Source organism: Streptomyces sp. NPDC102514, from assembly GCF_055584525.1.
The window spans coordinates 58,442-173,784 of record NZ_JBVJLW010000014.1 but is presented as its reverse complement, the minus strand read 5'-3'; the positions used below and the strand labels follow the sequence as shown (position 1 = coordinate 173,784).

Sequence of the window (115,343 nt, the reverse complement as noted above, 5' to 3'; positions counted from 1 at the left end):
AACGTCCCGCCGTGTACGAGCAGATGCTGCCGGTCCGTCATCGCAGGTCCCCTCCCAAGGCACCCTCGCCGGACTTCTCCGTCGCGGCGAACTCTTCGTCCGTGCCGAACTCTTCGGCCCCGCCGAGCCTTTCGGTCCTGCCGTGCGCCGCCTCGGGCACCGTTCCGTGCAGCAGGTCCAGCGTCAGCGCCGCGGTCCAGCTGAAACCGAGCGCCCCGCAGGCCTCACCGGTGTACGGGTCCACGTACTCGGCGAACCCGGACGTGTCCGCCGTCTCCAGCAGCGCGCCCCGCAGCTCGGCCGCGTGCGCGAGCTCGCCGTGCAGCCGAAGCCCCCGCTCCACCAGCCAGTTGGTGTTGAACCAGGCGGGCCCCCGCCAGTACCGGTGCGGGTCGAAGGCGTGCCCGGTCAGGTCGTAGCTCGGTACGAGCCGCGTCGTGTCGCCGAGCCCGAAGTGCGGGCCGCGCAGGGTCCGTACGAGCGCCGCGGCCGTCTCGCGCGGCAGCGTCGGCAGGATCAGCGGGACGAGACCGGAGACCCCGCGCTCGGGGATCCGCTCGTCCGTGCGCACGTCCCGGCAGAAGAACAGACCCTCCGCCGGGTCCCACAGCCGGTCCACCAGCGCCGCCGTCAGCCGCTCCGCGCGCGCGTGCCGGGCGGTGCCCGTCGCGCCCAGCTCCCGGGCGATCCGCGCCAGCGCGTGCTCGGAGGCGATCAGCAGCGCGTTGAACGCCGGGTCCTCCACGGCGAATTCACCGACGCCGCCGCCGGGCCGCCCGCCGTCCGCGTACTCGCCGTCCCGGTAGTCCGCCGCCAGCCGTACGTACCGGCCGTAGTCCAGGTCGGTCGGCCGGTCCTCGGCGGCGCCGTGGTCCAGATCGGCGCGGCGGAAGGAGCGGGCCGGCGCCGGGGTGACGCGGGACAGCGGCGCGTCCCAGCTCGGTGCGTTGTCCATGCCCTGCTCCCAGGGGTGGACCACCGAGGCGAGACCCCCGCCGCCCAAGTCCCTGCGGTGCAGCAGATAGCGGTGCCAGGCCGCGAGGCGCGGGTACATCCGGGCCAGGAAGGACCGCGACCGGGACAGCCCCGGGTCGGCGGCGTGCACCAGCCACACGGCGAGCGCGTGCACCGGTGGCTGCACGATGCCCGAGGTCTGTACGGTGCCCGGGGCGCCCGCGGCGCGCCCCGCGGTCGAGGAGCGCCAGAAGTCGGGGCTCGGGAAGTACGCGTCGAGGGGGACGGAGGGGTTGAACACGATGTGCGGGATCCGGCCGTCACCCCACTGCGCGTCGAGCAGCGTCTCCAGCTCGGTCTGGGCCCGCAGCGGCGACAGATGCCGCAGCCCGATCGCGATGAACGCGGAGTCCCAGGACCACTGGTGCGGATACAGGCTGCGCGAGGGCACCGTGGACGTGCCCCGCCAGTTGCCGTTCAGTACGTGGGCCGCCCTGGCGTGCACGGACTCCGCCGGGCGGACCGGATCGTATACGGCGGTCCGGGCCCGGCCGGTGTCGCCCTGGCCGGTGAAGGGCGGTGGGGCCGAGGTGCGCACGGGATCGAAGTGCACGGTGCGGCGGGCGGTGAGCTGGGTTGTGCGGTCCACTCAGGTCTCCCCGAAGACATGGCGCCGACCAGTTCGGCAGTAGCTACCGTAGGGTTACGTCTATTTAACACGCAAAACTCAATATGTAATGCAGAGTTGGTGAGCGCAAGGGGTGCGTATGACCGGAACCACAGGGAGGAGCGACATGGCCGCCAGGACCGGGAGGGCCGGGAGCCAGGCCAGCTCCGGCGATCTGCTGGAGCTGGTGCGCAGCGGGCGCGCCACCACGCGCGGAGCGTTGCAACAGGTCACCGGGTTGTCCCGGGCCACCGTCGGTCAGCGCCTCGACCGGCTCTTCCGGGCAGGCTGGCTGCGCGAGGGCGCCGCGGGCCCGGTGGACTCGCCGCTCGGCGGACGCCCCTCGGTCCGCCTGGAATTCGACGACTCCCACGCCGTCGTCCTCGCCGCCGACCTCGACACCCGGCACGCGCGCGCCGCTGTACTGTCCCTCACCGGTGAACTGCTGGCCGAGCATGCCGGGCCGCTGCTCGTCGAGGACGGCCCGGACGTGGTCCTCGGCGAGCTGGGCCGCTGGTTCGCCGAACTGCTGGAGAAGGCCGGGCACCGGGCGGCCGAGGTGTGCGGGATCGGGCTCGCCGTACCGGGGCCCGTGGACACCGATACGGGCCGGGTCGTCCAGCCGCCGATCATGCCCGGCTGGGACGGCTACGACATAAGAGGACGCCTCACCCGCGCCTTCACCGAGCACACGGGCGCCGGACCGGTCCCGGTCCTGGTCGACAACGACGCCAACCTCATGGCGTACGGGGAGCAGCGCACCGCCCACCCCGACTGCTCGGCCTTCGTCCTGGTGAAGGTCTCCACCGGTATCGGCGCGGGGGTGGTCGTCGGCGGCACGATCTTCCGGGGCATCGACGGCGGAGCCGGGGACATCGGGCACATCCGGGTGCCGGAGGGTGCCGACGCGCTGTGCAGATGCGGGTCGTACGGCTGTCTCGCCGCCGTCGCCAGCGGGGGCGCCGTGGCCCGCAGGCTGGCGGAGTCGGGGGTTCCGGCGGCGTCGGGCTCGGACGTGCGCGATCTGCTCACCTCGGGGCACCCCGGCGCGGCGGCGTTCGCGCGGGAGGCGGGGCGGCACGTCGGTGACGTCCTCGCCACGGTGGTGACCCTGCTCAATCCCGGGGTCCTGATGATCGCCGGCGATCTGGCCGGAACCGCCTTCCTCACCGGGGTGCGCGAACTGCTCTACCAGCGGGCCCTGCCCCGCTCCACCGCTCATCTGGACGTGGTCACGTCCCGGCTCGGCGAACGGGCGGCCCTGGTCGGAGCCGGTGCGCTGGTCGTGGAGCACCTGTTCGCGCCCGAGCGGATCGAGGAGCGCCTGCTCGCCATGGGCGTGTGAGGCGCCGGGCCCGCGGAGGGGCCGACGGGCCGTGCGGGGCGCCCGTGCGAGGCGATGTGACGGTGGTGTTTCCGGGCGGGGAACGCGTCCGCATGGTGAAATCCGAGCGCCGGGAACGGCGTGATTCTCGCCACGCATGATCGATGTTTCGCTCAGATGAGCGGATCTTGAGTGGCTGCACTTCTCCAAAGGGTGGCACTCAGTGCCACCCTTTGATCATTGACGACGTGAACTCAGACGTGCCGTAAGCCGCTCAGGTGAGCGCAATGCCGGGTCTGTCAGCGCCGTCGCCTTCAAGAGGTGAACGCTGTAGGCCCCAACGGCTTACCATCCCTTGACTTTCGATCTGGTGGCGGACGAGTGGTTACAGCCGCATGACGCGCAAGTGGACGTACCCAGACGCCTTCGATCTGGGTATGTTCCCCGTCGTCAGGGCAGCCACCGCGTCGTCGAGGAGTCGAGACCCGTGTCGGAAAACAAAGATCCCCACGTAGCCGAGAACGGCGACAGCGGCGTCGGCAGCAGCGTCGAGGGCGTCGGCGGGAGCGTGAAGTTCGTTTATGACTTCACCGAAGGCAACAAGGAACTCAAGGATCTTCTCGGCGGCAAGGGTGCCAACCTCGCCGAGATGACCAACCTGGGTCTTCCCGTGCCTCCCGGCTTCACCATCACCACCGAGGCGTGCAAGACCTACCTCGACAGCGGCGACGAGCCCGCGGCACTGCGTGACGAGGTGAGTGCACACCTCGACGCCCTCGAAGCGACCATGGGCAAGAAGCTCGGACAGGCCGACGACCCCCTCCTCGTCTCGGTCCGCTCCGGCGCCAAGTTCTCCATGCCCGGCATGATGGACACCGTCCTGAACATCGGCCTCTCCGACAAATCCGTCCAGGGCCTGGCCAAGCAGGCCGGGGACGACCGCTTCGCGTGGGACTCGTACCGCAGGCTCATCCAGATGTTCGGCAAGACCGTCCTCGGCGTCGAGGGCGAGCTGTTCGAGGACGCGCTGGAGGCGGCCAAGCAGACCAAGAAGGTCGCGGTCGACACCGATCTCGAGGCGGCCGACCTGAAGAAACTCGTCACCAAGTTCAAGAAGATCGTCAAGACCGAGGCCGGCCGGGACTTCCCGCAGGACCCGCGCGAGCAGATGGACCTCGCCATCCACGCGGTCTTCGACTCCTGGAACACCGAGCGGGCCAAGCTCTACCGCCGCCAGGAGCGCATCCCGCACGACCTCGGCACCGCCGTGAACGTCTGTTCCATGGTCTTCGGCAACCTCGGCCCCGACTCGGGCACGGGCGTCGCCTTCACCCGCGACCCGGCCTCCGGCCACCAGGGCGTGTACGGCGACTACCTGCAGAACGCGCAGGGCGAGGACGTCGTCGCGGGCATCCGCAACACCGTCGCGCTCGCCGACCTCGAACAGATCGACAAGACGTCGTACGACCAGCTCATGCAGATCATGAAGACCCTGGAGAACCACTACCGGGATCTGTGCGACATCGAGTTCACCATCGAACGCGGGCAGCTGTGGATGCTCCAGACCCGCGTCGGCAAGCGGACGGCCGGTGCCGCCTTCCGTATCGCCACCCAACTCGTCGACCAGGGCCTCATCGACGAGGCCGAGGCGCTGCAGCGCGTCAACGGCGCCCAGCTCGCCCAGCTGATGTTCCCGCGCTTCGACGAGGGGACGAAGATCGAGCAGATCGGCCGGGGCATCGCCGCCTCGCCGGGCGCCGCGGTCGGCAAGGCCGTCTTCGACTCGTACACGGCCGTGAAGTGGTCGCGTTCGGGCGAGAAGGTCATCCTGGTGCGCCGCGAGACCAACCCCGACGACCTCGACGGCATGATCGCGGCCGAGGGCATCCTCACCTCGCGCGGCGGCAAGACCTCCCACGCGGCCGTCGTGGCGCGCGGCATGGGCAAGACCTGTGTGTGCGGCGCGGAGGAGCTGGAGGTCGACACCAAGCGGCGCCGGATGACCGTCCCCGGCGGGCACGTGGTGGAGGAGGGCGACGTCATCTCCATCGACGGCTCGTCCGGCAAGGTCTACCTGGGCGAGGTCCCGGTGGTCCCCTCCCCGGTCGTGGAGTACTTCGAGGGCCGGATGCACGCGGGCGCCGACGACGCCGACGAACTGGTCGAGGCCGTCCACCGGATCATGGCCTTCGCCGACCGCAAGCGCCGGCTGCGCGTACGCGCCAACGCCGACAACGCCGAGGACGCGCTGCGCGCCCGCCGCTTCGGCGCCCAGGGCATCGGCCTGTGCCGTACCGAGCACATGTTCCTCGGCGACCGGCGCGAGCTGGTGGAACGCCTGATCCTCGCCGACACCGACACCGAGCGCGAGGAGTCCCTGAAGGAGCTTCTGCCGCTCCAGAAGCAGGACTTCGTGCAGCTCTTCGAGGCGATGGACGGCCTGCCGGTCACCGTCCGTCTCCTGGACCCGCCGCTGCACGAGTTCCTGCCCGACATCACCGAACTGTCGGTACGGGTGGCGCTCGCGGAGGCCCGCCAGGACCCCCACGAGAACGAACTGCGCCTCCTCCAGGCCGTCCACCGGCTGCACGAGCAGAACCCGATGCTCGGCCTGCGCGGCGTACGCCTCGGCCTGGTCATCCCCGGCCTGTTCACCATGCAGGTACGGGCCATCGCCGAGGCCGCCGCCGAGCGCAAGAACGCCAAGGGCGACCCGCGCGCCGAGATCATGATCCCGCTCGTCGGCACGGTCCAGGAGCTGGAGATCGTCCGCGAGGAGGCCGAGCAGGTCATCGCCGAGGTGCAGGAGCACACCGGCGTGGACCTGAAACTCTCCCTCGGCACGATGATCGAACTGCCGCGCGCCGCGCTCACGGCCGGTCAGATCGCGGAGGCGGCGGAGTTCTTCTCCTTCGGCACGAACGACCTCACGCAGACCGTCTGGGGCTTCAGCCGCGACGACGTCGAGGCCAGCTTCTTCACGGCCTACCTGGAGAAGGGCATCTTCGGGGTCTCCCCGTTCGAGACGATCGACCGCGACGGCGTCGGCAAGCTCGTACGCGACGCGGTGAAGGCCGGCCGTGAGACGCGCCCCGACCTCAAGCTCGGCGTCTGCGGAGAACACGGCGGCGACCCGGAGTCGGTCCACTTCTTCCACGAGGTGGGACTCGACTACGTCTCCTGCTCCCCGTTCCGCATCCCGGTGGCCCGCCTGGAAGCAGGCCGCGCGGCATCCTCCTCGCAGGGCAGCGACCACCGGTAACCCACCAGGGCCCACCCCGGGCCCGCGCAACTCCGGGACCTCGCCCCGCCATCCACCCTCACCGACGGGGCCGGGGTCCCGGCGCACGAAAAACGAAGAGGCGGCGCCCTGTGCGGGGGTGTCGCCTCTTCCTGTGCGGCGTAGGCACCGACGCGTGCGGCGTATGCACCGACGCGGCCCGGCGTCCGGATGGCATGAACGGCAGGGGGCGGAGCCGCGCGGACCGCCTCGTGTAGCGTGAACTCCGCGTCGACAGCGTGGAGTTCGGCGGGCCTGGAGTGATCGGTTCGAGCAGGTCCGAGCGGAACCGCCGGGCTTCTGGACGCGGCCGAGTGGCCCCCTGTCGACCGTCGGACTCCGAGGAGTGCCTCATCCGGACCCTCAAGAGTGTCCCATCGGTCCTTGCTGCCGCCCCCGGAGGGCTGGTTGGCTGTGCGATCAATATCCGCCCGCTGTCCGAAAGGGAGGGCTCATGCCCGCATATCAACGGGACCCGGCGTCACCTGAACGAAGCGCCGTGCAGCGCGCCGCGCAGCGCGTCGCCACGGTTCCGCCCATCCTGGCCCTTCAGCGTGCGGCGGGGAACGCCGCGGTGTCGCGCCTCGTCGAGGTGCAGCGCAGGCGTGACGAGGAGCAGCACACGCACGGCTCGGGCTGCGGCCACGACCAGCCCGTGCAGCGCTCGTCGGTGCTCGGCGTCATACAGTCGGCCGGACGGCCCGTCGACCCGGCCATCCTTGCCAAGGCCGAGCAGGGCATGGGCACTTACCTCGGTGACGTGCGGGTGCACGACGGCCCGGCCGCGCAGCGTTCGACAGCCGAGCTCGGGGCTCGCGCGTACACGACGGGCCGGCACATCGTCGTCGGCGCAGGCGGCGGGGACGAGCACACGATGCTGCACGAACTGCGCCACGCCTGGCAGCAGCAGCGGGGATCCGTGGCGGGCACGGACAACGGCGGCGGCATCTCCCTCTCCGACAAGAGCGACAAGGACGAGAAGGACGCCGAGTCCTGGGCCACCAGCATGAAGAACGCCCCCGTGCCGCAGAGCGCCCCGGCCGCCGGGGGCACACAGGAAGCCGCCGCCGCGCCCGCCGCGACGCCCGCGGTGCAGCGCGCGCCGAACATCGTCACCGTCACTCGTGAGCCCGACGACTACGAGGAGAACGGCGTCAGTTACGTCACGAGGGATTCCATGTCCAACCGGCCGTCCCGCCGTGTTCCGGATCAGAACACGTTGATGGGCCGGTCGGCGAACGACGCGATGCGCGCCTCGGGGCGCCCCCAGGCCAGCGGCTACAGCTGGCTGCACCGCGATGCGGCCTGGTCGCACGGAGACCCGGTGCACGGCACGCCGCAGCGACGCGACAACATGCTCGCCGGCACGCAGCACACCAACATGGAACACCTCCGGTACGAGTCCGGCGCGTCCGGACGCGGCGTCGACATGCTCGGGGCTCCGATCACCCAGATGGGGACGCGCGGACGGACCGGCCCGAACATGTACAACCAGGCGGAGTACAGCGTCCGGTCGCCCTACGACCCCATGAACGACAGGTACTCCAGGCGACTGGATCCGCACGACACACGCCGTGTCGGAGAGCGGGAAAGGGCCGGAGACCTGCCGCCGCGCGACACCATCCACGACGACATGGAGCGGCACTACGCGCACTGGACCATGCGCGGGCTCTCCCCGTCCGCAGTGCCGAGCGAGTACGAGGAGTACGAGGAGGAGCAGCGCCGTGGCAGGGACAGCCGCTCGGCGTCTCCGAACATCGTCACCGTGTCGCCGGGGCGCCAGAGCTACCGTGACCGCCGGCACTGAGTGTCTCCCGGGGCGCCGGCCCCTGCCTCGGCCCGGTGACCGGCGTTCCTCGCCCTGACCGACCGGGATCAGCCGGAGTTGCCACGCCTGCGCGCCGCGACGAGCACGCCGCCGCCCGCGAGGAGGACGAGCGCCCCGCCGCCCGCCAGATACGGGGTGACGCCGCTGCCGCCGGTCTCGGCCAGGTCGGTGACCGGCTGCTTCGGCTGCTCCGAGGAAGCGGAGGAGGACTCCTCGGCGCCGCCGGCCCCGCTGTCGTCCACCGGGACGAAGTCCGCCGGCGGCTTGTCGCAGCCGATGCCGTCCTTGTCGCGGTCCAGGTGCTCGCCGTAGTGGTCGTCGCCCTTGACGATGTCGGAGTACCCGTTCTCGTACGCCTCGGTGCAGTTCTTGAACGGGTGCAGGCCGTCGTGGGCCTCGGCGGTGGTGACGGACAGGGCGGCCAGGGCCAGTGCGGCGACGGCCGCGGAGGCGGACTTGCGGAACAGGTTCACGGTGAGCCCCCAGATATCTGCCGATATCCGTATGCATGATCACGAGGGTGATCAGTCGGATTTGAGATGACGAAAGTACGAGAGGGGCTCTCGGTGCTGCGGCGGAATGACGGACCCGTGATGTGAACGTTACGTGACCGGGTGGTGGCTCTCCGCTCACGGGCCCGTCGTCCGCGGAACGGGTGCCGGGTTACGCGCGGAAGGGGCCCGTCACCTCGTACGTGATGCCGTCGGACGAACTGCCGCTGGTGCCGCGCTGGCTGGAGAAGTAGAGGCGGCTGCCGTCCGGGGAGAAGGCGGGGCCGGTGATCTCCGATCCTGACTGCCCGTCGACGCGCAGGAACGGGGCGATCACGTCGTCGGGCGTGATCACACAGATCTCCATGTTGCCACCGTCCTCCGCGACGAACAGGTCGCCGGAGGCGGTGCCGGTGATGTTGTCGACACCGGTCAGCGGGGCCGTGCCCGAGGTGACGAGCGAGTCGTCGTACGCCAACTCGTAGGTGCCCGCGAGGAGGTTGAGCTGCCAGACGCGGTTGTCGCCCTTGCTGGTGAACCACACCGTGTCGTCGGCGTAGTGGCAGCCCTCGCCGCCGTTGAACTTCTTCGACCCCGAGACCTGCGTACGGGTCGCGGTGGGGGAGCCGTCGGGGTCGGGCACGTTCGCCCAGGTGAAGGAGCCGGAGGTGGCCGTTCCGGCGACCAGGACCTGGAGAGTGCCGGCGGAGAGGCTGCCCCAGGTCGTCGGCACGAAGCGGTAGAGACAGCCGTTCGTCTCGTCCTCGGTCAGGTACACCACCTTGCGCACCGGGTCGGCCGCCGCGGCCTCGTGCTTGAAACGGCCCATGGCGTCCCGGCGCACCGCCGCGTTCACACCCCACGGGTCGGTCTCGTACACGTACCCGAGCGACACCTCCTCGCAGGACAGCCAGGTGTTCCACGGCGTCCTGCCGCCCGCGCAGTTCTGCCGGGTGCCGGACAGGATGCGGTACGCGCCCGTGATCGCGCCCGCCGCCGAGAACTTCACCGCGCTCGTGCCGCCGGACGGGTTGATCTCCGAGTTCGAGACGTAGATCCAGCCGGTGCCGTCCGCGTAGCAGGCTCCGCCGTCGGGGGCGCTGTGCCAGGTGTACGAGGTGCCGGTGACGGTCTGGCCCGACCTGGCGATCACCCGGCTGGTGAAGCCGCCCGGCAGTCTGACGCCGTTCGCGTCCGCCGAGCCGAGTGCCCCGTACGGGCCCGTGCCGGGCTGGGCGGGGGCGGCGTACGCGGCGCCGCGCCACGGGGTTCCGCCGAGGACCGCCGACGATCCACCGAGTACGGCCGCGCGCAGGAGAGTACGACGTTCCACTGTCGCTCCAAGGGGTGCCGAGGCTGGCCCGTCCGCCGGTCGGGGACGGGGTCGCGCAACGCCGGCAGCCTAGGAGTGCGGGGTGGACGGGCTGTGGCCGCGTGGTGACGTGTGCGCGTCACGCTTGAGCGTCCCACCACGACGGCGACCACGCTCCCCACGGGGAGGGCCTGCCCGGGCCTGCGCCCCGACTCCGTCTGCGGCCGGGCGGGGGCTTGTCGCGCAGTTCCCCGCGCCCTTCAAAGACACCGGCGTCGCGGATGCGTCTGCGGGCCCGGTGGGGGTTGCTCGCGCAGTTCCCCGCGCCCCTTACGGGCCCGGCCCCGACGGACGTGCGTCGCGGATCCGTCTGCGGCCCCGGTGGGGGTCACCCGCGCAGTTCCCCGCGCCCCCAAAAGCGGGGCTGCGCCCCTGCTTTAGCCCCTAGGGGGCGCGGGGAACGGCGCGAGCAACCCCCACCGGGCCCGCAGCCAAGGACGGCGGGCCGCCGGTGTTTTTCAGGGGCGCGGGGAACGGCGCGAGCAACCCCCACCGGGCCCGCAGTCAAAGACGGCGGGCCGCCGGTGTCTTTCAGGGGCGCGGGGAACTGCGCGGACGGCCCCCGCCGGGCCGCAGGTGACGAAGAGCGCTCAATGCGCCCGCACCTCGTACGTCGGTACCCGTACCGATTCGTCGTCCAGGCATACGCCCGACGCCAAGTCGAACCGCTGCTTCAGGAGCGGCGAGGCCACGAACGGCCTCCCCCGGTGGGAACCGGTCAGCCCTCGGGAGAGAACCGCCGCCCCCGAGAACGGATCACGGTTGCCGATCGCGTACATCCGCCCCGTACGGTCGAGGAAGAGCGCCACCTGCCGCCCGTCCGGCAGCAGCGCGGCCACCCCCCGCCCGGGAATCAGCACGGACAGGTCGCACACGGCGAACCAGTCGTCGTCGGGTCCGGCCAGCCGGAGCTGGACCGTGAGCGTCGTGGTCTCGGGTGCGAGCGTCATCGCTGGGCGCTTCCTTCCAGGGGACGGGTGCCGATGGTCAGCAGCGGCAGGTCGGGCTTGATCTGGTCGCGCTCCGGGACGAAGCCGACGACCGGGTCGGGCGTGTCCGGCGCGTTCACGAACGACACGAAGCGGGACAGCTTCTCCGGGTCGTTGATGGTCTCGGCCCACTCGTCGCGGTAGGCGGCGACATGCGCCGTCATCAGCGATTCCAGCTCCTCGCAGATGCCGAGCGAGTCGTCCACGACGACGTCACGGACGTGGTCGAGGCCGCCGGGGATCCGCTCCAGCCATGTCGAGGTGCGCTCCAGCCGGTCGGCCGTACGGATGTAGAACATCAGGAACCGGTCGATGAGGCGGACGAGTTCGGCGTCGGAGAGGTCCTGGGCGAGCAGGTCCGCGTGGCGCGGGGTGGCGCCGCCGTTGCCGCCGACGTACAGGTTCCAGCCGGCCGCGGTCGCGATGATGCCGAAGTCCTTCGACTGGGCCTCGGCGCACTCTCGGGCGCACCCGGACACCGCCGACTTGAGCTTGTGCGGCGACCGCAGTCCCCGGTAGCGCAGTTCCAGGTCGATGGCCATGCGCACCGAGTCCTGGACGCCGTAACGGCACCAGGTCTGCCCGACGCACGATTTGACCGTCCGCAGCGACTTCCCGTACGCGTGCCCGGACTCGAAGCCGGCGTCCACCAACCGAGCCCAGATCAAAGGCAGTTGCTCGACGCGCGCACCGAACATGTCGATCCGCTGACCGCCTGTGATCTTCGTGTAGAGGCCGAAGTCCCGGGCCACCTCACCGATCACGATGAGCTTCTCGGGCGTGATCTCGCCGCCCGGGATGCGCGGCACGATCGAGTACGAGCCGTTCTTCTGCAGGTTCGCGAGGAAGTGGTCGTTGGTGTCCTGGAGGGCGGCCTGCTCACCGCCGAGGACGTACCCCTCGGCACCGATCGTGGGCGCGAGCGACGCGACGATCGAGCCGACGGTGGGCTTGCAGACCTCGCACCCGTCACCGCCCCGCGCGTCCTCGCGGCCGTACCGGTCGAGGAGTTGCTGGTACGAGGAGATGCGCAGGGCGAGGACGATCTCGTACAGCTCCTCGCGGGTCTGGGAGAAGCAGCCGCACAGGCCCTTGTCGACCTCGACGCCGCTCGCCTCCAGTTCGGAGGTGACGAGCTGGCCGAGCACCTTGACGCAACTGCCGCACCCGGTACCGGCCTTGGTGCACTTCTTGACCTCGGGGACCGTCGTGCACGCGTGGTCGGTGACCGCGCCGCGGATCGCGCCCTTGGTGACGTTGTGGCAGGAGCAGATGATCGCCTCGTCCGGCAGCGAGGACGGGCCGAGCTGGACGGGAGCGCCCGCGCCGGCGGGGAGGACCAGCTGCTCGGGTGCGATCGGCGGCACCGAACCGGTGAACGCCCGCAGTGTGCCGTACGCGTCCGCGTCACCGACCAGGATGCCGCCGAGCAGTTCCCCGCCGGGCCCGATGACCAGTTTCTTGTACGTGCCCGAGCGGGAGTCCGCGTAGACGACGTCGAGGCAGTCGGCGGCGGCGCCGTGCGCGTCACCGAAGGAGGCGACGTCGACGCCGAGGAGCTTCAGCTTGGTGGAGAGGTCGGCGCCGGTGAAGGAGGCGGCCCCGACGGCGGGGTCGGTGACAGGGGTCGCCGCGGCGGCGATCGTGGTGGCCGCCGTCTCCGCCATCTCGTAGCCGGGCGCCACCAGGCCGTAGACCCGGCCGTCCGAGGCCAGCGCGCACTCGCCGATCGCGAAGACCGCCGGGTCGGAGACCGTACGGCACTGGTCGTCGACGCTGATGCCGCCGCGCTCGCCCACGGTGAGTCCGCAGTCGCGGGCGAGCTGGTCACGGGGGCGTACCCCGGCGGAGAACACCACCAGGTCGGTGGCGACCGTCGAGCCGTCGGAGAGCTTCATGCCGGTCACGGCGCCGTCGTCGCCGGTGACGACCTCCTGCGTACCCGTGCCGGTGTGGACCGTCAGGCCCATGTTCTCGATGGTGCGGAGCAGGGCCGCGCCGCCGCCCTCGTCGACCTGGACGGGCATCAGCCGGGGCGCGAACTCCACGATGTGCGTGGTCAGTCCGAGCCCCTTCAGCGCACCGGCGGCCTCAAGTCCGAGCAGCCCGCCGCCGACCACCGCGCCGGTCGTCGCCCGCGCCTTCGCGTACTCCTCGATGGCGAGCAGGTCCTCGATCGTGCGGTAGACGAAGCAGCCCTCGGCGTCCTTGCCCGGCACGGGCGGCACGAAGGGGAACGAGCCGGTGGCGAGGACCAGCGTGTCGTAGCCGACGACGAGACCGGAGCGGGCGGTGACCTTCCGGGCGGCCCGGTCGACGGTCTCGGCGGGGTCCCCGAGGTGCAGCTCGATCCCGTGCTCCGCGATGAACTCCAGGTCCGTCACGGACAGGTCCTCGGGCGTGCGGCCCGAGAAGTACGAGGTGAGCTGTACGCGGTCGTACGCGGGACGCGGCTCCTCGCACAGCACGACCACCCGGTGCGTGGCGGTCAGGCCGCGCTCGGCCAGCGCTTCGAGGAAGCGCTGGCCGACCATGCCGTGGCCGACGAGCACGATCGTGGGGCGGGGGCCAGTTCCCACAGCGGCGGTCGTGGACATCAGGAGCCTCCATCGTTGGTGAGCAGGTGGAGCAGCGGGGCGCCGTCCGCGGGGAGCGGTTCGGCTCCCTCCCAGGCGCGGGCGAGCGCGCCGACGGTGCCCAGCTCGCCGACGAGCACCCCGCCGACCAGGCGGTCGTCGCGGACGACGACCTTGCGGTAGGTGCCGCGGGTGGCGTCGGTGAGCTGGACGACGTCGTCCCCGGGGAGCGGGGTGTGCTCCCCGAAGGCGGCGAGGTCGAGAGGGCCGGCGGCGGGGGAGCTGCCGGTGGTGAGGGTCGGCCGGGCGAGGGTCAGCCGGGTGAGGGCGCGGGTGCCGCTGTAACCGGCGGCGCCCCCTGTGGACCCGGTCCCGGCCGGTGGCACGCTCAGTGATGCGGCCAGCAACTCGGCCAGGACATCGGCCTGTTCGAGCGCGGGCGCGGCCAGTCCGTACACCTGGCCGTCGTGCTGCGCGCAGTCGCCGATCGCCCGGATGTGCGGGTCGGAGGTGCGCAGCTCGTCGTCGACGATGACGCCCTTGTGGACGGCGAGCCCGGCGTCCTGGGCGAGGCCCGCGCGCGGACGTACTCCGCAGGCCAGCACCACCAGGTCGGCGCCGAGGGTGTAGCCGTCGGCCATCTCGACCGAGCGGACCGCGCCCTCGACGCAGCGCACACCGCGCACCCGGCTCTCGGTGTGCACCTCGACGCCGAGGTCCTTGAGGTGCCGGAGCACCAACGCGGAGGCCGACGGATCGAGTTGACGTTCCATCAGGCGCTCGCCCTGCTGCGCCAGGACGACCTGCGCGCCGCGTTCGGCGAGCGCGCGGGCGGCCGATACACCGAGCAGGCCGCCGCCGATGACGACGGCCCGGGTGCCTCGCCGTACGGCGTCGGACAGGCCCAGGCAGTCGTCCATCGTGCGGAACGCGTGCACGCCTGCGGGCAGTTCGTGCCGGTCGGGGCCGAACAGGCCTCGCAGCGGCGGCAGTACGGGGTTCGAGCCGGTGGCCAGGACCAGCGTGTCGTATGCGATCACCGTGTCGTCGGCGAGGTGCACCTGCCGCCGGGCGCGGTCGATGTGCACCACCCGGCCGCGGGTCAGCCGCTCGGGCGCCGGGAGTGCGATGACCTCGGGGGCGTACCGCCCGGCGAGGACCTCCGCGAGCAGCACCCTGTTGTACGGGCTGTGCTCCTCCTCGCCGACGAGCACGGCGGACACGCCGAGCTCTCCGAGCCTGCGGGCGAGACGTACGCCCGCGAGGCCGGCGCCGATCACCACCACACGCGTATTCGAGGTCATGTACCGCAGCGTGCGGTGCCGGTGTTACCCGGCCGCATCACGACTGTTTCCCGCGGGGAACGCTGCCCTCAGCGGGGCCCGGACGCGGATGTGAGGGTTCTCGGGGGGAGGTCGGGGGCGGTCAGGGGGCGGTTAACCGAACCTCCGACCTCCGTGCGAGCACCATCGATCGGGGCCCCGGAACACGGAAACCTTCGGTACACGCGTACACGTCCGTACGCGTCCGTACACGCACAACGGAGGAGCGCACATGGACACCGTCCGGGAACCGCACGCCGGGAAAGCGCCCGCCCGGGGCCGCGTCGCCGTACGGGCCCGGCAGCTCGTGCGCGAGCCGTTCACCGCGCGGACCTGGCGGCGGGTCGCGTACGCGCTGCCGGCCGTGCCGGTCGGCCTTGCCGCCGTGCCGGTGGCGCTGCTCGGCGGCCGGGCGGCGGCGGGCCGCCGGCAGCGCGACCTCGTCGGCCGCTTCCTCGGCGTGCGCCTGCCGGGCTCCTCACCCGGCGTGCTCCACGCGCTGCTCGCCCTGCCACTGAACCTCGCGGTGGCGGCCGTCACCCTGTACGGCTGGTCGATCGTCCCCATGAACATCGGCCGGCCCCTGCGCGGCAGCGACCCGGACACCTCCTGGGGCGGACCGACCTTCGCCGGGGCATGGGCGTTCCACGCGGTCCTGGGCGGTATCGGCTTCCTGCTGCTGATGCCGTGGCTCGGCCGTGCCCTGGCCGCGCTCCAGCTGCGGCCGGCGACGGTACTCCTCGCGCGGCCGTAGGTTGACGAGATGCCTGACCCCAGGTCCACGCGCCGCCCGGTCACCGCCCTCGCGGTCACGGCCGCCCGGCGCCCGCTCGCCGCCTTCACCCCGCGGGCCCTCGCCACCCTCCTCTACGCGCTGATCGCGCTCCCGCTCGCCCTCGTCGGCTGTCTGCTGACGCTCGCGGGGCTGCTCGTCGGCGGGGTCCTGTCCGTGACCACGCTGGGGCTGTGGGTCCTCGCGCTGACCGTGCGGGGCGCGCTCGCGCTCGGGGCGCTCCAACGGGCCCTCGCACGCCGCCTGCTGCACCTGGACATCGAGAAGCCGCCGACACCCGGCGCCCCCGGCGTCCTGGGCCGCCGCCGCGCCCTGCTCCTCGGCCGGGCCGGCTGGCGCGCCGTCGGCTGCGCGCTCGGCGTGCCCGTCACGGCGGTCCTCGCGTACGCGGCGGCCCTCGGCGCGTACGGCTACGGGACGCAGTCGGTCCTCCACCCCCTCCTCAAGCGCTGGAACCACCACACCGTGCGCGACGGGGACTCCGTACGGCACGTGTCCCTCGAAGTCTTCGGCGTCCAGCTCGACTCCTGGCCGCGCTGGCTGATCCCGGTGGCCGCGGGACTCCTGCTCCTGTCGGCCGCGCCCTGGCTGATGCGCCACGCCCTCACCCCGCACCGCCTGCTGCTCGCTGCCACACTCGGCCCGAGCGCCGCGGACCGCCGCATCCGCACCCTGGAGGAGACGCGCGCCCAGGCCGTGGACGACGCGGCGGCCACCCTGCGCCGGATCGAGCGCGACCTGCACGACGGGACACAGGCCCGGCTCGTCGGGCTCGCGATGCATCTGACGATGATCCGGGAGCTGATCGGCGCGGACGCGGACCGCGACCGGCTCCTCACCGTCGTCGACACCGCCCAGGGCAACGCCAAGCAGGCCATCGCCGACCTGCGCCATCTCGTCAAAGGCATCCATCCGCCCGTACTGGACCAGGGCCTGGACACGGCCCTCGCCACCCTCGCGGCGGACGTGGCCCTGCCCGTCGAGGTCGTCACCGACATCGCCGACCGGCCCGCGCCCGCCGTCGAGTCGATCGCCTACTTCTGCGCCGCCGAACTCCTCGCCAACGCGGCCAAGCACAGCGGGGCACCGGGCGCGGCGGTGCGGGTGACCGCCCGCGCCGGGCTGCTCGCGCTCACCGTCCGGGACGAGGGCCGCGGGGGCGCGGCGATCGGCGCGGGCTCGGGGCTCACCGGCCTGCTGACCCGGGTACGGACCGTCGACGGCACGCTCACCTGCGACAGCCCACCGGGAGGGCCTACGGTGGTCACGGTCGAGCTGCCGTACTGAGGCCGAGGCACCCACCGGAAACAAGACAGCCGTACTGAGGCCGAGGCACCCACCGGAAACAAGACAGCCGTACTGAGGCCGAGGCACCCACCGGAAACAAGAGGGGCACACGGGGCACATGGGGGAGACGGGGCACATGCGCGTGGTCATCGCCGAGGACTCCGCACTCCTGCGCGAAGGCCTGGCCCAGCTCCTGCAGCTGCGGGGCGTGGAGGTCGCCGCGGCCGTCGGGGACGCCGACGCGCTGCTGACCGCCGTGGCCGAGCACCGCCCGGACGCCGCCGTCGTCGACATCCGGCTCCCGCCGACCCAGACGGACGAGGGGATCCGGGCGGCCGTACGGCTGCGCGCCGACCACCCCGGCACCGGCGTGCTGATCTTCTCCCAGTACGTCGAGACGAAGTACGCGGCCCAGCTGCTCGGCACCCACCCGGGCGGCGTCGGCTACCTGCTCAAGGAGCGGGTCGTCGACATCGGCGAGTTCGTGGACGCGCTGGAGCGGATCGCCGCCGGCGGGACCGCCCTCGACCCCGAGGTCGTCGCCCAGCTCTTCGGCGCGAGCCGCCGCGCCACCGCCCTGGACGCCCTCACGCCCCGCGAGCGCGAGGTGCTGGCGCTGATGGCCGAGGGGCGGACGAACCATGCGATCGCGGCGTCCTTCACCGTCTCGGAACGGGCCGTGGAGAAGCACATCGCCAACATCTTCGCCAAGCTCGGCCTGCCGCCCTCCGAGACGGAGAACCGGCGGGTGCTGGCGGTCCTGCGCTACCTGAAGACGACGGGCTGACCTGCGGGGCGATCCGCCTCCACCACCGGCGGGAACCTCAGAAGACTCTCAAGGATCACAGGATTCGTGGACGGCACATCCATCTCGTCCGTAGTGTCGTGATCATGCCCGACATATCCCTGGCCATGGTCGTCGTCCTGTGCCTCGCCGCCCTCGCGGCCGGCTGGATCGACGCGGTCGTGGGCGGCGGCGGCCTGCTCCTCCTCCCCGCGCTGCTCCTCGGCCTGCCGAACTCGGGCTCGGCGGCCCAGTACGCGCTCGGCACCAACAAGGCCGTGGCGATCGTCGGGACGACGGGCGCGGCGGTCACGTACGCGCGCAAGGCGCCCGTGGACGTCCGCACGGCGATACGGATCGGACTCGCGGCGCTCGCCGGGTCCACGGCCGGGGCCTTCGTCGCCACCGGGATGAGCACCGAGATCCTGAAACCGGTCGTCATGGTCGTCCTGCTCGGCGTCGGCACCTTCGTGATCCTGAAGCCCGCGTTCGGTACGGCCCCCTCGGCCGAGCCCGTCTCACCGCGCCGCGTCCTCGCCGCGATCGGACTCGCGGGCCTGGGCATCGGCTTCTACGACGGACTGGTCGGCCCCGGCACGGGCACGTTCCTCGTCCTCGCCCTGACCGCGCTGCTGCACCTCGACCTGGTGTCCGCCTCCGCCACCGCGAAGATCATCAACTGCTGCACGAACGCGGGTGCGCTGGCCACGTTCGCCTGGAAGGGCACGGTGTTCTGGCAGCTGGCCGCGCTGATGGCCGTGTTCAACCTCGTCGGCGCCATGGCCGGGGCGCGCACCGCGCTCAAGAAGGGCAGCGGCTTCGTACGGGGCGTGCTGCTGACGGTGGTGTTCGCGCTGGTGGCGAAGCTGGCGTACGACTTCTGGCTCTGAGCCCCGCCGGCCCCCGACGCCTCTGACGTGCCTGACGTGCCTGACGTGTCTGACGCTCAGGAGCGGCGGCTGCCCGTGAGGTGGGCGAAGACGACCACGTTGCCCTGGTAGCCGGTGCCCGCCGAGTAGCCGCCCCCGCAGGTGATCACGCGCAGCTCCGGGCGCCCCGCGGCCCCGTACACCTTCTCGTCCGGGAAGTCGCGGGCGTCGTACACCTCGACCGCGTCGACGGAGAAGAGGGCGACGCTGCCGTCCCGGCGGCCGACCTCGATCGTGCTGCCCTTGCCGAGCGCGCCGAGCCGGTAGAAGACGGCGGGGCCCTCCGCGTTGTCGACATGTCCTGCGACGATCGCGGTGCCCTTCTCGCCGGGCGCGGTACCGGCCTCGTACCAGCCGGCGAGGTTCTTCCGGGCCGCGGGCGGCACGTCGAGGCTGCCCTGCGGGGAGAGGCCGAGGCCCATGAGGGGGGCGTCCACCCGGATCGAGGGGATACGGACGCGGTCGGGCGGTGAGTGCGGCAGCGCGTCGGCCGCGGGCCGGTCCACATGGCTGCCCGCGCGGGCCTGCGCGGCCGACGGCTGGGGCGGCGCGTGCGTCTGGGCGCCGCGGTGCAGCAGCCAGGCCCCGCAGAGCAGCGCGAGGAGCGTGGCGACGGTTATCGAGATGTTGGAGATGTTCGAGACGCTGCCGAACGGACGCACTCGCACCCGGGCCCCTCTCCTCCTGTGACGTTCGATTCCTGTGACGTTCGATGGGTCCCGCGTCCTCCTCCGGGCCGCGAGGGGCGTCGGGCCCGGAGGAGGAAGGGGACAGCGGTACCGGTGGACAGCGGAGGTGTCCGTCAGATCCCGTCGCCTCTCGCCCGGCGATGCAGGAGCCAGGTACCGCCCGCGGCGGCGACGGCCAGGGCGGCCACTCCCGCCGCGGTCTGCACGGGGTCGGGGCCGAGTGCGCCGCCGACCCCCGTCTTCACACTTCCCCGCGGGTGGACCTGCGTCTGCGGCCTGCTCTCCTCGGTGGAGGTGAGCGTGACCACCAGGTCGCCGGTCATCCGCGTACCGCCGGAACAGCGCACGACGATCTCGTACGTGCCGGGCTGCGCGGAGGGCGGCACCTCGAACCGGCCGACCGCGTCCCCTTCGTGCGCGCTGGGGATCAGCGTCAAACGGCCCGCGCCGACGGCCCCGGCGTCACCCGACACGGCGTCGCCGGCCTCGCAGGACGCGGTGTTCACGGTGACCTCGGCGCCGGGCGCGACGGTGGCCGGATAGAGCTCGATGGACCCCGCGCCGGCCTCGTCCCCAGCCGCCCCGTACGCGGGTGCCGCGCAGAGGGCCGCCGAGGCGACGGCGAGCGCGGTACCGGTCAGCAGGCGGGCTGTGCGCATCGTGCGTGCTCCTGTCGAGGCGGCGCGGCCCGCGACACCCCCATGTGTCGCTGCGTCGGTCACGCCCTGCCCTACCGAGGTAAGTGGCAGTCGACGGCGTACGCCTCCTGATGGCACGTCAGAAGTGAGGTGAACGGGTGTCAGGCGGGGGATGCGCGATGCCGCCCCGTCTGCGTTTCACCAGGTCACCGGGGTGCGAGAGGCGGCGCGCGAAAAAGAACCCGAAGAGGACGGGCGGCACGTGTGAACGGGTGACCGGTTCTCGCCGCTGCCGCCTTGACCTCAAGTTTGGTCGAGGTGTGAGGCTCGGCGCATGAACCCCACAGCGGACGTATCCGCATCCCTTGCCGCCCCCGCCCCCGCCTCCTCGCCCCTCAAGGTCGCCGTCATCATCGGCAGCAACCGGGAGGGCCGCTTCGGCCCCGTCGTCGCCGACTGGCTCCTGGACCGGCTCCGCGAACGCGACGACCTCACGGCCGAGGTGGTGGACACGGCCGACGCCGGACTGCCGACGGCCCTCTCCTACTCCCCGACGCCCGAGGTGACCGCCGAGCTGGCGAAGATCACGCCCAAGCTGGCCGCCGCCGACGCCTTCGTCGTCCTGACCCCCGAGTACAACCACTCCTTCCCCGCCTCGCTCAAGGCCCTCATCGACTGGCACTACGAGGAGTGGCGGGCCAAGCCCGTCGGCTTCGTCTCGTACGGCGGGGTCTCCGGCGGCCTGCGGGCCGTCGAACAGCTCCGCCAGGTCTTCGCCGAGCTGCACGCCGTCACCGTCCGCGACACGGTGTCCTTCCACAACGCGGGCGCGTCCTTCGACGACGAGGGCCACCACCGGGACCCCGCGGCCCCGAACGCGGCCGCGAAGGTGATGCTGGACCAGCTGGGGTGGTGGGGGTCGGCACTGCGGGAGGCGAAGGGGGTTCGTCCGTACGGCAGTTGACGCTGCCGGGCTCACTGCTGCTGAGGCAGCCGGGCTTCCTGCTCGGCGTCGGCGAGGGCCTCCGTCACCGCCCGGTGGCCGACGGCCGCCAGTACGGGATTGGTGACCCGGTAGTGGTGCTCGGCCGTCAGGCCGAAGTACAGGGCCCAGCCGCGCCCGCGGGCCCAGGTGTCGTCGTCGACGTCGGCGGTCTCGCGGAACAGGGGTCGGCTCTCGCCGTCGAACACGGCCCAGGCGGCGAGTACGTCGGCCGCCGGATCGCCGGTGCCGAGCCCGCCGAAGTCGATGACCGCGCTGAGGCGACCGTCCTGGGCCAGCAGATTGCCGGGCAGGAGGTCGCCGTGCAGCCAGACGGGTTCGCCGGTCCACCGGGGGACCCGCAGGGCGTCCTCCCAGACGGCGGTCGCCGCGCTCGCGTCCAGCGTGCCGTCCGCGCCGAGATCATGGATGGCGGCCCGGACGTGACGGTCGTCGGCGAGCGGACCCCCACGCCAGGAAGGCGACCCGCCGACGGCATCGACCTCCCGCAGCGCGGCCACGAACCGGCCCAACTGGCGGGCAGCGTCGGCAAGTTCGGCACCTTCCCTCAGTGGCTGGTCGTAGACGTTGCTGCCGTCCAGCCAGCGGAAGACGCCCCACGGGAGCGCGTACCCCTGTCCGGGGGCACCTGCGGCGAGCGGTACGGGGACGGCGAGCGGCAGCCGCGGCGCGAGCCTCGGCAGCCACCGCTGCTCCTTCTCGACCTGCCCCGCCCCACCGGGCAACCGCGGCAGCCGTACGACCATGTCCTCGCCGAGCCGGTACATGGCGTTGTCGGTCCCGGCGGACACGACCTGCTTCACGGACAGCCCGGCCCACTCGGGAAACTGCCCGGCGACGAGCCGCCCGACGAGCGCCGCGTCGATGTCGAGCTCGTCGGGGTGCATCTTGGGTGCGGGCGGCATGGGGCTCCGTAATCTCCGTGTCCTACGAGTGACGTGAACCGTGACACGTGGCGCCCATGAGCGGCCAGCCCTTAAATCCGGACCGACAGGCGGACGGGCGGACGGACCCACACGGCGTACGCAGGATCGATACCTCGTTCACGTGCGGGTGACACCGCGTATCGGGGCGGCCCGGCCGGGGGATGCGGCCAGACGGATTCACGGACTCCCGGGCTCATCTGCCCCGAGGAGCCGTCAACGTTCCGGAGGAAAAGGAATGCGTCTTCGCCACACCGCTGCCGCCGCAGTCGGAGCGCTCGCTCTCGTCGTCACCCAAGCGGCGTCCGCGAGCGCCGCCACAGGAGACTTCTCCTACCGATACGCCGGGCTCGACGGTCGGCCGCAGTCGGTCACCCTGCACGACCCGGAGAGCCCCGCCTGCATCGTGCTGCCCGAGGTCGCGGACCCGGACGCGTCCGAGCCGGCCTTCGCCCCGCACAACGACACCGACACCTGGGTGATGGTGTTCACCGAGCCCGACTGCAGCGGCGACTCCTGGACCCTGCGCCCCCACGGCCGACCGGCCACGGACCGCCTCAAGCTGCGGTCGGTCTACCTGTCCGACCGTCACTGACCGTCCCCTCCACCCCACCCCCGACGCGCGAGTGGCCGCCCCGGCCGTGAACCGGGGCAGCCATGCAGATCTCTTGTCGGCTCAGCCCACCGACACCGCCGACCAGGCCGCGCCCACCGCCGCGTACTCCGTGCTGCCGGCGCCGTACAGGTCCTTCGCGGCGTTCAGGGTGGCCGTGCGGGCGCCCGCGTACTTCGTCGACGACGTCATGTAGACCGTCAGCGCCCGGTACCAGATCGCGCCCAGTTTGGCCCTGCCGATGCCCGTCACCTTCGCGCCGTCGCAGGTCGTGCCGTTGTGGGCGACACCTCCGACGGTCTTCGGGCCGCTGCCCTCGGCGAGGAGGTACGCGAAGTGGTTGGCGACGCCCGAGGAGTAGTGGACGTCGAGGTCGCCGACCGAAGAGGTCCAGCAGTCCGCGGAGTTGCCGTCCTTGGAGGGCTGGTCCATGTACCGGAGCGCCGAGCGGCCGAAGCCGGACTTCACGACCTTCTCGCCGATCCGCCAGTCCCCGGGGTCGGAGGGGTTGGCGGCGTAGAACTCCACCAGCGTGCCGAAGACGTCGGAGGTCGCCTCGTTCAGGCCGCCGGGCTCGCCCGAATACGTCAGCGCCGCCGTCTTCGAGGTCACGCCGTGCGACATCTCGTGGCCGCTCACGTCCAGGGACACCAGCGGCCCGAAGGTCGTCCCGTCACCGTCGCCGTACGTCATGCAGAAGCAACCGTCTTCCCAGAACGCGTTGTTGTAGGCGCTCCCGTAGTGCACACGGTTGTACGAGCCCTTGCCGTCGCCCGCTATCCCGCTGCGGCCGTGGGTCTTCTTGTAGTAGTCCCAGGTGGTGTCGGTCCCGTACTGCGCGTCGACCGCCGCCGAGGCCCGGTTTGAATTGGCCCCCGTCCCCCAGTGGTTGTCGGCGTCGGTGAGGACGGGCGCCGCCGCACGCTTGTAGCAGAGGATGAGGATGCAGGAGTCAGTTTTGTTCTGCGTGTCGCCCGTGTACGTGTTTCCCCTGGTGGGGTCGGTCAGTTGATAGGTCGAGCCGGACTTCGTCGTCTGCAGCGGGACCGTTCCCGCGTAGAGGGAGCGCCCGTCGCCGGCCGCCGTCTCGATGCTGTCCCAGGCGTCGATCTGCTGTCCGGTGACCGCGTCGGTGAGGACGACCCGGGCCACCGGATTCCCGAGCGAGTCCTTGCCGGTGGCCTCGCTGCGCCAGGCCAGCCGAGGCTTGCCGTGCAGGGCGTCGACCACCAACTGCGGTTCGGCGACCAGCCCGCGGAGCGTCTCGCCGACGTTCGCGAGACGCAGGGCCGCGGTGGCGAGACCGGCCGCCTCGGGCGCCGACACCGACGGCTCGACGCTCGTGAGGGAGAGTGGACGCGTGGTGGCCCGTTCGGAGCTGCGGTAGTCACCGGCCGACGTCAGATGGACCACGAAGTCGCCGCCCAGCACCGGCAGCTGACGGTACGTACGGTCGTACCGCACATGCTGTGTGCCGTCCGCGTCGACGATCACGTCACGGGCCTTCGTGCCCTGGTCGGAGGTGAGGCCCAGCCGTGCGGCCTGATCGGCGATCACCACTGCCGCGTTGCCGAGCACGGTGTCGCGGCTCGGCCCGTCGGCCGCGCCCGCGCCGGGGGACAGGGCGCCCGCGAGCAAGGTGGTGGCCGCCGCGGATATACCGACGGTGGCGAGGCGCGAGCCCCGGATGTGCCGTGTCCGACTCATCGAACGCATCGAACTCCTCAGGAAGGCACGCGAAACGCGTGGTGGGGGAGTGGAGGGTGGGGGGATGCGAATGCGAATGCCCGTTCAGTTCTAGGTGGCCGGGTGGTGTCATGTCCATAGCTGATCGCTGGGGGACGTGTGGGGATGTGTGTGGGGTGAGAATCGTTTCTGCAAAGGTCCGGGCAGGGTGAGCCGACTGCCGTTCTTCGTCTACGGGACGCTGCTCCGAGGTGAGGCGAACCACGACGCCTTCCTTCGCGGACGCACACTCTCGGAGACCCCGGCGATCCTCACGGGCGCGCTGCTGTACGAGGGCCCCGGATACCCGTACGCGGTCGAGGTGCCCGGGGCGGACGGAGTGCCCGGCGGAGTGGTGCGCGGCGAACTGGTCACGGCCGACCCCGCCGCCTACCCACAACTCCTCGCCGCACTGGACGAATTGGAGGAGTACGTCCCGGGCGACCCGGCACATCTCTACGAGCGCGTGGCAAGAGACGTAACAAGAGCGACGGACGCCGCACGCGTACGGGCATGGGTGTACGTGGCGGCCCCGAAGGTGGCGGCGGAACTGAGGGCGAGCGGCAACCTCATCAGAGGCGGCAACTGGCGCCCCGCTTAAGGGGCGCGGGGAACGGCGCAGTCTTTTGCTTTCAGGGGCGCGGGGAACGGCGCAATCTTGTCGCTTTCAAGGGGCGCGGGGCTGTGTCCATTTGCGGCTCCGCCGCGGGGTGCGACCAGCCTCCACGGACCCGCAGCGTCCCCCGGACGTCACCCCACCCGCTCCACCCGAACCGCACACCCCTTGAACTCCGGCATCCGCGACACCGGATCGAGCGCCGGATTCGTCAACGTGTTGGCCCGCCCTTCCCCCGGCCAGTGAAACGGCATGAATACCGTGTCGGCCCGGATCGTGGTCGTGATCCGGGCCGGCGCCACCGCCCGCCCCCGCCGCGACACCACGGCCAGTGGTTCCCCCTCCGCGACCCCGAGCCGCTCGGCCAGCCGGGGATGCAACTCCACGAAGGGGCCGGGCGCGGCGGCGTTCAGCTCGTCGACGCGGCGCGTCTGCGCACCCGACTGGTACTGGGAGACCACCCGGCCGGTGGTCAGCAGCACCGGGTACTCCTCGTCCGGCTCCTCCGCCGGCGGCCGATGGCTCACGGCGACGAACCGCGCACGCCCGTCCGGGGTGGCGAACCGGTCGAGGAACAGCCGGGGCGTACCGGGGTGCGCCCCGCCCGCACCGGTGCCGACAGCGGGCCCTGTCGAGTCACCGGCCTCTTCCGCGGGGCACGGCCAGAACACGCCGTTCTCCTCCGCCAATCGCCGATACGTGATCCCCGAGTAGTCGGCTGCCCCACCCGCACTGGCCCGCCGCAGTTCCTCGAAGACCTCCTCCGGGTCCGTGGGGAAGCCCTTCTCCACGCCCAGGCGGGCGGCCAGTTCCTGCAGCACGTACAGATCGCTGCGGATGCCGTCCGGCGGTGTGATGGCCTGCCGGCGCAGCAGGACGCGGCCCTCCAGGCTGGTCGTCGTGCCCGTCTCCTCGGCCCACTGGGTGACGGGGAGGACGACGTCCGCCAGCTCGGCCGTCTCGGACAGCACCACGTCGGCGACGGCCAGGAAGTCCAGCGACCGCAGCCGTTCCTCGATGTGGGCGGCCCGGGGCGCGGACACCACCGGGTTCGAGGCCATCACCAGCAGCGAGCGGATGTCCGTGCCCATGGCGTCGAGCAGCTCGTACGCGCTGCGGCCCGGCCCCGGCAGCGAGTCGGGGTCGACGCCCCAGACCTCGGCCACGTGCCGCCTTGCCGCCGGGTCGTCGAGCTTGCGGTAGCCGGGCAACTGGTCGGCCTTCTGCCCGTGTTCACGCCCGCCCTGCCCGTTGCCCTGCCCGGTGAGACAGCCGTACCCGGAGTACGCCCGCCCCGCCCGCCCCGTCGCCAGGCACAGGTTGATCCACGCGCCGACCGTGTCGGTGCCCTTGGACTGCTGCTCGGGCCCGCGCGCGGTGAGCACCATCGCGGACTGCGGCTCGCAGAACATCCGCACGGTCTCCCGGAGTTGGGGAACGGACACCCCCGTGATCCGTTCCACGTATTCCGGCCAGTGCGCCATCGCCGCGGCCCGCGCCTCCTCCCACCCGCTCGTACGCTCCTGGATGTACGCCTCGTCCGTACGCCCCTCCGCCACCACCAGGTGCAACAGCCCAAGCGCCAGGGCGAGATCGGTGCCGGGACGCGGCGCCAGATGCAGATCCGCCTGCTCGGCCGTACGCGTGCGGCGCGGATCGATCACGATCAACGTGCCGCCGTTCTCCTTCAGCTCCGTGAGGTAGCGCAGCGCGGGCGGCATGGTCTCGGCGAGATTCGAGCCGACGAGGATCACACACCCCGTCCCCGGGATGTCCTCCAGCGGGAAGGGCAGCCCCCGGTCGAGACCGAAGGCCTTGATGCCGCCGGCCGCCGCGGACGACATGCAGAACCGTCCGTTGTAGTCGATCTGCGAGGTGCCGAGCGCGACGCGGGCGAACTTGCCGAGCGCGTACGCCTTCTCGTTGGTCAGCCCGCCCCCGCCGAAGATCCCGCACGCGTCCGGGCCATGCTCCGTACGCGTGCGGGACAGCCCCTCGGCGATCCGGTCGAGCGCCTCGTCCCAGCCGGCCGGCCGCAGCTCGCCGTCCTCGCGGACCAGCGGGGTGGTCAACCGCACCCGGGACGAGAGCAGCGCGGGCGCGGTGCGGCCCTTGCCGCAGAGGGCGCCCCGGTTCACCGGGAAGTCGGTGCGTTCCGTCACCTCCACCACGCTGCCGCCCTCGCCGCCCGGCACGGGCGTCAGGTTCATACCGCACTGCAGCGCGCAGTACGGGCAGTGGGTGGGCGTCACGGAGGTCTGCATACCGTTCAGCGTGCGTCGGACGTGTTACGCGGCACGACGCACCCCGTTACGCGGCAGGCACGGGGACCTCCCCGCCCGCACCGGCCGGCCGTGAGGGCGCCCGCACGAGGAGGGGCGACGGGGTGGGAGCACCCGCCAGTGCTCCCACCCCGCCGCCCGGCCGAAGACCGCGATCACTCAGCCACGTGTGCGCGGCCACACACACGCGGCCCGCTCACGCGGCCCCGCTCAGCACTCGTACGCGTAGTAGGGCTCGTCGCCCGCCTCCAGGCCGATGCGTCCGACCCCGCCGGGTCCGATCTGGATACAGCTGGGGTCCCACCCGTCGACTTCGACCGTGGCGGAGATCGTGTGGCCGCACACGTTGTGGATGTCGGCCCATCCCCAGCCCGAGGCGCCGAGCTTGGCGCAGCCGGGCTCCCGCAGCGCCCCGTCGCTGTCCGCCGAGGCGGTCACCACGGCACCCGGCACCGACAGCAGTGCGGCCGCCATGGCGGCAACGAAGGCAGTACGAAGTCCAGTCATCATGTGTCCTTCCCATCAAGCCCAGTTGAAGGTCCGGGCTGCTGAAAAAGACACTATCCGTAGTCAGTTGACTACAGAATGCTTCGGAACCGCTTTCACGCGGCAGGGTGAGCGACCGCCGCCAAACCCCGTCGGCGGCGTGACATCCATCTCCTGACTACTGCTCGGCAGACTGTTTGGCGGACGCCAACGCCCGTTCCACACCCGGCTCTTGAGGCCCCAGGAACGTGGGATCGGGCTCGAAGACCGCGTCCAGGAGCGCCTTCCCGGCCGCCACCACCTCGCGGGTCCCGCCGTAGTACCAGGTCGTGTCGTGCACGTCGTCCACCCCGACCCCGTACGACGCGACGCCCGCCTCCTCGCACAGCGCGACCGCGCGCCGGATGTGGAAGCCCTGGCTGATCAGTACGGCCTCGTCCACGCCGAAGATCTTCTTGGCCCGCACACAGGAGTCCCAGGTGTCGAAGCCGGCGTAGTCGCTGACGATCCGCCCGTCGGGCACGCCCCGCTTCGTGAGATAGGCGCGCATGGCGTCCGGCTCGTCGTAGTCCTCACGGCTGTTGTCGCCGGTGACCAGCACCACCTGGATACGGCCGGACCGGTACAGCTGCGCCGCCGCGTCCAGCCGGTGCGCGAGATACGGGGACGGCTCGCCCTGCCACAGCCCGGCCCCGAAGACGACCGCGACCTCGGTGCGCGGCACGTCCGCCGCCGTCCGCAGTCGGTCGCCCGTGACCGTGAACATCCACGCCGACGGGAGCAGCGCGAGCACGCACCCGGCCATCACGGCCTGCACGGCACGGCGCTGCCCAATACGGGTGCGCGGCAGCCGCGGGCGCAGGAACTCCGGCAGCCGCGGCAGTCGCGGACGTCTCGGACGACGCATGGGACGGTCCCTCCCCGGGTGGCCTCGGGCGGCCTCGCCACGGGAGACGCCTGGCGGGGCCATCCGGTTCACTCCGAGTGACTCCACTCATGGCGCGACCTGTGGCGCGACTCGTGGCACGGCTCACGGCACGGCATCTCACACGGCCCCGCACCCCACCGTGAAGCCCCGGAAAAGCTCCGTGACCACGGCGCAACGGGCAGGCAACCTCCTACCGGCACCCTTGACGCATGACGGCGCACCTCATGAACCGGAACAGCAGCAGTCGGCGCGGCACCCGGCGTCCTGCCCCGCCCGCGCTCGTCCTGGTGGGCCACGGCAGCCGCGATCCACGCGCCCTGAGCACCGTACGTACCCTCATGGAGCGGATCCGTGAGCTGCGCCCCGGTCTGCCCGTGCACCTCGGGCACATCGAGCTGAACGAACCCCTGCTGCCCGACACGCTCGCCGCCCTCGGCACCGGTGACGCGGTCCTCGTACCGCTGCTGCTGAGCCGCGGCCACCACGTCAAGCGGGACATCCCCGAGGCGGCGGCCGCGTCGTCGGCGCACGTCCGGATCGCCGGACCGCTGGGCCCGCACCCGCTGCTCGTGGAGACGCTGTACGAGCGTCTGGTCGAGGCCGGCTGGCGCACGCCGGACGCGGTGGAGCGCCGGACGAGCGCGGTCGTGCTCGCCGCGGCGGGTTCGCGCGACCCCGACGCGGCCGTCGACACCCGCCACACCGCAAGGCTGCTCGCGAACCGCCTGGGCGTCCCGGTCGTCCCCGCGTACGCCTCCGCCGCCACCCCCACGGTCACGGACGCCGTACGCGCCCTCACCGCCCGGGGCCGCCCCCGCATCGCGGTGGCCTCCTACTTCACGGCCCCCGGCCGCTTCGCCACGGAGTGCACGACAGCGGCCCCGGGCCTGGCATCGGCCCCCCTGGGCGCCCACCCGACGATGGCCCGTCTGGCCCTGCACCGCTACGACGAGGCACTGACCCACACCCTGGCGGCAACCGCCTAGGGGCGCGGGGAACGGCGCAGTCTTTCGCTTTTCAGGGGGCGCAGCCCCCAAGGGGCGCGGGGAACTGCGCGACCAGCCACAACGAACCCGCACCCGCCCACGGCCAACACCCCCAGCCGCGCAGGCGCAAAACGCGCAGGCGCAAAAACCGCGCAGGCGCAATCACACACCCCAATTGTCAGCCCCTCCCCTTACTGTCAAGGCATGGAAGGCACGAGCACCGAAACCCCCCGCTCCCCACGGCCACAGGCACAGGCACACGAGCCAAAGACCAACCCCCCGGCCTACGACCCCACGTCAGTGGCCCGCTGGGCCACGGAGCCGGACAAACGCCCGGGGCGCACCGCCTTCCAGCGAGACCGCGCCCGCGTCCTGCACAGCTCCGCCCTCCGCCGCCTCGCGGGCAAGACCCAGGTGGTCACCCCAGGTACCCGCAGTCAGGTCTGGGACGCCAGCCCCCGCACCCGCCTGACCCACTCCCTGGAGTGCGCCCAGATCGGCCGCGAGCTGGGCGCCGCCCTCGGCTGCGACCCCGACCTCGTCGAGGCGGCCTGCCTCTCCCACGACCTGGGCCACCCGCCGTTCGGGCACAACGGAGAACAGGCGCTGAACGAGTTCGCCGAGGACTGCGGCGGCTTCGAGGGCAACGCCCAGTCGCTCAGACTCCTCACCCGGATCGAGCCCAAGCGCTTCGTGCGCGGCGCGGCCGTCCCGTCGGCGGCCCTCGCGGACGGTGACGGCCTGTTCAGCGTCGGCCTCAACCTCACCCGCGCCACCCTCGACGCCGCCACGAAGTACCCCTGGCCGCGCGGCTCCCACCCCACCGACCCGGACTCCGTGAAGTTCGGGGTCTACGAGGACGACCGCCCCGTCTTCGACTGGATCCGCGAGGGCGCCCCCGGCACCCGCACCACCTTCGAGGCCCAGGTCATGGACTGGGCCGACGACGTGGCGTATTCGGTGCACGACGTGGAGGACGGCCTGCACGCGGGTCACATCGACCCCGAGTGCCTGCACGCGGAGCCCGAGCGGCAGGAGATCTTCCGGGTCGCGATCGGGCGGTACGTGGAGGCGGACACCGACCCCGCCGAGCTGGCCGCGGCCCTCGACCGGATCCTCGGCCAGGAGTGGTGGCCGCACGGCTACGACGGCTCGGCCGTCGCGCAGGCCCGGCTGAAGGACGCCACCAGCCAGCTCATCGGCCGGTTCTGCCTCGCCGCGGAGAGCGCCACGCGCGCGAGGTACGGGACGGGCAGACTCACGCGATACGCAGCCGAACTGGTCGTCCCGCGCGCCGCGCGCCTGGAGTGCGCGGTGCTCAAGGCCGTCGCCGACCGGTACGTGATGCAGCGCGCCGAGCAGGAGCTGCTCCGCGCCGACCAGCGGATCGTCGTCGCCGAGCTGGCCGAGGCACTGACCGAGCGGGCGCCCGAGGGCCTCGACCCGCAGTTTCGAGCCTTGTTCGACGAGGCGTCCGACGACCGGGCCCGCAAGCGGGTGATCGTCGACCAGATCGCCTCGCTCACGGACGCCGCCGCGCGATCACTGCATGCGAGGCTCAGGGTGCAGGTGTGACGTCCGGAGGGGGCGTACGTGACCCTGCGTGGCCTGAAGGGGCCGCTCCCTCTTCCCCCATCACGCTGCGTGCGGGACGCTCGCAGGTGGCGACACCGTAACGAGGAGGCATCAAGTGGTCGACGCAGATCAGACATTCGTCATCGTCGGAGGAGGCCTGGCCGGCGCCAAGGCGGCCGAGACGCTCCGGGCGGAGGGCTTCAACGGCCGGGTGATACTGATCTGTGACGAACGGGACCACCCGTACGAACGGCCGCCGCTGTCCAAGGGATATCTGCTCGGCAAGGAGGAGCGCGACAGCGTCTTCGTCCACGAGCCCGCCTGGTACGCGCAGAACGACGTCGAGCTGCACCTCGGCCAGACCGTCGACGCGATCGACCGGACCGCGAAGACCGTCCGCTTCGGCGACGACGGCACCCTCGTCCACTACGACAAGCTGCTGCTCGTGACCGGCGCCGAACCGCGCCGTCTCGACATCCCGGGCACGGACCTCGTCGGAGTCCACCACCTGCGGCGCCTCGCCCACTCCGAGCGCCTCAAGCAGGTCCTGGCCGCCCTCGGCCGCGACAACGGCCACCTGGTCATCGCGGGCGCCGGCTGGATCGGCCTGGAGATCGCCGCGGCGGCCCGTGAGTACGGGGCCGAGGTCACCGTCGTCGAGCCCGAGCAGACCGCGCTGCACGGCGTGCTCGGCCCCGAGCTGGGCGAGATCTTCGCCGAACTGCACCGCGAGCACGGTGTCCGCTTCCACTTCGGCGCCCGCCTCACCGAGATCACCGGCCACGACGGCCTGGTCCTGGCCGCCCGCACCGACGACGGCGAGGAACACCCCGCGCACGACGTCCTGGCCGCGATCGGCGCGGCCCCGCGCACCGGCCTCGCCGAGGCGGCGGGCCTGGAGCTGGCCGACCGGGCGCACGGCGGCGGCATCGCGGTCGACGAGCGGCTGCGCACCTCCGACCCCGACATCTACGCGGCCGGTGACGTGGCCGCCTTCCCGCACCCGCTGTTCGGCACGCGGCTGCGCGTCGAGCACTGGGCGAACGCGCTGAACGGCGGCCCGGCGGCGGCCCGAGCGATGCTGGACCGCGGAACGACGTACGACAGGGTGCCCTATTTCTTCTCCGACCAGTACGACGTAGGGCTTGAGTACTCGGGCTGGGCGCCCCCGGGGACGTACGACCAAGTGGTGATCCGGGGAGACGCGAGCAAGCGCGAATTCATCGCCTTCTGGGTGAAGGAGGGGCGCGTGCTCGCCGGGATGAACGTCAATGTGTGGGACGTCACAGAACCCATCCAGCAGCTGATCCGCACGGGGGCACAGGTGGACACCGAGGCGCTCGCCGACCCGCACGTTCCGCTGGACAGCCTGGTCCCATGACCGGCGCAGAGGCTCGGGGGGACTCCACTGTCACACCGTCCCCGTAGACTCGGCGCGTGGCCGGCAGGATCAACGACGAGGACGTGAAGGCGGTTCGGGACGGGGTCCCGATCGACGCCGTGGTGTCCGAGTACCTCCAACTGCGCAACGCGGGCGGCGGAAACCTCAAGGGACTGTGCCCGTTCCACGACGAGAAGTCGCCCTCCTTCCAGGTCAGCCCGAGCAAGGGGCTCTTCCACTGCTTCGGCTGCCAGGAGGGCGGCGACACCATCACGTTCGTGATGAAGGTCGACCACCTCACCTTCTCGGAGGCGGTCGAGCGCCTCGCGGGCCAGGCGGGCATCACCCTTCGTTACGAAGAGGGCGGGTACAACCCCTCCCACCAGCGCGGCGAGCGGATCCGCCTGGTCGAGGCCCACCAGGCCGCCGCCAAGTTCTACATCGAGCAGCTCGACGGCAGCTCCGAGGCCGACACCGGCCGCACGTTCCTCGCCGAGCGCGGCTTCGACCAGTCGGCCGCCACGCACTTCGGCGTCGGCTACAGCCCCCAGGGCTGGGACCACCTCGTCCGCTACCTGCGCGGCAAGGGCTTCACCGACAAGGAACTGCTGCTCTCCGGCCTCGCCCAGGAAGGCCGCCGCGGCCCCATCGACCGCTTCCGCGGCCGGCTGATGTGGCCGATCCGCGACATCGGCGGCGAGGTCGTCGGCTTCGGCGCCCGCAAGCTCTACGAGTCGGACAACGGCCCGAAGTACCTGAACACGCCCGACACGCCGATCTACCGCAAGTCCCAGGTCCTGTACGGCATCGACCTCGCCAAGAAGGACATCGCCAAGAGCAGCCGGGCCGTAGTCGTCGAGGGCTACACCGACGTCATGGCCTGCCACCTCGCCGGCATCACCACCGCCATCGCGACCTGCGGCACGGCCTTCGGTAACGACCACATCAAGATCCTGCGCCGGCTCCTGATGGACAACGGCTCGGCACGGGTGATCTTCACCTTCGACGGGGACTCGGCCGGCCAGAAGGCCGCCCTGCGCGCCTTCGAGGACGACCAGAAGTTCGCCGCCGAGACGTACATCGCGATCGCCCCGGACGGCATGGACCCCTGCGACCTGCGCCTCGCCAAGGGCGACGCGGCCGTCGCCGACCTCGTCGAACCGCGCACCCCGCTCTTCGAGTTCGCCCTGCGCCAGATCACCGCCCGCTACGACCTGGAGACCCCCGCGGGCCGCGCCGCCGCGCTCGACGAGTCCGCGCCCGTCGTGGCCCGCATCAAGAACAGCGGCGCCCAGCACGAGGTCGCCGTCCAGCTCGCCGGCATGCTCGGCATCCTCGACACCCAGTTCGTCGTCAAGCGGGTCGCCCAGATGGCCCGCTGGGCCCGCGACCGCGGCGGCAAGGGCCCCGCGCCGACGGGCAACGGCCGCGCCCCGCAGCAGTACGAGAACAGTGCCCCCAAGCCCCCTTCGGGCCCGGCCCTGACCCTGCGCAACCCGGTGTTCGCCACCGAGCGCGAACTGCTGAAGCTGGCCCTGCAACGCCCCGACCTGGTCTCCCCGGCCTTCGACGCCTACGGGGTGGACGAGTTCACCGCCCCGCCGTACGCGGCCGTCCGCGAGACGATCATGGAGGCGGGCGGCGCGGAGTACGGCGTACAGGACCCTCAGGAATACCTCGTACAGGTCCGCGAGGCCGCCCGGGACGACGTGGTTCGCGCCATGGTCACGGAGCTGGCCGTCGAGGCCATCATGCGCAAGACCGTCGACGAGGCCTACGCCGGCGAGCAGTTGGTGACCGTCCGCCGGCGCGCCGTCGAGCGCCGGGTCCGCGACGTCCAGGGCGCCCTCGCGCGCGCCAGCGCGCAGGGCGACCCGGCCCAGCTGACGGCCGTGCAGAACGAGCTGTGGGTCCTCCAGCAGTACGACCAGGCCCTGCGCGAGAAGGGCCCCGCCGCGCTCTGAGCGGGCCGGCGCGGCGAACCCCTGGTCGGGACCCCTGGTCGGGAACCGGACACCTCGGGGAACGTCCCAGATCAGGGTGCACAGGAGCACACATACTTTCCGTGAGGGTAACCGGGCAGTCACGGACAGGACTCAAAAAGTCACCGCACGCCCCTCGTGGCGAGGATGTGTCGTACTCCACACTGGGTTCCGGTGCCTGAGTCCTCGGAGCGCGGCCGACCCGAACGCGACGGGTCCGAAGTCCCCGCGGTTCCGCTCAACGTGTTCGGGACGGACAGCGGCAAGGCCGTCGTCCCCGTCCCGCTGCCGCACGCCTCAGCAGCGACATTCCTGGAGGTCGCCCCCGTGCAGACCCAGACCCTGACCGACAACAGCACGCACCCCGCGCACCCCGCGCACCCCGCGCACAAGGACACGGACGCCGATGTCCTCGCGGCCGTACCACCGCAGAACCGTGCCGCCCAGCACCCCGAGAGCGCACCGGAACCGGAGAGCACGCCGGAGCCGCCCGCCGCTGTCCTCGTGGAGAGCGAGACCGAGACGCCGGAGCCGGTGGAAGTGCCGCGCGGACGCGCGGACACCGGCGGGCCGTCCTCCGACCTGTTCCGCCAGTACCTGCGGGAGATCGGCCGGATCCCGCTCCTCACCGCGGTCGAGGAGGTCGAACTCGCCCGCCGGGTCGAAGCGGGCCTCTTCGCCGAGGAGAAGCTCCGGCTGGCCTCCGACCTCGACAGCCAACTCGCCCTGGACCTCGACAAACTCGTGGTCATGGGCCGCATGGCCAAACGCCGGCTCATCGAGGCGAACCTGCGTCTCGTCGTCTCCGTCGCCAAGCGGTACGTGGGGCGCGGGCTGACCATGCTCGACCTGGTCCAGGAAGGCAACCTGGGGCTGATCAGGGCGGTCGAGAAGTTCGACTACGCCCGCGGGTACAAGTTCTCGACGTACGCGACCTGGTGGATCCGCCAGGCCATGTCCCGGGCCCTCGCCGACCAGGCCCGCACGATCCGGGTCCCCGTGCACGTGGTCGAACTCATCAACCGGGTCGTGCGGGTGCAGCGGCGCATGCTGCAGGAACGGGGGTACGAGCCGACGCCGGAGGAGGTCGCGGCGCATCTCGACCTGCCCAGTGAGCGGGTCAGCGAGGTGTTGCGGCTCGCGCAGGAGCCGGTGTCGCTCCACGCGCCGGTGGGGGAGGAGGACGATGTCGCCCTCGGGGACCTGATCGAGGACGGGGACGCGACGAGTCCTGTCGAGTCGGCGGCGTTCCTGCTCCTCCGGGAGCATCTGGAGGCGGTGCTGTCCACGCTGGGCGAGCGTGAACGCAAGGTCGTCCAACTCCGGTACGGGCTGGCCGACGGCCGTCCCCGCACGCTGGAGGAGATCGGGCGGATCTTCGGCGTCACGCGCGAGCGGATCCGCCAGATCGAGTCCAAGACCCTCAACAAACTCCGGGACCACGCGTTCGCGGACCAGCTGAGGGGCTACTTGGACTAGGGCTTTTCCTCGCCCCCGCCGCCCCTTCCCCTTCCCGACCGCGCATGGGGGCTGCGCCCCCTCGCCCCCGTTGTCCTCAAACGCCGGACGGGCTAGGGATCAGCCTCTCCGGCGTTTGAGGAGCGGGGGTTCGGGGGCTGGCCCCCGAGTCAGTGACGGGAACGGGTAGGGGCGGCGGGGGCGGAAGAAAGGTCAGTCCACCTCCACCGCCGCCTGCGCGAACTGCGCCTTGTACAGGCGGGCGTACGCCCCACCCCCCGCCAACAGGTCCGCGTGAGCGCCCTGTTCCACGATCGCCCCGTCCTCCATGACGAGAATCGTGTCGGCATCGCGAATCGTCGACAGACGGTGAGCGATCACGAACGACGTACGACCGTGCGCGAGCTTCGCCATCGCCTTCTGGATGAGCACCTCGGTCCGCGTGTCCACGGAACTCGTCGCCTCGTCGAGAACGAGGATCACGGGATCGGACAGGAACGCCCGCGCGATCGTGATGAGCTGCTTCTCACCGGCGCTGACCCCGGACCCCTCGTCGTCGATGACGGTGTCGTACCCGTCGGGCAGCGTCCGCACGAACCGGTCCGCGTGGGCCGCCCGTGCCGCCTCCTCGACCTCCCCGCGGGTGACCTCGCGCGAGGCCCCGTACGCGATGTTGTCCGCGATCGTGCCGCCGAACAGCCAGGTGTCCTGCAGCACCATCCCGATACCGGCCCGCAGTTCGTCGCGGGACATGGTGGCGATGTCGACGCCGTCGAGGGTGATCCGGCCGCCGGTGGTCTCGTAGAAGCGCATCAGCAGGTTCACGAGCGTGGTCTTGCCGGCGCCCGTGGGGCCCACGATGGCGACCGTGTGGCCCGGTTCCACCGACAGGGACAGGTCCTCGATGAGCGGCTTCTCCGGGTCGTACCGGAAGGAGACCCCCTCAAGGGCCACCCGGCCGCGCAGCTCCTTGGGACGCGCCCCCGTCACCGGGTCGGCCTCCTGCTCCTCGGCGTCCAGCAGTTCGAAGATCCGTTCCGCCGAGGCGACCCCGGACTGCACGAGGTTCGCCATGGAGGCGACCTGCGTGAGCGGCATGGAGAACTGCCGGGAGTACTGGATGAAGGCCTGCACGTCACCGATGGAGAGCGAGCCGGACGCGACGCGCAGACCGCCCACCACCGCCACCAGCACATAGTTCAGGTTCGACACGAACATCATCAGCGGCTGCATGACCCCGCTGTTGAACTGCGCCCGGAAACCGGCCTCGTACAGCTTGTCGTTCTCCTCGGCGAACTGCGCCGCCGACTCGTCCTGCCGTCCGAAGACCTTCACCAGGGTGTGCCCGGTGTACATCTCCTCGATGTGCGCGTTGAGTTTGCCGGTGGTGCGCCACTGCTGCACGAAGTGCGGCTGCGAGCGCTTGCCCACCCGGGTCGCCACGACGAACGACAGCGGCACGGTGACCAGTGCGACGAGCGCGAGCAGCCACGACACGTAGAACATCATGATCAGCACGCCGACGATGGTCAGCAGCGAGTTCACGAGCTGGCCCATCGACTGCTGGAGGGTCTGCCCGATGTTGTCGATGTCGTTCGTGGCGCGGCTGAGGACCTCACCGCGCTGACGCTTGTCGAAGTAGGAGAGCGGCAGCCGCGACAGCTTGGTCTGCACGTCCTCGCGCATCTTGTACATCGTCAGGTTGACGGCCCGGTTCACCAGCCGCGTCGCCATCGCCATCAGCAGGCCGGCCAGCAGGAACGCCACCAGCGCGATCCCCAGGACCTCGCCGACCGCGTCGAAGTCGATGCCCTGGCCGGGGGTGAAGTCCGTGCCCGAGAGCATGTCGGCCATCCCGCCGTCGCCGCGCTCCCGCATCGCCGCGAGCACCTCGGCCTTCGACTGCCCGGCGGGCAGCTCCCGTCCGACGACCCCGGCGAAGACCAGGTCGGTGGCCCGCCCCAGGATCTTCGGCCCGAGGACCGACAGGCCCACACTGCAGACCACGGCGGCGAGCATCACGTACAGCGTGGCGCGCTGCGGCTTGAACTGCGCCAGCAGCCGTTTGCCGGAACCCTTGAAATCCATCGAGTGATGGTCGGGTCCCGACCCGGCCATCATGCGCCCCATGGGCCCGGCCATCAGGCTGCCTCCGCTTCCGTCAGCTGCGAGAGCACGATCTCCCGATAGGTCTCGTTGCCGGCCATCAGCTCGTGATGGCGGCCGGTCCCGACCACCCGGCCCTCGTCGAGGACCACGATCCGGTCGGCGTCGCGGATGGTCGACACCCGCTGGGCGACGATCACGACGGTCGCCTCGGCGGTCTCCCGCGCGAGCGCCGCACGCAGCGCCGCGTCCGTCGCGTAGTCGAGCGCGGAGAACGAGTCGTCGAAGAGATAGATCTCGGGACGCTGTACGAGGGTCCGGGCGATGGCGAGCCGCTGCCGCTGACCGCCGGACACGTTCGTGCCGCCCTGCGCGATCGTGGCGTCGAGCCCGTTCTCGAGGCCCTCCACGAACCCCTTGGCCTGCGCCACCTCCAGCGCGTGCCACAGCTCCTCGTCGGTCGCGTCGGGATTCCCGTACCGCAGGTTGGTGGCCACCGTCCCCGCGAACAGATACGGCTTCTGCGGTACGAGGCTCACCGTGCGCGCCAGCAGCCGCGGCTCGACCGTGCGGACGTCGACGCCGTCCACCAGCACCTCGCCGTCGGTTGCGTCGAACAGCCGGGGGACCAGACCCAGGAGGGTCGACTTGCCGCTGCCGGTCGAACCGATCACCGCGGTCGTCTCGCCGGGCAGCGCCACCAGGTCGACGGCCCTCAGGACCGGCTCCTCGGCGCCCGGGTAGCGGAACCCGGCCCCGCGCAGCTCCAGATGGCCGTGCCGCCGCAGCTCCAGGACGGGAGCCTTCGGCGGGACCACGCTGCTGGAGGTCTCCAGGACCTCCTGGATGCGCTCGGCGCACACCTCCGCGCGCGGCACCATCATGAACATGAAGGTGGCCATCATCACGGACATCACGATCTGCATCAGATAGGCGAGGAACGCGGTCAGCGCGCCGATCTGCATCCCGCCGCTGTCGATCCGGTGGGCGCCGAACCACACCACCGCGATCGACGAGACGTTCACCACCGTCATGACGATCGGGAACATCAGCGCCAGCATCCGCCCGGTCCCCAGCGACACCTCGGTGAGGTCGGTGTTCGCCTTCCGGAAACGCTCCTCCTCGTACCCGTCGCGCACGAAGGCACGGATGACGCGGTTGCCGGTGATCTGCTCGCGCAGCACCCGGTTCACCGTGTCCAGACGCACCTGCATCGTGCGGAACAGCGGCCGCAGCCGGCGCACGATCAGACTGACCGCGATCCCGAGCACCGGCACGACGGCGAGCAGCACGCCGGACAGCGGGACGTCCAGGCCGAGCGCCAGCACGATGCCGCCCACGCACATGATCGGCGCCGACACCAGCAGCGTGAACGTCATCAGGGCCAGCATCTGCACCTGCTGGACGTCGTTCGTCGTACGGGTGATCAGGGATGGCGCCCCGAAGTGGCCCAGCTCACGCGCGGAGAACGACTGCACCCGGTCGAAGACGGCGGCCCGCAGATCCCGGCCGACCGCGGAGGCCGTACGGGCGCCGTAGTAGACGGCGCCGATGTTGCAGACGACCTGCGCCAGCGAGATGCCGATCATCAGGGCGCCGAAGGACAGGATGTAACCCGTGTCGCCCTTCACGACACCGTTGTCGATGATGTCGGCGTTCAGGGTCGGCAGGAAGAGCGTGGCGCAGGTCTGCAGGAACTGCAGGAGGACGAGCAGGCCGATGGGTTTCTTGTACGGCGTGAGATAGGTACGCAGAAGTCTTATGAGCACGCTGGGTCTCTCGGGGTCGGCGGCGGGGCGATTGGTTGCCCTTGGCCCCCATCGTCGGACACTCCCCCCGTGTTACCTCAACTGATTAACCCAAGAGAGGGCCAAGAGCGGAGCCGGTGTCGGTCCGAAGTCGTAGGCCGCCCGAGACACCTCGCGGCACCGGGTCCCCGGTGGCCGCTTCAGGACCGGAAGGCGCCCGGGTGCGTCTGGTTGCGCACCGACACGTACTGCTGCCGCACCGCCTGCCCCACCGCCAGCTCCTCGCCCGGCTCCAGGACCTGCGCCGCGGCGCCCTGCCAGACGGGCGGCAGACCCGGCTGGATCGTGCCCTGCTGGACACCGAGCGCCCAGGCGGCCTGCCGGGCCGCGCCGATCGCCGCGTAGTCCGCGGGCTGCGGCACCACGATCTGCGTACCGAGCAGCGCGGGCGCGCACGCCTGCACCGCGCTCAGCTCCGCGGCCTGGCCCAGCAGGAAGATCCGCCGTACCTCCACGCCCCGCTTGCGCAGCACGTCGAGCGCGTCGGCGAGCCCGCACAGCATGCCCTCGAAGGCGGCCCGCGCCAGATGCTCCGGCTTCATCGACTCGCGCCGCAGCCCGGCCAGCGTCCCCGCCGTGTGCGGCAGATTGGGCGTCCGCTCACCCTCCAGATACGGCAGCATGACCAGCCCGTGGGAGCCCGGCGTCGACTTCATCGCCAGATCGGACAGCGCCTCGAGATCCGGTACGCCCAGCAGCTCGGCGGCCCCGCGCAGGGCCCGTACGGCATTGAGCGTGGTGACGACCGGGAGGTGCATGCCGGTCGCGTCCGCGAGCGAGGTGATCATCCCGGAGGAGTCGACCAGCGCCTCGTGGTGGACGGCCATCACGGAACCGGAGGCGCCGAGCGAGACCACCGCGTCCCCGAGGCCGATGCCGAGCCCGAAGGCCGCCGCCATCGTCTCGCCCGTGCCCGCCGAGATCAGCAGCCCCTCGGGCGTCGTCCCCGCGGCCTCCCACGGCCCGAGCACATCGGGCAGCAGGGCCTGGTGGCCGAGCGCCAGTTCCACCAGATCGGGCCGGTACGCGCCGGTCGCCGCCGACCAGTAACCGGTGCTGGAGGCGCCACCCCGGTCGGTGGTCCGGCGGGCGGGCCTGCCGAGCAGCTGCCACACCAGCCAGTCGTGCGTCTGGAACAGCATCGCGGTGCGCGCCGCCGCCTCGGGTTCGGTCCTCGCCAGCCACCGGAGCTTCGTCACGGGCTGGGCGGCCTGCGGTACGGAGCCCACGGCCTGCGCCCAGGCCTCCCGCCCGCCGAGCGCGTCGACGAGATCGGCGGCGGCGACCTGGGCGCGCTTGTCCCCGCCGACCATCGCGGGACGGACGGTGTTGCCCTGGCCGTCCACCGGGACGAGCCCGTTCTGCTGTGCGGACACACCGATGGCCTGGACGCCCTCCAGGAGCCCGCCGCCCGCGGCCTCGCCCAGGGAGAGCAGCCAGGCCTGCGGGTCGACGTCCGAGGGACGGGAGCCTTCCGCGGCGCCGTCCAGCGGATGCGGGGCATACCCCTGCCGGAGTACGGCTCCGCTGTCCGCGTCGCAGACGACGATGCGTGTGAAATCGGGCGAACTGTCCAGCCCGGCGACTATCCCCATGGCGGAAATTCTGCCGTATCGCTGCGCCGGCTCGGGCCGTGGGCGGCGTCGGGGCGCCCGATCTTCTCCGTCTGCGGCGCCGTCGTGGCTGGTCGCGCAGTTCCTCGCGCCCCTGAGGTCGGTGGGGGCGGACCTGGTCCGTACACGTACCGCTAGGTGTTGCTCGTGCCCCAGTCGTCCTCTGTGCGGGTGCCGTTCGCGTTGCGGTCGCGCAGGGAGCGGACCCGCTCGGAGACCGAGTCGGGGACCCGGTCACCGACCTTCTCGCTCACCACGTGGAACGCCTTCCCGGCGAACTGCCGGCCCTGCAGGGCCGCCGATTCGGCGGTGTTGCGCACCGCGGGGTTCTGCGAGACCTGCCGGGCGGTCTTCCTCAGTTGCTCGTAGCGCTCGCGCCCGGCGCGTGTGCCGAGCACGTATCCCAGAGCCAGTCCGACGACGAACGTGAGCCGGTAGCGCATGGGGCCACCCTTCCTCTTGATCGGTCCTTTACGGCGGCGTCGGTCGCAGGCGGGTTACCGATTGGCGAAGCACCCCCCTGCTTGCGCTAATGTATGTGTCGCAGCGAGCGCACGCCCTCTGGCGAATACCCAGGGAGCTACGTTCGATGCGAACGAGGCAATCCCCTGTAGCTCAATTGGCAGAGCAGCCGGCTGTTAACCGGCAGGTTACTGGTTCGAGTCCAGTCGGGGGAGCTTCGATCTTCCGTAGCTCAATTGGCAGAGCAGCCGGCTGTTAACCGGCAGGTTACTGGTTCGAGTCCAGTCGGGAGAGCAGTGCGAACGAGGACCCCATGAAGCCCATCGGGGTCCTTTTTCATGGCCGCGGGAACCGCTGCGCCCCAGGTGAGGTCCTAGAGGGCAGGCGAAGTCGACCATCCGAAGCAGGAGATCGTATGAGCGGCTATGCTGCGGCAGACGGCGCGCACACATGTGCGCGACGCGCCGTAATGGGGCGGTAGCTCAGCCGGTTAGAGCAGCGGACTCATAATCCGCCGGCCGTGGGTTCGAGTCCCACCCGCCCCACCAACGCTACGCGTGGAGAAACGATCTGACCAGCAACGTCGCTGGAGGATCAGGCGAGTTGAGGTGTCCTTGGGACCCTCCTCGCGGCTTAGGAGAGACAGGGCCACGCACCATCGGCCCGTCCGCGGAACGGCCCACGCCACCTCATCGCGCGGGCCCCGCGGAGCCGCCCGTCCGGCCTTGATCAAAAGGCCTTCCCGATGCCCGTCGCGGCTCCTTCCGGGTGAAGCCGGCGGGGTGGGCGCGGACGCGGGTGACGGCCCCGGAGAGCTGCCGCGTGGCCGGGCGCTCGTGGGCGGTCGGGCTGCCTCGTGCTCGCTCTCGGCGCGTGTCCGGCCCGGGCCCACCGTGCGCAGCCGGAGCTAGAGCCGGAGCTAGAGCCGGAGTCGGCGCAGCCGCAGCCGTGTATCGGCTGGGGTGTGCCGGACCGGCGGCTCTGGTGGCCCTCGTGCGCCGTGTTCGCGTCCGACCGGTGACCGGGGACGGCTTTCTGATCCGTGAGCGTCAGAGAGGGGCCTGCCACGTTGTCGTGGTTCCCTGCCGGGCGGGGGTGTCCGGGGTGCCGTCGTCCGAGACCGTCAGGCGTACCGCCGGGCGGCCGTCCGGGAGGCTCACCGTCGCGTCGACCGCGACCGCGACACGGGTCGTGCCGGCGCGGTGCGACGCCGTGGCGAGGGCGGCTCGCAGGGCCGTGAGGAGGTGCCCCGCCACCGTGTCCGGGACGCGGGTGTCGACCGGTCCCGTGAACTGGACCGACGGCTGGACGCCGAGAACCGCCGCGGCGCCCGCCGTCTCGCGGAGCACCTTGCCCCTGAAGCTGGTCGGGGCGTCCGCGGGCGGCTGCTGCAGGGCGAAGATCGCCGTACGGACCTCCTGGACGGTGGACCTGAGTTCGTCGAGGGCCCGGCCGATCGTCGCGTGGACCTCCGCCTCCCGCTCCTCCGCGGCGGCGCGGCGCTGCGTGGACTCCAGCATCATGCCGGTGGCGAAGAGCCGCTGCACGACCAGGTCGTGCAGGTCACGGGCGATCCGGTCGCGGTCCTCGAAGACCGCCAGCCGCTCCCGGCGCTGCCGCGCGTCCGCCAGCACCAGCGCCAGCGCGGCCTGCGAGGCGAACTGCGTGGCCAGCAGCTTCTCCGCCGGGCTGTACGGGGGATCACCGCGTCGGCGCGGCAGGGCGAGGGTGCCGATGAGCCGGCCTCCGGCCTGGAGCGGCAGCATCATGCTGGGCCCGAACCGGACCCGTACGGGGGTCGTCATGCGCGCGTCGGTCGCCGAGTCGTCCAGGAACACCGGCTCGCCCCCGAGGAGTTGTTCCAGGACCGCGCTGCCCGGCGCGATGGTCGTGCCGATCAGGCCGTCCCGGCCGGCCGGCGCCGACGCCGTGACGATCTCCATGCCGCCCTCGTCCGTGGGCTGGAGGATCACCCCGGCCGCCGCGTCGGCGAGGACGCGGGCGCGCTCGGCGACCGTCATCAGCGCGTCGGCCGCCGCCTCTCCGGTGAGCAGCGCCGTCGTCACCGCCGCCGCGCCGTCGATCCAGCGCTCCCGCTGACGGGCCGTCTCGTACAGGCGGGCGTTGCCGATCGCGATGCCCGCCTGCGCGGCCAGCAGCCGTGCCATCTGCTCGTCCTCGGCGGTGAAGGGTCCGCCGCGCTTCTCGGTGAGGTAGAGGGTGCCGTACACCTCGTCCTGTACGAGCAGGGGTACGCCGAGGAAGCTGCGCATCTCCGGGTGGCCGGGCGGGAAGCCGCACGCGCGCGGGTCGGTGGTCAGGTCGGTGAGCCTGAGCGGCACGGCCTCGTGGAGGAGCGCGCCGAGCAGGCCCCGGCGTCCGCTGGGCGGATGTCCGATGCGGGCCTGCTCGGCTTCCGGCAGTCCGGTCGTGCAGAACTCCGCCAGGCCGTTGTCGCCGGGCGCGAGCACGCCCAGCGCCGCGTACCGGGCGCCGGTCAGCGCCGCCGCGTTCTCCACGATGCGCTGGAGCGTGGCGCGCAGTTCGAGATCGCTGCCGACACCGAGGACGGCTTCGAGGAGGCGGGGCAGGGGGAGGAGGGGGAGCCCCTGGGAGGGGGGCTCCGCGGGGTCCGTGGGCGTGGGTTCCGTCATGGGTGCCGCGGTGGTGGGGGCTCGGGGGGGGCGTGCCGACGGGGTGCGTGCGGGCGTTCAGCCGGCCGTCGGGTCGAGGACCAGGGGCTCGATCCGGCCCTCCAGCATCGCGCCCAGGCCGAGGACCGCGCACACGTCGGGCCGTTCGGCGATGTGCACCGGCATGCCCGTCGCCTGCCGCAGCATCTGGTCGAGGCCCGGCAGCAGCGCGCTGCCCCCGACCATCATGATCCCGCGGTCCACGAGGTCGGCCACCAGGTCGGGCGGGCAGACGCGCAGCACCTTGCCGATGCCGTCGAGCACGGCGGTCAGCGGGGTCTGGATGGCGTCGCGCACGGCGGCCGTGTCGACCTGTACGGAACGGGCGAGGCCGGTGGCCACGTCCCGGCCGTGGATCTCGGTGGACGTGGGCCCCTGCGAGGTGAGCCCGTTCCCGGAGAGGGCGAGCTGCAGGGGGCGTACGGACTGCGAGGGGAGCATCAACTCGTGGTGGTGGCGCAGGTGCTGCACGATCGCGTGGTCGATGGCCTCGCCGCCCACGGGGATGCGTTCGGCGGTGACGATCGAGCCGAGGGACAGCACGGCGACCTGGGTGGCGGCGGCCCCGCACACCATGATCATGGTGGCCTCGGGGCGTTCCACGGGCAGCCCGCAGCCGACTCCGGCGGCGATGAGCGTGTCGACCAGCTCGACGCGGCGCGCGCCCAGACCGACGAGCGTCTCGACCGTGGCCCGCTGGGCCAGCGGGTCGGAGTCGTGCGGGGTGCAGGCGGCGGCCCGCAGCCGGGGCTTGCGGCGCAGGGTGCGGCGGACCTTGTCGCCGAGGAGCTGGCGCAGCATGCGCTGGGCCATCTCGATGTCGACGACCGTGCCGCCCGAGACGGGGCGTACGACACGGATGTAGTGGGGGGTACGGCCCGTCATCCTCTCGGCGAACTCGCCGACCGCGATCAGGGCGCCGGTCCTCGTGTTCACCGCGGCGACGCTGGGCTGGTCGACGATCAGCCCGGCGCCCTTCACGAAGACGCGCGTTCTGGCCGCTCCGAGGTCGACGGCGAAATGGCAGCGGCGCAACTGCTCCAGGCTGGCGGTCATGGCGGGTCCTCCCGAGAGCACAGACCGTGGGACTCCACCGGGCGGCGGTCCTCCTACGCATCGTGCGGGAACTGACGGGGTGTCGCCTTTCGGGGTGGGCCGGGCGGGGTGCGGCTGGACGGGTGGTCTTCGCGGACGCCGGAGGGGGTTCAGGTGTGGGGGAGGGACCGGAGGAGGGGGGCCCACGAGGCCGTGGTCGCCCCGCAGCCCGCGCGGACCAGGCGCTGCCTGTGCCCCTCGGAGCGGGTGTAGCCGAGGAAGCGCAGGCCCGCCGCCTGCGCCGCGGTCAGTTCGGCGACCGACGAACCGACCAGTACGGCGTCCTTCGCCGGTACGCCGAGGTGGTCCAGGGCGCGCAGGAGGCAGTCGGGGTCCGGCATCAGCAGGGTGAGGTCGTCCGCGCGGCCGTGCACTCCACCGGTCACCAGGCCGGTCAGCCGGCCGTGGGAGTGCAGGTACTTCCAGACGGCACCGGGCGCGTTGTCCGCGACGACCGCGGTACGTCGGCCGAGCGAGCTGAGCGTGGTGATCAGGGCGTCCGAGAACGGGGTGGACGCCGCGGTCGACACGGCCCGCTCCTCGATCCGGTTGAGCCGCCGGCGCAGGTCCGCGCCCAGCGGATGGTCCGCGAAGGCGCGCAGCAGGTCGAGGGGGTTGGAGCGCCCCTCCAGCGGCTGCGCGGGCCCGCCGTGCGAGGAGAGCGGTTCGCCCCGCAGCGCGGCCCCGGGGTCCCGCAGCTCGGCGAGGAGCGCGGCGAGCTCCCTGGTGACCTGCTTCTCGGCGTCACTCGTATAGAGCCGGACGAGGGGCCCGTCGAACCCGAGGAGCACGCAGGGGCTCTCCATCAGGGCCGCGGCGGCGTCCTCCGGCCGCGCGGCGGCGGCCCGCCGGGCGGTCGCGGAGGACGCGGAGGGTGTGGGCTCCGGTCGGTCGGCGGATCCGGACGGCTGTGCGGTCTCGGACGGTCGTGCGGTCTCGGCCGGTGAGGTGGACCCGGGTGGAGACGCGGTCCCGTGCGGAGGAGCGGCTTCCGGGCGGGGGGCCGTGGGCGGTTGCGGTTCGCCCTCCGGGATGAGGCGGATCGAGCACGCCACCGAGAGGCCCGGCACCGGCCACTTGCGCAGCCCGCTGTGCAGGGCGTGCTGGGCCGCGCCCGCCCGGCGGAGCGGGTGGCGGCGCGTGATGCGGCGCGCCTCCCTGAGCAGGTGGTCCAGAAGGCGTTCGGACACGTTGGCGGTCTCGCCGTGCACGAAGGCCACCGGGTCCTCGACGTGCCAGGACAACTCGACCGACGCGGCGAACGCGCCGCCGCCGGAACCGGGCAGGGACAACTCGTGGGCGGCCTGCTGCGTGGTGAGGTCGACCTCGTAGTACGTGAGGCGGGGCCCCGAGGTGGGCGTGCCGGCGAACCCGTCGGGGTCGAAGAGGGCCGGTGCGCCGTCGGGGGGCTGGAACACCACGGCGGTGCGGCCGGGCTCGGGGAGGGGGATCGACATCCGGCGGCGGGTGCTGAACGGGCCGCGCACCAGGTCGCGCTGTCCGGGCGGCGGGTCCGGAGCGCGGTCCGGGATGTCCAGGCGGCAGGACCAGGCGAGGGGCGGACCGTCGCCCGCCCCCGGACGCAGGGGCCGGAAGTGGACCGGGCCCACCGGCACGTCACCGCTCGTCAGTTCCTCGTAGAGGACGGGGGAGACGACCACGGCGATGTCCGACGGCTCCGACTGCTCCGGGGAAGAGGGCAGAGGGGTGGTACGGGGAGGGCGCGCGGTGTGCCAGAACGTCAGCCGGATCCTGGGCGGGTCCGGCACCTCCAGGAGTATGTCCGGCAGATCGCGCAGGGTCGCGTTCAGCACGTCCAGGACGGATGCCCCGGGGGCGACGAGGACGAGGTAGCCGTTGTCGACGGCCTGCATGTCGTACTGGTCGGAGGTCAGACCGCTCAGCGAGAGCAGCCAGGCCATGGTGTGGGAGAGCGTGCTGTGGGCGCCCCGGTGGCCGCCGGAGTCCGTGAACTCCATGGTGACGGTCGGCCGGCTGTCGTCGGGGGCGGCGCGCAGTTCGCGGTACAGCTCAAGGAGGGTGAGGTTCGGCTCGCCGAACTGCCGGTCCTGGAGCTCCTCGTACGCCTCGTACGAGTCGATGGCCTCGGCGATGCGGCCCTGGCCCTTGAGGGCGAGCATGTGCAGACGCCGGAAGTCCTCGCGCTCGGGGTGGTCGCGCAGCAGCTCGCCGAGGTCGGTGGCAGCGCGCTCGAACCGGCCCAGTTCCAGGTCGAGTTCGGCGCGCGTGACACAGAGGGTGAGGCGCAGGGCGCGCAGCCGGACGCGGGTCGCGTGCGCGGCGGGGCCGGGGACGCCGTCGAGGGGATCGCCGTACCAGAGGCCGAGCGCGCGCCGGACGGCCTCGCGGGCCGCCGTCAGGTCCCCGCTCTCCCGGTGCGACTCGGCTTCGGCGACGAGTGTCTTGCACTGTTCCACGTCGACGGTGCCGAGCCCCGCGTGCAGGGCGTGGCCGTCGGCGGTGGTGGCGAGGAGCCCGGGGCCCAGGGTTCCGCGCAGGGCGGCGGCGTACGTGGCCAGGAGGCGTTCGGGGTGCTGCGGGGGACGGTTCCCCCACAGTCCCTCGGCCAGTTCGCCGTCGGCGACCGGTCTGCCGTTGCGCAGGAGCAGCCGGCAGAGCAGGGCCTGTTCCTCGGGGGAGTGGGTGGTCAGGGAGAGGTCGCCGCGGCCGACGCGTACGGGACCGAGCAGCCGGTACCGGGGGCGGTCCGCCGCGACCGCCTCGACCACCGCACCGAAGGTGGGGGTCAGGAAGAGGTCCTTGCCGCGGTGCTGGGTCTCCGTGTCCGGCGAGAGCAGTCGGGCGAAGGCGTCGGCGAACCGCCGCCGGTGCTCGGCCGGGATGCCGGGCAGGTCCTCCGACGTCCTGCCGCCGGCCAGCTCGCGCAGCAGGAGCCCGAAGTCGTGCAGGTCCCGCGACTCGTCGAGACCCCGGGGCCGCTCCGACCGCCCCAGCGGGAAGCCGCCGATCCTGACCGTGCCGTCCGGCGCGAACAGCAGCTGATTGGGGGTGAGTTCGCCGTGCGCCAGGCCGCGTGCGTGCACCGCTTCTAGGCCCTGCGCGACCTGCCGGGCCAGGGATGCCAGCAGCGCGAAGGGCAGCCGGAAGCCGCCATGGGTGGTGAGTTCGGCCAGCGTGACCCCGTCCACGAACTCCGTGACGAGATACGCGGTGCCCTCCTCGACGCCGTGGTCGTACACGGCGAGCACATTCGGATGCTCCACGCCCGCGAGGGCCCGCGCGGACTCCAGGAACCGCTGCCGCCGCTCCGGCGCGACGACGTACCGGTGCACCGCGACCGTCCGGTCGAGCCGGGTGTCATGGGCCTCCATGACGCGCTTGCCAAGACCGAGGCGGCGTACGAGCCGGTACCTGTCGAGCACCAGCCCCGCGGCGCTCTTCGAGGGCGGGCCGCCCATCCGTCGTACGGACTCCTCCCGTACCGCCGCGAACGGTTCGCCCGCGGCCGGCCCGCCCCCGGGGCCCCCGCCGCCCGGGGCGAGCACGCGGAACTCGCCCGCCGACAGTCCGGCCCGCTCGTCGATCAACGCGCCTATCCGGGCCAGGAGTTCGGAGGTACGGCCGTACGCCGAGCGCGGCAGGGTGCGTCGCAGCAGCTCCCGTACGCCCGGCCGGAACACGTACGAACCGGCCGTCCCCGGGACCGCGACGAGCGCGCCGCTGAGGATCACCTCGGCCAGGTGCTGCGGGCGCGGGTTCTTCTCGACCGCCGCCTGGACCAGCCGCATGACCGGCAACTCCACCGGCCCCACCGCGAGATGACCGGCCAGCCGGAAGGCCTCCGGCGAGGCGAGGGAGCGGAAGCGCAGCAGCAGTTCCTCCGGGGAGAGTCGCTCGACATCGCTGCGGCCCCTCTCGTCGACCGGCGCGGGCGGCGGCCCGGAGCCCAACAGGGCGACGGCGCCCGGCAGTCGGCCGCCGCCCGCCACGAGGGACGACCAGTTCCCCAGCCAGGGCGCCGACGCTTCGAGCACGGGCAGCGGCAGCAGACCGCGCGGCAGACCCTCAAGCGCGTACGGGTCCAGCGCGTACGAGTCCACGTCGTACGCCGAGTTGGGCGCCGCCGGTCCGGGTGCGGTGATCCGCGCGGTCGTGGCCGGCAGCGCCGTCGTGCGCCACAGGCGCTCCGGCAACGGCTGGACCAGGGCGACCGGCATCCGGGCCGACCAGCGGCGCAGGGTGCCGTACCAGCGGGTCCCCGCCGGGCCGTCCCGCCACTGCGGGCCCATGCAGTCGCTGAGCAGGAGGGTGACCGTACGACCGTCGGCGAACGACTCCTGCGAGCCGGGGCGGCGTACCGTGCCGTCGGCCTCCAGCCGGTGCAGTTCCACCGTGCGGAAGATGCCCGACTGGACCAGTGCCGCGTGCAGTTCGCGGACGAGCGGGCGCCAGACGGGCATCGTCGGACCGGTGTCGTGCACGAGGTGCAGCGTCAGCCATCGCTCGGCCATGGGCCGCAGCACGGGCAGCCACCACTGGGGTGCGGCGCCGAGCCGGGCGATGCGGTGGGCGGTCGCCGCCTCGTCCAGCTCCCTGCCGACCGGCGCGGGGACGCTCCGCTTGAGGGGGCGGAGGGCTCGTTGCAGTCTGAGGGGGTGGGGGAGCATCGGGGGTGCGGGGGCCAGGAGGGACGTGTACGGGCCGTTCGGAGGCGGGGCCTCCTCCGGACGTCCGTGCCGGCGCGGGCCCTGCGGGGCGGCTGCGGGGGTGCGCCTGCCTGGCAGCCGAAGGGGGACCAGGGCATCCGGTGGGCGTGGGGTCGTGTGGGGTGGGAGGTCGGGTGCGGGGTCGTCGTGGCTGGGCGCGCCGTTCCCCGCGCCCCTTGGGTGGGTGGGGGTGGAGGGAGTGGGGCGGCTCGGGTCGTCCGGGGTGGGTGCGGGCGTGGGTGGGGTGGTGGGCTCCGGGGATGGCATGTGGGCTGCCAGCCACAGGAGTTCGGCCAGTTCCACCGAGGTCGGGTGCGGGGCGCCCGATGCCCGGGCCAGTACGTCGGCGAGGAACGCGGCGCCCGCGCTCCCGCCTTCGTCCGCGTCCGCGCCCCGGTCAGAACGCATCCGGTTCCTCTCCCGAACGGCTCAGATACGGCATCAGCTGCTCCGCCAGTTCGTCGCGGGACGACGCGTCGAGGCCCGCCACGCCCGTGAGGTAGATCGCGTTGAGCAGCTGGTCCGTGGCGAGTTCGCCCTCGGTCCCGCGGGACAGGAAGCGTTCGATCAGGTCGCGGGCGTTCTCGTCGGGTTCGCCCAGGTGGGCGCGGACGATGTGCTCCAGGTGCGCGGCGCGCGGCTGGTGGAGTTCGAGGCGGACACAGCGGCGGAGGAAGGCGGGCGGGAACTCGCGCTCGCCGTTGCTGGTGAGGACCACGAAGGGGAAGGCCCGGCAGCGGACCCGGCCGCGTGAGACCCCGACCCGCTCGTCCGTGCCGTCGATCATGACCTCGGCCGTGGGGGTGTGCCGTGCCGAGCGGACCAGCTCGGGGATCTCGTACTGGCCCTCCTCCAGAATGTTGAGGAGGTCGTTCGGCAGGTCCAGGTCGCTCTTGTCGATCTCGTCGATCAGCAGGGCCCGCGGCCGGCCGTACGGGAGGAGTGCCGTGCCGAGCGGGCCGAGCCGCAGATGGTCCTGCAGCTCGCTGTCCTTCGGCAGGACGGAGTCCGGTGGGGCCTCACCGCCGGGGCGGGCGTCGCGTGCGGCCGCGTACAGGCGGGACAGCGGGTCGTACTGGTAGAGCCCGTCGTGCAGCGTGGTGCGGCTGGTGACGTTCCAGCGCAGGACGGGGCCGAGCCGCAGCTCCCTCGCCACGGCGTACGCCAGGCTCGACTTGCCGCTGCCCGGCGGGCCCGTCACCAGCAGGGGCCTGCGCAGGTAGAGGGCCGCGTTGACGAGCTGTACGGCGCGGTCCGTGGCGCGGTAGGTGCGGGCGCGGTGCCGGCGGTCCGGGGACGTGGCCGAGGCGTCGTCGTCCTCGGCGGGCGTCGCCAGCTCCGGTCCGCCGTCGAAGTCGCGCCAGGGCGGCGGCGCGGGCAGCTCGGCGATGCCGTCGTGGGGCTCGCTCGCACCCGTGTAGACGGGCCACAGGGACATGATCTCTCCGAACGTGTTCCGGTGTGCGGTTGCGGCTTCGGTGGGCCAGGACGGACACGCCCTAGCCCACCGGGTTGTGCAGGTAGCCGGTGGGGTCAGGCAGGCATTCGGGGTCCTCCCAGAGCAGGGCCAGGTCGTACGCCCAATGCGGCTCCGGGGCGTCGGAGGCGTACGCCGTCTCCCGCAACTCATGGATGTGACGCGGCAGTTCGCGGGGCGGCAGGTTCGCCAGATGTGCGGCGAGACGGTCCAGGAACTCCGAACCCCGGCAGTCGACGGACTCCCCGCACCGGTGCTCGCCCCGGCAGCCGGTACGCGGCCACAGCATCACCGGAACCGCCGCGTTCAGGCTCGCCTGGAACAGCCGCCGGACCCGGTCCGCGCGCGGCGGCGTGGCGAAACCCACCATGTCCGCGTCGCGGCGCAGCCCGATGGTCAGCTTCACCTGGTCCTGGCCGACCGACCAGCAGTCGATACGGTGCAGCCGGGCCGTCGGCCGCTCGTCCAGGTACTGCCACTTCTGCCGGAGCTTGTGCTGCAGGCCGCCGCTGCGCCGACGCTCCAGGTCCATCACGACCAGCGGTGCGAAGGAGCCGAGCGGGCTGTCGTCGTCCGCGCTGCGCTGCCAGTGCGCGACGTCCGTGTTGAGCCAGCGGCGCGGCAGCACGAAGGCGATCAGTTCGCGTGCGCCCACTTGCAGTTCGCGGTACGCCTCGTCGATCCGCTCCAGCGTGTACGGGCGTACGCGGTCGACGGGGAGGCGGCGCGAGCCCACCACCCTTCGGTGTCTTCCGTTGTACGCGGACACCTCCACGAGGAAGGCTCCGTCGCCTGAGCCGCTGGGGGCGATCTCCACGAGGATCGGGGACCAGGAATGTGCGGGCCCTGCGGGACCTGCGGGACCTGCGGGGGCGGGCGGGGCGGGGTGGTGGGGCTGGGGGGCTGCCGGCCAGGCGCGCAGGGCTGTGCGGGTGGGGGTGTCGTCGATGAAGTCGGCGAGGCGGGTGGTGAAGCGGGTGATCGCTTCCGGGTCCTGTACCTCGGAGAGGAGGTACCAGGCTGCGTCCCACAGGGAGGTGAAGCCGTGGGGTGGGAGTGGGGGGCCCAGGGGGCCCACGGCCTCTTGGTACAGCCGTTCCGGGGAGTGGGTGTATTGCGGCTGCGGGCCGGTGGGGGCTTGTCGCGCAGTTCCCCGCGCCCCTGGCAGGCGGGGCTGCGCCCCTGCCTGAGCTTGGGGTGCGGGGGGCTCCAGTTGTTCCAGTAGGTGTCTCAGGGTTTTTTTCTGGTGCTGGTCGTGGGTCGGGGTGGGGATCAGGTCTGCCAGGCGGGGCCAGTAGCGGGCCATGATCTGGGCCGGGAGCATGCGGCCGTTGCGGATCTCGGGGCTGCGGGCGGCGGCCGAGACCATGCCCACGACCCGGCCGGTGTCCGCGAGGGTCACGGCGGCGCCGCTGAACCCCGGTGCGAGCGGCTGCCCGTGCGCGGCCCACGACTCCAGCTGGACCCACTCGCCCGCAATCAACTGCTGGGCGGTGGCCCGGTATTCGGCGAGCGTCCCCTCGTCGTACCGCTTGGGGAAGCCGTAGGCGAGAAGCCTGCGCGGGGGATCGCCGTACGCGTCGGCGGGTGTCGCGAACTCCGCGGGCTTCATCGGCACCGGCCGGTCCAGCTCCAGTACGGCCAGGTCGCCCGGGTCGCTCTCGTGGCCGTCCCAGCCGCCGTGCGCGACCACCCGGGCGGGGACCTGCTCGTAGCCACCGTGCGCGAAGGACACCGCGACCGTCTCGGTGTCGCTGCGCGCCACGACATGGGCGCAGGTCAGAACGTGCTGCTCGGTGACGAGGAAACCGGCACCGGTGTCCCGCCCGCAGCTGATTCTCGCGTGCCAGGAAGCGCTGCTCATGGGCGCGGGGTGGTCTCCGGAGAAGTGAGGGAGGCGGGGGAGGCCGCCGGGGGGCCGTCCGGCCGTTCGGGCGACCAGGAGAGCTTGACCACGAGGTGGCCCTCGACGGCACTCTTGGCGATCAACGCGCCCGCCTCCGCCGTGAGTTTGACGCCGAACTCGATCTCCACGGAGTCGGGCTTCAGCGAACCGTCCCTGAAGACGCGGAGCGCGGCGCCGGCGGCGGCCCGTACCCCCTCCAGTGAGCCCTCGAAGGTGCGGGTCGCGGCGACCGTTCCGTCGCCCCGGGCCACCAGGCGGGAACCCGACTCGTCCTCGGCTCCCTCGACGACGACAAGGGTCCCGTCGTCGGTCTTGAACTCCACTAATCCGTCCATGGCGCCGCACAACCCCCGTAGTCCGTCACTGCTGACCGCCTTCATTGTCACGGACGGTACTTGCCGCTGTCGCGGTTTCCACCGGTCGTTCACCGTTCCGGTGGCGGAAAACCGCCAGGGCAGCTTCCCGCCAGGTTCCGTCGGCGCCACCGCACCACCGGCCCCCCGACACTCTTCGCAGCACCCTGACACCGGCTTGGCTCGCAGCAGCGTCGACGCGTCGAGAAGAGGGGCACCGATGATCAGAGGTTCCGCCAGGCACGGGATGGCGCTCGCGGCGGCCGGACTCGTGTTCGCCCTCCTTCCGGCCGACGGGGCCGGGGCCGACGCGCAGGACACCGACGCCCGGCCCCGCACCCGCGCCGCGTCCGCCGCCCACACCGTCACCCTCGTCACCGGCGACCTGGTCACCGTCACCGAACTCGGCGGCGGCAGGAAGACGGTGACCGTCGAGCGGGCGGAGGGGGCGAGTGGCGCGGTCCGTACACAGACGGCGAACGGCGACCTGACCGTCGTACCGGACGAGGCGCTGCCGTATCTGCGGGCGGGCACCCTCGACCGGCGGCTGTTCGACGTGGGCGAGCTGATACGCCAGGGGCTGACCGACCGGAGGACGGACGAGCTGCCGCTGATCGTCACGTACGGGAAGGGTGCGCGGGTGGTGACTCCGCGCGGGGCCGAGCGGACGCGTGGGCTGCCGAGCATCCGCGGGGCCGCCGTCGCGGCCGACAAGGGGCGGACGTTCTGGCGGGCCCTCACCCGGCAGGACGGGATCGACGCGGACGGGAGCGACACGGGCAGGATCGACGCGGACGGGATCGACAAGGTCTGGCTCGACGGGCGGGTCCGGGCGGAGATGGCCGAAAGCAACGCGCAGATCGGTACGCCCGAGGCCTGGGAGGCGGGGCTGACCGGCAAGGGCGTCACCGTGGCGGTACTGGACACGGGGGTGGACGTCGGCCATCCCGATCTCGCCGGGCGGGTCTCCGTGACGAAGAGTTTCGTCGAGGGTGAAGAGGTGGCCGACCGCAACGGCCATGGCACGCACGTCACTTCGACCGTCGGCGGCAGCGGCGCCGCGTCCGACGGCAAGGAGAAGGGCGTCGCGCCCGGCGCCACGCTCGCCGTCGGGAAGGTGCTCGGCGACCAGGGCTCGGGCAGCGAGTCGCAGATCATCGCGGGCATGGAGTGGGCCGCGCGGGACGTCGGCGCCACGGTCGTCTCCATGAGTCTCGGCTCGACCGAGCCCAGCGACGGCACCGACCCCATGGCCCGGGCCGTCGAGACCCTCACCGCGGAGACCGGCGCGCTCTTCGTCGTCGCCGCGGGCAACACCGGCGCCCCCTCGTCCATCGGCTCGCCCGGCGCCGCCGACTCCGCGCTGACGGTCGGCGCGGTCGACTCCGCGGACCGGGCCGCGTACTTCACCAGCGCGGGCCCCCGCCACGGCGACAACGCCCTCAAACCCGATCTGTCCGCCCCGGGCGTCGACATCCTCGCCGCCCGCTCCCGGCTCTCCGCGGGCAGCGGCGACTACACGGCCATGAGCGGTACGTCGATGGCGACACCCCATGTCGCGGGCGTGGCCGCCCTCCTCGCCGAGCGGCACCCCGACTGGACCGGCGGCCGACTCAAGGACGCGCTGATGTCGACGTCCAGGCAACTCGACGCGTCCGCATACGTGTTGGGCGCCGGACGAGTGAGCGTGCCCGAGGCGGTGAAGGCCGAGGTCACGGCCACCGGAAGCGCCGATCTGGGCTACTACCGCTGGCCCTACGCGTCGAACGAGCCGGTGACCAGGACTCTCACCTACTCCAACTCCGGGGACCGGCCTGCCGAGTTGAGACTGACCGTGTCCGGCGCACCCGAGGGGGTCGCGACGCTCGCCGACTCCACGCTGACCGTGCCCGCGCACGGGACCGCCACCACGACCGTGACCGGGGACGGCGGCAAGGCGCCGGTCGGCAATACCAGCGGGCGGATCGTGGCCTCGGCGGCGGACGGCACGCCCGTCGCGCACACCGCCTTCGGGCTGGTCAAGGAGGAGGAGCGGTACACCCTCACCGTGCACGTCAGGGACCGGGACGGCGGCGTCACCGCGGCCGACCTCGTGGTGCAGCGGCTCGCCGAGGGTGTCGACCCGTTCCCGGAGCACGTCGGTGACACCGGCACGGTCGAACTGAGGCTCCGGCCGGGCACGTACAGCCTGAACACCTTCCTCGACGTGCGGGGCAGCCGTGGCGCCGACTCGCTCGGGCTCGGCTTCCTCGCGGCACCCGAGATCGCACTCGACCGCGACCGCGAAGTCACGCTCGACGGGCGCCGGTTGAGGGAGATCGCGGCCCATGTCGACCGGCGAACCGAGACCCGGCAGCTGCTCATGGAGTACGACCGGGCGGCGAACGGCGCGGACCTGTTCGGGGCCGTCCAGGTGCCGCTCCAGTACGACAGCGTCTTCGCGGCGCCCACGGCGAAGGTGACACAGGGCAGCTTCGAGTACCGGACCGTATGGCGGCTCGGGAAGCCGCTGCTGGAGGTGAAGGGCGTCGGGGAGGCGGTGGTCCAGCCCGGGGGCATGCTCGTCGAGGGCCGCCGCACGCTCCCGCTCGTCGATGTCGGCAGCGGCGACACGGGCTCCGGTGACACGCGCTCCGGTGACACGGGCTCCGAGGTCGGGGGATACGGCGGAAAGGACGTGCGGGGCAAGGCCGTGCTCGTCCGGATGGAGGAGGGTGCGGTGCCGTCGGAGATCGCTCAGGCGGCCCAGGACGCGGGCGCCGCGGCGCTGTTCGTGACGGACGACGTACCGGGCCGCCTCAACGCCTGGTTCGGCACCGACGACAACACGGACCGGCCGATCCAGATCGCCACCCTGAACGCGGCGGACGCGGCGCGACTCCGCTCGGCGGGGCGGGCCGGGATGAACGGGACACGCAACACGCCCTACACGTACGACCTTTCGGAAGGGCACGAGGGGAGCATCCCGGCGCGTGACCTCACCTATGAGCCGTCGTACCGCCAACTCGCCGTGCTGAACACGAAGTTCCATGCGGTGAAGCCCGTCTCGGGCAGTGAGTTCCGGTACTTGCTCACCGATGACGCGTTCCCCGTCGGGATCGGCTTCCAGGAGCGGGCCGACTTCCCGGCCGAGCGGACCGACTACGTGTCCACGGGCCCCGGCCAGCTGTGGTACGAGTCCGTCGACGTGGGCGCCGGGGACCTGGAGGAGCGCAGCGGACTCGTCCGCCACCGCGGGGGCACGCGGCAGGACCTCGACTGGTTCCGGCCGGTCTGGCACCCCTGGCTCGGCACCGGGCTCGGCTGGGGGCAGCAGCGCTCCGGCTCGACCCTGCAGTTCAACGTCCCCGGCTGGGGCGACTCCGGACCCGACCACACCGGCTTCGGCAACGTGTGGGACGAGAACAGCGGCATGACGCAGTTCACCGAGGTCCACCTCGACGGGGAACCGGTCGACCGGCGGACCGGCTCCGCCGCGTTCGTCCGGGACGCGCCCGCCGACGAGCACACGTACACCGTCGTCACGGACACGACCCTGGACGCGGACCGCTGGAAGCTCGCGACGAAGGGCCACTCCGAGTGGACCTTCAGATCGGCGGCCACCCCTGAGAACCGCTGGACGACCCTCCCCCTGATCAACCTGGGCTTCGACCTCGACACGGACCTGACGGGGAACGTAAGGGCGGGTGGCCGGCTGCCTGTGGCCATCAGCGCGTCGTACGTGCCGGGGGCCACGGAATCCCTCAGGGGGCGCAGCCCCCGAGGGGCGCGGGGAACTGCGCGCCCAGCCCGACTCGACCCGCACCCGACAACCGACGATCCGTCCCCCGGCCCTGGAACCCTCGGCAGAGCAACCCTCGAAGTCTCGTACGACGACGGCACGTCATGGCAAAAGATCAGCCTGCTGGAAACCGGCACCGACACCTGGCAGGGCACGCCGACCGTGCCACGCGGCGCCACCTACATGTCACTGCGGGCCTCGGCCGCCGACGACCGCGGCGGCTCCGTGACCCAGGAGATCATCCGGGCGGTGGGCGTGCGGTAGACGGGCGCTGGGCGTGCGGTGGGCCGCGACTCACCGCCCCCGCTCCACAACGCCCCGCTCCACAACGCCCCGCTCCACAACGCCCCGCTCCACAACGCCCCGCTCCACAACGCCCCGCTCCACAACGCCCCGCACCACAACGCCCCGCACCACACCCAGCTCCACCAAGTCCTGTGGACGGATGCGGAGTTGGTCGGCCGTGGCCCGTACCTCCTCGGCCGGGCGCTTGAGGATGGCGGCCGCGAGTTCGGGGGCGATGACGGAGAAGTAACTGTCGGGCGTGGCCCACGTGTTGCCGGGGGCGGCGAGGGCCAGGGCCCCGCCCGAGCCGCCCTCCCCGATCAGCAGCGTGGTCACCGGGGTCTCCGCCGCCGCCACCGCGGCGAACAGCTCCGCGATCGCCGCCCCCGCGCCCTGCCGTTCCGCCTCCGCGCCGTTGGCGGCGCCCGGGGTGTCCACCAGGGTCAGCACGGGGATACGGAGCCGGTCCGCGAGCCGGATCAGCCGGGCGGCGGTGCGATAGCCGGCGGGGAGCGTGGCGGTGCCGGTCTGGGCCGCGTACGCGACCGTACGGCCGTCCTCCGCCCGGATGCCGAAACCGCAGAGCATGCCCTCGTCGGTGCCGCCGCAACGGTCACCGCTGATCGCCGCGCGCCGGGTGAAGCAGGCGTCCAAATAGGCCTCGGCGTGCGGCCGTTGCGGGGCACGGGCAGCGCGTACGGCATCCCAGCCGGTGGCCGGGAGACCGGCGTCGCCCAGCGCCGGGGGCGGCGGCACGGGGTCCGTCGTCGGGAGGTCCGGCGACGGGTCGGTCAGCAGCCGCAGCCAGAGCGCCAGCGCCTTCGGCAGCTCCCGCTCGGGCACCACCGCGTCGACCGCTCCCGCCGTGAGTTGCGCCTCGGCCGTGTAGGCGGCCGGGTCCGCGTCGGGGGGCCGGACCCGCGAGCCCGCGAAGCCCACCTGTGTGCCGGGCAGCGCGAGGATCACATCGGCGCCCGCGCCCAGGGTGGCCCAGCCGCCGCCCGTCGTGGGGTCGCGCAGTACGGCGATCTGAGGGAGGCCGGCCGCCCGCGTGAGCACCGACTGCCGTGCCACCCGGTGGAGTTGGACCAGTGCGCGCATGCCCTCCTGCATCCGGCTGCCGCCCGTCGCGACGAGGGAGACGACCGGGAGGCGGTGTGCGCGGGCGTAGGTGTGCGCGGCCTCCAGCCGGTCGCCCGTGCGCTCGCCCAGCGAGCCACCGAGGAACCCGAACTCGAAGGAGATCAGCACCGCCGGGGTCGTACGGCCGTCCTCGCCCTCGACGGTGGCGGTGCCGCAGACGACGGACTCCTCCTCGCCGGTGCGGTCCGCGGCCCGCGCGCGCGAGGCGTCGTACCCCTGCCAGGACAGGGGGCCGTCCGGCCCGTACGAGCCCCGTGGGGTGGGGGGTGCGAGGTCGGTGAAGCCGGTGCCGACCAGGGCGATCGCCTCGCGGGCCGTGAACCGGCGGGAGCCGTGGACCGCGGCGGCCTCAGTCATGGGCCAGCGCGCGCTTCATGATCTTGCCCATGTCGTTGCGGGGCAGGGCGGCGAGGTAGTGGACGACGCGGGGACGCTTGTGCGGCGCGAGACGGTCGGCCACATGGTCCGCCAACTCGGATGCGGACGGGGGGCTTTGGGCGTCGGCGGGCACGATCCACGCCACGATCCGCTCGCCGAGGTCGGCGTCGGGTTCGCCCGTGACCGCGGCCTCCCGTACGCCCGGGTGCTCGATGAGGGCGTTCTCGATCTCGCCCGCCCCGATCTTGTAACCGCCGCTCTTGATGAGGTCGGTGGCCTTGCGGCCGACGATGCGTACGTACCCGTCGGGGTCGCGCACCGCCATGTCACCGGTGCGGAACCAGCCGTCCTCGGTGAAGGCCGCCGCCGTCGCGTCGGGCCGGTTCAGATACTCGGTGAAGAGGTTCGGGCCCCTGACCTGGATCTCGCCCACGCTCTCCCCGTCGTACGCCTCCAGGACCGTCCTGCCGTCCTCCTCCGTCAGCCGCAGTTCGACGCCCGGCAGCGGTACGCCGACCGTGCCCGCGCGGGGCTCGCCGTCGGCGCGGACGCTGGTGTTCATGAGCGTCTCGGTCATCCCGTACCGCTCGATGACCCGCCGGCCCGTCGCCTCCGCGATCCGCTCGTGGTCGTGCACCGGCAGGGCCGCCGAGCCGGACACGAGCAGGCGTGCCCGCCCCAGCGCCTTCGCGAGCGCCGGGTCGTCGGGCAGGGACTCCGCGATCCGGTGGTACATCGTCGGCACCCCGAACAGCATGGTGGCGCCGTCGGTCAACTCCCGTGTCACGCCCGCCGTTTCGAAGCGGCCGAGGTGCCGTACGGATCCGCCGCGGCGCAGTGGGCCGAGGATGCCCAGGATCAGGCCGTGCACATGGAAGAGGGGCAGGCCGTGCACGAGGACGTCGTCGCCGGTCCACTGCCAGGCGTCCGCGAGGGCGTCCAGGGTGGTGGCGACGGCCCGGCGCGGGATGACGGCACCCTTCGGGGGGCCGGTCGTGCCGGAGGTGTAGACGACGAGGGCGGGCAGCTCGTCGGCGAGGTGGTCCGTGTCCGGGGCGAGGGCCGACGAGGCCGGGCCGGTCGCCCGTGCGTCGATGTCGACGTCGACGCGCGCCAAGGAGGCCAGGGCGTCGGGGAGTCGGTCGTCCGGGGCGGCGAGTACGAGGGCCGGCGCGCTGTCCGCCACGATGTGCCCCAGCTCGCTGCCGCCCGACTTCGGGTTGAGCGGCACGGCGGGGACACCGGCCAGCAGCGCGGCGACCACGGCGACCGCCGTCTCCAGGGTGGGCGTGGCCCATACGGCGATCCGGCCCGCCTCCCCGACGCGGGCGGCCAGCGGGGCGGCGGTCGCCGCGAGTTCGCCGTAGGTCAGGGAGCGGTCGCCGAAACGCAGGGCCGACCGGTGCGCGGCGGTGCCGTCCGGGTCCGCCAGTGCCTCGGTCAGGGCCGGGAAGAGAGGGGACACGCGTGCGTACTCCTTGCTCGTCGGGCGTCGGTGCTCGGTCGTTCTCGTTGTCGTCCGTTGTCGTTCGTTCTCGTTCGTATCAGGGTGCCGGACGCGGTGGGCGGGCCGGTGTCACCCCCAGTCGGGTACCACCAGCGCGAGCCACACCACGGCGGGGACCACGGCCACCACGATCCCTCCGTACATCATCAGCTGCCGGAAGAAACGCTCCCGGTCGACACCGGGTGCCGCGGCGAGGACCAGGGCGCCGTTCGTCGAGAACGGGCTCACGTCCACCACGGTCGCCGACACCGCGAGCGCCGCGACCATGCCGATCGCGCCGATCTCGCCCTGCGCCAGGAACGGCACCGCCAGCGGGATCAGCGCTCCCATGATGCCGACGGAGGAGGCGAACGCGGAGACCAGCGCGCCGATGTAGCAGAGCAGTACGGCCGAGAGCAGCGGGACACCGATGTCGCTGACGCCCTCGCCCGCCCAGTCGATCGTGCCCATCTCGTCGAGGACTCCGACGTACGTCAGCACACCGCAGATCAGCAGGACCGTCGGCCAGGCGATCTGGCTGACGGCGTTGCGGCTGTCCTCGGCCCAGACGGTGCTGAGCAGGACGGCGAGGGTGATCGAGGTGAGTCCGGCGTCCAGGTCGAAGACGAGCACGGCGACGACGAGGGCGACGAGCGCGGCGAGGGTGGCGATCCGGGCGGGGTTGAGCCGGGAGGTGTCGTCGTCGGTGTCCAGCGCCACCACGTCCCCACTCCCACTCCCACCTCCACTTCCGTCTCCGTCTCCGGCCCCGCTCCCGGTCGCTTCTCCGGTCGGCCCTCCGGCCACCGCCGCGGCCTTCTGCCGGTCGCGGTCACGGTCGATCGTCTCGGCGCGGCTCAGCTTCAGGCCGCCGAACAGCACGAACACGATCGCGGCGATCACCAGGTTGACGATGAGGGAGGCGAGGAAGAGGGCGATCTCGCTGCCGGGCAGGCCCTCGCGCTCGACGATCCCGTTGACGATCGATCCGTAGATGCTGATGGGCGAGAAACCGCCGCCCTGCGCGCCGTGCACGACCATCGCACCCATCAGCAGCGGGCTGATGGAGTAACGCGCGGCGAAACTCAGGGCGATCGGCGCCACGATGGCGACGGCCGCCGGACTGACCGCGCCGATCGCGGTCAGCGCGCCGGTCAGCACGAACATCACCCACGGGATCAGCACGACCCGCCCGCGCACGAGCCGGATCGAGGCGTGCACCAGCCAGTCGGTCGTGCCGTTGGCGCGGGCGATCGCGAAAAGGTACGTCACGCCGACGAGCACCACGAAGAGGTCACCGGGGAAACCGGCGAAGATCTTGTCGGCGTCGAGGTCGGCGACGAGTCCGCCCACTCCGAAGGCGGCGGCGAAGGCGAGGGCGCCCATGTTGATGGAGCGGGTGGTGGCGATGACGAACACCACGACGAGTACGAGGATCGATATCAGTTCGGCGGACATACGGGCTCCCGTCTTTGGGTCCCTTGTCGAGTGGGGGGCCGAGGGGGGGGTGGGGGAGGTGGGGGATGTGCGTGGGGTGGTCAACTGGCTGAGTGGCCAAGTGGCTGAACCACATTGGGCGGCCGTGGTGGAGAGCGTCAAGAGAGATGACGTAAATTGGCTCAGCCACTCATCCACCAGATCGAGAGGTAAGGGGGAAGACCGGACATGACCGACGCACTGCGGCCCATGGGGTCCAAGCCGCGCCTGTACGAGCAGGTCCTCGACCGGCTGCGCAGCTACGCCGCCGAGGGCGGCCTCGGTGCCGGTGACCGGCTGCCGCCCGAACGCGACCTCGCGGCCAGACTCGGTGTCAGCCGCGCCTCCGTGAAGCAGGCCATAGTGGTCCTGGAGGTCCAGGGCCTGGTCGAGGTCCGCCACGGCGGCGGCACCTACCTCGTCCGGGACACCCTCGACGCCGAGCCGGTGGAACAACTCGTCGACCGGCGGCGCCGGTTGCCCGACGTGCTCGACGCCCGCGAGGCCCTGGAGACCAAGCTCGCGGAGCTGGCCGCCGAGCGCCGCACCGACGAGGACGTGACCGCCATGGACTCCGCCCTCGCGCACATGCGGGCCGAGATCACGGCGGGCGGCCACGGGGTGGAGGGCGACCGGCTCTTCCACGCGGCGGTCACGGCCGCCGGGCACAGCACGATCCTCGCGGAGTTCATGCGCTCGATCTCCGACCAGATCACCGAGAGCCGCCATGAGTCGCTGCGGCAGCCGGGCCGGCCGACCCGGTCCCTGACCCAGCACCGCGCGATCTTCGACGCGATCGTCGCCCAGCAGCCGGGGCGGGCCGCCGCGGCGATGCGACGGCACGTCCAGACGGTGGCGAGGGTACGGCTGCTGGACTGGGACCCGGAGGAGAGCGAGCGGCAGACGCCGTGACGGGCGTGGTTAGGATCGGGTGTTATGACCGTGTCCTCCGCACCTCCCTCGTCCCAGCCGTCCCCGTCGCCTCAGGCGTCCCCGCCCGCGGGCGGCCGGGAGCCCACCATCCTCGCCACGTCCGGCGGCCACCGTGGCTGGGGTGCCCGGACCATGGTGGAGTTCGACGCGCTGGTGCACCACGCGGTCGACCTGTCGGGCGCGCACGGCCGCCGGCCCCGGGTGATGTACGTCGGTACGGCGATCGGTGACGCCGAACACTTCGCGGCGCGGATGGCCGAGGCCGCGCGGGTCGCGGGATTCGACCTCGTTCCCCTCAACCTCTTCCCGCGGCCCAACTTCGACGACGTCGAGGGCGCTGTCCTGGAACAGGACGTCATCTGGGTGATGGGCGGCTCGGTGGCCAACCTTCTCGCGATCTGGCGGGTGCACGGCATCGACGACGTCATGCGCAGGGCCTGGCGGTCCGGGGTCGTCCTCAGTGGAGTCAGCGCGGGGTCGATCTGCTGGTTCCAGGGCGGCGCGACGGACTCGTTCGGTCCTGAACTGCGGCCCGTGACCAACTCGTTGGGCTTCCTGCCGTACGGCAACGGCGTCCACTACGACTCCGAGCCGGGGCGGCGCCCCCTGATCCACGACCTCGTCGCGGACGGCACGCTGCCCACCACGCACTGCACGGATGACGGGGTAGGGCTGGTGTACCGGGGGACGGAGCTGGTGGAGGCGGTGGCGGAGGTCTCCGGGAAGGGGGCGTACGTCGTGACGCGGGAAGGGGACGGAGCGGTGGAGGAGCGGGTTGAGCCGCGGCTGCTGCCGGGGGTCGGGTAGGGGGCGCGGTAGGGGGTGGGGGTGCGGGACGTACGGCGGGTGCGGGCCGGTGGGGGCTTGTCGCGCAGTTCCCCGCGCCCCTGAAGACACAAGACTGCGCCGTTCCCCGCGCCCCCGAAGACGAAAGACTGCGCCGTTTCCCGCGCCCCTCACCTACGCGCCCCTCACCTACGTGGTTGTCACGTCTGCTACTACGCAGCTCACGTTGTCCGGGGCGCCGGAGGTGTTTGCCTCGGATATCAGGGACTGGGTGGCTTCCGCCGGGGTGGGGGATGTCCTGAGGGTCTCCCTGATGGTGTTCTCCGCTACTGCCGTCGGCAGGCCGTCCGAGCACAGGAGGTAGCGGTCGCCGGGACGGGCGTCGTGGAGGCGGATGTCGGGGCGTGGTGCCCCGGCCCCCGTCAGGGCCTTCGCGAGCAGCGTGCGCTGAGGGTGGGCGGTGGCCTCCTCCGGAGTCAGGCGGCCCTCGTCGAGCAGCGACTGGACCACCGTGTGGTCGTGGGTGATCCGGAAGAGCTCGCCGTCGCGCAGGAGATAGGCGCGGGAGTCGCCGATGTGGACCAGGGCGAGTTGGGAGCCCGTCCACACCATCGCGGTGAGGGTCGTGCCGGTCTGCGGGTCCGTCGGGCCCGCCACCTCCCGGACCGCCTCCGTGGCGCCCTGGACCGCGTCCTCCAGGAGGTTGAGGACGCTCCCGGCGTTGAGCGGTTCGCGGTCGAGGAACTTCAGGGCCTCCACGGCGGCGCCGCTCGCGGGCGCGCCCCCGGATCCGAAGCCGTCGGCGACGGCCAGGACGCGGGTGCCCGCGTACGCCGTGTCCTGGTTGGCGGCGCGGACCCGGCCGGTGTCGGACAGGGCGGCGTACCGCAGTTCCAGCCTGCTGGGAGTGGTGGGCATGGTGGTCTCCTTGCTCGGGTGCGGGGGCGTCAGATGGGCCACGAGGAAGGACGCCAGGTCGCGGCGCGTCGCCGTCTCCGCCTCGACCCGGGACCAGAACGCCCGGATCTCCCGCGCGGCGGCAGCCGGTTCGAGGACGCCGACCTTGCGGATCTCCGCCAGCGGCATGCCGAGCCGGCGGAGCCAGGCCACCAGGCGCGCCTGCTCCAACTGCTCCGGCGCGTAGTAGCGGTAGCCCGTCTCCGGGTCCACCCGTGCGGGGCGCAGCAAGTCCAGCTCGTCGTACAGCCGCAGTGCCTTCGGTGACAGTCGGCAGACCTTCGAGAAGGCCCCGATGGTCATCGAGGCGCTGCTCATGCCGTCGCCCATGCCGTTGCTCATGTCGGTGCCCGTGCCGTTGTTCATGGTGTTCCTCCCTTCCGTCACCGATGGTGTGGTCTCCCCGAAGGGGAAGGTCAAGCGCGGTTGTTAACCTGCGACCGGTATGACCGGAGTGAGCCGACACACCGTCCAAGGAGCCCGCCGTGGCACGCACCATTCCCCGTATCGCCCTGGTCACCTGCCAGGAGGTGCTGGAAGCCGGGTACGACCGTGACCTGCCCGTCCTCGCGGACGCGGTGCGGCAGGCGGGGGCGGACCCCGCCGTCGTGTGCTGGGACGACGCCGGCGTCGAGTGGGGCCGCTTCGACCTCGTGCTCATCCGTTCCACCTGGGACTACAGCTGGCGGGCCGCCGAGTTCCTGGCGTGGGCCGACCGCTGCGGGGCCGCGACGACCCTGGCCAACCCGCCGGAGGTCGTGCGGTGGAACGCCGACAAGCGGTACCTGGGCGACCTGGCCGCCGCCGGTGTGCCCGTGGTCGACACCCGCTACCTCGCCCCGGGCGACCCGGCCGACCTGCCCGGCGACCGCGAGTACGTCGTGAAGCCGACCTCGGGGGCCGGAGCCCGGTACGCGGCCCGCTACACGCCCGAGGACCACGAGACCGCCGTACGGCACCTGGAGCGCATGCACGCCGAAGGGCTGACGGCGATCGTGCAGCCGTACGTGCGGAGCATCGACACGGCGGGGGAGAGGGCCCTGCAGTTCTTCGGCGGGCGGTTTCTCCATGCCATCCGCAAGGGGGCCGTCCTCGAACCCGGTACCGCCTTCGACGACAAGAAGGTCCCGCACCCGAATCTGCGGACCTGGGAGCCGAGCGCGGCCGAACTCGCCGTCGCCGAGCGGGCGTTGGCCGCCGTGCCCGGTGCGCCCGAACTGCTCTACGCCCGGGTGGACCTGGTGGACGGCGACGACGGGGCGCCCCGCGTCATGGAGCTGGAACTCGTCGAGCCCAATCTCTTCCTCTTCCTGCACGAGGACTCCGTGCCGGTCGTCGCCCAGGCCCTCGTCAAGGCCGCCGCTCGGTGACCGCCACGCGCTGAAGCAGCCCGTACGTGAACTCGGCCACGCAGTCCCGCCGAACACTGTCCGAGCTGCCCGAGCCCTCCGAGTCACCCGTGCCGTCCGGTGCCGTGAAGGCGAGCCCCCAGCGCGTCGGCGCCGACCCCTCCAGCGGGCGGGCCGGCGCGAAGGCGCGGGCGGCCTCGTCGACCGTGCACGACCACGGAGTCAGGTCGGCCAGTGACCGCAGCTCGGGCGAGGGGGCGCCCGGCGCGCGGACCAGCCACTCGTTCCAGGCCACCCCGCCCGGAGCCACCAGCACCTCGAAGCGCAGGTCCGGCCAGAGGGGGACCGGCCACAGCAGCGCCTCGCAGGACAGGTCGCCGATCCGCCGGGGCGTCACCGACTCGGGGTCGCCCAGGATCGAGCGGTAGCGGGCGACCGCGCCCCGGCTGCGCGGCGCGTGCCGCATCGCCTGCCAGCGCCGGTTGGCCTCACGCATCTCGGCGACCGAGGCGCCCAGCGTGTGGCGGGCGTCCTCCACGAGGTCCGCGTTGTGGTCGGCCATGCGGCGCAGCAGCACGAGCTGGAAGTCGAGCGGGGTGAACGGTCCGGCGCTAGCCGGCTTGGCGGAAGGCATGCGACCCATCGTCGCGCACGTGCCCCGCATGCCGTACGTGCCCCTCGTGCCGCCCGCCCGGGTGGCGGCCGTCGGGGAGGAAGAGCACCGAGTTCACGTACCGGACGTATCCCGGGCCCCGGAACGGCAGCACCCGGCGCAGCAGGCCCTGGGAGACCACGTGCGCGGCGCGCGCCTGGTGGGCCTCCAGGTCGAAGGAGGACAGCGGCAGCCAGGTGTCGCCGGGCAGCACCCAGCCCTCGTAACCCCGCTCGGAGAGGTGGGAGACGACCGTGTCGACGGGCTGGATGCGGGCCTCCAGCTCGATGAACAGGGCCGGGCGGTCACGGGTGAGGAGGGTGCCCGCCCCGCGCAGCACCGCCAGTTCGCTGCCGTCCACGTCGATCTTGATGAAGCCGACGTCGTGGAGGTTCAGGCTGTCCAGGGTGAGGCAGGGGACGTCCAGGGCGCGGGCGTGGATGTCCCGCCGGACCAGGGACGAGACACCTCGGTCGCCCTGGTCGCCGGGCGGCAGCCACAGGCGGGCCGTGCCGGAGCGGTCGCTCGCGGCGGCGCGGACGACCTGGACGTTGCCGGGGGTCGCGGCGGTGATCAGCCGGGCCAGGTGCGGGACCGGTTCGACCGTCACCACGCGGCGGGCCCGGCCCGAGAGCCGGCGGGTCCAGGGGCCGTACCAGCCGCCCACGTCGACGGCGGTTCCGCAGCCGGACGGGCAGAGGTCGCCGAGCCGGGCCAGCTCGGGTTCGAAGCGCGGATAGACCGAGCGGGCGGCAGCGGCGACCAGCCGCACCGGCACGAAGGGGGCGAGACGGGCTGCCAGGGTCATGGCGTCATCGACCCCGGCTTCCGGGGCCCGCCGCGGGAGCCGAGGTCGCCGCCCCCGGTGATCCGCAGCAGCAGATCCTCGTGCTCGTCGTCCGTCACCTGCTCGCCGGAGGACGGCAGGAGCTGCGGGATGCCGTCCACGATCGGATAGCGGCGGCGCAGCCGCGGATTGTAGAGAGCGGCCTCAGTGCCCTCGGTGGTCTCCGGGCCCCCCGTCTCTCTCCCGAGGAGATGCAGCGGCCCCTTGTCCAGCGGGCACGCCAGTATCTTCAGCAGCGGGTCGTCCGGGTTCATGGCTGGTCAACTCCCTTGTGGGGGATAAGGACTGAGATGTCGGCGGTGGGTCGTGCTTGGGCATCGCGAGGAGTACGGAGACCGCCAGCGCCGTACCGCCGATCCGCAGCGCCAGCCGCAGCGGGTCCTCGGGCAGCGCCTCGCCGAACGCGACCGTGCCGAGGACGGCCGTGAACAGACAGGTCACCGTCGTGCAGACCGGCACGATCAGCGAGGCCCGGCAGCGCTGCAGCGCCGCCTGCGACATGACCAGGCCGAACGCCCCGGTGAACAGCAGGAGATACGGGTACGGGGAGCGCAGCAGCCCGAGCACCGCGCCGCCGAGCCCACTGCCGGTGAGGTGGCTCGACACGCCCTTGATGGCCAGCGAACTGACCCCGTACAGCAGGCCCACCGCGACGCCGTACTCGACGCCTGTCGTCGGCATGCGGTGCCGGTGGCGGGCGCGGCGCTCGGCGGACCCGTACAGCCAGACGCCGAGCGCGAGCGTGGGGACGCAGACCAGCAGGATCAGCGGAGCGGGGGCGCTGACGCTGACCGTGTCGGAGCCCTCCTTCAGGGACAGCACCACCATCAGGAGCGCGAGCAGGATCGCCCCGAGCGCGTACCGTTCGCGGCCCGACGTCTCCTCGCCGAGCAGCACCGAGGAGAGCAGGACGAGGATGACGAGCCCGGAGACGAAGATGCCCTGCGCGGCGGCGATCGGCAGGGTGCGGTAGACGACGAGCTGCGCGCCGAAGCCCGACGCGAGGGCGAGTGAGCCGCCGATCCACAGCCGGCTGCCGAGGACCAGCCGCAGCAGCCGGGCGGGGCGGCGGACGCTCACCTCGGGCAGTGCCGCGAGCGCCCGTTTCTCCAGTACGAATCCCGCGCTGTAGAGCACGTTCGCCAGCAGGGCCGCGGCCACTCCCCACCACATGGTCTACGTCCTTCGCGCGTGCAGGAGAAGGATGGAGGCCATCGACGGGACACGGCACGCCAGCCGGTCCAGCGGGCGCAACGGCCGCGGTACGCCGTGGAAGGGCGCACCCCGCAGCCGTACGACCTCGAAGCCCGACGCGGTCACGAACTCCCGCAGCGCGCGGGCCGTGTAGAGCCGCAGATGGCCCACCACCTCCTTGCCGGGGCGGCCGTGGATCGCGCGCAGGCTCACCTCCGAGAAGACGGGCTGCACGCCGGCGAGGAGCAGGGCCCGGTTGTACCAGGCGGCCAAGTTGGGTGTGGAGAGCATGAGATGACCTCCGGGGCGGAGGATCCGGTGGAGCTCGTCGAGCGCCGCGTCCGGGTCGACGAGGTGTTCCACGACCTCGCTGAACAGGACGGCGTCGGCGGTGGCGGATCCGAACGGCAGCCCGCCGTCGCTGAGTTCGCCGCGTACCGCGTACGGGAGACGGGCGTGGGCGCGTCTGAGGGCGTCCTGGGACCAGTCGACGCCGACGATGCGGTGACCGGCGAGGAGCGGGGCGGCGGTCGCGGCGGCGGTGCCGTCGCCGCAGCCGATGTCCAGGACCGTGCGTGCGCCGGAGGTGGCCGGGCCGAGCGCGTCCGCGAGCATCCGGGCCTGGCGCAGACTGCGGGGCGTGCCGGAGGCGACCGGGACGGCCGGGTCCTCGTAGAAGTCCCGCAGGCCGTGCGGTCCGTGGGACCCGTGCGGCTCGTGCGGTGGCCTGCGGGGCGGGGCCGTGGTCATGGGGTGCCCTCCGCGGCGTCGGGTGGATGGCGTTCCGTCGCGTGCAGGTAGTGCTCGAAGAGGTCGCGGAGGTGGCTGCCGTCGCCGTGGCTCAGCAGGGCGCGCGACCAGCGGAGCGCCACGTGCAGACGGCCCGCCGTGGCGGCCGTCGTCACCGTGAGCCCGCGGGGCATCCGGGCGGGCGCCGAGAACCAGACGGCGTGCGCCCGCCCGGCCTCCTCCCCGAAGTCCAGGGCGTACGGAACCCGGCCGATATTGCTCAGCAGGGTGGTCGACGTCCAGGGCCCGGCGGCCCTGCGCAGCCCTCTGGTGACCGCGGCCCGCCAGGCGACGGGCATCACCGGAGCCGTCAACAGGGAGGCGCCGTGGCCCAGTTGGGGGCGGGGCTGGGCCTTGAGGGCGCGGGTGCGGTCCGCCGTGCGGCGCAGCAGCGCGGCCATGTCCGAGGCGTCCAGCTCCTCGGGGGCGAAGGGGACCTCGACGAGCCGGGTGCCGTTGCCGATGGGCATGTCCGTGCCGCGCGGGCGGTCGTCCACCGGCATCGTGATGCGCAGCGGACGCGGACGGGCCCCGTGCTCCCGGTTCCAGTGCGCGATCATCAGGGCGGTGGCGGCCATCAGCTGGTCGTTCACGGTGTACGGGGAGCCCTTGGGCCGCCGCGGGACGCCCAGCTCGGTGACGAGCATGCCGTTGCCGTGGTGCTGGGGAGGCTCCGGGGTGCCGTGTGCCACCCGGGCGGGCGGTGCCCAGGTGGAGGGGGTGTCCGGGTCGCGCGGAACCTCGGCGGTCGTGCGGGTCGGGGGCGCCGCCGGGGAGTTGTCCCGGCCGCCGTACAGCTCCGCCGCGGTCGCCAGGACCCGCAGACAGGCCGGACCGTCCAGAGCGGTGTGGTTGATGGTGAGGAACAGGACCGTGCCGTCGGCCGCGGGGTCCCGGACGACCTCCAGCCGGATCGGCGGGGCGGCCGAGAGCGGCGGGGCGTCGCGCAGCGCCCGGCCCCGGGCGTGCTTCAGCGCGTCCCGGTCGGGCGCCGGGAACAGGACGGCCTCCACATCGGCCTCGGAGGTCAGCTCCCACTCGTACCGCCTGCCGTACCAGGGGCGGGCCGCCTCGCGCATCAGGATGCGGGGGTGGCGGTGCAGGGCCCCGGCGAACGCCCTGCGCAGGCGGTCCGGGTCGAGGCGGCCCGGCAGATGGACCTCGATGTGGACGGTCTCCGGTTCCTCCTCCTGGAGGCAGTGCCGGGCGACCTCGTCCACCACGGGGAACGGGATGCGGGCGGGTGGTCGCGGGGGGCCGTTCGTGCCGTCCCGTGCGGGCTGCTCCACGGCGGTCATGTGCCCTCCCCTTCGCCGGGACGCCCGCGGCTCCCGGAACTCCGGCGGCCGGCGGGCCCCGCCGTCCGCGGTGACCCCGGCCCGCGCGCCGAGACCGTCGGACCGGAGGCGAGCCGGGGCGGCTCCGTCGGCACGAAGGGCGGCGGCGGTGACCCCGGAGTGCCTGGTGCTCCCGGAGTACCCGGAGTACGTGGTGCACCCGGTGCGCCGGGAACGCCGTGCTGCGCGGGTGCGCCGGGCCCGGGGTCCGTCCCGGGGCCCGCGTGCTCCCCTCGCGTCCGCTGCGGCAGCGGCGCCGTCGGGGCCTCGGACCCCGGGAGCGGAGGCGGCAGCGCGCTCGTGCCGGACCGGCCGGAGCCCCGGGCGCCGCCCGGGCCGCCCCGCCCGCCGTACGACGCCTCGCCGACCGTCACCAGACCGGCGAACAGGCCGATCAGTGCCAGCAGTTGGGCGGTGCGCCCGAACGCCCCGGCGCCCTCGGCGACCGGCTCCCCGGCTCCCGTCGCGGCGGCGATCCCGGCCCCCGCGAGCGCGAGGAACGCGAGGGGGACGAGCAGCTCGTGCCGTCGCCGGGCGAGCAGCGCCAGGACGGGCACCAGCAGCGCGAGGAACCCGGCGATCACGATCCCCACCAGGGTCAGCGCGACCGTGCCCAGGATCGGGCCGGGCGGCGGCACCGGCGAGGGCCCGTCCGGATTGGGCGAGCGCCGCCGGAACAGTACGAGGCCCGCCAGGACGAGGACCCCGACACCGCCGCCGATCAGCCCGGCCTCGTACACCGTGGACGGCTCGTACGAGAGCTTCACCGTGCCGCCCTCGCCCGCCGGGACGCGCCAGCCCTGCTGCCAGCCGTCGAGGCGTACCGGGTCGAGTTCGCGGCCGTTCAGCGTGGCCTTCCAGCCGTCGTTGAAGTTCTCGTACGTCGTCAGGTAGGAGGCCGCGCCCGAGCCGACGGTGACCTCGCGGCGGTCGCCGAGCCAGTCCCGTATGCCCAGTTCACGGCTCTGCGCAGTCGGGGTGGTGACCGTGCCGCGGGTCAGCGTGACATCGGTGACGGCCAGCGGGCCCGCGTCGCCCGCCTCGACCCGGTGCGCGCCCGAACCGAGCGACAAGTCCGCGTCCGTGCGCCCTTCCTGGCAGAGCGTCAGCTCGACCGGCCGGCGCGCCACGAGGTCACCGACCGTTCCCTTGGCGCTCGTCTCGTACAGCTCGTCGTCGACGGCGAGCGTCGGGCCCTTACCGCAGGGCAGCTCGAAGGGGCGGGAGGAGAGGGTCTTCGGGGTGCGGTAGCGGTCGTCCAGGGCGGGGATGTACGCCTCGGTCAGGCCGACCGGAAGCTGCATGTCCTCGTCGGCGAGGGGGTTGTGGACGGTCAGCGGGGCCGTCTCGGTGACGGTGATGTCGAGCCGGTCCGTGGTGATCGGGTCGAAGCGGACGATGCCGTTCTCGTCGACCCCGGCGACGACCGCGCCGTCCGGGGAGCTGATGTTCACCTCGGTGGGCCGGGTGGACAGTCCGCCGGCCGGGGCGAGGACGACCTCGCCCACCGGCTGCTTGTCCGGCCAGCTCAGCCGGATGGTCGGGTCGTCCCCGGCGATCCACGCGGTGGTCAGATCGCCGTCGGTGAGGTTGCGCGGCGACAGGCCGGTGCCGAGCCGGGCCGTCGAACCGGCCGTCGCGGTGATCCGGTCGTTCTGCTCGGGCGCCACGTCGTACAGCAGCGCGTCGAGCGCGTCACCGGGTACGGGGATCGCGCTCGCCTTCACCGCGTACGTACCGGCCGCGTCCGAGGTCCAGCGGCGGTGCAGCCCGACCTCCGTGCCCGTCGGGGAGAAGCTGCCGGGGTCGGAGGCCCGGTGCAGGGAGACCGTCTCGGCCGCCGCTTCGGCGTTCTCGGCGTCCCTCGGGAGCCGCAGCATGCGGGTCACCTGGACGTCGGGGACGCTGATCTCGGAGAAGCCCGCGCCGGAGAGCCCGGAGTGCCGGGCGGTCGACTCGACGACGGTGACCTTCAGCCAACTCGAAGGCCCCTCCGGTGACTTGATGCGCTGACGCGAGCCGTCGGCCCGCAGTGTGCTCGTCTCCGAGCCGCGTTCCGTCTCCACACGCACCCGGGTCGGCGCCGAGCGGACACTCTCCTGCGGCAGCGGGGTGACCCGGATCGACGCCGGGACCTCCGTCTCCTCGGTGAAGCCGATCCGCAGCCACTGCCCGTCCGCCGAACCCACCGCGCCCTCGGCCCACGCCGTGTCGGGGTTGCCGTCGAAGGCGTTCACCGGGTCGTACTGCGGCAGGTAGTACAGCCAGTTGCCGCTCGACGACGCGGTCACCGAGCGCGCCCCGCGCAGCTCGGCCACCGTCTGGTGCCGGATCCCGTCCGACGGCAGGATCTGGTGCGGCTCGTCCCCGGCGTCCTGGTAGCTGCCGGAGTGATTGCGTTCGGTACGGGTGTACGTGTACGAGGTGTTGGCGCCGACCAGGCCGAAGCGGGTGTCGGCGCGCCGCAGCCCGTCGCCCACCACCTGGAGGTCGGGGGAGCCGAGACCGGGATGGTTGTCGCCGGTCAGGACGGTCGCCCGGTCCCGCATCGCCGGGTCCGCGGCCAGCGGCAGCAGCGCCTCGGGCCCGCCGGACACGACGGCGGTGTCGGCGACGGCCTTCAGCCCGGCCTGGCCAGGACGGGGCACGTCGGCGGCCGGCTCGTAGATCTCGACGGCCCGCTGCCGCGGATACAGCCCCTCTATCTGGATGGGCGTGTTCTCCGCGATGCGCCCGCCCGTCATCAGCGGCCCGAAGCCGGTCAGACGCCGGTAGCCCGACTGTTCCAGCGTCCGCTTCACGGTCGTGGTCGGCACATAGCCCAGCTGGTCGGGGTCGAGGTCGTTGCGTACGACGACGTAGTGGACGCCCGCCCGGCCCAGATAGTCCGCCAGGCCCGGGACCTGGCCGCCGGTCTGCAGGGACTGCTCGACGGCGTCCATCGCGCGCCGGTTGCCCGCGGTGCCGAACGGCACGTAGTCCCGCTGGGCCCAGCGGGAGTCGGCGAGCACGTCGAGGGGCTGGTCGATGGTGGAGCCCCAGGTGAAGATGCCGTGCGCGGTGGCGGGCACGACGAGGGCGCGGGAGTCCGGCGAGTACTTCTCCAGCCAGCTCGCCGTGGACTTCCAGTACTTGGGCAGCTCCTGGAACGAACCGGGCTGCAGGATCGACCCGTTGAGGTAGGGCCAGGCGAGCCCGGGGAGGACGAGGACCGCGGCGATCAGGGGCGCGTACCGGCGTCCCCGGATCGGCCGGGCGCCCTGGGCCCGCGCGGCGACCCCGACCAGGTGGGCCAGCCCGAGGGCCAGCGCGAGGGCGAGCCCCGTCTGGAACTTGTAGATGTTGCGGAAGGGGGCGAGCCCGCCGTCCAGCCAGCCCTGGACCACACCGTGGAAGGGCGCGCCGAACGAACCGCCGTACCCGGCCAGGGTGATGAGCGCGGCCGTCATCACGGTCAGCACCAGCCAGCGCCGCTCGGGGATGTCACGCCGGGCCAGTCCGGCGAGGCCGAGGCCGGCCGCGAGCGCCGAGGAGACGACGGCGACCACCGAGGCGGTCACGGTCCAGCCCGCGGGCAGCCAGGCCTCGTTGAAGTGCAGATAGGCGACCCAGTTGCCGGCGCCGCGCAGCGACTCCGTCGCCGCCATGGTGTCCGTCGTGGTCTGCGAACTCTCCACGTACGGGAGGAAGTTCTCGCCGTAGATGCCCAGCACCAGCAGCGGGACGACCCACCAGGCCGTCGCCAGGAGCACGCCCGGCACCCACCAGGCGATCAGCTTGCGCTGCCGTGGACCGCGCGGGCGGGACAGGAGGTAGAGGCCGACGGGCAGCAGGGAGGCCAGGGTGGAGGCCGCGTTGACCCCGCCCATGAAGGGGATGACGAGTGCCGAGCGCAGGGCGGCCACCCGGGCGCTGTGGCGGTCGTTCGTCAGCGGCAGCAGCACCCACGGCAGGAACGCGCCGGGCAGGGCGGCGGCCGAGGTCGAGCCGACGACGATGGTGAACACCGGCCACAGCGCGTACACCACCGCGCCGAGGAGCCGGGAGGCGGAACTGCCGATGTCCAGGCGCTCCGCGAGCCGCAGCGCGCCCCAGAAGGCGACCGCCACGACGAGCGACATCCACAGCCGTTCGGCCAGCCACACCGGCATGCTGATCAGGTCGGTCAGCCAGTAGTAGGGCAGCATCGGGAAGGCGTAGCCGACGTACTGGTCCGCGATACCGCCGAAGCCGCCCCGGTCGTGCCACAGCTGGCCGAGGTCCGCCAGGAACTGCCCGGGGTCGAGCGCGACCCCGAGCTTGGTGTCGAAGGTCTGCCGGCCCGGGTCCACGGCCAGGAACAGCACGAGGACCACGGCCCAGAACCCCAGCAGCCACCGCCGCGACCGGGGCCCCTGCTCGGGGCCTGGGTCCGGGGCGAGGGGGCGGGTCGCCGCCGGGGGAGGGGCCTGGACCGTGCTGGTCATGGACACCGCCGGAGGATGAGGAGGAGGTTCCAGGTGGCGAATTCACGCAGTCCCGGCGCTCTGGCGACGGCCTGGGCGAGGAACGGCCAGTAGCGGGAGCGCGCCGAGACGACCGTGACGTCGTCCCGGGCGCGCACCTGCCGCAGGGTGGGTCCGATGTGCACGGCGAAGAGGTTCTCGCCGAGGGTGTGCTTGGCGGCCCTGCCCGTACGGCGCCGGTAGCGGGCGCGGGCCCGGTCGGCGCCCAGGTAGTGCCAGGGCGCCCACTCGTGACCGCCCCAGGGGGACAGCCAGTTGGTGAACGACACGTAGATCAGCCCGCCGGGCCGGGTGACGCGGACCATCTCGCTGAGGAAGGTCTGCGGGTCGGCGACGTGCTCAAGGACGTTGGAGGAGAAGCAGACGTCGGCCACACCGTCCGCGAGGGGCAGCAGATAGCCGTCGGCGACGACCGATCCCTCGGGGGGCTTCGGACCGAGTTCGCGCGGGTCCGGCTCGAAGAGGTGGCCGTGCGCGCCCCGCCTGCGGAACTCCTCGGTGAAATAGCCGCCCCCGCCGCCCACGTCCACGACGATCCGGCCCTTCACCGGACCGTCGTACGCCTCCACCTGGTCGGCGGCGTCCCGGGCGAGCAGCGTGTAGCAGCCCTCGGGGTCCTCCTGCTCGTGGCGGAAGGCACGGAAGAGGGCCAGGGAGCGGCGCAGGGAAGGGTCCCGCAGACCCGTACCGGGCCCCGGTCTCGCGCCCTTGCGCCGAGAAGTCCTCAGCCGGGAAGTCCTCAGCCGGGATGTCTTCCATCGAGGGGTCTTCGGCCGGGGAGCCTGCCGCCCGGAGTTCCGCCGCCAGGGGGTCATGGTGTCCAGCCCCTCACCGCCTCCGTCGCCACGGCTCTGAACTGGCGGACCGTGCGGTGCCAGCGGTACTGGGCGGCGCGGTCACCGGCCGCCTTGCCCATGAGGGTGCGACGGTGGGTGGACAGGGCGAGGGTGCACCAGGCCGCCGCGAACGAGGACTCGCCGCGGGCCAGCAGGCCCGTCTCGCCGTCCACGATCGAGTCGCGCAGGCCGGGTACGTCGAAGGCGATCGCGGGTGTCTCGCGGGCCGCCGCCTCCGTGACCACCAGACCCCAGCCCTCCACGGCGGAGGGGTGCAGCAGCAGCCATGCGGCGCAGAGCAGGCGGTGCTTCTCGGCCTCGGAGACATGACCGGTGAACTCCACTCCGGGACCGGCCAGTTGCTGGAGCCGCTGCCGTTCGGGGCCGTCGCCGACGATCACCAGCCGGCCGCCGGTGACCGGGCGGACCCGTTCCCACAGGCGCAGCAGCAGTTCGATGCGTTTGTACTCGACGAGCCGTCCCACGGCCAGGAACAGCGGTTCCGGTGAGCGTTCGGCCGGTGCGCCCGGCTCCTCCACACCGTTGTGCACGACCCGGATGCGTTCGCGCTCGACGCCGATGGCGCGCAGCGCGTGGGCCGTCGACGGGGAGACGGCGACCAGCAGGCCGCCGCGCTGCCCGCCCGCCAGTGCCCAGTGTTCGAGTCTTCGGCCGAGCCGGGCGGCGGGGGCCAGCGGTCCGCCGAACCGCATCCGCCACAGGTCGGTGTGCACGTGGTTGACCAGGCACAGGGTCGGTCCGCGGTGCCACAGCGGCGCCAGGTACGGCATGCCGTTGCAGACCTCCACGAGCAGGTCGCAGTCGCCGACCTGACGCTGGAACGCCGATCTGGCGCGCAGATAGTGGCCGAGGTCGCCGCCCGCCGACACGACGCGGTAGTCGCGATACGCGGCGGGGCCGCCGCACAGCAGGGTGACCTGGTGGCCCAGGTGGGTCAGGCCCTCGGCGAGTCTGTCGACGAGGAGTTCGGAGCCGCCCGCTGCTTCGTTGCCGTAGTCACGGCGGGCGAGGAAAACGATTCGGCGCGGCTGTGGGGGGAGCGCCGGGTGTCGCTGCGCGGAGCGGGGGAAGGCGGCGCGCAACGACGAAGGCACGTGCTGGGGCATGGGTGCTCCAACTCGTCTCGGGGTGCGGAACCAGCGTGGGGCGTGGGGGGTTGGTGCGTTCCGGTGCGTGTGAAGGTGCGTGTGAAGGTGCGTGTGGCGGTGCGGTCGGTCCGTTCGGTGCGGGAACCCTGAATGTCCCGCGGTGGCTATCCGTATGGAGGGGTGGAACCGATCGGTGAAACCGTTCTGCCGGTGCTTCGGTGGGGTCTCTGTGGGGGTTTCTGCGGGACTTCTGTGGGGTGTGTTCCGTGGGGGTGGGCGGGGCCTGCTGTGCCGGGGTGCGGAGGGACCGTGTGCGGGTGGGGTGGACAGTTTTCGCCCGCTGGTTCGCTGCGGCTACTCACCGAAGTGACAATTTCGGGGCTTTGTGGAGCTGACGTCTCATCACATTGTGAGCGGTTCCTGGGAGCTCTCGGGCGTATCGGGATGCGGACGCCCTCGTGCCACCAAAACGGCACCGACCGCAGCCAGGAGGAAGCCGACAATTCCCGCCCCCAACGGCACCGTCTGCCCCACCATGCGCAGCAGACCGCTGTCCGTGTCGGCGAGATCCACTTGCTGCTTCTGGGTCTCGGGGGTGAACGCGATCCGCTTGCTGTCGAGCAGGACGACGGCGTCCTTCTTCGTCCCCGGCGCCCGGAGCGTCTTGCGTGGGCCGATCGCCGCGTAGATGATCCGGCCCGTGCGCTGGTCGGCGACCAGCTCGACGCCGTGGTTGGAGTACCACTCCTCGGCGAGCACCTGGCCCGCGTCCTCCACGCCCACGAGGGTGCCCGGCACGAGCCGGGTGCCGGTCTTGGTGGCGGGTACGGTCCCGGTGAACCGCAGACCCTTGTACCCCTGGATCCGCTTCTCACCCCGGTACTTCAGCGTGACGGTCGAGCCGAGGGTGTTGTCCCACCAGATGTACGAGCGTTTCTGCACGTCGAAGGGGAACTTGAGGTAGGCCTCGCCCTCGAAGTACGGCTTCTCCTCGCAGCAGTGGACCGGCTTGTTCGTCTTCCGGTCGGTGACCCAGCGCTCCATGGTCCACTGGAGCGAGTCGTGCGGGTCGGCCGCCGGCAGCGACTTGTTCGTGTCGACGGACGTGGACACGTCCCAGACCGCCCGGCCGCTCTTCTCGCTCTCGGTGACGTCCCCGCGGACCTGCCGGGTGATGGTGATCTTCTTGTCGCGGACGGTCTCGATCTCGTCGGTGTCGAAATAACTGCCCGTGCCGGTGAAGACGGTCGTCTGGTCGGTGTCGATGGGAGTGCGCTGGGCGCGTGGTTCGACGTACCGGGCGAGCAGGGGGGCCAGGACGAGCAGGAAGACGCCCAGACCCAGTACGACCAGGGAAAAGGGTGTGGCAGTACGGCGCATCCGGGCACTCCAAGGTCTCTTGGTGACGCGGCACGGACAGGTGCCGGCACGGTGGGGGAGGGTGCAGGTGCGGTATGGGCCGGGAACCGTAGGCGCACCCTTGACGAAGTGTCAATGCGTTGATGACACTGAGGACTTGCCGGCACCGGGGACTCGTCGGCCGGGACGAGGTGGGCCCGGTGGCGAGGGAGATGTGCCGCGCCCCGCCAGGGGCGCGGGGAACTGCGCGGCCGGCCACCATCGGCCCGCGGATCCAGGACGGCGCTCCCAGCGGAGCGCTCAGGTGGGGGTGACCTTTCGACAGAGAGGCTGACCCGCGATGTCCAGACTGCCCGCCGTCCTGCTGACCGTGACGGCCGCCGCCGTGCTCGCCGTGGGCGCCGCCCTCGGCCTCGTGGCGCTGCTCGACGCGACCCCGGAGCAGCCGAACACGCCACTCATCACCTATGAGACGGCCGGCCGGGAGCGCTGACCATGGCCCTCCGCCCGGCACCCGTCCCCGTGCGCTCGGCCTGGCACGACGTACCGCGCCTGCAGGTGCGGCAGTTCGCCGCGCTCGCGATGGCCGAGGCGCCCGCGCTCGCCGAGCAGATCCTCCAGGAGATACAGCACGAGTATCCGCATCTGCCCGTGGTGCTCGACGACTCGGGCGAACCGATGGCGCTGGTCGGCATCCGCCGGGCCATCGAGGTGTTCGTCCAGCATCTGGAGACCGCCGAGGGCCGGCCGCGCGTCCACCCCGAGGTGTTCCAGGAGTTCGGCCGCGGCGAGGGCATCAACGGCCGCAGCCTCGACTCGCTCCAGGCGATCTACCGGCTCGGGGTACGGCTCGCCTGGCGCCGGTTCGCCGAGATCGGCACGCGCGTGGAGATCCCGCCGCCCGCGATGTACGAGCTGGTCGACGCCGGATACGAGTACCTGGACGGGCTGGTCGACCAGTCCGTACGCGGTTACGCCGAGGCCGCCGCCCGGCAGGCCGGTGAACGCCTGAGGCTGCAGCGCCGGCTGATGGAACTGCTCCTCGCCGAGCACCACCGTGGTGACCCGGCCGAGGCGCTCACCGAACGGGCCGCGCGGATCGGCTGGCCGCTGCCCGGCAAGGTCGCGGTCGGTGTACTGCTGCGGCCCGCCCGGGAGGCCGTCGCCCCCGCCGTGAGCCAGGGCGTGCTGCTGGACATGGAGTACGAGCAGCCCCGCATGGTCGTGCCCGAGCCCGACGCCGCCGGGCGCCCCGAACTGCTGCACCGGGCGCTGACCGGCTGGGCCGGCGCGATCGGCCCGCCCGTGCCGCTGCGCGACGCGGCGAAGTCGCTGCGCTGGGCGGAGGCGGCGGTACGGCTGATGGAGCGGGGACTGCTGCCCGCGGGAGAGGTGCTGTACTGCACCGAGCACACCGAGGCGCTGGTCCTGCTGCAACCGGAGGAGCTGATCGACGACCTGGCGCTGCGCTGTCTGGAGCCGCTCGCCCACTGCGGTCCCACGCACGGGCGGCGGCTCGCCGAGACGATGCTGGCCTGGCTGGAGACGCGGGGCGGGGCTCCCGAGGTGGCCGCGCGCCTGGGGGTCCATCCGCAGACCGTACGGTATCGCCTTCGGCAGATCAGGGAGCTGTGGGGGGACGAGGTCGACGACCCCGACCGGCGCTTCGAGCTGGAACTGGTGCTCCGGGCACAGCGCCTCCGGGGCGAACTGGGCGACCCCCGCGCCCGCCGCTGAACCAGCCTCTCTTTCCCGCCCACCCACCCGTTTACGGCAGTCCACCCGTGGGCCTCCGGAGCCCACCCGTGGGCCTTCAGAAAGAGGGTCCGGCGCACCCCCCGGTCGCGCGCGCCCATTGCCCCGCCCAACCCGTGTGAGTAGCCTGTGTTCGCTATGCCGATCGGCTGTTGAAATTTCGAACATAAGGGAGGGGGCCAGTTGTGGGACGCCTCGTACCTGCCGTAACCAGGGCTCTCGACATACTTGAGCTCTTCCTCGACGGGGACGGCACACTCTCCGCCCCCGACATCGTGCGCAGGCTGCAGTTGCCGCGCACCACCGTCCACGAACTGGTGACGACACTCGCCGCACGTTCGTACATCACGCCCGTACCGGGGCAGCCCGGACGCTACCGGCTCGGCGTACGGCCGTACCAGCTCGGCAGCCGCTACTCCGAGCAGCTGGACCTCGCCGCCGAGGGCCAGCAGGTCGCCCGGTCCGTCGCGGAGACCTGCGACGAGACCGTCCACGTGGCGATCCTGGAGGGCACGGACGTCATCTACATCGCCAAGGTCGACTCCACGCACGCCGTGCGCATGGTGTCCGCCGCCGGCCGCCGCCTCCCCGCGCACTGCACCTCCGTGGGCAAGATGCTGCTCGCCTCGCTGTCCGAGCCGGAGCTGACCTCGCGGATTCCCGACGACGCCGACCTGATCCGGATGACGCCGAACAGCATCACCGAACCGGGCGCCCTGCGCGAGGCCCTCGTCGAGATCCGCGCCCGCGGCATCGCGGTGGAGAGCCGGGAGTCGAACCCCGACGTCAGCTGCATCGCCGCGCCGGTGCGCGACCGCACGGGCCAGGTCGTGGCGGCGCTGTCGATCTCCGTGCCGATGATCCGGTGGAGCGAGGACCGCAAGGTCGAGCTGGAAGGGCTCGCCGCCAAGGGCGCGGCCGAGCTGTCGGAGCGGCTCGGACACCGGAGCGTCGGATGACGCGCCGGCCGTCGGGGACGCACGCGTACGAGGTGGCCGTCCGGGCGGAGGCGGCCCTCGGGGAAGGCCCCACCTGGGACGCGGACGCCCAGCGGCTGATCTGGATCGACATCCTCGGGTCCCGGGTGTTCACGTACGACCCGGTCTCCGGCCGGCGCACGGTACTCGCCACCGAGCAGCACGTGGGCGCAGCCAAGCCGCGGGTAGGCGGCGGCCTGGTCGTCAACCTCCGCGACGGGATCGGCCTGTACGGCCCGGACTCCGTCGCGGCTCCCGGCGGCAGCCCCGCCGGCGACCCTGCCGGTGACCCGCAGGAATTCCGCTGGCTGCGCCGAGAGGTCGTCCCCGGCCGCCGGGCCAACGACGCGGCGGTCGCCCCCGACGGTTCCCTGTGGGCGGGCACCATGCGCTACGACGAGGCGCCGGGCGGCGGCACGCTCACCCGGGTCGCCCCGGACGGCTCCGCCGAGACCGTCCTCGACGACGTGGCGGTGAGCAACGGCACGGGCTGGAGTCCCGACGGCCGCCTCATGTACTACATCGACTCGCCGACACGACGGATCGACGTCTTCGACGTGGACGGTCAACAGGTGAGCAACAGGCGCCGGTTGGCGGTCATCGAAGAGGGGGACGGCTTCCCCGACGGGCTCACCGTCGACGCCGACGGCTGTGTCTGGGTCGCCCTGTGGGACGGCGGCGCCATCCGCCGCTACACCCCGTCCGGTGAGCTGGACCACGTCGTCGAACTCCCCGTACCGCGCCCCACGGCCTGCGCGTTCGGCGGCGCCGACCTGACCGACCTGTACATCACGACAGCCCGTACGGGCCTGGAGGCACCGCACCCGCTCGCGGGCTCGGTGCTCGTCGTCCCGGGCGCGGGACAGGGCCTGCCCCAACCGGCCTTCGCCGGCTGACGGTCGGCAGTTGATGGCTGTCGGCTCACCCCGCCCGGACTCCGGGCGGGGCTCAGCTCCCCTGCCCTGAAGCGTCGGTCCCGTCGGTTCCGTCGGTCAGCGCGGCGGCCGTCATGGTGAGGTGCTCGACCAGGACCGCCGCCGCGGTGTCGGCGTCGCGGGCCAGCGCCGCCTCCTCCAGCCTGCGGTGCTCCTTCGTGGCGTCCCGGCCCGGATTGCGGTGCGCCGACCAGCGCCGGGCCAGCTCGCTCGCGGTCCACAGGCGGTCGAAGGTCTCCAGCAGCGCGGGGTTGCCGCACCCCTCCAGCAGCGTGCGGTGGAAGGCCCGGTGGGCCTCGGCCCAGGCAGCGGTGTAGTACTCACCCTCCTCCGGCGCGAACGCCGGGGTGCGGGCCAGCCGATGGTGGGCCGCCCGCACGCGCGCCTCCCAGTCGAGGTCGCCGCGCTCCACGGACATGCGCAGGACGACCGGTTCGATGGTCCTGCGCGCCTCCGCGATCTCCTGCCAGCGGCGGTCCGAGAACGACGGGACCGTGAACCCGCGATTGGGCAGCCGGTCGGCGAACCCCTCCCCGACCAGCCGCACCAGCGCCTCGCGCGTGACGGCCAGGCTCACGCCCTCCTGCTTCGCCAGATCCTGCGGCTTGAGGGCGTCCCCCGGGGCGAAGTCCCCGCGCATGATCGCGTCCCGCAGGTGTGCGTGGACCTGCTCGGAGAGCATCTGCTTCCCGGCGGGGGCCGGGGGCCGGGGCGACGTGTCAGTCATGGCCTCAGCATAGATGATGTGCCAAATAATCGATTATTGGTGTTACTGTCGATTGTGTAGCGCTCCGCATCCCCGAAAGGACCAGCACGTGACCACCAACGACCCCTTCGCCCGCCTCCCCGAGGTCCCCTCCTTCACCGTCACCAGCACGACCGTCACCGACGGAGCCGCCTGGCCGCCCGAGCAGCACGCCTCCGGCCTGCCCGGCGGCAAGGACATGTCGCCGCAGCTGTCCTGGAGCGGCGCCCCGGACGGCACCAGGAGCTACGCCGTCACCGTGTACGACCCCGACGCCCCCACCGGCTCCGGGTTCTGGCACTGGGCGGTCGCCGACCTCCCCGCCACGGTCACCGAACTGCCCGAGGGCGCCGGTGACGACACGGGCTCGGGCCTGCCCGAGGGCGCGTACCAACTGCCCAACGACGCCCGCGCGGCCCGTTACATCGGCGCCGCCCCGCCCGCCGGGCACGGTCCGCACCGCTACTTCGTCGTGGTGCACGCCCTCGACACCGCCGCCATCGGCGTCCCGGCCGACGCCACCCCGGCCGTCCTCGGCTTCACCATGGCCGGCCACATCCTCGGCCGCGCGGTCCTGACCGCCACCGCCGAGACCCCCGCGGAAACCCCTGCGGAAGCCGCTGCGGAAGCCCCTGCCGGGACCTCCGACTGATGGCGCCGACCCACCTCGCAGGAGAGGCGACGGTGATGGACCTCGAAGCCGTCCGAGAAGTCGGTCACGCCGTCAGTGCGGCCCATCTGTTCACCTACCTCGCCCCCGAAGGAGCCCAGGAGGCGGCCGAGTTGGGCGTGACCGACCGCGGACCGGCGTACCTGGCGTTCCGGTCGGCCGCGATGGGCGCGGTTCCGTGGCAGGTCACGCTCGCGGCCTTCTACAACTTCAGCCCCCGGGCGGTCCGGGCCATGGACGGCGTGTGGGACGCGGCGCCGCCCGAGCGGTGGCAGGCCGCCCGCTTCCGGGGCGTCGGGCGGGCGATGCGTCGGGTGGGCGTACATATGACGGACGGTCAACTCTCCGAGGCGCGAGCGCTGATCGACCCGGTCGTGGCCGGCGCCGACTACGCGGGCAAGGCGCTGGCCGCCGCGAACGCGTCGGTCGCGCTGCCGCCGGATCCGCTGGTCGCGCTGTGGCAGCAGATCACGGTGGTACGCGAGTGGCGCGGCGACGCACACCTCGTCGTGCTCGCGGACAACGGCATCGGGCCGTGCGACTGCCTGGTGCTGCACACGGCGACGGGCGGCCTCCCGACAGCTCTCGCGCGGACGACCCGCCAGTGGGACGACGAGGAGTGGGCCGCGGCGACGGCACGCCTGACGGCACGCGGCTGGCTCAACTCCGGGACCACGCAACCCGACACCGCGAAAGCCGATGCCACGGACACCGGCCTCACGCTCATCGGCACCACCGCCACCGCCACCGCCACCGACACCGCCACCCTCACCGACACCGGCAGCGCGGCCCGCGAGCGGATCGAGGCGGAGACGGACGAACACTGCGCCGCACTCTGGGCGCCGATCGGCGGTGCGGGCGCCCGCCGCCTAGCCGCACTCATCGCGCCGATCACCGACGCCTTCACCGCGGCGGGGACGTTCCAGGGCCTTCGTCCCGCTTGAGCCCCCGACCGCCGGTCGCTCACAGGTGTCCACAGGTATCCACAGGGAAATTCCTGCGCGAACCATTGACGAGTAAGCGCTTCCTATCTACGGTCCGTTCGAAGTTACGAGCACCAATCGAAATGTCGAACGGAATCTCCAGAGGAATCTCCGACGGAGACATCTCGAACAGATGGGGCAGGGCATGGGACGACCTGGCCTGAATCGCAGGCAGCTCCTGGCGGGACTCGGCGGCGTGACGGTCGCGGGCAGCCTCGGATTCGCCGCGCTCGGCACCGGAGCGGACGCACTCACCTCCGGCGCGGACACCCGCGTGCGCTACTGGAACCTCTTCAGCGGCGGCGACGGCTACAACATGATCGCGATGCTGGATTCCTTCCGTGAGGCGAACCCGGACATCGACGTGAAGGACTCGACCCTCCAGTGGGGGAGCCCCTTCTACACCAAACTGGCCATGGCGGCGGCGGGCAACCGGGCCCCCGACCTGGGTGTCATGCACCTGGGCCGGGTCACCGGTTTCTCGCCGGGCCGGCTCCTGGACCCCTGGGACGTCGACCTGCTCGCCAAGTACGGCGTGCGGGAGGCGGACTTCAACCCCGAGCTGTGGAAGCGCGCCGTCATCGGCGGCAAGCTCTACGCGCTGCCGCTCGACATCCACGTCCAGCTCTGCTTCTACCGCAAGGACGTGCTGAAGAAGGCGGGCCTGCTCGGCGACGACGGCCACATCGTGCCGGTCACCTCCGTCGACGAGTGGTTCGACGTCCTGAAGGAGGCCAAGAAGGCCACCAAGAAGGGCCTGCAGACCATCGGTATGTGGTCCAGCGACCAGAACTTCCAGTGGTGGTTCTTCGTCGCGTTCTACACCCAGCTTGGCGGCACCTGGTTCGACGACGCCAACACCGAGGTCACCTTCGACACCGACAAGGCCACGCAGGTACTGGAGTTCCTGCGCCGGCACCTCACCGACGGTTATGTGAACCCGGGCTTCGCGGGCGGCGCGGGCGCCGAACAGTTCGTCAACGGCGGCCCGTTCGTCTGGGAGGGCAACTGGTCGGTGCCCGTCTTCGACGGCGCGAAGATCGAGTACGGCGCCACCCCGCTGCCCCCGGTCTTCGGCAAGCAGGCGACCCACGCCGAGTCGCACTCCTTCGTCCTGCCGCACCAGGCCGACCGCGGCGGAGCCGCCAACGAGGGCGCGCACCAGCTCGCCGCCTACATCGTCCAGCACGCCCAGCAGTGGGCGGCCGGCGGCCACATCCCCGCCTACACGCCGACCCTGTCCTCGGCCGCGTACAAGAAGATGAACCCGCAGAGCGAGTACGTCTCGGCGATGGACCACCAGGCCACCGAGCCGAAGGTGTGGTTCGCCGGGTCCACCGGCATCCTCGCCCAGCGCGTCGGCCCGATCGTCGTCTCCTCCACGGTGGGCTCCGCCAAGCCGGACGCCGCCGCCCGCAGCATGAAGAGCACGCTCACCGAGCTGCTCGCCTCGAAGAACCCCATGGACGGCAGGACCGCCGCGCAGGGAGGTGCGGTCGCATGACGACGACCAGCGCTCAGACCGTCATCACTCCGGCGCGTACGAGGGCGGTGGCGGACACCGCGACCGTCCGCCGCAAGCAGGGCTTCCAGCACGGCGCCTGGTTCGTCGCTCCGTTCCTCGTGCTGTTCGCGCTGTTCGTGATCTGGCCGCTGCTGCGCGGCCTCTACCTCAGTTTCACGGACGCCAACATCTCCGGCGACGCCACCAACTTCATCGGCCTCGACAACTACCGCGAGGCCCTGGACGACCCGCTGGTCTGGGAATCACTGGGCCACAGCGCCTACTTCACCCTCCTGGTGGTGCCCTGCATCACCGTCCTCGCCTTCCTCCTCGCGATGCTCGCCCACCACATCGAGCGCGGGAAATGGCTGTGGCGGCTCTGCTTCTTCGCCCCGTTCCTGCTGCCGTCCACCGTCGCCGCCAACCTGTGGCAGTGGCTGTTCAACCCCGGCACCGGCATGGTCAACCACGTCCTCGGCATCGAGACGGCCTGGCTGACCGACAAGTCGTACGCCATGCTCGCCGTCGTCGTCTGCACCCTGTGGTGGACGGTCGGCTTCAGTTTCCTGCTCTACCTCGCCGCCCTCCAGGGCATCCCCGCGCACCTCTACGAGGCCGCGAAGCTGGACGGCGCGAACGCCTGGCACCGCATGGTCCACATCACCCTGCCGATGCTGCGGAACATCACCGGTCTCGTCCTCGCCCTGCAGATCCTCGCCTCGCTCCAGGTCTTCGACCAGGCCGTGGTGATGATGGACTTCCTGCCGGGGCCTGAGGGTTCCACGCGCACCTTCGTGCAGTACACCCTCGAAGAGGGCTTCACCAGCTACCGCGTCGGCTACGCCTCCGCGATCTCCATCATCTTCTTCGTGATCATCGCGGCCGTCGCCCTCGCCCGGATGTGGCTGCTGCGCAACCGTGAGGAGGGCGGCCGATGACCACCGCCGCAGCACAGACCCCCGACGAGACGCGGATACGCGCGAAGGCCCGCAGGCCCTGGACGCCCAGCCAGATCGTGCTCACCCTGCTCGCCACCGCCGTCTCGGTGGTGTTCCTCGCGCCGCTCCTCTGGGCGCTGTTCACCTCGCTCAAGTCCGAGACCGAGGCCGTCGAGGTGCCGACGCACTGGCTGCCGAAGGAGTGGACGACCCAGGCCTGGTCGGCGATCTTCGAGACCGGCAACATCACCAACTGGTTCGTGAACTCGCTGGTCGTCTCGGTGTGCGTGACGTTCGTGGTGCTGAGCGTCAGCGCGCTCGCCGGATACGGCTTCGCCCGCACGGAGTTCCGCGGCAAGAAGGCCCTGCTGGGCCTGGTCATGACCGGTCTGATGGTCTCCCCGGCCGTCCTCGGTGTCCCGCTGTTCACCACCGTCCAGCAGATGGGGATGGTCGACACCTACTGGGGCATGATCCTGCCGCAGTGCGCGCCCGCCGCGATGGTCTACATCCTCTACAAGTTCTTCCAGGGCATCCCGCACGAACTGGAGGAAGCGGCCTTCATCGACGGCGCGGGCCGCTGGCGGGTCTTCTTCACCATCGTGCTCCCGCTGTCCCGCCCCTCCCTGGCCGCGGTCGGCATCTTCACCTTCATCGCGTCCTGGAACAACTTCCTGTGGCCGTACATGGTGACCAACAACCCCGACCTGATGACCATGCCGAACGGCATCGCGACCGTCATGAACTCCTACGGCATCCAGTGGGCCCAGCTCATGGCCGGCGGCCTGATGGCGGGCCTGCCGCTGATCATCGTCTTCGTCTTCTTCCAGCGCCAGATCGTGGCGGGCGTCGCGCACACGGGCCTGGCGGGCCAGTAGGCCCCGTACCCCCTCCTGCACCGTAACTCCCCTCAAGGAGCTACCAGTTGAAGCGCTTCAGACTCGTCGCGGTACTCGCCGCGGCCGTCCTGGCCCTGCTCCCGACGACGGCACAGGCGGCCGAGTACCCGGACCCCGTGCCCCTCACCGGCCAGCAGATCATCCACGACCCGACGGTCATCCGCCTCAAGACCGGTGAGTACGCGGCCTATTCGACCGGCGGGATCATCGGCGCCCGCCTGTCGAAGGACCGCACCCACTGGGACGACGCGGGCAACGCCTTCGCCGAACCCCCGTCCTGGTGGTACGAGTACAACGCCACCGGCGACCCCTGGGCCCCGGACATCTCCTACCGCGCGGGCCGCTACTGGCTCTACTACGCGGTCTCCTCCTGGGGCACCAACCACTCCGCGATCGGCGTGGCCACCTCCGGGTCCGGCAGACCGGGCACCTGGACGGACCACGGCAAGGTCTTCACCTCGGAGACCACCGACACCTGGAACGCCATCGACCCGGCGGTCACCCGCGCCGACGGCAAGCTGTGGATGGCGTTCGGCTCGTACTGGACCGGCATCCGCATGGTCGAACTCGACCCGGCCACCGGAAAGGCCGTCCCCGGCACGACGGTCCACCACCTGGCGACCCGCCCCGACGCCCCGTACGCGGTCGAGGGCCCGTACATCGTCAAGCACGGCCGCTTCCACTACCTCTTCGCCTCGTACGACGCGTGCTGCGCGGGCGTGAACAGCACGTACAAGATCCGCGTCGGCCGATCGACCTCGATCACGGGCCCGTACGTGGACAGCACCGGCACCTCCCTCCTCCAGGGCGGCGGCGACCTGCTCCTGGCGGGCCACGGCAGATACATCGGCACGGGCGGCCAGTCGGTCTTCAAGGACGGCGCCCGGACCTGGCTGGCGTACCACTACTACGACGCGGAGGACGAGGGCACCCCAAAACTGGGCCTCAACCGCCTCAGCTGGTCCAAAGAGGGCTGGCCCCAAGTCGTCTGACCCGGGGGGCCTTCGGCCCCCAAGGGGCGCGGGGAACTGCGCGACCAGCCACAACGCACCCGCACCCGCCGAAGCACATCAGCCACCCACTCCCCAGGGGCGCGGGGAACTGCGCGACCAGCCACAGAGCACCCGCACCCGCCGACGCAACCCAAGCCACCCACCCCGAAAGGCGAAAAGGCACCATGCAAGAAAAGGCCCGCTTCACCCTCGACCCCGCTTTCACGGTCGGCGAGGTGAACCCCCGCCTCTTCGGCTCCTTCGTGGAACACCTGGGCCGCTGCGTCTACACAGGCATCTACGAGCCGGAACACACCACCGCGGACGCGGCCGGGCTCCGCCAGGACGTCCTGGACCTCGTGAAGGAACTGGGCGTCACCACGATCCGCTACCCCGGCGGCAACTTCGTCTCCGGCTACAAGTGGGAGGACTCGGTGGGCCCCGCCGAGGACCGCCCCCGCCGCCTGGACCTGGCCTGGCGCTCGACGGAGACGAACCGCTTCGGCCTGTCCGAGTACATCGCGTTCCTCAAGAAGCTGGGCCCGCAGGCGGAGCCCATGATGGCGGTCAACCTCGGCACGAGGGGCGTCGCCGAGGCCCTGGAACTCCAGGAGTACGCCAACCACCCGTCGGGCACGGCCCTGTCCGACCTGCGGATCGCGCACGGCGACAAGGACCCCTTCGCCATCCGCATGTGGTGCCTGGGCAACGAGATGGACGGCCCCTGGCAGACAGGCCACAAGACGGCCGAGGAGTACGGCCGCGTCGCCGCCGAGACGGCCCGCGCCATGCGCCAGATCGACCCGGGCGTCGAACTCGTCGCCTGCGGCTCCTCCGGCCAGTCCATGGACACCTTCGCCGAGTGGGAGGCGACGGTCCTCAAGGAGACGTACGACCTGGTCGACCACATCTCCCTGCACGCCTACTACGAGCCCCACGACGGCGACGTCGACTCCTTCCTGGCCTCCGCCGTGGACATGGAGTCGTTCATCGAGAACGTGGTCGCCACCTGCGACCACATCGGCGCGCGGCTGAAGTCGAAGAAGAAGATCAACCTCTCCTTCGACGAGTGGAACGTCTGGTACCTGTCGAGGACCCAGGAGGAGGCCGAGCGGAACCCGCTGGACTGGCCGGAGGCACCCCGGCTCCTGGAGGACAACTACAACGTCACCGACGCGGTCGTCTTCGGCTCCCTGCTCATCGCGCTGCTGCGGCACGCGGACCGGGTGACGATCGCGTGTCTGGCCCAGCTCGTCAACGTCATCGCGCCGATCATGACCGAGCCGGGCGGCCCGGCCTGGCGCCAGACGACGTTCTTCCCGTTCTCCCAGGCCTCGCGGTACGGGCGGGGTGAGGTCCTCGACGTACGCGTGGACTCGCCGACGTACGAGACGGCGAAGTACGGCGAGACGGACCTGCTGCACGCCACCGCAGTACGGGCCGAGGACGGCTCGGTCACCGTGTTCGCCGTCAACCGCGGCCGGACGGACGCGCTGCCGCTGGAGGTGTCGCTCGGCTCGCTCGGCCTGACGGCGGTGGTGGAGCACAGCGCCCTGTCCGACACGGACCCGGACGCCCGCAACACCCTGGACGAACCGGAACGGGTGGTCCCGCACCAGGTGACGGGCACCACGCTCCAGGACGGCGCTCTCACGACCACCCTGGAGCCGCTGTCCTGGAACGTGATCCGGCTGGCCTGACGGCCCCACGGCGCCCCGGCCCTCCCCGGCCGGGGCGCCGCCTGTGCGGCGTCCTCATCCCGCGCTAAGCCAATCCTCAGCTCGCGCACCTAGCGTCCCGTGGGTCCCCTCCACCTCCCGGAGGGGACATCGCGACACGACGGGACGGACTCGGACACGATGCGCACGCTGGTACTGCTCGCCCTGGCGGGCCTGGGCGCCCAGCTGGTGGACGGCAGCCTCGGTATGGCCTACGGCGTCACCTCCACCACCCTGCTCCTCTCCATGGGCACCAACCCGGCCGCGGCCTCCGCCACGGTCCACCTCGCGGAGATCGGGACGACCCTGATGTCCGGCGCCTCGCACTGGCGCTTCGGGAACGTGGACTGGAAGGTCGTCTTCAGGATCGGCGTACCCGGAGCCGTCGGGTCGTTCCTCGGGGCGACCGTGCTGTCGGGGCTGTCCACCGGGGTCGCCGAGCCCGTGATGTCCCTGATCCTGCTGGCGCTCGGGCTGTACGTCATGTCCCGGTTCACCTTTCGCGGCCTGCCCGAGGGCAATCTCGGCAAGCCGCTGCGCAAGCGGTTCCTGTCGCCGCTCGGGCTCGTCGCCGGCTTCCTGGACGCGACCGGCGGAGGCGGCTGGGGTCCGGTCGGTACGCCCGCGCTGCTGGCCGGCGGCCGTATGGAGCCCCGCAAGGTCATCGGGTCCATCGACACCAGCGAGTTCCTCGTCGCCGTCGCCGCCAGCCTCGGCTTCCTCTTCTCCCTCGGCTCCCAGGGCCTGAACTGGCGCTGGGTCGCCGCGTTCCTGATCGGCGGTCTGATCGCGGCGCCCGTCGCGGCCTGGCTGGTACGCCTGCTGCCCCCGCGCGTCCTCGGCTCGGCGGTCGGCGGAATCATCGTCGTCACCAACGTCCGCACGCTGCTCAGGAGCGACTGGGTGGCGGCACCGGGCGCGCTGCGCGTCTGCGTGTACGTGCTCCTGTACATCCTCTGGGCAACAGCCCTGACGTACTCGATCCAGGCCCACCGCAAGGAGAGGGCGAGGGAGCGCCCCCAGCCCGCACCGGCCCGCGTCTAGGGGCGCGGGGAACTGCGCGCCCAGCCCTCACCGGACCCGCACCCGAAACGGAACCCCACCCGACTAGGCGCCGCACGGAAGTGCAACCGCGGCGAATGACCTCCCCCGTGGGCCATTCGCCGCGCACTGTGCACGTTATGAGGCGACGTCCGCGGCCGACCACCGTGCACGCTGGTCAGATTCGGCCGCCGGGTGTGCACGCTGTCCACCCGTCACGCGCAGGGCGTGCACGAGGTCGTGGACGCCTGAACCGGTGGTCAGCAGATCGCGGTTGAGGAGGCGTTCGGCGGCGCGCAGATGGGCGCGGACCGTGTTGCGGCTCAGCCCCACCCGCGCGGCCGTGCGCTGGGCGTCGGTGTTGGCGTCGATCCAGGCCTCCACGGTGAGGAACAGATCGTGGTGCCGGGTGTCGCGCAGAGGGTGCAGGAAGGGTTCCGCCCACGCGGTGGCGGGGGAGGAGCGCAGGAGCTCCCCGAGCGGGGGCGCGACCAGTTGGACCGTGTCGGCCTGGGCGGTGTCGTCGGGATCGGGCTGGAGCGCCGTGAGGGACAGGGCCAGATCGAGCGTGGCCCGGGTGCGGACATCGCCGAGGTCGACGCCCAGCGCCTCCTCCGCCCGGCGGCAGTGGGCCGTGACGGTGGTGCGGCTGAGGTGCAGCAGACGGGCCACGCCGGACCGCGAGAACGTGACGGCCAGCCGGACGACGTCCAGGGTGGGCTTGGGGACGGCCTGCAACGGCTCCAGGTGGGCGCGCGCCCAGGCGAGGGCCGTCCGGCGCGGCAGTACGTGCACGAGCGAGGGCCGGCCCCGGTAGGCGGCCAGCCGGCCGGGGGAGTTGCGGGCGACGGCGAGGGCGTGCACGGCCTCTCCGTAGGCCTCGCCCGTGGCGGCGAGCGGATGGGGCCTGCTGACGCCCAGCGCGTACCCCTGGTTCTCCGCGACGAGCCGCCGCAGCACCTCGCCCTGCCGGAACCGGCCGCCCAGTTCCGGGTCCTCGGCCACGGGGCAGATCAACTGCTCCTTGAACACCGGGCAGTTCACCATCAGCCCGGGGCCGTGATAGCCCGACGGGTCCAGATAGGTCCTGGTCAGCCGGTCGCGGTCGGCGGGCGGGCAGTGCAGGAGATGGACACGTACGCGCTCCGCGTTCAGCAGCGGCGGTACGTCACCGGTCGTCATCCGGCGTGCCATGGTGACGTCCCCGGCCAGCAGCGCGGTCAGGACCGCGAACCGCAGTTGCGCCGCCTTCGCCTCGTATCCACGCGTGCCGCCGTCGGCGTCCGACGCCTTGCCCAGCAGGTGGACGATGCCGCCGGCCTGCGAGGCCAGCGCGGCGGCCTCCCGCGGCAGCGGCGACGCGCTGACCGTCACCAGCACCGGGCGCGGCTCGCGTCCGCCGAAGGCCTCCAGGCGTACCTCGCGTTCGCCGACCCGTGTGGTGGCCGCGGCCAGCCGTCCGCCGGACAGCCGCTCCACCTGTTCGGTCAGCGCGTCCGCGATCCGCCGGGGGAAGCCGGCCGTGGCCGCCTCGACCGTGCCCTCGCGGCCGATCCAGGCGACGTGCGCCCCGGTCCGGCGGCCGAGCCAGTCCAGTACCTCCGCCGGGGTGCCCTGCCGCCGTACGAGCCGCAGCAGTTCGTCGACGTCCTCTCCGTGTCCCGGCACCCCCACACCTCTCACGCACCTTCCCTGCCCTGCGTACCACGGTCCGACAGGGGGGCACCCTAGTGCGCCCCCCTGTGGGTCACGCCACCGCTGTGGGTGCCAGTTCCCGGAGTTCGGCGAGGGCCGCCGCGACGGCCGGGCGCTCATGGCCCCCGGCACGGGTACAGGTGAGGAGTTTGCGGTGCGGGTCGCCCGTGCAGCGGACGCGGGTGATCGGCAGGTGGGGGGTCAGATGGGCGAGCCGCGGGATGAGCGCGACACCGAGGCGGTGCGCGACGAGGTGGGCCGTCACGTTCCAGTCCCAGGCCTGGTGGACGATGTCGGGGGTGAATCCGGCGGCACCGCACGCGGACAGCACCTGCAGGCGGCAGGGGTTGTCCTCGGACGGCGCGATCCACTCCTCGCGGGCGGCCTCCGCGAGATCCGTCCGCTCGCGCCCGGCCAGCCGGTGCGTGTCGGGTACGACCAGGTCGAACGGGTCGTCCAGCAAAGGCTGTTGGTCGAACCGGGCATCGCTGATCGGGGGGTTGCGCGAGGTCGCCTCGACGACCGCGAGATCGGCCCCGCCCTCGAAGAGCAGGTTGAAGCTCTCGGGTACGACCGCCTCCTGGATGCGGACGGAGAGGCGGGGGTGGCGTTCGCGCAGCCGGGCCGCCATGGGGGCGATCAGCACCGAGACGGCCATCGGGAAGCCGGTGACCCGCAGCAGGCCGGCCGGATCGTCGTGGTCGGACCGCAGATCCAGCTCCGCCTGGTCCCAGCGGGCCTGGATGGCGTCGGCGTGCGTGATCAGGCTGCGCGCGGCGGAGGTCAGGCGTACGCCGCGGCCCTGCGGCTCCAGCAGGACGACGCCCAGCTCACGGGCGAGCAGGCGGACCTGCTGGGAGGCGGCGGAGGTGGTCAGGTGCAGGGCTCTGGCGGCGGCGGTGACGGTGCCGTAGTGCTCGACGGCTCGCAGGACGTGGAGTCGCCGCAGATCAATCATGAAGCCCAGCCTTAAGGGTCCGGTCCAGAAAGTCAACCTGGACGTGCACGGTCACTGGGCTTCACCCTGGAGGTGCCCCCAAGGGGCGCGGGGCCGTATCTATATGCGGCTCCGCCGCGGGGCGCGACCAGCCCCCACGCACCCGCAGCCGACCCACTACGTGAGGAGCCCTCCACATGAACAGCGCACAGCGTGCCGCGTGCCCGCACTGCGGATGGCCCGACCGCGCCGAACCGTTCCAGGTGGTGTCCCGGCACGGTACGGCGGGCGGCCACACGGTCTGGACCCGCTGCGGGTGCGGGTCGCTGCAGGTACGGGTCGTGGACGCGACGGGCATGCGCGTGCTCAGCCGTAGTGGGCGGGGCTGAGTGCCACCTGCGGGCCGGTGGGGGCCGTTCGCGCAGTTCCCCGCGCCCCTTCAGGGCGAAAAACTGGGGCGCAGCCCCGGTTTTTCAGGGGCGCGGGGAACTGCGCCGCCCGCCCCCACCGGCCCGCAGCCGATCAGCTCGTCTCGACGCCGAGCGTCAACGCGCCCGCATAGCCCGCCGTCGTCGTGCTGCCCAGCGCGGTCAGGGTCAGCAGACCCGACGCCGCGCCCCCGTCGTCGTAGATGCCGTCCTGCGCGAGCGTGGTCCGCGGCACGGTGTTCGCCGCGTACACCGGCACCGCCGCCACCCTCGTGGTGATCGCCTCGTCGAAGAACAGCTGCCCGGTGTGCAGCTCCTGACCGCCCTCGAACGAGCCGTCGGAGGTCAGCGTGACATCGGTGTGCACCTTGATGTGGATGTGGATGCACCGCCCCCGGTACCAGCCGGGGTAGACGCTGGTGATCTTCGCGACGCCGTCGGTGCCCGTCAGGACCCCGCCGCGCAGGAACCTGCCGTTGTCGGGCTCGTTGTGCCCGTTCCCGCCGACGAACCCGGAGTACTCCCCGAGCGCGTCGCAGTGCCAGATCTCCACGAGCGCGCTGTCGAGCGGAGCGCAGGTGTCGTCGTCGACGACGGTGAGCGTGAGCTTGAGCGGAATCCCGGTCTTGTCCTCGTGGATGTCCGCGCGGACGAGTTGTCCGTCGAGGTAGTAGGGGCCTTCGGTCATCTCCTTCGTGAGGGTGCAGACGGCCGCGGCGGCGGCCGGCTGCTGGTCGGCAGCCGTAGTGGGGGCCGTGGTGGGGGCCTCGGGGAGCGTGGCACCGACGGCCAGAGTGGCCGCGGTGGCGCCCGTGGCGATGAGCACGGTTCGACGTCCGATCGATGTGTCTGTCATGAACACGGCACCGTAGAAACGGAATCTGTCGAAGCGCTGTGGGTTGGGCAAAGTGACGAAGCGTCAAGTCTGTTGTGAGACAGCCGGGACGCCGAAAGACTTTCGACGTTTACCGGGGCGCGCGGGGCTGTGTGAACCGTTGACGCGCAAGGGGTTCGATTCTACGTTCCGGGTCATCCCGCCGTTCGAAGCCATGACCAGCGTTCGTGATGTCGAACCGGCGAAGCCTCGACTCCCCCCCACTCGTAGGAGGATCCGCGTGAGCCCCACCTCCAGCAGGACTCCCCGCCGTACGGGCCGCAGGACCGCGCTTCTCGCACTCCCCGCGGCGATCCTGCTCGCCCTCGTCCCCACCACCGCGTCCGCGTACCCCAACCCGGGCACCGTCACCGGCTCGATCGTCGTGCACGACCCGACGATGATCCGCACCTCGTCCGGGCAGTACCTGCTGTACGCGACCGGCGGAGGCCTCAGCTACAAGACGTCGACCAACCGGATCGCCTTCAGCGCGGGCTCCGACGCCTTCGGCACCAAGCCGGGCTGGTGGTCGTCGTACGCGACCGAGGCGTGGGCGCCCGACATCTCGTACGCGGGCGGCAAGTACCTGATGTACTACGCCGTCTCGACCTTCGGCTCGAACAAGTCGGCCATCGGGCTCGCCGGTTCGACGACCGGGCTGCCGGGCTCCTGGAGCGACTACGGGACGGTCTACACGTCCACCACCTCCAGCGACTACAACGCCATCGACCCGAACCTCTTCGTCGACAGCGACGGCAAGTGGTGGCTTTCCTTCGGCAGTTGGTGGACCGGGCTGAAAATGATCCAGATCAACCCGTCCACCGGCAAGCAGCTCTCGACGAACACCACGCGCTACTCGATCGCGTCCCGTCCGACCGGTACCAAGGCCGTCGAGGCGCCGTACATCGTCAAGCGCAACGGCTACTACTACCTGTTCGCGTCGTACGACACCTGCTGTGCCGGCACCAGTTCCACGTACAAGGTCAAGGTCGGGCGGGCCACCAGTGTCACGGGGCCGTACTACGACAAGAACGGTGTGGCGATGACGAACAACGGCGGGACGGCGGTGCTGGAGTCGCACGGGCGGTACGTCGGGCCCGGCGGGCAGTCGATCATGGCGGACTCGGACGGCGACCTGATCGTTTACCACTACTACGACGGCCAGGACAACGGCACACCCAAACTCGGCATCAACCTCCTGTCTTGGACCACGGGATGGCCCGTCGCGTACTGACCCGCGGGCCGGTGGGGGTACGCCACAAGATTGCGCCGTTCCCCGCGCCCCTGGGGGACCGCGCGCCCATTGAATCTGCGGGCCGGTGGGGGTCGCGCCAACCGATTGCGCAGTTCCCCGCGCCCCTGAGAGGGCCTGCGCCGGTTCGTCGGGTGCGGCTCCGGTGGGGGTGGGCCGCGCCGTTCCCCGCGCCCCTTCAGGGCGAAAAACTGGGGCGCAGCCCCGTTTTTCAGGGGCGCGGGGAACGGCGCGAGCAACCCCCACCGGAGCCGCACCTGAAGGGGCGCGGGGAACTGCGCGATCGGTTGGGGCGGCCCCGCCAGGCGTCAGCCGACGCGGTTGACTCCGCCGGCCGCAGGCCAGCCCGCTCCGTTGGACGCCCCCGGCGTGTTCGGCCACCCGCCGGGCTGCTGCTGAGGCACGGGCTGGGGCTGCGGCATCGCCTGAGGCTGTTGCGGGAACCCCTGCTGGGGGAATCCCTGCGGCTGCCCCGGCGCGGCGATCGCGGTCAGCCCGCCCGGCATCCCCGTGGTCCCCCGCGTCTGCGCCGCGGTCAGCGGCTGGGGCTGCCCGACCATCCCGTTGGCCGCGGCGACGAGCGGCTGCGGCTGCTGCGGCAACTGCTGCGGCTGTTGAGGCACCGGCTGAGGCTGCTGCACCATCCCGTTCGCCGCGCCCGCGAGCCCCGGGTAGCCCTGACCGTTCGTCGAGCCGACGAGCCGGTCGACGGCCGCGGTCCCCGAGCTGTAGCCGACCCCTTGGCTCAGCTCGGGTACGGCGGCACCCCGTCTGGTGGTTCCGTAGAGCACCGACTCCAGGCCGATCACCAGACGGCGTACGTCCTCCTGGGGGCGTACCACGAGCCGCACGAAGCGGCTGGACGAGCCGATCTTGTTGCCGCACTCGCGGACCAGGATCCGGTGCTCGGTGAGCAGTCGGTCCCGGACCACGGTGCCCTCGGCGCCCACGGGGAGGCGCACGAAGAGGAAGTTGCCCTGCGAGGGGTAGACCGTGAGGCCGGGCAGTGTGGAGAGCTGGCGGGCCATGTCGAGCCGGTCGCGGCGCACCATGTGCAGGCTCTCGACGTATTCGGCCCCGTAGTCCTTGAGCATGAAGACCACGGTCTCGGCGAAGGCGTTCAGGTTCCACTTCGGCAGCATCGAGCGGATCTTGCCCGCGAGGCCCGGGTTGGCCACCATGTAGCCGAACCGCACGCCGTGCAGGCCGAAGTTCTTGCCGAGGCTGCGCAGCACGATGACGTTGGGGCGCATCACCGCTTCCTCGACGATGCTCGGCTCGTTCTCCGCGTCGGCGAACTCGAGGAACGACTCGTCGATGACGATCAGGTCGAGGTCGGCGAGCGCGTCGCAGAACGCCAGGATGGTCTGCTTGGGCAGGAAGCCGCCGTCGGGGTTGTTCGGGTTGCAGATGACGGCCGCGCGGCTGCCCCTGGAGCGGATGAACTGGATGTACTGCGCCGGGTCGAGCGCGAAGCCGTTGCTCTCCTGGAGCGGGAACATGTCGACGCGCTTGCCGGTCTCCAGCGGCTGGTCGGTCCAGCGGCCGAAGGTGGGGACGGGGATGGCGAGCGATTCCCGGACCAGCAAGTGGTCTATCCAGGTGATGAGTTCGGTGGATCCGTTGCCCATCGCCACGCACTGCGGGGGAAGTTGCAGCAGGTTGCACAGCTCGGCGGTGATGGTGTCCGCGCTGCTCGGGTAGTACGTGATGATGTCGCGCAGTCGGTGGGTCAGCTCGTCCATCATCCTGGGCGAGGGGAAGTACGGGTTGCACGGGATGCAGAAGTCCACCGGACCGGCCTCCCCGCTCTCTCGTGCCAGCGCGGCCATCGAGGGGCTGTGCGCGCCGGTGCGGAACAGCGAGGTGACTTTGTCGGCCATGGACCCTCCGTCCTTGAGGGGCGGCCCGAGCGGGTACGCGGGCGGCGGCCCGAGCGGGGATACCCGGGCCGCCTCTAAGTACGTGCGCCTGTGTGTCCCTGTTCAACGACTGTGAATCGATGTGGAAGTTGTGAACCACCTGTGAAGGATGGTTACATGTTGAACGAATGGACCGTCGTCGAACGGTACGTCCCGCCCGGCCTGAGCACGGTCGACGGGAACTCCGGGCGGTTCGGCGAGTCGGGGAAGTGCTGGGTCTCCAGGCACACCGCGTCGCCCTGCCCGTAGGCCCGGCCGCCGGTCCCGACGAGGGTGCCGTCCAGGAAGTTCCCGGTGTAGAGCTGCACTCCTGGCTCGGTCGTCGCGATGCTCAGGGTGCGGCCGGAGACGGGCTCCCGCAGCTGCGCGATGTGCTCGGGCCGCTCCGTCAGTCCCTTGTCCAGGACCATGTTGTGGTCGATGCCCCGGGCGTACAGCAGTTGTGGGTCCTCGCGCCGCAGATCCGCCCCGAGCGTCTTCGGCGTACGGAAGTCGAAGGGTGTCCCCGCGACCCCGGCCAGCTCGCCGGTGGGGACGAGTCCCGCGTCGACCGGGGTGTAGCGGGACGCGGCGACCGTCAGCGCGTGGTCGTGGACGGAGCCGCCGTTCTCGCCGGCCAGGTTCCAGTACACGTGGTTGGTGAGGTTGACGACCGTGGCCCGGTCGGTGGTCGCCTCGTAGTCGACGCGCCAGTCGCCCCGCGCGGTCAGGGTGTACGTGACCTGCACCGTGAGCGTGCCGGGGTAGCCCATCTCGCCGTCGGGGCTGGTGCGCCGCAGGACCAGGCCCACGTCGGAGCCGGACGTGAACTCCGCCACGTCCCAGATCCGCCGGTCGAAGCCCTCGGGCCCGCCGTGCAGGTTGTGGCCGCCGTCGTTGACGGGCAGGACGTGGTCCTCGCCGTCGAGGGCGAACCGGCCCTTGGCGATGCGGTTGCCGTACCGGCCGATGATCGCGCCGAAGTACGGGCTGGACGTCTCGTACGCCTCGACGGAGTCGAAGCCGAGCGAGACGTTGGTGTGTCCGCCGTGCCCGTCGGGAAGTTCCAGGGACTGGACGATGCCGCCGTACGAGAGGACCTTCAGCCGGGTGCCGCCGTTCTCCAGCGACCAGCGGTGGACCTTCGTGCCGTCGGCGAGTTCGCCGAAGAGTTCCTTCACCAGTTCGTTCACCAGTTTTTTCACCGGTTCCTGTCTTCCCGAGACGTGAGTGGTTCCTGACGCGCACAAAGCAAAATGGGGCCCCGTGGACCGTACGTCCACGGGGCCCCACCTGCACGTTACGAACCGACCTTGCGCTTGTTCCACACGTCGAAGCCGACCGCCGCGAGCAGTACCAGGCCCTTGATGACCTGCTGCCAGTCGCTGCCGACACCGACGAGGTTCATGCCGTTGTTGAGCACACCCAGCACGACACCACCGATGATCGCGCCGAGGACCGTGCCCACGCCACCGCTCATCGACGCGCCGCCGATGAACGAGGCGGCGATCGCCTCCAGTTCGAAGTTCACACCGGCCTTGGGCGAGGCCGCGTTGAAGCGGGCCGCGAAGACCAGACCGGCCAGCGCCGCGAGCATGCCCATGTTGAGGAAGACCAGGAAGGTGACCTTCTTGTCCCGCACACCGGAGAGCTTCGCGGCGGGCAGGTTGCCGCCGATCGCGTAGATGTGGCGGCCGATGACGGCGTTGCGCATCACATAGCCGAAGCCGACGACGAGGACGCCGAGGATGATCAGCACGACCGGGGCGCCCTTGTAGCTGGCGAGCATCATCGTCACCGTGAGCACGGCGGCGACGAGGGCCACGAGCTTCAGCAGGAACAGCTTGAAGGGCGGTACGTCGAGCGCGAACTCCTGCTGCCGCCTGCGGTCACGGAACTCCTGCAGCACGATGAACGCGATCACGGCGAAGCCGAGCAGCAGCGTGAGGTTGTGGTAGTTGGTGTCCGGGCCGACCTCGGGGAGGAAGCCGTTGGAGACCTTCTGCAGACCCTCGGGGAACGGGCCGAGCGTCTGGCCCTCCAGGAAGATCTCGGTGAGACCGCGGAAGGTCAGCATGCCCGCGAGGGTCACGATGAAGGACGGTATGCCCAGATACGCGATGAAGAAGCCCTGCGCGGCTCCCGCGGCGGCGCCCAGGAGCAGGCACAGCACCACGGCGATCGGCCAGTCGAGGTCGTGCTTGACCATCAGTACGGCCGCCACCGCGCCCACGAAGGCGGTGAGCGAGCCGACCGACAGGTCGATGTGGCCCGCGATGATGACGAGCATCATGCCGATCGCGAGGATCAGGATGTAGCTGTTCTGCAGCACCAGGTTGGAGACGTTGCGCGGCAGCAGCAGGTCGCCGTCGGTCCACACCGCGAACAGCACCACGATCAGGCCCAGCGCGATCAGCATGCCGTACTGCCGCATGTTGCGGCGCATGCCGTCCACCATCAGCTGCAGCAGGCCGTCGCCGCCGCCTGACGAGCCGCCCTTGCCGGCGGGTGCCGGCGCGGGGGACTTGGCGGTCACATTCGTGCTCATCGGTCTTACCTCTTGTCCTTCGTCATCTGGCGCATCAGCACTTCCTGCGTGGCCTCGGCCCGCTGGACCTCACCGGTCAGCCGCCCGGCGGACATCGTGTAGATGCGGTCGCACATTCCGAGCAGTTCGGGCAGCTCGGAGGAGATGAAGACGACCGCCTTGCCCTCGGCGGCCAGTTTGTCGATGACCGTGTAGATCTCGAACTTGGCGCCCACGTCGATACCGCGGGTCGGCTCGTCCAGGATCAGCACATCGGGCCCCGCGAAGATCCACTTGCTGAGGACGACCTTCTGCTGGTTGCCGCCCGACAGCTTGCCCACCGGCTCGAAGACCGTCGGGGCCTTGATGTTCATCGACTTGCGGAAGCCCTCGGAGACCTGCCGCTCCTGGTGCTCGTCGACGACACCGCCCTTGGCGACCTTGCCCAGCGCGCTGAGCGTGATGTTCCGGTTGATGGTGTCGATGAGGTTGAGGCCGTAGTGCTTGCGGTCCTCGGTGACGTACGCGATGCCGTGCTTGACCGCGTCGGACACGGTCTTCGTACGGATCTCCTTGCCGTCCTTGAGGACGGTGCCGCCCGCGTACCGGCCGTAGGTGCGCCCGAAGACGCTCATCGCCAGCTCGGTGCGCCCGGCGCCCATGAGCCCGGCGATACCGACGATCTCCCCGCGGCGCACCTGGATCGACACGTCGTCGACCACCTTGCGCTGCTGGTCGATCGGGTGGTGCACGGTCCAGTTGCGGATCTCCAGGGCCGGCGCCGCGCCCACCTCGGTGTCGTGCGGGGTGCGCTCCGGGAAGCGGTGGTCGAGGTCGCGGCCGACCATGCCGCTGATGATCCGGTCCTCGGTGGTCTCCGCGGCCTTCACGTCGAGGGTCTCGATGGACCGCCCGTCGCGCAGGATGGTCACCGAGTCGGCGACCGCCGCGATCTCGTTGAGTTTGTGCGAGATGATGATCGAGGTGATGCCCTGGTCCTTGAGACCCAGGATGAGCTCCAGGAGCTTGCCGCTGTCCTCGTCGTTCAGAGCCGCCGTCGGCTCGTCGAGGATCAGCAGCTTCACCTTCTTCGACAGCGCCTTCGCGATCTCGACGAGCTGCTGCTTGCCCACACCGATGTCGGCGACCCGGGTGTCGGGGTGCTCGTCGAGCCCGACCCGCCGCAGCAGCTCGGTCGCGTGCCTCAGCGTCTCGGTCCAGCTGATGAACCCGCGCGTGGCGTGCTCGTTGCCGAGGAAGATGTTCTCCGCGATGGAGAGGTAGGGCACCAGGGCAAGCTCCTGGTGGATGATCACAATGCCGTGCTGCTCGCTCGCCCTGATGTCCTTGAACGTGCAGGGGTCACCCTCGAAGAGGATGTCGCCCTCGTACGTCCCGTGCGGGTGGACGCCGGAGAGGACCTTCATGAGGGTCGACTTCCCGGCGCCGTTCTCCCCGCAGATGGCGTGGACCTCGCCCGGCCGGACGCTCAGAGAGACGTCCGACAGCGCCTTGACGCCGGGAAAGGTCTTGACGATCGAGCGCATTTCCAGGACGGGTCCCGCCATGGTCGTGCCTTCCAATCCCTAGAAAACGGCGGTTGTTACTTCAGGTCGCTTTCCTTGATGTAGCCCGAGTCGACGACAACTTCCTTGTAGTTGGACTTGTCGACGTTGACCGGGTCCAGCAGGTAGGCGGGGATGACCTTCGCGCCGTTGTTGTACGTCTTGGTGTCGTTCGTCTCGGGCTTCTTGTCCTGCAGCACGGAGTCGACCATGTTGGCGGCGACCTCGGCGAGCTTGCGGGTGTCCTTGTAGACGGTCTGCGTCTGCTGGTCCGCGATGATCGACTTCACCGAGGCGACCTCGGCGTCCTGGCCCGTGACGATCGGCAGCGGCTTGCTCTTGCTGCCGTAGTCGTCCGACTTGAGGGCGGACAGGATGCCGATGGAGATGCCGTCGTAGGGCGAGAGCACGGCGTCGACCTTGGCGCTCTTGTACGCCGAGGTGAGCAGGTCGTCCATGCGCTTCTGGGCGGTGCCGCCGTCCCAGCGCAGGGTGGTGACCTGGTTGAGCTTGGTCTGGCCGGACTTGATGACGATCTGCTTCTTGTCGATGTACGGCTGCAGGGCGTTCATCGCGCCCTTGAAGAAGTACTGGGTGTTGTTGTCGTCGTTCGAGCCGGCGAAGAGCTCGACGTTGAACGGGCCCTTCTTGGAGCCGTCCTTGAGACCGAGCTTCTCGACGATGTAGCCGCCCTGGAGCTCGCCGACCTTCTCGTTGTCGAACGACGCGTAGTAGTCGACGTTCGGCGAGTTGAGGATCAGGCGGTCGTAGGAGATGACCGGGATGTCGGCTTCCTTGGCCTGCTGGAGCACGTTGTCGAGCGACTTGTTGTCGATCGCCGCGATGATCAGCGCCTTCACGCCCTGCGTGATCATGTTCTCGATCTGCGAGACCTGGGTGTCCGGGTCGTCCTCGCCGTAGGCCAGCTTGGTCTTGTAGCCGGCCGCCTTGAGGTTCTTCTCCACGTTGGCGCCGTCGGCGATCCAGCGCTCGGAGGACTTGGTCGGCATGGCGATGCCGACGGTGCCCCCCTTCGCGTCTCCCTTGTCGCTCTCACTCCCGCCGTCGCTGTCCTGCCCGCAGGCGGACAGGGTGAGGGCGAGAGAGGCTGCCGCGGCTATGGCGGAGAGGGCTGCCTTGCGATTGCGCATGATCATCTTCCTTGATGCTCTGACGGAGGCTCGGTCTTCAGTTGTGAAGGTGGTGGAGCGAGGAACGACCGAGAGGAGGTGTGTGGGATTGTGTTCGGCCGCGTCGTCTTTTGTGAAGGGGGTGTAGTCGGAACGTTATGAGGGAATGTCAAAACGTTGGAGTGTCCCCGGCAGCCGCGAGCCGAGCGGCGCCATGTCGCCGTCCGCCCCGTGCCGCGCCAGCAGGTCCAGGGCCAGCCGGCCGCGCCGCACCCTCTCCCGTGCCGTGGACAGCGTCAGCTCCCTCATGTGGTGGCCGTACGGGTAGATCCCGGGAGCCTTGGACAGGCCGAACTTCAGGTACAGCGGTGCGCCGCGCCGGATCAGCTCGGCGACCTCGTACATGCGCACGTAGCCGCCGAGATCGTCGGGAGCCTCGATGTACATGTCCATCGGGGCCGCGCTGACCCTGCGGATCTCCGTCAGGTGGTCCAGCGTGAGATCGCTGGGCACGTTGATGGAGTCCCCGCCGAGCTGCTCGTACACGGCGTACGCGGCCGGGTTGACCGGACCGATGAGCGCCGAGACCTTGAGCGTGGTGTCGGCCGGAATGATCCCGGCGACACGGGCCCTGTGCAGAGTCCACAGCACGCCCTCGTCAGCCACGAGGAGGCACTTTACGCCCAACTCCGTTGCGCGTACGGCGTCTTCCAGACAGCCCGCCACCGCATCGTGACCACGCGCCCTGGTACCGCCGCCCCGCGAGTCCGTACGGGTCGAGCCACCGATGTCCCAGGTGCCGCGCGGACCGGTGAAGAGGCACAGCTCGATGTCGCGCTCGGCGGTGGCGTCGACCATCTCCGTGATCTCGGCGTCGGTCAGCATCCAGACGCCGCTGCCCTGGCTGATCCGGTGGATCGGCACATCGAGCCGCGAGGACTCCTTGAGGACCACGGCCAGCGCCTCGGGCCCCTCGCACGAGGGGATCTCGGTACGCCATCGGCCGCCTCCCGGGAAGGAGTGCGGGGAGGCGTCGGCGGGGGACAGGGCGGGAGCGCCCAGGCCGAGCGCGGCGAGCGCCTGCTCACCGGGTCGACGGGCCGCTCTGGGAGAAGCGTCGGTCACAAGCTTTCCTTAGCTTTGGCAAAGTATGCGTTCGATATGTCGGACATGGTTCGTGTCGGTGGATGTACGCCGGTGCGGAGCGTCAGGTCTCCGCACCGGCGTACGGATCGGGGGTCGGCCGGCGCCGGACACGCCCTAGGGCCTCAGCAGGACCTTGCCGACCTTCGGATCGCCGGACCCCACCAGCTCGATGGCGTGGGCGAACTCGTCCAACGGAAGTTCATGCGTCACCAGCGGCAGCGGATCGAGGAGACCCGCGCCGAAGACCCGTACCGTGTGCGCCCAGGCCTCCGGCGGCGCACCGAACACGGTGTGCACCTCCAGCTGCCGTACGACGAGGTCCGTGGGGTCCAGACCCTCCGCGCCCGCCGCCGGGATGCCCGTGAGCACCAGCCGGCCGCCGCGTCTGAGCAGCGAGGCGGCCGTGGTCGCGGCGGTCGCCGAACCCGCGGTCTCGATCACCACGTCGAAGTCGGCGGGCAGCTCCTGGTCCCGGGTACGGAAGTCACTGGCGCCGAACTTCCGCGACAGCTCCTCACGGTCGGGGCGGGTGCCCACCACCAGCAGCTCCGAGGGTGAACCCGCCTTCAGGAACTGCACGGCGAACATGCCGAGCGTGCCGGTGCCGACGACCGCCACCCGCTCACCGGGCCGCGCGTTCGCCTTCAGCGCCGCCGCCGCGATGCAGGCGGCGGGCTCCAGGAGCGCCGCGGCCGTCAGGTCGGCGTCGTCCGGCAGGACGTGCAGCAGACGGGCGGGCAGCGTGAGCGTGGTGGCCATGGCGCCGGGCTGGGTGAAGCCCGTCTCCTCGTAGCCGGCCGTGCACAACGTTGTCTCGCCCTCGTGGCAGCGGTCGCAGACCTGGCAGTTGCGGAAGCCCTCACCCACCACCTTGCGGCCCACGAGACCCTCGGGCACCCCGCCGCCGACCGCCTCGACCGTCCCTGACCACTCGTGGCCCGGGGTCAGCGGATAACGGACGTACCCCTCGGGGCGGTTGCCCTGGTACACCTCACGGTCGCTGCCGCAGATACCGCTCGCGTGGACCCGTACCAGGGCTTCGCCCGCGGCGGGTGCCGTGGGCTCGTGGGGGGCCAGCCGGTGCTCGCCCGGCCCCTCGATGACGACGGCCTGGGATGCGGCGCTCATGACGGCTCCGTGGCGGTGGGGCGGGTCGGGGTCCCGAAGAGGCCGTACACCCCTCGGTCCGCCGCGGCCCGCGACGGCGGCGGCGTCCGGCGGCTGGGCACAGCCTGCCACAAGCCCCGGTACAACTCGGCGCCGGGCGGCGTCACTTGGCGGCACCTTTCGGCTTGCGCTGCTCCCAGCCGTCCGCCCACAGGTCGAAGCGCGCCTGCTGCTGCGGGAACTCCGCCGCCGCGTCCGTGTCCAGCTCGACGCCCAGACCCGGCTCGTGCGACAGCTCGAAGTAGCCGTCGACGACCTGCGGGGCACCCTTCACGATCTTCTTGATGTCCGCGTCCGCGAAGTCGTTGAAGTGTTCGAGGATCTTGAAGTTCGGGGAGCTGAAGCCGACCTGGAGGGAGGCGGCGGTCAGCACCGGGCCACCCACGTTGTGGGGCGCCACCAGGACGTAGTGGGCCTCGGCGGTCGCCGCCAGCTTCCGGGTCTCCCAGATGCCGCCGAGGTGGCCGACGTCCGGCTGGATGATGTCCACGGCCTGGCTCTCGAACAGCTCGCGGAACTCGATGCGATCGTGAATGCGCTCACCGGTCGCGACCGGGATGTCGACCTTCGCCGCCACCTTCTCCAGCGCCTTCAGGTTCTCCGGCGGCACCGGCTCCTCCAGCCACGCGGGCTTGAAGGGCGCGAGTTCATGGGCGAGCCGGATGGCCGTGGCCGGCGAGAAGCGGCCGTGCATCTCCAGCATCAGCTCGGTGTCCGGGCCGATCGCGTCGCGGACCGCCTCGATCAGCGAGACCGAGTACAGCGACTGCTCGTGGTCCAGCTCGTAGTGACCCGTCCCGAACGGGTCGATCTTCAGCGCCTTGTACCCGCGCTCGACGACCGCCTGGGCCGCCTTGTGGTACGCCTCCGGAGTGCGCTCCGTGGTGTACCAGCCGTTCGCGTACGCCTTCACGCGGTCGGTGACCTTGCCGCCGAGCAGCTGCCACACGGGCACGCCCAGGGCCTTGCCCTTGATGTCCCAGCACGCCATCTCGATCACGGCGATACCGGACATGACGATCTCGCCGGCGCGCCCGTAGTCGCCGTACTTCATACGGCGGACGAGGTCCTCGACAGCGAAGGGGTCGGAACCGAGAATGTGATTGGCCTGCGCCTCCCGCAGATAGCCGATCAGCGCGTCGGTGTGGCCCAGCATGCGGGTCTCACCGACCCCGGTGATGCCCTCGTCGGTGTGCACCTGGACATAGGTCAGGTTGCGCCACGGCGTCCCGACCACGTGTGTGCTGATTCCGGTGATGCGCACGGAGAATGCCCCTTGTCGTGCTCTGCGGCTGCTTTTACGAATCTGTTTCGACTGTTCGAGATTTCGTCACATGTTCGAAATGCTGGCCAGACAGTAAGGATTGGGCGGCGGACGTGTCAATGGGTCGAACGAAGAACGGTTTCGGCGAGATGGCGAAGGAAGGCGGGGAATGGTCGGGCCTGTCCTCAACTGGCACACCCGAACAGGCAGTTCAGCACAGAACTTTCACAGCTGCGCCTGGGAACGTGACCTGAGCGGAGTTTAGTCTTCCGGCGACATGGACTACTGCCTCCCGTGCCAACGGCACCTCAATGGCGCCCTCGCTTGCCCGGGGTGCGGTACACCGGCCGAAGCGAGCCGAGAGAGCGCGGCCTCCCCGGACGACCGCGAGGACGCCGACGGGCGTGACGACGCGGCGGACGACGGCGAGGACGACGGCGACGGCGACGAGCCGGAGGGCGGCGCGGGGCGCCGGGCCCGGCGCGGACGCGGCACCCGCGGCGGGAGCCGGGGGGTGCGCGCGAACCGGCGGGACCGGAAGGCGGCGCTGCACCGGCGGCGGCGCCGGCGGGTACTGCTCGTGTCGGCGGGGCTGCTGCTCGCCGCCGGCGGGCTGAGCCTCGCCGAACTGGGCATAGAGGCGCCGTCCTCGGAGCCGAAGGCGTCCGCCGCGGGAGAGGCGTCCGCGGGGTCCTCCGCCTCCGCGGACGGGGCGTCGGCCTCCGGGGGAGGGGGCGCCGGGTCGCCGGGGGCGTCGCCGTCCGCCTCGGAGTCGAAGAAGCCGGAGAAGTCGGAGAAGTCCAAGAAGGACAAGGACAAGGAGAAGGACGACGAGGGGACGGAATCAGCCGATCCTTCGTCGACGGAGGCCGGTCCGACGGCCTCGGCGCCCGCCTCCGTCCCGTCCGCCCCCGAGGAGTCGGATCCGGGTACGCCGGATCCCGACCCCACGACGGAGGCGCCGGACCCCGACCCGGAACCGACCCCCACGGAGTCGTCGTGCGACCGCTTCTTGTGGTGGTGCACGTAACCGCTGGCCGCGGCTGATGAAACGGGTCGGCCCGTAGGCTGCGACCCGGCGGGGGCGGAGCCAAGAGATTGCGCAGTTCCCCGCGCCCCTAAAGGCAAAAGACTGCGCAGTTCCCCGCGCCCCTGATGGGGCGCAGCCCCGCTTCAGGGGCGCGGGGAACTGCGCGGGTGACCCCCACCGGCCCGCGGGCGAGGTCGGGGCTCGGGCCCCTGAAGGGGGCGCGGGGAACTGCGCGAGCAACCCCCACCGGGCCGCGGATGACGTCGCGGGGGTCGGGCCCCTGAAGGGGCGCGGGGAACTGCGCGGGTCACCCCCACCGGGCTGCAGGTGGCGTCGAGGGGTCGGGCCACTGAAGGGGTGCGGACCCGCAGGTCAGGTGGGGGTGGGGCCCGCGTCCGCCACCCCGGTGGAACCGTCCAGCATGCGCAGCAGCAGGCCGCGCAGAGCCACCCGCTCCTCCCGCGACAGCCCGGCCAACGGTTCCCGAGCGAACCGCAGGGACAACCGCAGGCTCCGGGCGACAGCCCGCCCCTCCTCCGTCACGGCGGCCAGCTTCACGCGGCGATCGGACGGGTCCGGCCGCCGCTCCGCCAGCCCCCGCGCCTCCAGCCGATCCACGATCCCGGTGACGTTCGACGGCTCGCACTTCAGCTTCTGTGCCAGCCGCCGCATCGGCAGCGGCTCCAGCGACAGCAGGCTCAGCAGTCGCGCCTGCGCCCCGGTCAGCGCATGTTCCGCCGCCGCCTCCTCGTACTCCTCGTGGTAGCGGGCCACGACCGTGCCGATGAGGTCGACGACCTCAAGGGTCAGTGGGTCGAACGAGGGAGTCTTCTGTGCGGCCATGCCCGACAGGCTACCCGGTTACTTGACATCATGAAATATTCAGGAGCATGGTTGTTTCACATACTGAAGCATTCTCATGTGTGGAAACCGTTGCACCAGGAAAGGCGCCCTCCATGACCGACACAGCCGAGCTCCCCGCCACCAGCCGCGAATGGCATCTCGTCAGCCGCCCGGTCGGCGTCCCGAAGCCCGAGGACTTCGCCCTGGTCGATGCGGACCTGAAGCAGCCCGGCCCGGACCAGATCGTGGTGCGCAACAAGCACCTCTCCGTGGACCCGTACATGCGCGGACGCATGAGCGCCGCGAAGTCGTACGTGGCCCCCTACGAGCTGGGCAAGGCCATGCTGGGCGGCGCGGTCGGCGAGGTCGTCGCCTCGACCGCGGACGGCGTCTCCGTCGGCGACCACGTCCTGCACGGCTTCGGCTGGCGCGAATACGCCGTCTTCGACGCCAAGCACGCCGTCAAGGTGGACCCCGGTGCCGCGCCCCTGACCACGTACCTCGGCGTGCTCGGCATGACCGGCCTCACCGCGTACGCGGGCCTGCTGCGCACCGCGTCCTTCGAGGAGGGCGACACCGTCTTCGTGTCCGGCGCGGCCGGCGCCGTCGGCAGCCAGGTCGGCCAGATCGCCAAGCTCAAGGGCGCCTCGCGGGTCATCGGCTCGGCCGGTTCCGACGAGAAGGTCAAGCTGCTGGTGGAGGAGTACGGCTTCGACGCCGCCTTCAACTACAAGACCGGCCCCGTGAGCGAGCAGCTGCGCAAGGCCGCCCCGGACGGCATCGACGTCTACTTCGACAACGTCGGCGGCGACCACCTTGAGGCGGCCATCGGCTCCCTCAACCTGCGTGGCCGTATCGCCATCTGCGGGATGATCTCCGTCTACAACAACACGGAGCCGGCGCCCGGCCCGAAGAACCTCGCGCGCCTCATCGCCACGCGGGGCCGGATCCAGGGCCTTCTGGTCGGCGACCACTACGACCTGCAGCCGCAGTTCGTCCAGGAGGTCGGGCCGTGGGTCGCCTCGGGCGAGCTGAAGTATCGCGAGACGGTCGTCGAGGGCATCGAGAACAACCTTGAGGCGTTCCTCGGGGTTCTGCGAGGCGACAACACCGGCAAGATGATCGTCACGCTCTGACCCTGGCACGGGTGGAGGCGAAGCCAAGAGACTGCGCAGTTCCCCGCGCCCCTGATGGGGCGCAGCCCCTCCTGGGGGCGCGGGGAACTGCGCAATCCGTTAGCTCCGCCCCCTGCGGCCCGCAGCCGCGTGAACGGCCAGAACCAGCCGCTGGTTCTCCGGAGCCGCGCCGCCCGGGAACGCGATCCGCCGCCGCGTGTACCCGTACGCCAACCCACTGCGCGGATCAGCGAACCCCTGCGACCCACCGGCCCCACTGTGGCCGAAGGCCCCCGCCCCCAGGAACGGATGCCACATGTCGGCTGTGGCCTGGAACCCCAGCCCGTACGACTTGTGCGCCCGCGCCACCAGGTCGTACCCCACGGAGTGGATCTGCCCCACCTCCGCGACCGTGTCCGGCTTGAGCAGCGCTGCGCGCCCGTTCAGCTCCCCGACCGCCGCCGCATACATCCCGGAGAGCCCGCGCGCGGAGGCGACCCCGCCGGCCGACGCCTGCCCGAGGGCCCGCACCGCACGGGAGTTGGGGAAGTCCACCAGCGGCACGGCGCCCGGCACATGCTCGTTGAACGCGATCGAGGCCAGCGTGTGCGGCCCCCGGGGCGTCGCGTCCAGCAGCGCCTGCTCCGGCGGTGTCGGCGCCATCGGCTGCACCGACAGGTACCGGTGCTCCTCCGACTCGGGCAACCCCAGGTGGAAGCCCAGCCCGTACGGCGCGCGCACCCGCTCCTCGTGGATCTCCTGGAGCGTACGGCCGGTGGCCCGCCGGACGACCTCGCCCGTGAGCGCGCCGATCACCAGCGCGTGGTAGCCGAAGGCCGTGCCCGGCCGCCAGAACGGCTTCTGGCCCGCGAGCCGTTCGGCGATCACCCGGTCGTCGGCCAGTTCGTCGAGGGTGAAGCCCGCGTCCGACCCGACCAGCCCCGCCCGGTGCGCCAGCAGCTCCCGCAGGGTCACCGCCGACTTGCCCTCCGCCGCGAACTCCGGCCAGTAGTACGCCACTTCGCGATCCAGTTCCAGCGTGCCGTCCTGCACGAGCAGGGCGACCACCAGGTGGGCCGCCCCCTTCGAGGAGGAGAAGACACCGAACAGCGTGTCGCCGTCGGTGTCCGCGCCGGTCCACAGATCGACGACCCGCCGACCCCGTACGTACGCGCTCAACTGGCCCGCGTAGTCCGGTCGTTCGGCGGCGACGACGGACGCGAACTCCTCGCGTACCGCCTCGAAGCCTTCGGCGACGGTGCCGTGGATCTCCTGTGCCATCCGTGCTCTCCTCAGATCTCTGCTGGTGCCGTGGAGCTCTGTGCTCGGTGCCCTCTGTACTCTCGGCGCTCAGGACACCGTCAGCAAGGCCCGCGCCACCTGCGCGAACTCTCCCTTCGGATGATCGCGGAAGAGCGGCTCCGTGCCGAACAGCACGGTATGCGGCCCGCTCACCACCGAAGCCCGCCCGGCGGCCTGCGCGGGCCCGCCGCTGCCGTCCTCCAGCGCACGCCAGTGCCCGGAGACGAGCGGATTCCCGCCGGCGGCGCCCGCGTACGACTGCTCCACGCGCACCCCGGCACCGAGGCCTGTGAACCACACCGGCGCGTAGACGAAACCGTGGTCGGGGGCGCCCGAGGTCACTCCGCCACCGGACGAATTGACCACCCGTACGACGCCGTTGGCGTCAGGGTTGCCCGCCACCGCCTCGACCGGGAGGAGACCGGCGGAGGTGTTGAGAGCCGCTCCGGTGGTTCCCCGGCCCACCAGCCCCTTCCGGCCCACGAAGGTGTTCAGCGCGGTGCGCGCGGCCGGGGTGAGGTCCGCCGGATCCAGCCCCGAGGACGCGAACAGGACGTCCGCCCGCGACCAGTCGAAGCCCGCGTTCAGGATCGCCGTGGACACCGGGACCACGTCGAAGTTCATCTCCCGCAGTGCGAACAGCTCACCCGGTGCGACCGCCGCGGCCACCCGGACCCGCCGCAACGCGGCGCCGCCGCTCTCCTTCGTCGCGTCGAAGACCACGTCGTACGTCCTCGCGGCGACCGCGGCCCGCTCACGGGCCGACGCGGGCACGATCGCACTGCCGTCGGCCGCCCGCCGCACCGAAACCCCGTCCCTGAGAAGGGAGTTGAGCGCCGAGATCTCCCGGGCGTCGTCGAGCCGAAGCCGCAGCCGGGGCCGCTGGGTGCCGCCGGACGCCACGTACCCGACCTTCGCGGCGGCGTGCACCGCCCGGTCCGGCACGGCGAGCTTCGAGGTCCGTACGGTGTCGACGGTCGCGCCCCACAGCCGGCCGAGACTCCAGCCGGAGATGTCGTACATCACCGACACTTTGTCACTGATGTCCCGCCCGTCCGCCAGCATCACATGGGCCATGCCGCGCTTGGGCTGCCGAAGATCGACGACGTACGAGCCCTTCGCGTACGCCTTCCCGCCGAGCCCGAAGTCCCTTGTGGCCCGGCGGACCTGGACGTCGTTGGCGAGCAGGTGGTCGACGAGACGGGCGGCGGCCGGCGCCGAGCGCTGCGCGTCCGGGCCGGCCGGAATCACGTACGCGCGGGGGAAGTCGGTGGTGTAGACGTCCTCCGGGCCGATGCCCGGGACACCCGGCACCGTCTCCGGCGAGACCGGGACCTGGGCGGCGCCCGTCACGCTCCGGCGGAACACCTCGATCTGGTCGGCGGCCAGTGAACCGCGGTGCGTGCGCGCGTAGTCGAGGCTCGCGCGCATCGCCGCGCCCGCGATGGCCACGTTGATCGACGCGCGGCGGCGCAGCTCGGTGACGGGCAGTTCGTCGTACTCCTCGTTGTTCACCGCCATCGGGAACTCGACCGTGTGCGCGGCGACCGTGCCGTGGAACGGCATGTACTGCGGGGTGAAGATCGGCGGCCAGTCGTCCCAGCCCTCCGCCTGGTCCCGGAAGGGGATCTGGGCCGGTTCCACCCCGTCCTTCTCCGGCGTGTATCCGAGGCCGTTGACGGCGGCCTCCATGCCGAGGGCGTTGGCGTAGGTGTTCTTCAGGAACAGGTCGTACTCGTAGTTCTCGCCGTGCGGGGGAGTCGTCGGCTCGATGAGGGTGCCGTTGACGTAACCGTGCAGGTCGACCATGAGCGCGGGCTGCTTGTCGATCGCGATCTGCCGCATCGCCCGTACCTCGGGCTGCGAGGCGGTCACGAAGTCCCGGTTCAGGTCGAAGCCGTTGGCGTTCGCGCGGGTGCCGGCGATACGGCCGTCCGGGTTCGCGGTGATGTTGAAGTACACGCGGTGGTGGGCGAGGAGGTCGGCGGTCGTCCCGTCCTTCGCCGTGGCGAGCTTCTCGATCAGCTCGAGGGAGGCGTCCGTGCCCTCCCACTCGTTGCCGTGGATGTTGTTGTTGAAGAAGACCGGCGTCTTGTAGTCCCGCTTGACGGCAGGGTCCTTGGCGGCGGCGACCGGCGCGTTCTCGATCAGCTCGCGCAACCGCTCCTGGGCGCGCGCCTGCCGCTCCGATTCCGGCGCGGTGACCGTGACCAGAAACAGCCGGTGCCCACCGGCGGAACGGCCCACGACCTCCACACTCACCCGGTCGCCGAGACGCTGCAGCGCGTTCAGCTTCGGGGCGATGGAGTGGTACGGGGTCAGGCCCAGCTTGATGGACTTGTCGGCCGGGTTCTCCGCGTCCGGGGCGAGGACCTGCTCGCGCGGATAACCCCGTACGGCCCCGGTGTCGGGGGTGAGTTCGGTGACCGGGGCGGTCAGGGCGCGGTCGGTGGCGCTCCCGGGTACCCCGGCGGCGACGCCGGCGCCGTCGGAGGGGCCCGACCCCTCGCGGACCGGCGCCCCCGGGCGGGGCGTCGGGTCGGCGACGGCGCCGTTCGGGGTGAGCAGGAGCGAGGCCGCCGCGGTGGCGGTGGCCGTGGCGATCAGGACGGGTCTCGGCAGGTGCACGTGTACCTCCACGGAGAGGACCTGACAGGGGTCACTTCGGTACGGAGGTCTACCGGCTCGCCCCTCCCGCAACAAGGGGGCGTCGGCGTAACCGATGA

Annotated in this window: 88 protein-coding genes and 3 tRNA genes (1 of these 91 cut by a window edge); 38 read left to right on the top strand and 53 right to left on the bottom strand. The window is 71.7% G+C overall.

Going from position 1 to position 115,343, the window contains the following annotated elements:
* Both ACZ60E_RS31480 and ACZ60E_RS31475 read right to left on the bottom strand, forming a co-directional pair.
* Positions 1-41: the 5' portion of an amylo-alpha-1,6-glucosidase gene (locus tag ACZ60E_RS31480; RefSeq protein ID WP_469444823.1), read on the bottom strand. It extends 1,906 nt beyond the left edge of the window; the window shows 41 of its 1,947 coding nt (coding positions 1-41); it begins with the start codon at positions 39-41; its stop codon lies off the left edge, out of view.
* On the bottom strand, positions 38-1,603 hold the full coding sequence (locus ACZ60E_RS31475) for an amylo-alpha-1,6-glucosidase (protein ID WP_469444821.1): 1,566 nt from the start codon (positions 1,601-1,603) through the stop codon (positions 38-40). The genes ACZ60E_RS31480 and ACZ60E_RS31475 overlap by 4 nt, the downstream gene beginning before the upstream one ends.
* A gap of 145 nt (positions 1,604-1,748) precedes the next feature.
* Between ACZ60E_RS31475 and ACZ60E_RS31470 the strand changes: the two genes are divergently transcribed.
* From ACZ60E_RS31470 to ACZ60E_RS31460, 3 genes are all read left to right on the top strand, one after another.
* Positions 1,749-2,966, top strand: coding sequence for an ROK family protein (locus tag ACZ60E_RS31470; RefSeq protein ID WP_469444975.1), 1,218 nt, complete (start codon positions 1,749-1,751; stop codon positions 2,964-2,966).
* 466 nt (positions 2,967-3,432) lie between these two features.
* Complete coding sequence (gene ppdK / locus ACZ60E_RS31465) at positions 3,433-6,207, top strand: pyruvate, phosphate dikinase (RefSeq protein ID WP_469444820.1); 2,775 nt, start codon at positions 3,433-3,435, stop codon at positions 6,205-6,207.
* A gap of 472 nt (positions 6,208-6,679) precedes the next feature.
* On the top strand, positions 6,680-8,032 hold the full coding sequence (locus ACZ60E_RS31460; RefSeq protein ID WP_469444819.1) for an eCIS core domain-containing protein: 1,353 nt from the start codon (positions 6,680-6,682) through the stop codon (positions 8,030-8,032).
* 68 nt (positions 8,033-8,100) lie between these two features.
* On the opposite strand, the gene ACZ60E_RS31455 is transcribed toward ACZ60E_RS31460, so the two are convergent.
* The 5 genes from ACZ60E_RS31455 to ACZ60E_RS31435 all read right to left on the bottom strand — a co-directional run bounded on the left by ACZ60E_RS31455 (position 8,101) and on the right by ACZ60E_RS31435 (position 14,785).
* Positions 8,101-8,526, bottom strand: coding sequence for an LAETG motif-containing sortase-dependent surface protein (locus tag ACZ60E_RS31455; protein WP_469444818.1), 426 nt, complete (start codon positions 8,524-8,526; stop codon positions 8,101-8,103).
* A 190-nt stretch (positions 8,527-8,716) separates the two neighbouring features.
* Positions 8,717-9,877: an alkaline phosphatase PhoX gene (locus ACZ60E_RS31450; protein ID WP_469444817.1), complete on the bottom strand. Its 1,161-nt coding sequence runs from the start codon at positions 9,875-9,877 to the stop codon at positions 8,717-8,719.
* Positions 9,878-10,506: 629 nt separating this feature from the next.
* Complete coding sequence (gene nirD / locus ACZ60E_RS31445) at positions 10,507-10,866, bottom strand: nitrite reductase small subunit NirD (protein WP_385835421.1); 360 nt, start codon at positions 10,864-10,866, stop codon at positions 10,507-10,509.
* Entirely contained in the window at positions 10,863-13,502 is a 2,640-nt protein-coding gene (gene nirB / locus ACZ60E_RS31440) for a nitrite reductase large subunit NirB (protein ID WP_469444816.1), read from the bottom strand. The genes nirD and nirB overlap by 4 nt, the downstream gene beginning before the upstream one ends.
* The gene (locus tag ACZ60E_RS31435; RefSeq protein WP_469444815.1) at positions 13,502-14,785 is read right to left on the bottom strand and encodes an NAD(P)/FAD-dependent oxidoreductase; all 1,284 of its coding nucleotides are present in this window, start codon (positions 14,783-14,785) and stop codon (positions 13,502-13,504) included. The genes nirB and ACZ60E_RS31435 overlap by 1 nt, the downstream gene beginning before the upstream one ends.
* 250 nt (positions 14,786-15,035) lie before the next feature.
* On the opposite strand from ACZ60E_RS31435, the gene ACZ60E_RS31430 reads away from it, so the two are divergent.
* The 4 genes from ACZ60E_RS31430 to ACZ60E_RS31415 all read left to right on the top strand — a co-directional run bounded on the left by ACZ60E_RS31430 (position 15,036) and on the right by ACZ60E_RS31415 (position 18,557).
* Complete coding sequence (locus tag ACZ60E_RS31430; protein ID WP_469444813.1) at positions 15,036-15,557, top strand: hypothetical protein; 522 nt, start codon at positions 15,036-15,038, stop codon at positions 15,555-15,557.
* Between the two features lie 9 nt (positions 15,558-15,566).
* Complete coding sequence (locus ACZ60E_RS31425; RefSeq protein ID WP_453794947.1) at positions 15,567-16,883, top strand: sensor histidine kinase; 1,317 nt, start codon at positions 15,567-15,569, stop codon at positions 16,881-16,883.
* A 136-nt stretch (positions 16,884-17,019) separates the two neighbouring features.
* Positions 17,020-17,670, top strand: coding sequence for a response regulator transcription factor (locus ACZ60E_RS31420; protein ID WP_384814049.1), 651 nt, complete (start codon positions 17,020-17,022; stop codon positions 17,668-17,670).
* 104 nt (positions 17,671-17,774) lie between these two features.
* Positions 17,775-18,557, top strand: coding sequence for a sulfite exporter TauE/SafE family protein (locus ACZ60E_RS31415; protein ID WP_469444811.1), 783 nt, complete (start codon positions 17,775-17,777; stop codon positions 18,555-18,557).
* A gap of 56 nt (positions 18,558-18,613) precedes the next feature.
* On the opposite strand, the gene ACZ60E_RS31410 is transcribed toward ACZ60E_RS31415, so the two are convergent.
* Both ACZ60E_RS31410 and ACZ60E_RS31405 read right to left on the bottom strand, forming a co-directional pair.
* Entirely contained in the window at positions 18,614-19,264 is a 651-nt protein-coding gene (locus tag ACZ60E_RS31410) for a class F sortase (RefSeq protein ID WP_469444809.1), read from the bottom strand.
* Between the two features lie 134 nt (positions 19,265-19,398).
* Positions 19,399-19,944, bottom strand: coding sequence for a hypothetical protein (locus tag ACZ60E_RS31405; protein ID WP_469444808.1), 546 nt, complete (start codon positions 19,942-19,944; stop codon positions 19,399-19,401).
* A 313-nt stretch (positions 19,945-20,257) separates the two neighbouring features.
* Between ACZ60E_RS31405 and ACZ60E_RS31400 the strand changes: the two genes are divergently transcribed.
* Positions 20,258-20,887 carry an NADPH-dependent FMN reductase gene (locus ACZ60E_RS31400; RefSeq protein WP_384814041.1) on the top strand — a complete coding sequence of 210 codons (630 nt, stop codon included), beginning with the start codon at positions 20,258-20,260 and terminating at the stop codon, positions 20,885-20,887.
* Between the two features lie 11 nt (positions 20,888-20,898).
* On the opposite strand, the gene ACZ60E_RS31395 is transcribed toward ACZ60E_RS31400, so the two are convergent.
* Complete coding sequence (locus tag ACZ60E_RS31395) at positions 20,899-21,831, bottom strand: aminoglycoside phosphotransferase family protein (RefSeq protein WP_469444806.1); 933 nt, start codon at positions 21,829-21,831, stop codon at positions 20,899-20,901.
* A gap of 256 nt (positions 21,832-22,087) precedes the next feature.
* Here ACZ60E_RS31395 and ACZ60E_RS31390 point away from each other — a divergent pair, with 256 nt between their 5' ends.
* A complete protein-coding gene (locus ACZ60E_RS31390) occupies positions 22,088-22,444 on the top strand; it encodes a hypothetical protein (protein WP_469444805.1) in 357 nt (118 codons plus the stop codon).
* 81 nt (positions 22,445-22,525) lie between these two features.
* Here the strand turns inward: ACZ60E_RS31390 and ACZ60E_RS31385 are convergent, their stop codons facing one another.
* Positions 22,526-24,169, bottom strand: a complete 1,644-nt coding sequence (locus ACZ60E_RS31385) for a M4 family metallopeptidase (protein WP_469444974.1) — start codon at positions 24,167-24,169, stop codon at positions 22,526-22,528.
* A gap of 187 nt (positions 24,170-24,356) precedes the next feature.
* Between ACZ60E_RS31385 and ACZ60E_RS31380 the strand changes: the two genes are divergently transcribed.
* Positions 24,357-24,788 carry a gamma-glutamylcyclotransferase family protein gene (locus ACZ60E_RS31380; RefSeq protein ID WP_469444803.1) on the top strand — a complete coding sequence of 144 codons (432 nt, stop codon included), beginning with the start codon at positions 24,357-24,359 and terminating at the stop codon, positions 24,786-24,788.
* A 149-nt stretch (positions 24,789-24,937) separates the two neighbouring features.
* Here the strand turns inward: ACZ60E_RS31380 and ACZ60E_RS31375 are convergent, their stop codons facing one another.
* From ACZ60E_RS31375 to ACZ60E_RS31365, 3 genes are all read right to left on the bottom strand, one after another.
* Entirely contained in the window at positions 24,938-27,067 is a 2,130-nt protein-coding gene (locus tag ACZ60E_RS31375) for a molybdopterin oxidoreductase family protein (RefSeq protein ID WP_469444802.1), read from the bottom strand.
* Positions 27,068-27,295: 228 nt separating this feature from the next.
* Positions 27,296-27,592 (bottom strand): hypothetical protein, encoded by a 297-nt coding sequence (locus ACZ60E_RS31370; protein WP_384814026.1) that lies wholly within the window; start codon positions 27,590-27,592, stop codon positions 27,296-27,298.
* A 157-nt stretch (positions 27,593-27,749) separates the two neighbouring features.
* Entirely contained in the window at positions 27,750-28,478 is a 729-nt protein-coding gene (locus ACZ60E_RS31365; RefSeq protein ID WP_469444800.1) for a SanA/YdcF family protein, read from the bottom strand.
* Positions 28,479-28,708: 230 nt separating this feature from the next.
* Between ACZ60E_RS31365 and ACZ60E_RS31360 the strand changes: the two genes are divergently transcribed.
* The 5 genes from ACZ60E_RS31360 to ACZ60E_RS31340 all read left to right on the top strand — a co-directional run bounded on the left by ACZ60E_RS31360 (position 28,709) and on the right by ACZ60E_RS31340 (position 35,902).
* Entirely contained in the window at positions 28,709-29,485 is a 777-nt protein-coding gene (locus ACZ60E_RS31360) for a sirohydrochlorin chelatase (RefSeq protein WP_469444798.1), read from the top strand.
* A gap of 204 nt (positions 29,486-29,689) precedes the next feature.
* On the top strand, positions 29,690-31,060 hold the full coding sequence (locus ACZ60E_RS31355) for a deoxyguanosinetriphosphate triphosphohydrolase (protein ID WP_469444795.1): 1,371 nt from the start codon (positions 29,690-29,692) through the stop codon (positions 31,058-31,060).
* Positions 31,061-31,175: 115 nt separating this feature from the next.
* A complete protein-coding gene (locus ACZ60E_RS31350) occupies positions 31,176-32,441 on the top strand; it encodes an NAD(P)/FAD-dependent oxidoreductase (protein ID WP_453794958.1) in 1,266 nt (421 codons plus the stop codon).
* Between the two features lie 56 nt (positions 32,442-32,497).
* Positions 32,498-34,405, top strand: a complete 1,908-nt coding sequence (gene dnaG, locus ACZ60E_RS31345; RefSeq protein ID WP_469444793.1) for a DNA primase — start codon at positions 32,498-32,500, stop codon at positions 34,403-34,405.
* Between the two features lie 192 nt (positions 34,406-34,597).
* Complete coding sequence (locus ACZ60E_RS31340; RefSeq protein ID WP_469444791.1) at positions 34,598-35,902, top strand: RNA polymerase sigma factor; 1,305 nt, start codon at positions 34,598-34,600, stop codon at positions 35,900-35,902.
* A 192-nt stretch (positions 35,903-36,094) separates the two neighbouring features.
* Here ACZ60E_RS31340 and ACZ60E_RS31335 read toward each other — a convergent pair whose 3' ends face one another.
* The 4 genes from ACZ60E_RS31335 to ACZ60E_RS31320 form a co-directional block, all read right to left on the bottom strand.
* Positions 36,095-38,023: an ABC transporter ATP-binding protein gene (locus ACZ60E_RS31335; RefSeq protein WP_469444789.1), complete on the bottom strand. Its 1,929-nt coding sequence runs from the start codon at positions 38,021-38,023 to the stop codon at positions 36,095-36,097.
* Positions 38,023-39,756, bottom strand: coding sequence for an ABC transporter ATP-binding protein (locus tag ACZ60E_RS31330; protein ID WP_384808603.1), 1,734 nt, complete (start codon positions 39,754-39,756; stop codon positions 38,023-38,025). Before ACZ60E_RS31330 ends, ACZ60E_RS31335 begins: the two co-directional genes overlap by 1 nt.
* A gap of 179 nt (positions 39,757-39,935) precedes the next feature.
* A complete protein-coding gene (locus tag ACZ60E_RS31325) occupies positions 39,936-41,390 on the bottom strand; it encodes an FGGY family carbohydrate kinase (protein WP_384808605.1) in 1,455 nt (484 codons plus the stop codon).
* 152 nt (positions 41,391-41,542) lie between these two features.
* Positions 41,543-41,851 (bottom strand): YtxH domain-containing protein, encoded by a 309-nt coding sequence (locus tag ACZ60E_RS31320; protein ID WP_384808607.1) that lies wholly within the window; start codon positions 41,849-41,851, stop codon positions 41,543-41,545.
* A 161-nt stretch (positions 41,852-42,012) separates the two neighbouring features.
* On the opposite strand from ACZ60E_RS31320, the gene ACZ60E_RS31315 reads away from it, so the two are divergent.
* The 3 genes from ACZ60E_RS31315 (at position 42,013) to ACZ60E_RS31305 (ending at position 42,418) form a co-directional block, all read left to right on the top strand.
* Positions 42,013-42,085 (top strand) — tRNA-Asn (locus ACZ60E_RS31315).
* 6 nt (positions 42,086-42,091) lie between these two features.
* A tRNA-Asn gene (locus ACZ60E_RS31310) sits at positions 42,092-42,164 on the top strand.
* Positions 42,165-42,341: 177 nt separating this feature from the next.
* A tRNA-Ile gene (locus tag ACZ60E_RS31305) sits at positions 42,342-42,418 on the top strand.
* A 501-nt stretch (positions 42,419-42,919) separates the two neighbouring features.
* Here ACZ60E_RS31305 and ACZ60E_RS31300 read toward each other — a convergent pair.
* From ACZ60E_RS31300 to ACZ60E_RS31275, 6 genes are all read right to left on the bottom strand, one after another.
* Positions 42,920-44,524 carry a GAF domain-containing protein gene (locus tag ACZ60E_RS31300; protein ID WP_469444786.1) on the bottom strand — a complete coding sequence of 535 codons (1,605 nt, stop codon included), beginning with the start codon at positions 44,522-44,524 and terminating at the stop codon, positions 42,920-42,922.
* Positions 44,525-44,581: 57 nt separating this feature from the next.
* The gene (locus ACZ60E_RS31295; protein ID WP_469444784.1) at positions 44,582-45,619 is read right to left on the bottom strand and encodes a rod shape-determining protein; all 1,038 of its coding nucleotides are present in this window, start codon (positions 45,617-45,619) and stop codon (positions 44,582-44,584) included.
* Positions 45,620-45,768: 149 nt separating this feature from the next.
* Positions 45,769-50,754: an SAV_2336 N-terminal domain-related protein gene (locus ACZ60E_RS31290; protein WP_469444782.1), complete on the bottom strand. Its 4,986-nt coding sequence runs from the start codon at positions 50,752-50,754 to the stop codon at positions 45,769-45,771.
* Complete coding sequence (locus ACZ60E_RS31285; protein WP_384808613.1) at positions 50,744-51,784, bottom strand: AAA family ATPase; 1,041 nt, start codon at positions 51,782-51,784, stop codon at positions 50,744-50,746. The genes ACZ60E_RS31290 and ACZ60E_RS31285 overlap by 11 nt, the downstream gene beginning before the upstream one ends.
* A 61-nt stretch (positions 51,785-51,845) precedes the next feature.
* On the bottom strand, positions 51,846-53,687 hold the full coding sequence (locus tag ACZ60E_RS31280) for a VMAP-C domain-containing protein (RefSeq protein ID WP_469444780.1): 1,842 nt from the start codon (positions 53,685-53,687) through the stop codon (positions 51,846-51,848).
* Entirely contained in the window at positions 53,684-54,064 is a 381-nt protein-coding gene (locus ACZ60E_RS31275) for a CU044_2847 family protein (RefSeq protein ID WP_469444779.1), read from the bottom strand. The genes ACZ60E_RS31280 and ACZ60E_RS31275 overlap by 4 nt, the downstream gene beginning before the upstream one ends.
* A 238-nt stretch (positions 54,065-54,302) precedes the next feature.
* Here ACZ60E_RS31275 and ACZ60E_RS31270 point away from each other — a divergent pair, with 238 nt between their 5' ends.
* Positions 54,303-58,127 carry a S8 family serine peptidase gene (locus ACZ60E_RS31270; RefSeq protein WP_469444777.1) on the top strand — a complete coding sequence of 1,275 codons (3,825 nt, stop codon included), beginning with the start codon at positions 54,303-54,305 and terminating at the stop codon, positions 58,125-58,127.
* A gap of 30 nt (positions 58,128-58,157) precedes the next feature.
* On the opposite strand, the gene ACZ60E_RS31265 is transcribed toward ACZ60E_RS31270, so the two are convergent.
* The 3 genes from ACZ60E_RS31265 to ACZ60E_RS31255 all read right to left on the bottom strand — a co-directional run bounded on the left by ACZ60E_RS31265 (position 58,158) and on the right by ACZ60E_RS31255 (position 62,613).
* Positions 58,158-59,648, bottom strand: a complete 1,491-nt coding sequence (locus tag ACZ60E_RS31265; RefSeq protein ID WP_469444775.1) for a carboxyl transferase domain-containing protein — start codon at positions 59,646-59,648, stop codon at positions 58,158-58,160.
* The gene (locus tag ACZ60E_RS31260; RefSeq protein ID WP_469444773.1) at positions 59,641-61,134 is read right to left on the bottom strand and encodes an acyl-CoA synthetase; all 1,494 of its coding nucleotides are present in this window, start codon (positions 61,132-61,134) and stop codon (positions 59,641-59,643) included. Before ACZ60E_RS31260 ends, ACZ60E_RS31265 begins: the two co-directional genes overlap by 8 nt.
* Positions 61,135-61,245: 111 nt before the next feature.
* Positions 61,246-62,613 carry an SLC13 family permease gene (locus ACZ60E_RS31255; protein ID WP_469444772.1) on the bottom strand — a complete coding sequence of 456 codons (1,368 nt, stop codon included), beginning with the start codon at positions 62,611-62,613 and terminating at the stop codon, positions 61,246-61,248.
* A gap of 207 nt (positions 62,614-62,820) precedes the next feature.
* Here ACZ60E_RS31255 and ACZ60E_RS31250 point away from each other — a divergent pair, with 207 nt between their 5' ends.
* The gene (locus ACZ60E_RS31250; RefSeq protein ID WP_453795492.1) at positions 62,821-63,543 is read left to right on the top strand and encodes a FadR/GntR family transcriptional regulator; all 723 of its coding nucleotides are present in this window, start codon (positions 62,821-62,823) and stop codon (positions 63,541-63,543) included.
* Between the two features lie 153 nt (positions 63,544-63,696).
* Positions 63,697-64,371 (top strand): Type 1 glutamine amidotransferase-like domain-containing protein, encoded by a 675-nt coding sequence (locus ACZ60E_RS31245; RefSeq protein WP_469444972.1) that lies wholly within the window; start codon positions 63,697-63,699, stop codon positions 64,369-64,371.
* 168 nt (positions 64,372-64,539) lie between these two features.
* Here ACZ60E_RS31245 and ACZ60E_RS31240 read toward each other — a convergent pair whose 3' ends face one another.
* Positions 64,540-65,625, bottom strand: coding sequence for a MerR family transcriptional regulator (locus ACZ60E_RS31240; RefSeq protein ID WP_469444969.1), 1,086 nt, complete (start codon positions 65,623-65,625; stop codon positions 64,540-64,542).
* A 179-nt stretch (positions 65,626-65,804) separates the two neighbouring features.
* On the opposite strand from ACZ60E_RS31240, the gene ACZ60E_RS31235 reads away from it, so the two are divergent.
* On the top strand, positions 65,805-66,677 hold the full coding sequence (locus ACZ60E_RS31235) for an ATP-grasp domain-containing protein (RefSeq protein ID WP_469444968.1): 873 nt from the start codon (positions 65,805-65,807) through the stop codon (positions 66,675-66,677).
* Here ACZ60E_RS31235 and ACZ60E_RS31230 read toward each other — a convergent pair.
* From ACZ60E_RS31230 to pgfA, 10 genes are all read right to left on the bottom strand, one after another.
* Positions 66,658-67,299 carry a hypothetical protein gene (locus ACZ60E_RS31230; RefSeq protein ID WP_469444770.1) on the bottom strand — a complete coding sequence of 214 codons (642 nt, stop codon included), beginning with the start codon at positions 67,297-67,299 and terminating at the stop codon, positions 66,658-66,660. The genes ACZ60E_RS31235 and ACZ60E_RS31230 overlap by 20 nt on opposite strands.
* Positions 67,268-68,116: an FkbM family methyltransferase gene (locus tag ACZ60E_RS31225; RefSeq protein WP_453795490.1), complete on the bottom strand. Its 849-nt coding sequence runs from the start codon at positions 68,114-68,116 to the stop codon at positions 67,268-67,270. The genes ACZ60E_RS31230 and ACZ60E_RS31225 overlap by 32 nt, the downstream gene beginning before the upstream one ends.
* Positions 68,113-68,409: a Trm112 family protein gene (locus tag ACZ60E_RS31220; protein ID WP_384808635.1), complete on the bottom strand. Its 297-nt coding sequence runs from the start codon at positions 68,407-68,409 to the stop codon at positions 68,113-68,115. The genes ACZ60E_RS31225 and ACZ60E_RS31220 overlap by 4 nt, the downstream gene beginning before the upstream one ends.
* Positions 68,300-69,328 (bottom strand): hypothetical protein, encoded by a 1,029-nt coding sequence (locus tag ACZ60E_RS31215; protein ID WP_469444767.1) that lies wholly within the window; start codon positions 69,326-69,328, stop codon positions 68,300-68,302. The genes ACZ60E_RS31220 and ACZ60E_RS31215 overlap by 110 nt, the downstream gene beginning before the upstream one ends.
* Positions 69,329-69,331: 3 nt before the next feature.
* Complete coding sequence (locus ACZ60E_RS31210; protein WP_469444766.1) at positions 69,332-70,099, bottom strand: class I SAM-dependent methyltransferase; 768 nt, start codon at positions 70,097-70,099, stop codon at positions 69,332-69,334.
* Positions 70,096-71,436 carry a condensation protein gene (locus tag ACZ60E_RS31205; protein ID WP_469444764.1) on the bottom strand — a complete coding sequence of 447 codons (1,341 nt, stop codon included), beginning with the start codon at positions 71,434-71,436 and terminating at the stop codon, positions 70,096-70,098. The genes ACZ60E_RS31210 and ACZ60E_RS31205 overlap by 4 nt, the downstream gene beginning before the upstream one ends.
* Positions 71,433-75,941 carry an alpha-(1->3)-arabinofuranosyltransferase gene (locus ACZ60E_RS31200; protein ID WP_469444966.1) on the bottom strand — a complete coding sequence of 1,503 codons (4,509 nt, stop codon included), beginning with the start codon at positions 75,939-75,941 and terminating at the stop codon, positions 71,433-71,435. The genes ACZ60E_RS31205 and ACZ60E_RS31200 overlap by 4 nt, the downstream gene beginning before the upstream one ends.
* Positions 75,938-76,795, bottom strand: coding sequence for a class I SAM-dependent methyltransferase (locus ACZ60E_RS31195; protein ID WP_469444763.1), 858 nt, complete (start codon positions 76,793-76,795; stop codon positions 75,938-75,940). Before ACZ60E_RS31195 ends, ACZ60E_RS31200 begins: the two co-directional genes overlap by 4 nt.
* A complete protein-coding gene (locus ACZ60E_RS31190; RefSeq protein ID WP_210882878.1) occupies positions 76,792-77,943 on the bottom strand; it encodes a glycosyltransferase family 4 protein in 1,152 nt (383 codons plus the stop codon). The genes ACZ60E_RS31195 and ACZ60E_RS31190 overlap by 4 nt, the downstream gene beginning before the upstream one ends.
* A 384-nt stretch (positions 77,944-78,327) precedes the next feature.
* Complete coding sequence (pgfA, locus tag ACZ60E_RS31185) at positions 78,328-79,305, bottom strand: cell envelope lipid trafficking protein PgfA (protein WP_469444761.1); 978 nt, start codon at positions 79,303-79,305, stop codon at positions 78,328-78,330.
* A 319-nt stretch (positions 79,306-79,624) separates the two neighbouring features.
* Between pgfA and ACZ60E_RS31180 the strand changes: the two genes are divergently transcribed.
* From ACZ60E_RS31180 to ACZ60E_RS31165, 4 genes are all read left to right on the top strand, one after another.
* Positions 79,625-79,777 carry a hypothetical protein gene (locus ACZ60E_RS31180; protein WP_384808647.1) on the top strand — a complete coding sequence of 51 codons (153 nt, stop codon included), beginning with the start codon at positions 79,625-79,627 and terminating at the stop codon, positions 79,775-79,777.
* Positions 79,778-79,779: 2 nt separating this feature from the next.
* On the top strand, positions 79,780-81,021 hold the full coding sequence (locus tag ACZ60E_RS31175) for a PucR-like N-terminal domain-containing protein (RefSeq protein WP_384808649.1): 1,242 nt from the start codon (positions 79,780-79,782) through the stop codon (positions 81,019-81,021).
* Between the two features lie 203 nt (positions 81,022-81,224).
* Positions 81,225-81,998: an IclR family transcriptional regulator gene (locus tag ACZ60E_RS31170; protein WP_210882884.1), complete on the top strand. Its 774-nt coding sequence runs from the start codon at positions 81,225-81,227 to the stop codon at positions 81,996-81,998.
* On the top strand, positions 81,995-82,912 hold the full coding sequence (locus tag ACZ60E_RS31165) for an SMP-30/gluconolactonase/LRE family protein (RefSeq protein WP_469444757.1): 918 nt from the start codon (positions 81,995-81,997) through the stop codon (positions 82,910-82,912). Before ACZ60E_RS31170 ends, ACZ60E_RS31165 begins: the two co-directional genes overlap by 4 nt.
* Positions 82,913-82,964: 52 nt before the next feature.
* Here the strand turns inward: ACZ60E_RS31165 and ACZ60E_RS31160 are convergent, their stop codons facing one another.
* A complete protein-coding gene (locus ACZ60E_RS31160; protein WP_469444756.1) occupies positions 82,965-83,678 on the bottom strand; it encodes a GntR family transcriptional regulator in 714 nt (237 codons plus the stop codon).
* Positions 83,679-83,766: 88 nt separating this feature from the next.
* Here ACZ60E_RS31160 and ACZ60E_RS31155 point away from each other — a divergent pair, with 88 nt between their 5' ends.
* The 8 genes from ACZ60E_RS31155 to ACZ60E_RS31120 all read left to right on the top strand — a co-directional run bounded on the left by ACZ60E_RS31155 (position 83,767) and on the right by ACZ60E_RS31120 (position 92,444).
* Positions 83,767-84,348 carry a YbhB/YbcL family Raf kinase inhibitor-like protein gene (locus ACZ60E_RS31155; RefSeq protein WP_469444755.1) on the top strand — a complete coding sequence of 194 codons (582 nt, stop codon included), beginning with the start codon at positions 83,767-83,769 and terminating at the stop codon, positions 84,346-84,348.
* A 35-nt stretch (positions 84,349-84,383) separates the two neighbouring features.
* Positions 84,384-85,310 carry an SCO6745 family protein gene (locus tag ACZ60E_RS31150; RefSeq protein WP_469444964.1) on the top strand — a complete coding sequence of 309 codons (927 nt, stop codon included), beginning with the start codon at positions 84,384-84,386 and terminating at the stop codon, positions 85,308-85,310.
* 184 nt (positions 85,311-85,494) lie between these two features.
* Positions 85,495-86,853 (top strand): extracellular solute-binding protein, encoded by a 1,359-nt coding sequence (locus tag ACZ60E_RS31145; RefSeq protein ID WP_384808659.1) that lies wholly within the window; start codon positions 85,495-85,497, stop codon positions 86,851-86,853.
* Positions 86,850-87,791, top strand: coding sequence for a carbohydrate ABC transporter permease (locus tag ACZ60E_RS31140; protein WP_469444753.1), 942 nt, complete (start codon positions 86,850-86,852; stop codon positions 87,789-87,791). Before ACZ60E_RS31145 ends, ACZ60E_RS31140 begins: the two co-directional genes overlap by 4 nt.
* Complete coding sequence (locus ACZ60E_RS31135) at positions 87,788-88,669, top strand: carbohydrate ABC transporter permease (protein ID WP_453793786.1); 882 nt, start codon at positions 87,788-87,790, stop codon at positions 88,667-88,669. The genes ACZ60E_RS31140 and ACZ60E_RS31135 overlap by 4 nt, the downstream gene beginning before the upstream one ends.
* A gap of 47 nt (positions 88,670-88,716) precedes the next feature.
* A complete protein-coding gene (locus tag ACZ60E_RS31130; protein ID WP_469444750.1) occupies positions 88,717-89,682 on the top strand; it encodes an arabinan endo-1,5-alpha-L-arabinosidase in 966 nt (321 codons plus the stop codon).
* 185 nt (positions 89,683-89,867) lie between these two features.
* Positions 89,868-91,382, top strand: coding sequence for an arabinosylfuranosidase ArfA (arfA, locus tag ACZ60E_RS31125; RefSeq protein ID WP_469444749.1), 1,515 nt, complete (start codon positions 89,868-89,870; stop codon positions 91,380-91,382).
* Between the two features lie 159 nt (positions 91,383-91,541).
* The gene (locus ACZ60E_RS31120) at positions 91,542-92,444 is read left to right on the top strand and encodes a sulfite exporter TauE/SafE family protein (protein WP_469444748.1); all 903 of its coding nucleotides are present in this window, start codon (positions 91,542-91,544) and stop codon (positions 92,442-92,444) included.
* 135 nt (positions 92,445-92,579) lie between these two features.
* On the opposite strand, the gene ACZ60E_RS31115 is transcribed toward ACZ60E_RS31120, so the two are convergent.
* Both ACZ60E_RS31115 and ACZ60E_RS31110 read right to left on the bottom strand, forming a co-directional pair.
* Positions 92,580-94,109, bottom strand: coding sequence for a helix-turn-helix domain-containing protein (locus ACZ60E_RS31115; RefSeq protein ID WP_469444746.1), 1,530 nt, complete (start codon positions 94,107-94,109; stop codon positions 92,580-92,582).
* Positions 94,110-94,188: 79 nt separating this feature from the next.
* Complete coding sequence (locus ACZ60E_RS31110) at positions 94,189-95,094, bottom strand: LysR family transcriptional regulator (RefSeq protein WP_469444743.1); 906 nt, start codon at positions 95,092-95,094, stop codon at positions 94,189-94,191.
* Positions 95,095-95,270: 176 nt separating this feature from the next.
* Here ACZ60E_RS31110 and ACZ60E_RS31105 point away from each other — a divergent pair, with 176 nt between their 5' ends.
* A complete protein-coding gene (locus ACZ60E_RS31105; RefSeq protein WP_469444742.1) occupies positions 95,271-95,462 on the top strand; it encodes a hypothetical protein in 192 nt (63 codons plus the stop codon).
* Positions 95,463-95,595: 133 nt separating this feature from the next.
* Here the strand turns inward: ACZ60E_RS31105 and ACZ60E_RS31100 are convergent, their stop codons facing one another.
* A complete protein-coding gene (locus ACZ60E_RS31100) occupies positions 95,596-96,357 on the bottom strand; it encodes an intradiol ring-cleavage dioxygenase (RefSeq protein ID WP_469444740.1) in 762 nt (253 codons plus the stop codon).
* A 259-nt stretch (positions 96,358-96,616) separates the two neighbouring features.
* Here ACZ60E_RS31100 and ACZ60E_RS31095 point away from each other — a divergent pair, with 259 nt between their 5' ends.
* Complete coding sequence (locus ACZ60E_RS31095; protein WP_469444738.1) at positions 96,617-97,609, top strand: arabinan endo-1,5-alpha-L-arabinosidase; 993 nt, start codon at positions 96,617-96,619, stop codon at positions 97,607-97,609.
* A 326-nt stretch (positions 97,610-97,935) separates the two neighbouring features.
* On the opposite strand, the gene ACZ60E_RS31090 is transcribed toward ACZ60E_RS31095, so the two are convergent.
* From ACZ60E_RS31090 to ACZ60E_RS31055, 8 genes are all read right to left on the bottom strand, one after another.
* Complete coding sequence (locus ACZ60E_RS31090; RefSeq protein ID WP_469444736.1) at positions 97,936-99,510, bottom strand: pyridoxal phosphate-dependent aminotransferase; 1,575 nt, start codon at positions 99,508-99,510, stop codon at positions 97,936-97,938.
* Between the two features lie 152 nt (positions 99,511-99,662).
* Entirely contained in the window at positions 99,663-100,811 is a 1,149-nt protein-coding gene (locus ACZ60E_RS31085) for an aldose epimerase family protein (protein WP_469444734.1), read from the bottom strand.
* A gap of 17 nt (positions 100,812-100,828) precedes the next feature.
* Positions 100,829-102,076 (bottom strand): multiple monosaccharide ABC transporter permease, encoded by a 1,248-nt coding sequence (gene mmsB / locus ACZ60E_RS31080; protein ID WP_384816222.1) that lies wholly within the window; start codon positions 102,074-102,076, stop codon positions 100,829-100,831.
* 5 nt (positions 102,077-102,081) lie between these two features.
* Positions 102,082-103,623: a multiple monosaccharide ABC transporter ATP-binding protein gene (gene mmsA, locus ACZ60E_RS31075; protein ID WP_469444733.1), complete on the bottom strand. Its 1,542-nt coding sequence runs from the start codon at positions 103,621-103,623 to the stop codon at positions 102,082-102,084.
* A 35-nt stretch (positions 103,624-103,658) separates the two neighbouring features.
* Complete coding sequence (gene chvE / locus ACZ60E_RS31070) at positions 103,659-104,771, bottom strand: multiple monosaccharide ABC transporter substrate-binding protein (RefSeq protein ID WP_469444731.1); 1,113 nt, start codon at positions 104,769-104,771, stop codon at positions 103,659-103,661.
* Positions 104,772-104,906: 135 nt separating this feature from the next.
* On the bottom strand, positions 104,907-105,875 hold the full coding sequence (locus tag ACZ60E_RS31065) for a hypothetical protein (protein WP_384816214.1): 969 nt from the start codon (positions 105,873-105,875) through the stop codon (positions 104,907-104,909).
* Between the two features lie 135 nt (positions 105,876-106,010).
* Entirely contained in the window at positions 106,011-107,024 is a 1,014-nt protein-coding gene (locus ACZ60E_RS31060; protein ID WP_469444728.1) for a zinc-dependent alcohol dehydrogenase, read from the bottom strand.
* A 142-nt stretch (positions 107,025-107,166) separates the two neighbouring features.
* Positions 107,167-108,327 (bottom strand): mandelate racemase/muconate lactonizing enzyme family protein, encoded by a 1,161-nt coding sequence (locus ACZ60E_RS31055; RefSeq protein WP_384816208.1) that lies wholly within the window; start codon positions 108,325-108,327, stop codon positions 107,167-107,169.
* A 277-nt stretch (positions 108,328-108,604) separates the two neighbouring features.
* On the opposite strand from ACZ60E_RS31055, the gene ACZ60E_RS31050 reads away from it, so the two are divergent.
* Positions 108,605-109,357: an SCO2400 family protein gene (locus ACZ60E_RS31050; protein WP_469444726.1), complete on the top strand. Its 753-nt coding sequence runs from the start codon at positions 108,605-108,607 to the stop codon at positions 109,355-109,357.
* A 372-nt stretch (positions 109,358-109,729) separates the two neighbouring features.
* Here ACZ60E_RS31050 and ACZ60E_RS31045 read toward each other — a convergent pair whose 3' ends face one another.
* A complete protein-coding gene (locus ACZ60E_RS31045; RefSeq protein ID WP_453793774.1) occupies positions 109,730-110,200 on the bottom strand; it encodes a MarR family winged helix-turn-helix transcriptional regulator in 471 nt (156 codons plus the stop codon).
* A gap of 113 nt (positions 110,201-110,313) precedes the next feature.
* On the opposite strand from ACZ60E_RS31045, the gene ACZ60E_RS31040 reads away from it, so the two are divergent.
* Positions 110,314-111,336, top strand: a complete 1,023-nt coding sequence (locus ACZ60E_RS31040) for an NADP-dependent oxidoreductase (protein ID WP_469444725.1) — start codon at positions 110,314-110,316, stop codon at positions 111,334-111,336.
* Between the two features lie 99 nt (positions 111,337-111,435).
* Here the strand turns inward: ACZ60E_RS31040 and ACZ60E_RS31035 are convergent, their stop codons facing one another.
* A complete protein-coding gene (locus tag ACZ60E_RS31035) occupies positions 111,436-112,596 on the bottom strand; it encodes a serine hydrolase domain-containing protein (RefSeq protein WP_469444723.1) in 1,161 nt (386 codons plus the stop codon).
* 69 nt (positions 112,597-112,665) lie between these two features.
* Positions 112,666-115,245: a M14 family zinc carboxypeptidase gene (locus ACZ60E_RS31030; RefSeq protein ID WP_469444721.1), complete on the bottom strand. Its 2,580-nt coding sequence runs from the start codon at positions 115,243-115,245 to the stop codon at positions 112,666-112,668.
* Between the last annotated feature and the right edge of the window lie 98 nt (positions 115,246-115,343).

Coding starts and splice junctions, on each gene's coding strand:
- ACZ60E_RS31210 (WP_469444766.1), bottom strand. CDS start 70,099: ATGACCACGGCCCCGCCCCGCAGGCCACCGCACGAGCCGCACGGGTCC.
- ACZ60E_RS31370 (WP_384814026.1), bottom strand. CDS start 27,592: ATGACTGGACTTCGTACTGCCTTCGTTGCCGCCATGGCGGCCGCACTG.
- arfA (WP_469444749.1), top strand. CDS start 89,868: ATGCAAGAAAAGGCCCGCTTCACCCTCGACCCCGCTTTCACGGTCGGC.
- nirD (WP_385835421.1), bottom strand. CDS start 10,866: ATGACGCTCGCACCCGAGACCACGACGCTCACGGTCCAGCTCCGGCTG.
- ACZ60E_RS31400 (WP_384814041.1), top strand. CDS start 20,258: ATGAACCCCACAGCGGACGTATCCGCATCCCTTGCCGCCCCCGCCCCC.
- mmsA (WP_469444733.1), bottom strand. CDS start 103,623: ATGGCGGGACCCGTCCTGGAAATGCGCTCGATCGTCAAGACCTTTCCC.
- ACZ60E_RS31045 (WP_453793774.1), bottom strand. CDS start 110,200: ATGGCCGCACAGAAGACTCCCTCGTTCGACCCACTGACCCTTGAGGTC.
- ACZ60E_RS31215 (WP_469444767.1), bottom strand. CDS start 69,328: ATGTGGTGGGGAGTGGCCGCGGCCCTGCTGGCGAACGTGCTCTACAGC.
- ACZ60E_RS31110 (WP_469444743.1), bottom strand. CDS start 95,094: ATGATTGATCTGCGGCGACTCCACGTCCTGCGAGCCGTCGAGCACTAC.
- ACZ60E_RS31150 (WP_469444964.1), top strand. CDS start 84,384: ATGGACCTCGAAGCCGTCCGAGAAGTCGGTCACGCCGTCAGTGCGGCC.
- ACZ60E_RS31285 (WP_384808613.1), bottom strand. CDS start 51,784: ATGTCCCTGTGGCCCGTCTACACGGGTGCGAGCGAGCCCCACGACGGC.
- pgfA (WP_469444761.1), bottom strand. CDS start 79,305: ATGCGCCGTACTGCCACACCCTTTTCCCTGGTCGTACTGGGTCTGGGC.
- ACZ60E_RS31470 (WP_469444975.1), top strand. CDS start 1,749: ATGGCCGCCAGGACCGGGAGGGCCGGGAGCCAGGCCAGCTCCGGCGAT.
- ACZ60E_RS31385 (WP_469444974.1), bottom strand. CDS start 24,169: ATGAGTCGGACACGGCACATCCGGGGCTCGCGCCTCGCCACCGTCGGT.
- ACZ60E_RS31290 (WP_469444782.1), bottom strand. CDS start 50,754: ATGCGTTCTGACCGGGGCGCGGACGCGGACGAAGGCGGGAGCGCGGGC.
- ACZ60E_RS31245 (WP_469444972.1), top strand. CDS start 63,697: ATGGTGGAGTTCGACGCGCTGGTGCACCACGCGGTCGACCTGTCGGGC.
- ACZ60E_RS31240 (WP_469444969.1), bottom strand. CDS start 65,625: ATGAGCAGCGCCTCGATGACCATCGGGGCCTTCTCGAAGGTCTGCCGA.
- ACZ60E_RS31265 (WP_469444775.1), bottom strand. CDS start 59,648: ATGACTGAGGCCGCCGCGGTCCACGGCTCCCGCCGGTTCACGGCCCGC.
- chvE (WP_469444731.1), bottom strand. CDS start 104,771: ATGCGCAATCGCAAGGCAGCCCTCTCCGCCATAGCCGCGGCAGCCTCT.
- ACZ60E_RS31230 (WP_469444770.1), bottom strand. CDS start 67,299: ATGGGTCGCATGCCTTCCGCCAAGCCGGCTAGCGCCGGACCGTTCACC.
- ACZ60E_RS31405 (WP_469444808.1), bottom strand. CDS start 19,944: ATGCGCACAGCCCGCCTGCTGACCGGTACCGCGCTCGCCGTCGCCTCG.
- ACZ60E_RS31275 (WP_469444779.1), bottom strand. CDS start 54,064: ATGGACGGATTAGTGGAGTTCAAGACCGACGACGGGACCCTTGTCGTC.
- ACZ60E_RS31460 (WP_469444819.1), top strand. CDS start 6,680: ATGCCCGCATATCAACGGGACCCGGCGTCACCTGAACGAAGCGCCGTG.
- ACZ60E_RS31225 (WP_453795490.1), bottom strand. CDS start 68,116: ATGACCCTGGCAGCCCGTCTCGCCCCCTTCGTGCCGGTGCGGCTGGTC.
- ACZ60E_RS31270 (WP_469444777.1), top strand. CDS start 54,303: ATGATCAGAGGTTCCGCCAGGCACGGGATGGCGCTCGCGGCGGCCGGA.
- ACZ60E_RS31120 (WP_469444748.1), top strand. CDS start 91,542: ATGCGCACGCTGGTACTGCTCGCCCTGGCGGGCCTGGGCGCCCAGCTG.
- ACZ60E_RS31140 (WP_469444753.1), top strand. CDS start 86,850: ATGACGACGACCAGCGCTCAGACCGTCATCACTCCGGCGCGTACGAGG.
- ACZ60E_RS31250 (WP_453795492.1), top strand. CDS start 62,821: ATGACCGACGCACTGCGGCCCATGGGGTCCAAGCCGCGCCTGTACGAG.
- ACZ60E_RS31195 (WP_469444763.1), bottom strand. CDS start 76,795: ATGACCCCCTGGCGGCGGAACTCCGGGCGGCAGGCTCCCCGGCCGAAG.
- ACZ60E_RS31100 (WP_469444740.1), bottom strand. CDS start 96,357: ATGACAGACACATCGATCGGACGTCGAACCGTGCTCATCGCCACGGGC.
- ACZ60E_RS31135 (WP_453793786.1), top strand. CDS start 87,788: ATGACCACCGCCGCAGCACAGACCCCCGACGAGACGCGGATACGCGCG.
- ACZ60E_RS31160 (WP_469444756.1), bottom strand. CDS start 83,678: ATGACTGACACGTCGCCCCGGCCCCCGGCCCCCGCCGGGAAGCAGATG.
- ACZ60E_RS31430 (WP_469444813.1), top strand. CDS start 15,036: ATGGACACCGTCCGGGAACCGCACGCCGGGAAAGCGCCCGCCCGGGGC.
- ACZ60E_RS31295 (WP_469444784.1), bottom strand. CDS start 45,619: ATGACCGCCAGCCTGGAGCAGTTGCGCCGCTGCCATTTCGCCGTCGAC.
- ACZ60E_RS31300 (WP_469444786.1), bottom strand. CDS start 44,524: ATGACGGAACCCACGCCCACGGACCCCGCGGAGCCCCCCTCCCAGGGG.
- ACZ60E_RS31255 (WP_469444772.1), bottom strand. CDS start 62,613: ATGTCCGCCGAACTGATATCGATCCTCGTACTCGTCGTGGTGTTCGTC.
- ACZ60E_RS31395 (WP_469444806.1), bottom strand. CDS start 21,831: ATGCCGCCCGCACCCAAGATGCACCCCGACGAGCTCGACATCGACGCG.
- ACZ60E_RS31220 (WP_384808635.1), bottom strand. CDS start 68,409: ATGAACCCGGACGACCCGCTGCTGAAGATACTGGCGTGCCCGCTGGAC.
- ACZ60E_RS31320 (WP_384808607.1), bottom strand. CDS start 41,851: ATGCGCTACCGGCTCACGTTCGTCGTCGGACTGGCTCTGGGATACGTG.
- ACZ60E_RS31145 (WP_384808659.1), top strand. CDS start 85,495: ATGGGACGACCTGGCCTGAATCGCAGGCAGCTCCTGGCGGGACTCGGC.
- ACZ60E_RS31375 (WP_469444802.1), bottom strand. CDS start 27,067: ATGCAGACCTCCGTGACGCCCACCCACTGCCCGTACTGCGCGCTGCAG.
- mmsB (WP_384816222.1), bottom strand. CDS start 102,076: ATGAGCACGAATGTGACCGCCAAGTCCCCCGCGCCGGCACCCGCCGGC.
- ACZ60E_RS31165 (WP_469444757.1), top strand. CDS start 81,995: ATGACGCGCCGGCCGTCGGGGACGCACGCGTACGAGGTGGCCGTCCGG.
- ACZ60E_RS31190 (WP_210882878.1), bottom strand. CDS start 77,943: ATGCCCCAGCACGTGCCTTCGTCGTTGCGCGCCGCCTTCCCCCGCTCC.
- ACZ60E_RS31365 (WP_469444800.1), bottom strand. CDS start 28,478: ATGCGTCGTCCGAGACGTCCGCGACTGCCGCGGCTGCCGGAGTTCCTG.
- ACZ60E_RS31180 (WP_384808647.1), top strand. CDS start 79,625: ATGTCCAGACTGCCCGCCGTCCTGCTGACCGTGACGGCCGCCGCCGTG.
- ACZ60E_RS31425 (WP_453794947.1), top strand. CDS start 15,567: ATGCCTGACCCCAGGTCCACGCGCCGCCCGGTCACCGCCCTCGCGGTC.
- ACZ60E_RS31205 (WP_469444764.1), bottom strand. CDS start 71,436: ATGACCGCCGTGGAGCAGCCCGCACGGGACGGCACGAACGGCCCCCCG.
- ACZ60E_RS31200 (WP_469444966.1), bottom strand. CDS start 75,941: ATGACCAGCACGGTCCAGGCCCCTCCCCCGGCGGCGACCCGCCCCCTC.
- ACZ60E_RS31035 (WP_469444723.1), bottom strand. CDS start 112,596: ATGGCACAGGAGATCCACGGCACCGTCGCCGAAGGCTTCGAGGCGGTA.
- ACZ60E_RS31175 (WP_384808649.1), top strand. CDS start 79,780: ATGGCCCTCCGCCCGGCACCCGTCCCCGTGCGCTCGGCCTGGCACGAC.
- ACZ60E_RS31420 (WP_384814049.1), top strand. CDS start 17,020: ATGCGCGTGGTCATCGCCGAGGACTCCGCACTCCTGCGCGAAGGCCTG.
- ACZ60E_RS31280 (WP_469444780.1), bottom strand. CDS start 53,687: ATGAGCAGCGCTTCCTGGCACGCGAGAATCAGCTGCGGGCGGGACACC.
- ACZ60E_RS31355 (WP_469444795.1), top strand. CDS start 29,690: ATGGAAGGCACGAGCACCGAAACCCCCCGCTCCCCACGGCCACAGGCA.
- ACZ60E_RS31060 (WP_469444728.1), bottom strand. CDS start 107,024: ATGAGCGCCGCATCCCAGGCCGTCGTCATCGAGGGGCCGGGCGAGCAC.
- ACZ60E_RS31050 (WP_469444726.1), top strand. CDS start 108,605: ATGGACTACTGCCTCCCGTGCCAACGGCACCTCAATGGCGCCCTCGCT.
- ACZ60E_RS31415 (WP_469444811.1), top strand. CDS start 17,775: ATGCCCGACATATCCCTGGCCATGGTCGTCGTCCTGTGCCTCGCCGCC.
- ACZ60E_RS31090 (WP_469444736.1), bottom strand. CDS start 99,510: ATGGCCGACAAAGTCACCTCGCTGTTCCGCACCGGCGCGCACAGCCCC.
- ACZ60E_RS31360 (WP_469444798.1), top strand. CDS start 28,709: ATGACGGCGCACCTCATGAACCGGAACAGCAGCAGTCGGCGCGGCACC.
- ACZ60E_RS31040 (WP_469444725.1), top strand. CDS start 110,314: ATGACCGACACAGCCGAGCTCCCCGCCACCAGCCGCGAATGGCATCTC.
- ACZ60E_RS31325 (WP_384808605.1), bottom strand. CDS start 41,390: ATGGGGATAGTCGCCGGGCTGGACAGTTCGCCCGATTTCACACGCATC.
- ACZ60E_RS31105 (WP_469444742.1), top strand. CDS start 95,271: ATGAACAGCGCACAGCGTGCCGCGTGCCCGCACTGCGGATGGCCCGAC.
- nirB (WP_469444816.1), bottom strand. CDS start 13,502: ATGTCCACGACCGCCGCTGTGGGAACTGGCCCCCGCCCCACGATCGTG.
- ACZ60E_RS31335 (WP_469444789.1), bottom strand. CDS start 38,023: ATGGCCGGGCCCATGGGGCGCATGATGGCCGGGTCGGGACCCGACCAT.
- ACZ60E_RS31435 (WP_469444815.1), bottom strand. CDS start 14,785: ATGACCTCGAATACGCGTGTGGTGGTGATCGGCGCCGGCCTCGCGGGC.
- ACZ60E_RS31390 (WP_469444805.1), top strand. CDS start 22,088: ATGCGTCTTCGCCACACCGCTGCCGCCGCAGTCGGAGCGCTCGCTCTC.